A 115,343-nucleotide genomic window follows, 5' to 3' on the forward strand; every position below is an offset into this window, starting at 1 on the left:
CCATCAGCAACAGATACTGCAGCGTAAGCATAGACATATTCCTGTGTGATCATTGCCTGGCATAGCGGGCGCATAGGTTTGGGGCACCAGCATCGCCGTTACACACAAAAGCGGCCTGATAGCCGGTGCCAGAGCCTTGCCCGGCAATCCCTATGACGGCCACATTCTTCACAAGCAGCTCGAACAAACCCGCATGCTACTCGAAGACACCGGATCAACGGCCAAAGCAAGTCATTGCCGATCTCGGCTTTCGGGGCGTGGATGCTGATAATCCGGCAGTGGAAATCATCCATCGCGGCAAGTACAAGTCGCTGACGAAACCGCAGCGCCGCTGGCTCAAGCGTCGGCAAGCCGTAGAACCTGCAATCGGGCATCTGAAATCGGATCACCGAATGGATCGCTGCTGGTTACAGGGCCAGTTGGGCGATGCATGCACGCGGTGTTATGTGCGCCAGCGCTACAACCTGCGCTGGCTGATGAGAGCAATACGCCGTGGATCTCAAGAATGCTTTATTGCACTTTGCGTTGCTTCAGCTGATCAGCAGCTTTTACGCAAAAAGACTTTATATTGACATAGCCGCGTGAATTTTGCAGGGACGACTAGATAAGATAACCGATAAAGAACCTGAGGAATTCCAAAAATTGAGGAGAGAGCTTGAGAAGTTGATGCCTTCTCAAAAAGAACAACTGCTGACCCTATCACCGCGATTGTTTTTATCCGCCGCTTTGGGTTGGGAAACAATTACTTATTGTGACATAACCTTTAAAAAAATCAGATTCTGCGTCCAAACCACACAACCTTGCCAATTACATGCAATTTCTTTGCTGCCCGCGCATCTACTTCTTCAGGCTCATATTTAGGATTATCAGATTTAACTAATAGAGAGCCATTGATTTTGCGTTGAATTCTTTTAACCACCAGGTCATTATCAAGCTGCAACACATATAAGGAATTATCTTCAATACGGCTCTGTATCAACTCAATCAAAATAAGGTCACCACTTTTTAACGTAGGTTCCATGCTATCGCCCTTCACTGTGATAAGTGCCAGGCTATTGTTATGAATATTAAACGACATTTCTACCCAATCCTTTTTAAAAGCCAAATAATCTACAACCTGATCAGATCGAATCATCTGTCTATGGTTATCTGATTGGGTTTTAAGGGTATATTTCGGCATAGGAATGAAATCATTTACCCTCATATCAGCGATGGAATGATCTTGAACTGTTAGGCCGTTGTGTTGCTCTCTGCCCGTAATTAAGGGCTTTGCTCTACTGACTGGATAAGGTTTTGAAGAAGGTTCAGGCTTACTTTTTATAAAGAAATCAGGATTCTGAGTTAGAAATTCTTGAATATTACCGAGTATATCTTTTGGTGGACTAAACTCGGCTTTGTACCCATGTTTCCCACCTTTACATGGTACTTCTCTTTGTTTCCATCCTAGTCTTTTAGCTTTTGCGCGAGCACTTTTTTCATGTCTTGGAAAATCAATAACACGAGCGCCACCTAGTCGCGCTAACTCTACTGCAGAAAACCAGAAATTTTCACCCGAGCTTATTTCAATCATCTCAGACATTTATCTCGGGCACTCTGCCAGTACCATTGTTTATTAAATATTATTTTAATCAGATGCATATATCTAATTCCATAAAATTTTAAGGATATTTTATCTCGGGCTCTTGACGTTCTCGGTAGCTTGGGCGTATAGTTTCGTTATATCAATAAACAAGCTACGTTAAACATGTTAAAAAAACCAGCTTCAAAAAAAGACTGGCATCATGCCGACATCATCGCCGCTGCGTGCAGAAAAGAAATTAACCTGCAAAAATTGTCTCCCTTGTTTGATTGGTCACGTAGTGCACTAAGCTGTACTCTTTATTGTCCATCGCCTAAGTATGAAAGATTAATTGCAGAGTACTTGGGCGTAAGCCTCAAACAAACTGGCCAGCCGCTACCACGCAGCCGGTAGCCCGAAATCAGGGCATGGTGAACGTGGACTCGGACGCTGAAAAGCTAAGGAAACGCTGATTAATTCGACGAACGTGATGAAGCGCGAGGCGCAAGGAACACAGCAGCCGAGACATATCAATCAGATAGACGAGGAAGCGAGTACCGCGCAACGAAGCGATTCGCCCGTGCAGTCAATTAATCAGCCTTTCCCTAAGAGCAAGTTTAACCCTACTAGTAAAAATATCAATGTCAATCATGTTGACATACGCAATATTGCATGATGAAGCACAAAAGTGACAATTTAACTATAGACATATTTGACGATCTGCCGCCAAAGCCCATCGTGGTAACAGGTGGATTGCCTTGTCGCGCTAAGATCGCACATGTCATGTCAGATGCGCTGAAAATTCGTGATCGTTATAGGGTGGTTGCAAGCATCAACAGGCTTTTAGGTCGTAAGGTTAAATTAAGTCATTTCAATAATTTTACTTCTGAATCAAGAAGTGATTCTATACCACCACTCGATGTTGCCATTGCATTTGACCTAGCGGCTGGCTCAAGCGCATTAGGTAAATTTTATGCCAGAAAAATTGCAGCAAAAATGGTTTTCGGTAAAGAAGCGCTTGATGCAAAGCTTGGGCATCTTGAGCGTATCCGGGATGAGGCAACTAAGGAAATAAAATGGCTCAAGAGAGTAATAGGGGAACTACAGGCCATCACCAAAGCCTATGACATGTCCCAACAAGCTGCCAAAGCACAGCTTGAACAATCAGGACGGCCATTAGTCACTGATGAATTCGACTACGTGGTGGATAAAAACTTAGTCAAAGCAATCGGAAGCTTTTACGAAGAAAATCATGCTGTCATCCTCATCATTAGTGAAGAAAATTTTCCGCAAGAACTTGAGGTTTGGGCGCATTTCCACGGGCGCATTCTGAACTGGTACCCGGCAGAACCGGCAGTGCTTGCCGTATCTGTGGCGGATGATCTGCTGGAACGTCTGGTAGAAAAAACCAGAGGCAACGTGCGCCGCATTTGTACCAACCTGGAAACCATCCAGGGAGAATCTCTCGGCATGGGTTGGAAAATCGTCGACCTTGCTACTTGGAAAAACCGTCGATCAACTCTGGCAAAGCGCCAAGGAAGGGATGATGGATAAAGCGCACTCAATCAATAAAAGCTATTTTCGTCGGATCTTGGGCACCAAACATAGTAAATCTGATAACTCAATGCTGGAAGTAGAAGTCGGAGAATTTCGCGACATTGATATTGGATGCATATTACTCACTCTGCAGAAGTCAAATGGTCCAGCTTTAAGGCTGACATTATTGGGACAAGAAGCACAGGATCTTGGGTTGGCATTGCTTACGCTAGGTGCAAAACTCTCTGCTTTGCAAGAAGAGGATTCTCTCAGGAGTTTTCCGGATAGAGAGGTTGGCAAGCCAAGTACATCTGACGGAACCTTTATTTTCGATTGCCGGGAGATAAAAGATGCCTCATAACCCATGCAACAAGAGATTTCTTGCTGTAGCGCCGGCCATACTGCCGGGCGAGGATTGAAACTTTTGCGTCGCTATGATCATTGTCTATCAACCCGACAGCTTCCCATTCAGCAATTCCAGCAACGCTCCAGCTTCTGTATGACGAATACGAGTAATTCCGCCATTGCTGATTTTGATTCGATACAGGCCGGCCGGAGATGCATGGACTGTTCTTGCAATCAGCGCGCGGATAACCCCTGCATGCGCAACAATCAAAAAATGGTTGCTTTGATAACGCTGGATGGTTTCTTCATAGGCTGAGCTGATCCGCTGCATAAAATCACCGAGTGGCTCGGCACCATGCGGCCGTTGATTAACCGGATCGTTCAGGAAAGATTGATATTCGCTAGCACGATTAATTCTAACCTCGTCGTGGCTGAGTCCTTCCCATATCCCAAATCCCACTTCTTTAAAGCGTGGCTCAACGATGACATTTATGCCGTGGCGTTCTCCCAATGCATGCGCAAACATCTGGCAGCGTTGTAACGGAGAAGTAATGATATATTGCCAAGCCTTGTAATCACCAATGGCACCCCACATTTGCGACCACCCTTTTTCGGAAAGCGGATCATCGATGCCATGCCCACGATAACGGAGCCCGCCCACAGGTTCGCCATGGCGAATTAGATCAATCACAGTATCTGTCATAAAACTTCAGCAGGATAATTATTTGATACGGTAGTTTATCTGCTAGGGAAACGCTGATTAATTGACTGCACGGGCGAATCGCTTCGTTGCGCGGTACTCGCTTCCTCGTCTATCTGATTGATATGTCTCGGTTGCTGCGTTCCGTGCGCCTCGCGCTTCATCACGTTCTCCGAATTAATCAGCGTTTCCCTAGGAATCAAAAATAAGCAGTTTTCAGTTTTGAATATGCAAAGTTAGAAATTTCCTAATTTAATTCCTGATCCGCCAGTTTTTCTAACGATGTTCAGCGCAATATTGACATACTCAGCATATTCCAACGCATCTTCATCGGCAATCGGTGCTGTTAATACAAAATCCGCATGCTTGCGCGCTTCTTCTATCTTACCCACGTCATACAGCACTTCAGCATAAAAAACACGCGTAATAACGTCTCTGGGAAAGAGTTCATGCGCCCGCATCAGGTGCTTCAGCGCTTTTTGATTACTACCAAAACTGAGAGGAAATCCCGGCAGCTGGTGATACATGCGGCCCAGTGCCCTATGTCCACCGGCATTTTCGTATTTTTCATCCAGCGCAACCACTTGCAATAGCATCTTCTCCATCGGCCGAAGCATTTTGAGCGCATTGAGTATGCCGCTCTCTTCAGCCATTTTTCCCATTGCGGCCACTTTCCAGAAAAGACCAGCCACATTATCCGCATTCAGCGCAAGTGCCCGATCAGCGGTTGCCACACAATTTTCAAATAATTGAAGGCGGCGGTCTTTATCAGTCTCAAGTTGAGCTTGCATAAATTGCAAACGGGAAAGCTGCGCGATAGCGGCTGATTCCCGGGAATTCTGCGTAACATCCCGAAACCAATTAATTGTCTCCAGCAGCAGCGGTGCATCAACTGCATACTTCCATACCGCCAGTTCAATTCTCTGTTTATTTTCCGGCGTCAATAAAGTTGCAGAGGCACTTGACGCAAAAACCGGTATTGCCAGGTAAGTAACAGTAATCAACTGGTACGTAAACAGCATCAATCCTTTTCTCAACTGCCGTATGTTCAATCTCATGAAAATATTTGGTAAATCCATTGGACAACATTTTATATTGTACGACAAATGCAGCCTGCTTCAAGATGCTTGTGCTTAAGGTATGTTACTCAATACCCACTCAAATCATGAATCATGAACAAAGCTGAAATTCATGCTGTTATAGGCAGTCAACCATCGATAAACCGATGCAAAACAGAAGATGACTTAAAACTGGCATATAATATGTAGATTTTGATTTAAAGTCGGTCTTGCAGCAGATCATTCTTAGCGCTACAGACGGGCACGCTTAAAAATGCAACAACAGCTCACTCTACCCACTCCCGGCACTTTGTTACGCTACGCAGATTTCGACGGCTCCAGCGACTCGCTGTTTCTCGCACAACTTGCTCAGCAGACAAAACCGATCACCATCATTACCGCCAATGCACTGGATGCGCAGCGATTATTGGAAGAAATCGCTTACTTCGCGCCTGAATTAAAAGCATATTTATTACCAGACTGGGAAACGCTGCCTTACGATACTTTCTCGCCACACCAGGATCTCGTGTCAGAACGGCTCGCGACATTGTATCAAGTGATGAACGGTGCCTGTGATGTACTGATTACGCCCTTGACCACAGCGCTTTACCGCATGCTACCCCGCACATATCTCGCCGCGCATACTTTCTTCCTTAAGCAGGGCGAAGAGCTGGATCTGGCGGGACTGCGCAGCCAACTGACTTTTGCCGGTTACTCGCATGTTACGCAGGTTTTCTCGCCTGGCGAATACAGTGTACGCGGCGGTTTGATTGATCTGTTTCCGATGGGCAGTCCGCTGCCTTATCGTATCGACTTGATGGATAACGAAATCGATACCATCCGCACTTTCGATGTCGATACGCAGCGCAGCATTTATCCGGTCAAAGAAATTCGCCTGCTGCCCGCACGCGAATTTCCAATGGACGAAGCCGGGCGTACCTGCTTCCGGGGTAATTTCCGCGAAAAATTTGAAGGCGATCCTTCCAAAAAGCAGATCTACAAAGATATCAGCAAAGGCGTGCCACCTGCCGGCATCGAATATTACCTGCCACTTTTTTTTGAGCAGACGGCCACTTTGTTTGATTATCTGCCGGAAAACACATTGCTCTGTCTGCATCGGGATATCCGTCCCGTTATCGACGAATTCTGGCGCGATACCCAATCGCGCTATCAACTGCTACGTGCTGATATTGAGCGGCCTTTATTACCGCCGCACGAGTTATTTTTATCCAGCGATATTTTTTTCGGCAAGCTAAAACCGTATGCACGCATTGAAATCCTGTCGAATGGACAGGATCACAAGGTGGTTGCCAAGAAATCGACCCATCCGTTGCCATCCGTCCAGGTTAACCGGCACGCGGAAAATCCGCTGGAAAAACTTGCTACATTCACTACTCGTTTCACGCAATCGGGTGGGCGCGTTCTGCTGCTAGCCGAAAGTATCGGGCGGCGCGAATTGATTGCGGAATACCTGAATCAATATGACCTGCACCCTGATAACTGCCAGGATTACGCACAATTTCTGAACAGCGCTCAACCTTTTATGCTGAGTGTCGCACCGCTGCACAGCGGTTTTATTCTGCAACAGGAACAACTTGCTTTTGTCACCGAAAGCGAGCTGTATTCGACGCATGTACATGGGCGGCGTGAGCGGGAATCGCGCAAATCTACTTCGACCGATAACATTCTGCGTGACCTGTCGGAAATCAAACCAGGCGATCCGGTGGTGCATGAGCAGCACGGCATCGGCCGTTATCTGGGTCTGGTCAGCATGAATGTGGGCGAAGGCGAACCCGGCGAGCTGAGCGAATTCCTGTCACTGGAATACGAAGGCAGCGACAAGCTTTATGTACCCGTTTCACAGTTGCATCTGATCGGGCGCTACAGCGGCGCGGCACCCGAATCCGCGCCGTTGCATAAACTGGGCAGCAGCCAATGGGATAAAGCCAAGCGCAAAGCCATGCAGCAAGTACGCGACACGGCGGCGGAGTTGCTGAATCTGTATGCCCAGCGCGCCGCCCGGGAAGGTCACAAGTTCACGCTGCAGCAGCATGATTATGAGGCGTTTGCCGAAGGATTCGGTTTTGAGGAAACCGCCGATCAAGCAGCAGCGATCAAGGCAGTGATTGAAGATTTGACTTCCGGAAAGCCGATGGATCGTCTGATCTGCGGCGATGTCGGATTTGGCAAAACCGAAGTGGCCCTGCGCGCTGCATTCATTGCCGTGGCTGACGGTAAACAAGTAGCGGTTCTGGTTCCCACTACGCTGCTGGCTGAACAGCATTTCCAGAATTTTTCCGACCGTTTTGGCCTGATTGCCGACCAATGGCCGGTCAAAATCGCTGAATTGTCACGCTTTCGTTCCGCCAAGGAACAAACCCAGGCATTAGCTGGTCTCGCCAAAGGGGAAATCGACATCATCATCGGCACCCACAAACTGATTCAGAAAGATGTGCAATTCAAGAATCTGGGCTTGGTGATTATCGACGAAGAGCACCGCTTTGGCGTACGGCAAAAGGAACAGCTCAAAAAATTGCGCGCTGAAGTGGATGTTTTGACACTCACCGCCACACCGATTCCGCGCACCTTGGCGATGTCGCTGGAAGGTTTGCGCGATTTCTCGATCATCGCCACCGCACCGCAACGCCGCCTGGCCATCCGCACCTTTGTCAGCGGTTTTTCAATGGGTATCATCCGTGAAGCGTGTTTGCGCGAACTGAAGCGCGGCGGGCAAATCTATTTTCTGCATAATGAAGTCAGCACGATTCAACTAATGTACGAAAAACTCGCCGGTCTGCTACCGGAAGCGCGCATCAATATCGCCCACGGGCAAATGCCGGAACGCGAACTGGAACATGTCATGCGCGATTTTTACCAGCAGCGCTTCAATATCCTGCTATGCACCACCATCATTGAAACCGGCATCGATATTCCGAGTGCCAACACCATCATCATCAACAACGCGCATAAATTCGGTCTGGCACAGTTACACCAGTTGCGCGGCCGGGTAGGCCGTTCACATCACCAGGCTTACGCTTATCTGCTGATTCCTTCCCAAGAGGCACTCGGTGCACAAGCCAAAAAACGCCTGGAAGCGATTCAAGCGATGGAAGAACTCGGTTCCGGGTTTTACCTGGCCATGCACGACCTGGAAATCCGCGGCGCTGGCGCGGTGCTGAGCGAATCGCAGAGTGGAGAAATGCAGGAAATCGGCTTCAGCTTGTACAGCACTATGTTGGATACTGCCATCCAGTCACTCAAACAAGGCCGCGAACCAGATATGCAGCACCCATTAGGCGTTGCCACGGAAATCAACCTCCATGTTCCGGCACTACTACCAGATGATTACTGCCATGACATTCACGAACGGCTGGTGCTGTACAAGCGCATGGCTAATTGCAGTGATGACGAGCAGCTCGACGACATGCAGCGCGAACTGATAGACCGCTTCGGCCTGTTGCCCAACCCAGCCCGCGCATTACTCGATTGCCATCGCTTACGCATCGCCGCCAAGCCGCTCGGCATCATCCGTATTGACGCCAGCGCTGAAAGTATCCAGATCCAGTTCATCCCTAATCCACCGATCAATCCGGCAGAAATTATCAAACTGATACAAAGCAGTCGTGAATACTCGCTCTCCGGGCCGGACCGTCTAAAAGTTCAAGTCCAGATTGCGGATGTCAGCAAGCGTGTCATGCGGATTAAGGAGTTGATTCAGAAATTGAGTACTACCCATTAAAACATTGTTCCTTCTTTTCTGTCAGATAAACAGTGGAATAATTTTCATCTAAACAATTGCTTGCAGTAGTGACATGTTTTTAGCGTACAATATTTGCCATGAAAAATATTTCAATTGCCGACATTCTTAAACTACCGGTACAAGAACGAATTCGTCTCGTTGAGCTCATTTGGGATAGTGTCGCGGCAGTGCCAGAAGCCGTTGAAATATCACCCGAACTAAAAGCCGAACTTGAAGCCCGCTTGGCAGAATTTGAAGAAAACCCGGAAGCCGGGTTTTCGTGGGAACAAGTGAAATCACATTTGAATGATGATTCATGGCGTTCCGTCTGAAATTTTCTGCACGGGCATTGCGTGAAATAGGAGAAGCGCGAACGTGGTATGAAATGCAGAGTCCTGGTCTTGGCGAAGAGTTTGTTGCTGCCATCGCGTTACAACTTAAACGCCTGGAACAAGCACCGCTGCTTTTATGCAGAAGCAAATTCCCAAAGTGCATCGTGCGCTCCTTCCTCGCTTTCCCTATGGCTTATTTTATGTCGTGCGCCAGGACCTAGTTTATGTTTTAGCTGTATTACACGACGCTCGCAATCCCGGTCAATGGCCGAAGGTTCGTTGAATTGGCATTATAAACTTGGGTAGAAAATCTGAAATGAGTCAAATAATATCTGCAAGACTACCGGATGAATTGGTCGCAGCACTGGATGAAGCTGCCGCTAAACTGCATCGGACGCGTGCCGATGTGATCAGACAAGCTGTTGAATATTACCTCGACGATTTTGAAGACATTTCATTTCCTGTGCTGTGGAAGTCTTGCATGATCCAGCGGATCCAATTCTGGAGTGGGAAACTGTAAAGCATGACCTACTTCGCCAACATTAACAGTCCATAGAAGAATTTACTAAAGTAAAATCCAAATGAACGATCTTGATATCCGCTGGCAGCAGCGTTTTTCCAATTACAAAAAAGCTTTGCTGCAACTGCAAAATGCTGTTGATCTCAGCAAACAGCGCACACTCAGTCCATTGGAAAAGCAGGGAGTTATTCAGGCGTTTGAATTCACGCATGAATTAGCCTGGAATATGTTGAAAGATTTTTTGCAGGATCAGGGCAATCAAAATATCAAAGGTTCTAAAGATACGACTCGTGAAGCATTTAAGGTTGATCTCATCCATGATGGCGAACAGTGGATGGCTATGATTCAGAGCCGCAATATCTCATCGCAGCCCTACGATGAACGCACGGCCGAGCAACTGGTAGACGCGATTATCCACAATTATTATCCGTTGTTTATCGCGTTGAAAACAGAAATGGAAAAATACCTGCCATGATTGAGGGGCGCCCCTTTGGTTTGCCGTCCACCACATTGGAAAAGCTCAACAGTGTATTTGCGCAGCACGATGCCATCGATTCGGTGCTGATTTACGGTTCACGCGCTAAAGGGAATTACCGTGCAGGCTCCGATATTGATCTGACCATCAAAGGCGACGAAATTTCATTCGCCGAATTCATGCAAATCGAAGATCAGATTGATGATCTGATGTTGCCTTATACCGTCGATTTATCGCAATACCGCCAGCTTGAAAATACCGACCTGATCGCGCATATCAATCGGGTTGGCGTTGCTATTTATCACAAAGCTAGAAAGTAAGTGGTTCATTGTGAGCAGGTTATAAGTTATTACCACAATAAGGAAGTTTTATGAAAAAATCGCCTCATGATCATCGGATTACTTACCTTGTCGGTCAGGAGAATTCATTATGTTGTTAGACGAAATCAGGCAAAAGAAAGCGATCATCGAAGCATTAGGCGCGCAATTTGGTGCCCGGCGCATACGGGTATTCGGTTCCGTAGCCCGACGAAAGGAACGTCCAGATAGCGACGTGGATTTACTGGTCGATTTTCCGCGTGGTTACGATCTGTTCGCCCAGCGCCTGCCGTTGACCGAGAAACTGTCCGAGTTGCTGCTGCGCAAGGTCGAAGTAGTGCCAGAACACGAACTGAATCGCCATCTGCGCGAACACGTGATGCGGGAGGCCGTGGAATTATGAGTAAGCCATGGCAGCCTTATGCGCTGCATATTTTGGATGCCATCGCCAAGATTCGGCGCATTCAAGCGCGCGGCGATCTCACTCGGGATGAAGTGCTCTACGACGCTGCGTTGCGCAATCTGCAAACGCTTTCCGAAGCAACCCAATTACTTCCCGACGACAAGAAAGTGGCTTTTCCGGCGATTCCCTGGCGCGAAATCAGCGACTTTCGCAACATCCTTGTGCACAACTATTTGGGGGATATCGATGCTTTAACGGTCATGACGGTGATCGAAAAGTACCTACAGCCACTTGAAAGCTCTGTTCAGGCCATGCTGACCGGGGAAATAGGTAAATCGGGTCGCGGAAATGGTTAGAAAGAATGGATCTGATCCCTTTTTTATTTGTGGTTCTTAATAGCTTGTTATAGTGAAAGCTAAATTGACACATTCTCATAACTTATAAAGAGATAGTATGCAGATTTTCGTGTTGGATTTCATTTCTGACGTATTAAATTGTGTCATTTCGGACATCTAGTTTTAGGTAGGCCCCATTTTGGACAAGTCTCTGACAGTTTCTAAGTTGGACGCCGCAAAGCGACAGCTTGAGGTATTTATACGGCTGTACTTCAATAGCGGCGACCCCGTGGCGATGCATACGCTCGTGGCAGCCGCCTTCGGTGTGATCCGCGATCTCAACAAGAGGCGCGGTGGAGATCCAACGCTCCATGAGTCCATCTTTCAGAACGTCAAACCAGAGCACCACAAGCTGCTTCGCGATAAGCTGACCGAAGCCCAGAACTTCTTCAAGCACGCAGATCGCGATCACTCGGCAATGCTTGAATTCAACCCGGATTCGACGGAGTTCATGGCGCTGGACGCGTGTTCAAAGTACTGGGAATTGACAGGTGAGTTACCGCCGTTATTTCAGATCTTCCGGAGTTGGATGATGCTCACCAACCAAGAGATATTCATCTTGCCAAAGGAACAATTAGACTATCTTGAATCTGCCGCGAAGACGTTTGTTCCTAAAGGGAAAGTTGCATACTTCAACGACATGCTGTCAATGGTAATGAAAAGTGGCACCTAACCGCTATGCCTTATGGCAACAAAATCAAGCAGAAGAGAGTTGGGCTTACATTACAACACTCCCAATCGCTAGAATTTCCGGAACAATATTCATAGTCGAGCGATGAATGATTAATCTCCAATCATTCCGTTATGAGATCAAGCACATCATAAAACTGAAGGCTCAAACACCGCCATTGATTCCACATGCGCCGTGTGCGGAAATATGTTGACCACACCCGCAGCACGCAGATTGCCAACCGCCTTTATGCACCAGTACAGCGGCGTCACGCGTCAAAGTTGCAGGATTACACGAAACATAAACCAGGCGCCGGGGTGGCTCTTTAGCGAGCACCTGCGCTACAGCCAAAGCCCCTGCACGCGCCCACACGACTCGTCATTTCTGTGGGATTAAATGTATGGAACGTTGGAGTGATGCCAAACGCCCGGATAATTGTTCAGAAACTCACTCATTCCGAATCAATCCGTACATTAAATACCAGGTAACCCATCCCTTAGCATCAAAGAATTGATTCAGAAATTGAGCAAGTACAATTGAATTGATATACCCATTTTCCACCGTACAGTAAAAACTGCTTTATTCAACAATTGGAGCATCAAAACTATGAATACCCCGGCACTTAGCAACAACCATATCCTTTCAGCAAGTTTGAGCTTTCTGACTGCATTGGTACTATCCACTCACTCTCAGACAGCAAACACGGCGAGTAATGAACCCGGTTTTTCGCCTTATGTTGATAAGGCGGGCAACATCAGCCTGCCTGCTGACTTCAGAATTACCATGGCGCATTTGGGATCCTGGTTCGCACCCGAAGGTGATGGCAGGGGTTTTCATGATGTTTATACCGAGGCAACGAGTGTTCTTTACTATCGGAAACACGGAAAATTTCCGGACGGCGCCACGATTGTCAAAGAAGTGCGGGCTGAGAAAAGCGGCGATTATACGACCGGTAAGAATATTAGTTTTGCGACTGGTGAAATTAAACAGTGGTTTGTGATGATTAAAGATACGAAGGGCCGCTTCCCAGGAAATCTCAACTGGGGAGATGGCTGGGGTTGGGCTTTAATAAAAACTGATCATACCAATAAAAATGTTTCAACAAACTACCAGGCGGATTGCATCAATTGTCATATGCCCGCAAAGGAAAATGATTGGATCTATGTAAACGAGTATCCTACGCTAACAACGCGAAATCGATAATAACCGTCAATAAACGGCTCACATATCCCTCTCAGCAACATTGAGAGGGATATTCAGCCAGATCCGATCAGCGCCAGCTCAATACGATATACCGTGACGCCTCGTTTTCCCGAATCAACAACAGAACTTGTTTATTCTTGGAAAGCTTTTTAACCGCCTGTTTGAAATCATCGGAAGTGTTAACCGGTTTGCGATTTACTTCCAGAATCACCGCACCCCGGCTGATGCCAGCCATGGCAGCCACTGAACCGGCTGCTACATCGGTGACGAGCACGCCTTCACCTGCCTTCACATCAAATTGCTTGGCCAGATCAGCAGTAATGGTCTGCACGGTTAACCCAAGTTTCTCCGTGTGCTCCGTCGGTCCTTGCGCAGCAAGCTTGCCATCACTGAGTTTTTCAACCTTTACTGAGACGGTGCGCGCCTTGCCATCACGGATGATATCGAACTTGACCTCACTACCCGGTTGAGCAAGCGCCACCTGATTACGAAAATCACCGATTTCCCTCACTGGCCGCCCTTGATAGTTCACGATCACATCACCCACCTTGAGGCCAGCCTTGGCGGCAGGGGAGTTTTTGGTTACCTGTGCGATCAGAATGCCCTGCTCATTTTTCAGATCGAAAGATTTCGCAAGATCAGGCGTTAGTTGCTGGATGACGATGCCTAAATAACCGCGCACCACTTCGCCGCTTTCGATCAACTGAGTAGCAATACGCTCTACCAAATTGATCGGTATGGCAAAACCTATGCCCATATAACCGCCACTGCGGCTAAAAATGGCCGTATTCATTCCGATCACTTCACCGTCCAGATTGACCAGCGGCCCTCCAGAATTACCCGGGTTGATGGCTGCATCGGTCTGGATAAAATCCTCATAATCGTTAATTCCCAGTGAAGTTCTTCCCTTGGCGCTCACCACACCAACCGTCAACGTATGGCTCAAACCGAAAGGATTGCCAATTGCCACCACCCATTCACCGACTTCAAGCTGATCATAATCCCCCAATGGCACAGTAGGCACCTCCTTCGCATCGATTTCGATTACTGCAATATCCGACTTGGGGTCAGTACCTTTGATTTTTGCCTCAAACTCACGCCCATCGAGGAATTTGACACTGATTTTACCAGCCTCTTCCACTACATGATTATTAGTAAGAATATAGGTCTTGTTATCCATTAAGCCATCCTTATAGGAGAAAACAAAACCTGATCCCTGCCCAATCATGGGGTGCCGCTGTTCGCCTGGCGCATTAAATCCTGGAATATCGGGAAACTTTTCACCAAAAAAACGTTTAAACAGCTCATCCCCAAACGGCCATCGATCCCCTTCTCCGAAAGGAAAACCAAATGGCGCTGGTTTGGCGGCTTTACTTTCTCCTTCGACCTGAATCAGCACGACTGACGGCGAAACTTTACGCGCCACTTCCGCAAAGGCCTTACTGGTTTGCCGCAGGCTTTCGATCCCCTTTCCCTGCGCGAATAAATCCGCCGGTATCAACATCCATAACATCAACAGCATAAAGAAATTACGATATCTAAACATGATCCGCTCCTCTGATTGACAAAAAACGATCGCAGTCATTAACACGTTACAAGGGTTATTGTTGGGGATTTCTGGTGACAATTACAAGTAAAAATGCTAAAAAACCAGCATCACCCATGGTTCAATCATTAAATCTGATAGTATTTTCAATATTTCAGGATAAGAATGCATGATTATTGTTATTTCCCCGGCAAAAACTCTGGATTTTGAAACGCCAGCCATCACCCAAGTACATACCCAACCTGATTTCCTCGATGATTCGGCACAACTGATCGATGAACTCAGAAAACTGGAGCCAGATCAAATCGGCCAATTGATGTCGATCAGTCCTAAGCTGGCGCTTCTGAATTCAAACCGCTATTACGCTTGGAAGCGTCCGTTTAATATGGATAATGCCAAGCAGGCAGTGCTCGCTTTCAAAGGGGATGTCTACACCGGTCTGGACGCAGATACCATGAGCACTGCAGAATTAACTTTTGTCCAGAATCATCTGCGCATCTTGTCCGGCTTGTATGGTATCTTGCGCCCACTGGATCTGATACAGCCCTATCGCCTAGAAATGGGCACCCAGTTCAAGAACTCGCGCGGCAATAATCTGTATGAATTCTGGGGAGACAAAATCACGCAAGCGCTCAATCAGGATCTGAAAAAACAAAAAACGGATATTCTGATCAACTTGGCTTCCAATGAATATTTTCAATCCATCCAAGCCGACAAACTCAATGCTCGTATCATTACGCCGGTATTCAAAGACGAGAAAAATGGCGTATACAAGATCATCAGTTTCTTCGCCAAAAAGGCGCGTGGCTTAATGAGTCGCTACATCATTCAAAGCAGGCTTTCAAATCCAGAAGACATCAAGCGCTTTGATGTGGCAGGCTATCAATTCAGCGAAGAAGCGAGCGGCAAGGATGAATGGATTTTTACGCGTTCAGGATCTAAGCGAGCATAATCCCATGAATAAAAGGGAATTGATCGAACTAGCCAAGCATTACGTGACCTTGTCCAATGAACACAATCTTCAGCGTATCAAATTCCTGTTCGTTGATGACGCTACCTACCATTCTGCTTACTTTGGCGAATTTCAAGGCAGAGCAGCGATATTGGTCATGATGGCCGACTTTTTCACCCGCTTTCCTGATGCCCATTGGGAAGTCATGGAATATCATTGCATTGAAGGCGATGGCGTAGAGTTTGCGTTTGTAATGACCGGAATAGACGCATCTTCCGGTGAACGGGTGAAACGGCACGGACTGGAGCGCATCTATTTTAATTCGGACGGCAAGATAAAAGATATCACTGTTGATAAACCGATTACCTGATCAGAGCAAGACTTCCAAGGAAACGCTGACTAATTCTAATTCGGCGAACGTGATGAAGCGCGAGGCGCACGGAACGCAGCAACCGAGACATATCAAATCAGATAGACGAGGAAGCGAGGACCGCGCAACGAAGCGATTCGCCCGTGCAGTCAATTAATCAGCGTTTCCCTAATTATCTGTACGTTAACGCACATACGATGCACATCCTGGTCAATATAATTTGCGTGACTAATCCCGATTCGCTCGAACTGAACTGGTCTATTCATCCTCTTAGGCAGTTGAGTACAAAAATTAATTTTAAACATCGTCGTCTGACAGAGCGAAACATTAATTGTTGCAGTTTATTAATGAATCCGCCGCCTCTAACACCGCCCATTAAGCGAGTGAAAGCGTGCATGCTGTGGATATAGGCAAGTTCTAGAGTTTCGGCCTTGAGCTCCAGCGAGAAATATTTCTAATACACTGTTCACTTTATGCTGGCACCTCAGTGACTCCTCAAATAGTGCAGGAAAGGCCTTAAATCGGCAGATAACTGGTTAGTGTTTAACACCATGTGGTAAGTATTTGGCAAATACAGGCATGTGCCTGTGCTAGCCAGTTACCATGAGTTCGAATGAGGAGAATGTTATCAGCATCGAAGACTTCGAATTTTCAGCCCGGGCACTGAATACGCTCCATAATGACCGCGATACGGAATTATTGCGCGCCGAGTTGTTCAGCATGGAGCAATTAAAACGTCATGGAGCGATACTCGCGAGTCAGTACAAGATCGATTCTCAACCGGGACCGGATCAGTTATTGCCACGGCTAGCAGATAACGAACGCGTTCTGCTGGTGGTGTATGATCTCGTAGCTACCACAACCACGCCGGGACAGCGAATTGTCCCGGCAGAAGCCTGGCTGCTCGATAACTTTTATCTCATTGAACAGCAAATCAGTCAGGCAAAACGAAATTTGCCTCGTGGATTCAGCCGTCAGCTACCACGATTGATTGAAGGGCCATCCGTAGGTTTTCCCCGTGTCTATGATTTGGCATTGCAGCTGATCTCCCATATGGATGGCCGCATCGACAAGGAAAACATTCTGCAATTCATCGGCGCATTTCAAACTGTTGAACCGTTAAAGCTGGGTGAATTGTGGGCGTTTCCGATCATGTTGCAACTCGCCTTATTAGAAAATCTTCGCCGGGTCGCCTTGCGTATCGCGCGTCGGCGCCAGGAATTTAATGAGGCTATCAACTGGGCGGATCGTATGCTGACAGCTGCTGAAAGAGAACCGAAACAGCTTATTCAGTTATTGGCCGAGTTTGCCAGTGCCGATGTGCCCTTGACCGCACCATTTGTCGAGGAATTTTATGCTCGACTGCAAACGCAAGAGTCGGCGATGGCTTTCGTAATTACCTGGATCGAGCAGAAGCTTTCAGAGCAAGGGGCCACCGCAGCCCAGCTATCAGAAGCAGCCGGCCGGATCGCTGCAATGAATCAGATTTCCATCGCCAACAGTATCGGCAGTCTAAGACTTATCGGCACGCTGGACTGGCGGGATTGTGTCGAAACACTCAGTATCCTCGAAGCGACATTACGTGAAGACCCAGCAGGATTGCACAGCCGCCAGGATTTTGCTACCCGCGATCGCTATCGGCGTATTGTCGAAGAGATCGCGAGAGACAGCCACTCCCATGGTGAACCGGCAGTGGCTCGTGAAGCCATTACACTGGCACAGGCTGCCGCAGAACGATCGGGTATTGATGATCGCACCGCACATGTTGGATACTATCTGATCGATCTGGGTCGGCCAATATTGGAACGCGCAGTCGGCTTCCGATTATCGTGGAAAAGTCGAATCTGCCGCGCGAGCCAGCATTGTAGTTTATTCCTTTATCTTGGCCTCATTTTTCTGTTCACCGCATTGGCGACTTCAGTCATATTTTTTTCAATCGATGATCTCGGGCCGCAAGATTGGCGCTATTGGTTTTTTTTGATGACTGGCATGATCAGTGCTTCAGCACTTGCAGTTTCGCTGGTAAATCTGCTGGCCACACTGGTTTTACCACCGCGCACATTGCCTCGACTGGATTTCTCTCACGGCATCCCTGCAGTTCATCGCACCATTGTAGTCGTACCTACTTTAGTCAGCAAACCTCAGGAGATTGATCATCTTCTGGAGGCTCTGGAGATCCGCTATCTCGGCAATCGCGACCCCAATCTGTTCTTCGCCTTGCTGACGGATTTTCGTGATGCGCCGGAACGTACACAACCGGAAGATGACGCTCTGCTTACCTATGCCCGTGCTGCGATCGAGGAACTCAATGCTACTTACCGCGACGACCGGCCATGTATTTTTTATTGGCTTCATCGGCCACGGGTATGGAACGCGCACGAGCAGGTATGGATGGGGTATGAACGCAAGCGCGGCAAACTGGAGCAATTCAACGCTTTGCTGCGCGGTGGCCCGAAAACGGCATTCTCAGATATCATCGGAGACATATCCATTCTTGAATCGATCCAATATGTCATTACGCTGGATACCGATACACAACTTCCCCGCGATGCAGCGCATACCTTGATTGGTAACCTCGCTCATACGCTCAACCGACCAGTATACGATGCTAAGCGAGGTCGCGTGGTTGCAGGTTATGCGATCCTGCAACCGCGCGTTTCGATTAGCCTGACCAGCGCCACCCAGTCGCGGTTTACCAAATTATTCGCGGGTGAGTCAGGCATTGATCCCTATTCACGCGAGATATCCGATGTTTACCAGGATATTTTCGGTGAAGGATCGTTCATCGGTAAAGGTATTTACGATGTGAATGCCTTTCGGCAGGCCGTCGATGGACGTTTTCCAGAGAACCTGATTCTCAGTCATGACTTGCTGGAAGGCGGATATGCGCGTTCGGCATTGGTAACCGATGTCGATCTTATTGAAGAGCATCCTGCCAGCTATGCCATAGAGGCCAGCCGGCAGCACCGATGGATACGCGGCGACTGGCAATTGATCAGTTGGCTGCTTCCCTCCGTGCCCGGACCAGACTCGAATGGACTAAAAGCAAAGCGGCAACCCAACCCGCTCAGCGCCCTATCCATTTGGAAAATATTTGACAACCTGCGACGCAGTCTTGTGCCTGTATCACTACTAGCCTTGCTGGCAGGGGGCTGGTTATTCGGTCCAGAACCGGCATGGTTCTGGTTCCTGCTCGTCGCAGGCGTGCTGTTCCTGCCTATTCTGCTGAGAACCACGATCGAATTCATTCGTAAACCGGATGAACGAGATTGGCTGGTACACGCGAATTTAACCAGCAAATCTACCGGCCGCCCTCTTGCACTTGCTTTGTTAACGTTGATCATGTTGCCCTACGACACGCTGATCAGCCTGGGCGCGATTCTGAGCTCAGGATTACGTATGCAGTTCACGCGGAGAGGTTTAATGTTGTGGCATTTACCTTCCTATGCGCACCGCAATAAGTGTAGTACATTGGCTGATTTTACCAAGGAGATGTGGATCGGCCCCGCATCGGCAATAGTGATGGGCTTGGCATTGCAGAGCAGCCGGTCAGCGGAATTTCTTTTTTATGCCCCTGTTTTGCTGGCTTGGTTCTTGTTACCCTTAGTCGCCTGGTGGATCAGCAAGCCACTGGTGTCCCCAGCCCCCGCACTCACTATCGATCAGCGTGTGTTTCTGCATATGGCCGCCCGGCAAACATGGCGTTACTTTGCGCAATTTGTTGGTCCACAAGATCATTGGCTGCCACCCGATAATTTTCAGGAGTATCCGGCTAAAATCCTCGCCACACGCACTTCTCCCACCAATATCGGCATGTCGTTACTGGCTAATCTGGCTGCATACGATTTTGGTTATATCCCTGCCGGCGAATTACTACGGTTGAGCCAGAATACCTTAGAAACCATGGAAAAAATGGAACGCCACCTCGGCCATTTTTACAACTGGTATGACACCCGTACGCTGAAACCTCTGCATCCGCAATATGTCTCCTCAGTAGACAGCGGCAATCTTGTCGGTAGCTTGCTCACCTTGCAAGCGGGATTGGCCGAATTGAAGGATCAACCGATTCTATCAGTCAATACATTCCAAGGATTGCAAGATACCATACGAGTGCTTTCCGAACAGGTATCGGAATCATCTAGCGGGGATCTTTCAAAGAAAATCAAAGCTCTCGAGGATCATCTCCATGCACGTCTCTTCACCGGACCACCTCAGACATTGGCGGTGGCTGATAGCTGGCTCAATGAGATGCGCCGTATGAGCAAGGATATAGTTGCGCGGCTGCCTGCCAGTATCAATATCGAGAGTGAATTGTATTACTGGGCACAGGCGCTTGATCAGCAAATCAGTGCACTGCAGCAGGATCTTCGCGATCTGGTACCTGAGCCGCAATCCTGCAACACGATTCCAACATTAGCGCAGCTGGCCGCAGACAGCACTACGAATAGAGAAACACCACTGCCGGCAGATGTCGCCCAAGGTGCGCTAGAGCGAATCAGAGTCATCGATACCTTGTCAGATCGTTGCCGCAAACTTGCAGTCATGGATTTTGAGTTTCTCTACGATACCTCGCGCGATTTATTGGCCATTGGCTACGATGTCGGCGAACGTCGCCGTGATCAAGCCTGCTATGATCTGCTGGCATCCGAAGCGCGGCTGGCTAGTTTTCTACTTATCGCGCAAGGACAGATTCCGCAGAAACATTGGTTTGCGCTTGGCCGCTTACTAACCAGCCATGATAAAAATATCAGTCTGATTTCATGGAGCGGTTCAATGTTCGAATATCTGATGCCGCGCTTGATCATGCCGAGCTATGAAAATACCTTACTGGAGCAAACCTGCAAGGCGGCAGTATCGCGTCAGATTGAATATGGTCGGCAACGCGATGTACCGTGGGGAATTTCTGAATCCTGCTATAACACCACGGATGCGCACCAAATCTATCAATATCGCGCATTCGGCGTACCTGGGTTCGGCTTCAAACGAGGATTGGGAGATGATCTGGTCATCGCTCCCTATGCCAGCGCGTTGGCATTGACAGTCATGCCGCACGAAGCTTGCAGCAATTTGCAAATACTAGCTGCTACCGGTGTGCTTGGAGCCTATGGATTCTACGAAGCAGTCGATTACACACCTGCACGTGTGCCGCGCGGCAAGACTCGTGTCATTGTGCGCACTTTTATGGCACATCATCAGGGTATGAGCCTGCTGGCTTTTGCGCATGTATTACTTAACCGTCCGATGCAGCGCCGTTTTATGTCAGATCCGCTGGCTCAGGCAACCGAATTATTATTGCAGGAGCGTATACCGAAGAAGGGGCCTACATTACATCCTCATGCGGCGGAAGTAAGCGCTGCCGCGCGCCCGGCAGGCGCCGAAGCCGGCACGATCATGCGCGTATTCACCAACCCGAACACGCTGATACCGGAAGTACATCTGTTATCCAATGGACGGTACCACGTGATGGCAACCCATGCCGGCGGTGGTTATAGCCGTTGGCGTGATTTGGCCATTACCCGCTGGCGCGAGGATGCCACTTCCGATAGCTGGGGCACTTTCATTTACTTGCGTGACCGCGACTCTGGTCACTACTGGTCTACTGCACATCATCCCACGTTACGAAAAGCAGATCACTACGAAGCAATTTTTGTGCAGGCACGAGCAGAATACCGTCGCCGCGACCATGCGATTGAAACACACACGGAGATCAGCGTTTCACCGGAAGACGACGTCGAGATCCGCCGTGTTACGCTCACTAACCAGTCTTCCCGTATCCGCCATATCGAGATAACGAGTTATGCGGAAGTGGTGCTGGCGCCGTTGAATTTCGATCTGGCGCATCGCGCTTTCAGCAACCTGTTCGTACAAACGGAAATTATCCACGATCGGCAAGCGATCCTCTGCACGCGGCGGCCCCGCACTCCAGGAGAACAAATACCCTGGATGTTCCACTTGATAGCAGCACCAGGTGCAGTCATTGATGAGACGTCTTATGAGACGGATCGTGCACAATTTATCGGACGAGGACGAACACCAGCCAATCCTGTGGTGTTCGATACTGAGCATTCACCAGACTTGTCGAATACGGATGGCTCGGTACTTGATCCGATCATGGCAATCCGCCGTACTATTACCTTATCGCCGGATGAGTCGGCCATCGTGCAGATTATCTCCGGTGTGGCGAGTACGCGCGAGGCAGTCCTGGCGTTGCTGGAGAATTACTGTGATCGTCACTTCGTCGATCGTGCTTTTGAGATGGCATGGTTTCAAAGCCAGGAAGTACTGCACCACCTCAACGTTACCGAAGCCGATGCTCAGATCTATGGCCGCCTTGCCAGCTCCGTCATTTACAGCAATGCCTTACGGCGTACTGCTCCAGATGTCATCGCGCGCAATCAGCTGGGTCAATCCGGATTGTGGCGCTTTGCTATCTCGGGGGATCTGCCGATTGTATTGCTACGCATCGGCAAGCTGGATCGTATTGATCTGGTAAAACAAGTGCTGCAGGCGCACGCCTATTGGCGGCTGAAGGGACTGATTGTCGATTTGGTGATCATGAATGAAGATTTCTCAGGGTATCGCGCCGTTTTGCACGATCAGATCATCGGATTGATCAACGCGGGAACTGACGCTCAACTTATCGAGAAATCAGGCGGTGTTTTTGTGCGGCGTACGGAAGAATTGACTGAAGATGAGCGAGTCTTACTCCAGACGGTCGCTCGTATTGTGTTCAGCGATACGACGGAAACATTAATCGAGCCATTGGAACGCCGCGTATCGGCTGAGCGCGTCTCGGATCTTCTGGAACCTGTATTACTGCCGGCCTCTGAATCAGTCAGCCCCTTACTGACGCGGGAACGCATTTTCTACAACAGTATGGGAGGTTTCACACCCGATGGGCGCGAGTATGTGATCACTCTGGAACCAGGCAAAACCACACCTGCACCATGGGTCAATGTAATCGCCAGCCCATACATCGGCACGGTGATCAGTGAATGCGGTGGAGCGTATACCTGGGTGGAAAATGCCCATGAATTTCGCTTGACGCCTTGGCAGAATGATCCGCTTAGCGACAGCAGCGGCGAGACATTCTACATCCGCGATGAAGAAACGGGCGCATTCTGGTCACCCACACCCTTGCCGGCCAGAGGTCAATCCGGCTACGTATGCCGGCATGGATTTGGGTACAGCGTATTCGAGTATTACCAGACCGGTATCTCATCGGAATTGCGCACTTATGTTGCCATCGATGCATCAGTGAAGCTCGTGGTTATCAAGCTGCATAACCATTCGAAACGCTCACGGCAGTTGTCGCTGACTGGTTACTGGGAATGGGTGCTCGGGGAATGGCGGCATACTAATCTGATGCACATCGTCACTGAAATAGATCCGCATAGCCGAGCACTGTTTACTCGCAACGCTTACGGTCGCGAATTCGCCAAGCGAATCGTTTTTGTCAATGTCAGCGAACAGGAGCGCTCAGTAACCGGTAATCGGACTGAGTTCATTGGTCGTAACGGCTCGTTGGCCAGCCCTGCAGCCATGCGCCGCAAGCGCTTGTCAGGCAAGACGGGCGCGGGGCTTGATCCATGCGCCGCGATCCAGACCCAAATCGAGCTGGCCGCGGGACAAGAGCGTGAAATCGTATTTATACTCGGAGCAGCATATAGTGCTGATGAAGCACAGCAGCTCATCCAGCAATACGGCGGGCTCGCAGGTGCTCGGCAGGCATTAGAGGCTGTAGGAGAATACTGGAATCATGTTTTGGGTACAGTGCATGTTGAAACGCCTGATCCCGGTCTGAATATTTTGGCTAATGGCTGGCTAATCTACCAAACCTTATCCTGCCGGCTATGGGGCCGTAGCGGATACTATCAGTCAGGTGGCGCCTATGGCTTCCGGGATCAATTGCAAGACACCATGGCACTCATCCATACGGCGCCGTGGCTCGCCCGTGAACAGCTCATACGTTGCGCTGGACGGCAGTTTCTACAAGGGGACGTGCAGCATTGGTGGCATCCTCCCAGTGGCCAAGGTGTACGCACACATTTCTCTGATGACTATCTGTGGTTACCATATGCAACCTGTCATTATGTACGGGCAATTGGTGATATTGGTGTACTCGACGAGCTGATCCATTTCCTGGAAGGCCGCGAATTGTATCCAGAAGAAGAGGCCTACTATGACCAACCACAGCGTTCGATAGAGGCGGCCAGCCTGTATGAGCATTGCAAGCGCGCCATTGAACACGGTTTACGCTTTGGCGAACATCAATTGCCACTGATGGGTTGCGGTGATTGGAACGATGGCATGAATCTTGTTGGTCGTAACGGTAAGGGCGAAAGCGTTTGGGTAGCGTGGTTCTTATATGCGAACCTGTGCTTATTTGCCGACTTGGCGCAAAGCCGAGAAGACCAAGCTTTTGCAGAAGTCTGCATGAAGCAGGCAAAGCAATTGCGCGACAATATTGAAATCAATGCTTGGGATGGTCACTGGTATCGACGAGCCTATTTCGATGATGGCACTCCCTTGGGTTCATCCGTCAATGATGAATGTCAAATTGATTCGATCAGTCAAAGCTGGGCCGTGATTTCTGGTGGCGGCGATCCAATACGCTCACGCCAAGCGATGGCTGCTGTAGATCAACGCCTGGTTCGGCGTGATGCGCAATTGATCCAGCTATTCGACCCTCCCTTTGATCAATCAGAGCTTGAACCCGGGTATATCAAAGGCTATGTACCCGGCACCCGTGAAAATGGCGGTCAATATACGCATGCCGCGGTTTGGTCCACCATGGCATTTGCCATGTTAGGTAACCGTGAACATGCATGGGAATTATTCACCATGCTCAATCCCATTAATCATGGTCGTACACCTGCCGAAATTGAACGTTATAAAGTCGAACCGTACGTCATGTGTGCGGATATTTATGGGGCGTCACCCCATATCGGCCGAGGTGGCTGGACCTGGTACACGGGAGCAGCAGGTTGGATGTATCGCCTGATTGTAGAAACTCTACTCGGCTTGCAATTGGAGGTAGACCAGTTGCGCATCACGCCATGCATGCCGCCTCATTGGGAATCGTACAACATCCGTTATCGCTTTTACGAGACTTTTTATCACATCACCGTGAAAGGCAATGGAGAAAAACAGATCCGGGTAATAGTGGATGGCACTCCCATCACAAGAGTTGGTATTAATGAAACAGGACGACCACAAGGCATAATTCCTCTGGCAAACGACCATAGAGAGCATCATGTGGAGGTAAGTTTGAGCTAGCTCTTCTCTGTTCCAATAAGTTAACTAACGAACAGATTTTATCTAATTTCATAGATATCATTATTTAAAGTAGCGAAAATCTTCTGTAGTTTTAGGCGCGAAGTTTAATCCCAAGAAATTAAAAATTCTTTGCCAATTTTTTGACGGAGTTTGATATGAAAGATGAAAATAACGAGAAAAGTGTTTACAGTCATCACGAGTTTGATATACGCCTGACGGGAGCTGGTAAATTGATTGGAAATGGAATTTGTAATCAAAATGGCGAAGACTTGGGCAATATTAAAGAAATTATGCTGGATCCAGCCAATGGCAAAGTGCGTTACGCGATTCTCTCCTTTGGCGGTATTTTCGGAATAGGAAATAAACTATTTGGAGTGCCCTGGAGCGCATTGAAGCTCGATGCAGAAAAAAAACATTTTGTACTCAATATGGATAAAGACCGGCTTAACTATATGCAGGGATTTGACAAAAATAACTGGCCAGATATTACGACGTGTTTTTGAATATCCTTATTATGGTGCGACAGAACAAATAATCCCACTGGACGAAGATTGGTTGTATGAGAAAGCATAAACACGCTTGTTCTAGCCAAAATTCATCAAAGATTCCAAATTTATGGAATTCACTTACTCGCTCTCTCATTAATTAACTATAATAAAAAATGTAGCACTTTGTACTTATTTCTTCTTTTGTGTGATGTCGCGTTCAAAAATCAAAGTCGTCCGTATCGAGGAAAGCCAGCAGCAGGCATCTCTTTCACCTGCACAGAGAAAATTTAATGGCTTGATTCATAAGATCAATGCCCAGAAAAAACTATTGGTTACATGGCAGGAAACAATCCCACAATTTCAGCAGGAAATTGCCAGAAAACTGCTCCCATTGCGCGATATATTCTGCGAACATCAAGCTGAGATAGTGGTGATGCTGGATACTTTGTACACAACACAGAAGTTCACCCATGAGCAGCAGGATAAGATAGCCTATCTGATCAGCAGTATATGTGAAGAGTTGATCAGCCAGCACGGACGTGAGGATTTGAAATCGCTGCATGATTATTACAGCGGGCAAAATTACGATGATGTAGCTCTGGAAAGGAATGAGATAGCCAGTGAATTACTGAAGTCCATGTTCGAGCAGGAGTTCGGCGTTGAATTGGATGATGAGGAATTTGATTTTTCTGATCCTGAAGGAACGTCAGCACGTTTGGTGGAAAAAATGCAGGAGCAACAGGCTCAAGAATCCCGCCGCAAACGTAAGAAATCCGCCAAAAAATTGGCAGAGGAAGCTCGCAAGCAGGAAGAAGAAGCCAACATCAGCAAATCGATTCAAGCAGTTTACCGGCAATTGGTAGGCGCTTTACATCCTGACCGTGAGCCGGATCCAGTAGAACGCGAACGCAAAACCGGCTTGATACAGAGAGTAACGGTAGCTTATGGAAAGAAAGATCTGCTGCAACTGCTGGAATTGCAATTGAGCGTCAAACAAATTGACCAGAACAAAATTAACAACATTGCCGATGACTTACTGAAGCATTACAACAAAATCTTGCAAAGTCAATTGGAAGAGCTTCAACAAGAAGTGATGCAGACGGAACAGAGCATCAGGAAAATGATTGCGCTTGCACCATATGAGCGATTATCGCCTAAGCGGTTGTTTGCTTTGTTGCATGAAGATATCCACAGGTTACAGAATCAAATTAGTCGTATTCAGCATGATTTGATGCTGTTCAACGATGTTAAACAGTTCAAGTTGTGGCTCAAAGGCTACCGGATTCCTGAATCTGAGTTTAATCCGTTTTTCTGATCACTCCCAGCGCTGACCCAATCTTCACTTGCTAGCGAAATATTCGAGTCAGAAATAGGTTAGCATATACTTTCATACCGCTATGCAAAAATTGCTTTTCATTCAATATCACCCAGATTTAATCTTGCCAGACTATTACTATAATAATTCATATATTTTTTTCTCGAACCCTACAAATTTTATATCCGGTGATTGGAAGCATTGTTTAAATTAGCAGATAGCGCTATCCTGATAAGCAATATTAATTTTTATCAATAATATAATAAGACATATGACACAAGACGAACAAAAACGCGCAGTTGCAGCGGCTGCAATTCAGTATATTCCGGTTGGTTGTATTGTTGGAGTGGGTACAGGCTCTACTGCCAATTATTTCATTGATGAACTCGCCAAAATCAAACATAAAATCGAAGGCGCAGTTGCCAGTTCGGAAGCAACCGCGCAGCGCCTTGCAAGTCATGGCATTGAAGTGCTCGATCTCAATAATGTCGCCGATCTTCCGGTATATGTCGATGGCGCGGATGAGATTACCGAGCATCTGCACATGATCAAAGGCGGTGGTGGCGCTTTAACTCGGGAAAAAATCGTTGCCGCAGTTGCACGGAAATTTATCTGCATTACCGATCAAAGCAAGCTGGTAAATATTCTTGGCAATTTTCCATTGCCTGTTGAGGTGATCCCAATGGCGCGCAGCTACGTGGCACGAGAAATCGTATTACTAGGCGGGCATCCGGCTCTGCGCCAAGGTTTCACTACAGATAATGGGAATGTTATTCTTGATGTGCACGGCTTGCAAATTATGAATCCAGTTGAACTGGAAACAACGCTTAATCAAATCGCGGGTGTTGTTACGAATGGTCTTTTTGCCCGGCGCCCAGCAGATACTTTATTACTGGGTACTGATCATGGCGTAAGAACAGTTACTGTTTGATTATAATGCTCACCAGCCTTAGCACCTAGCATTAAGGAACTCCGACGCATAATCTACTTCCCTATCGATAATAAGCATGCCATGGTAAACAAAGAACATATTTCCAAGCAGTTCGACGCTGATCTTGAAGAAGTGCGTACACGTGTTTTGCAGATGGGTGGTTTTGTTGAAGAACAAATCGAGTATGCCATCGAGGCTCTAACGAGTGGCAATGAAGAGTTAATTGATCAAGTCATTACGCGTGATCATCGTGTCAATGCAATGGAAGTTTCTATCGACGAAATCTGTAGCCAGATCATTGCGCGCAGACAACCCACTGCCAGCGACTTACGCATGATCATGATGGTAATAAAAACCATTACAGACCTGGAACGCATCGGTGATGAAGCTGCAAAAATTGCACGAATGGCGAAGTTGATCTATGCATCAGATCGTATGCACATACCTCGCTTTAATGAAATCAAGCATGTGGCAAGCATCGCCATGGATATGCTGCATAAGGCACTGGATTCTTTTGCCCGGTTAGATTTAAATGCGTCGGCACAAATTGTGCGCCAGGATGAATTTGTGGATGAAGAATTTCGTGCCATCTTGCGTCAAGTGATTACATTCATGATGGAAGATCCCCGAAAAATTTCCACTTGTCTGGAAATAATATTTGTTGCCAAAGCCATTGAACGTATCGGAGATCATGCAAAAAACATGTCTGAGTATGTGGTTTACATGGTTAAAGGCAAAGATGTTCGCCATGTTACAGCCGACCAGATTGAGCAGGAAATTAGAGAATAGGCAGATATTATATATTTTGCCTAAGAAGAACATTCAGGCACAGGAACAGGACAACTCGTAATTTTAACCACACGTACTCTACCAGCGGAACTAAGTCTTATCTCACGCCCATTACCAGTCACTGCGGGTGGTGCAGGACACATCGTAATCGTACCGGACTGAAACCCACCAGTGATAAGCTTTGGCATGCCTTGTGCATCATAGGAAATATAGTTATTGATATTACAATTTCCAAAAAAACTAAAGCCGGCTGGCAAAGCAGATGCTGTCGTAATGACTTGCTCACCACTTCCGATACTTGCACTATTGTCCAGATCCACAAATATAACCCAGCCTTGGCTCCAATCACCTGAACTGGCACATGATGAACCATCCGCGCTTTTACAGATTGCAACACGCGCATTCCGTTTAATCGCTTCCGATCTGGCTAATGAAATATGTGAAAACAGGGTATTGGTATAGCTATTCAAGCGAGTATTCACAGTAAACTGGCCAAAAGACGGCACGCCTACAGCCAATAAAATAGAAAGTACCGACAATGCGACCAGCAACTCAATCAATGTTACCCCACCGTAAATTGAAAATTTTTTATTGCTAACCGCTAAACTCGAAATAATCATTTCACTTTATTGCTGAAGATACCAATAAGCCCGGCTTTTATATCTTGCGGGGGTCGCAAGCGGTTCAGGTGCTGATCCTTCTAAAGAAGATACTCCACTGCCTCCAATTAAAAAGGGTAATGTCATATCTTGACCAGTAACGGAGTCCTGCACAGTGACCATGCCAGCCACCGGTGATGGTGGCAGCCCTCCCCCGTTTACTGGCACATATCTCGTAGCACCTGCAGGACGGCCGTCCATAAATCCCAAGTTATAAACACGAGCTTCACCAAGATTGTAACAACTGTTTTTCTCAGGCAGTGTTGGCGTATGGGTACTAAACGTGACAACTCCCAATACGGCAACAGCCGAAGTCACCACCTGTTCCTTATCATGCCCACTGCCGTCTGTGCCAAAAGGCATATACCAGCCTTTTTTAGAGGCTAGCTGCGCCTCCGTTGGCAACAACGTACTATCTGGATCTATGGCAAGCAGGGAAGTGATACACGCCAAAGCCTGTGACTGGCAATTAGCCGTCTCTGATGACCACCAGGCAGCATCAGAAGGTTTGTCTTTAATCATGAAAAACGCATTGTTCACACTGGTGGTGGTCGTATGGCTCAAAAGAGGGTGTTCGCGATCGCCCGAGCCTATTAAAATCACATTGTAACTGGGCGCCACAACCACTTCAGGAGCAAACATGAATTTGCGATTGGCCACACCACCTGGGCAGGCGGTTGTATCGCATCCCAGTGCGGCAATTTTCATGATTGTCCAATTTGAAGGCACGGCAGAACCAATCGTTATATGGTAAACGTTTCCGCCTGTATCAGCAGCATAGGCATAGTCAGCCAGACCGGTAAGTGTGTTAGGCACCACAGTAATATCCCCTACTACACTGCGATCGGTTGATAATGTTGTGAGTATTGATCCATTATTTGCATCCAGCACAAAAATTCTGTTGCCTTTCGGTGCGGTACAGGTATTCAGATCGCTGCTGCCTTGCCCATCTTCGCAAGTGTCATATCCACCACCTAAAATAAGCATCGGCAACGGCGTAGATCCCGAAACATAGCCCGATGCTTTCAGAATCTTTGCTGCAGACCATGTCTGACCGATACTGACGAAATCTGAAGAAGTGCAATTGGTATCATCAGCCAGATTAGGGCAGCCTTGGCGCCATTTCAAACTTGGACTCGTGGGAGTGCTGGTATCAAAAGCATAAATCATCCGCCCACCACGCCGTTGTGTAGCGAAAACCCAGACTGTACCGCTGTCTTTAAAAGCTGTGATAGGACCGTCAAAAAAGTAAGGTTTGGCAGTTGCATCCCCCACACTAGGATATGTAATGGCAGGACTGTTGTGATAAATGCGCTTGAGTCTGCCATAATGCTCTGGTGCAACAAATGACCATAACTCACTACCGGGAGCATAAGCGTCAATACTGTTGGACTGATTGCCATTGATGGCATGTAACATCCCATCGCTAGCGCCATAAAACACGACCACTCCTGTACTTCCCCCATAATCGATTGCTACGGGTCGGGAATGCACAATATCACCATGCGCTGATGGTCTCATTTCGGTAGTATTGCCGTTGATATTTTCGTCCTTGATATCCTTACCGCGTATCCAGTTGATGAGATTGGTACGTTCAGTATTATTAGCTACACCCAGCTGGGTCTGCGTAATGGAGGCATTGGCATCATTAAAGTTGCTTAAATCTGTAGTGTTGAAGGGTCAATGGCCCTTAGCATAAAACCTGCCGCGCCTTTTTCCACAATGGCACCATCCGGAGTATTTGATTGATTGGAATTAGCAATTTTTAAGCATGCGCCTTGCGGTGAAAATGACCAGTAAGTATCCATATTTGCTGTACTGGGAGTCCAGAAACTACGAGCACACGGCGTGATGAAACCAGAATCCGCATTAATTGCCAGAACATCATCGGCATCTACAAGATTCAAGTTAATTTTATTATTCGTCACACTCGCTTCAAATTTATATTGCTTGAGATTCCCCATCCACTGAGGCTTTAAGTTAGCATCCGGACGGAACATTCCGATAAATACCTGATTACGATAAGTACCTTGAGTATTAACACTGACTGGAAGGCTCGCGGAAGCAAATACACTATTATTGGCTTGTATTTCAGAAAGAGCGCTTTTGAGCGCTTGTACAATTTCTGAACCATTATCAGTCGAAGAATCGACTGCGTAATACCCCCCTTGGCCTTGCTTCGCCATACTTTTTAATAATGCAGTAAATCCAGGCCCTTGTCCGGTTTTACTCGGATCTACATCAATCGTATAAGTTTTAATTTTAGGATAGCTGGAAGTCGCCATAAAACGCGCCCATTCATCGCCGGCACCTGATTGAGAACCACCGGGAGAAAGCATGATCTGCGCTGTGCTTCCTCCTGCCTCAGACAATTTTGAGTTGGCCGTTGAAGTATCAGAACTGTTATCCTGCACAGGGCCATTACTGATATAAATAATAAAATTTTTCTGACAACCTGAATTCACCGGACTCTCATAGTCAGTATTACTGGAAGACGCCAATGCATTGCCTTCTAGTGCATAAACAGCATTCGATGCTGAAGTCCCTGAGGTATTACCGGCATAATCTCGCTCAACCTTGTTATGACCTGCGTATGCACTCTTACCTGCAAAATAATAGTAGGCTTCTGCCATCGTCAAACCCAGCTTACCACCGTTTGATTTATCATTAAGCTTATGCAGGCTGTTTACCAGATTCTGATAAATCAGCTTGTTGGTAGTATCCATCAAACGCACTGCAGCACGCACATAACCACCCGCAGGATTACCATTTCCTGAGCCTGTCTCACTGAACATCATCAAGCCTACCCTAATTTCACCAGTGGGCAAATCACCCAATACCATAGACAGCGCATTGATCTCATTCACAAATGCATTATTCCAATTTGCCGTGTTATCCAATATGATCAGAACGTTAGGAACATCTTTGGAATCTGATGACGTAACGCTAGTAAAAAGATCAATATCTTCTGCCGCTGAAATCGTGCTGGCAATTGCTAGAATTATGGTAATTAGCAAACATTTCTTTAAGTGTATAAACATTGACCCTAATCCCTAGATTTAATCTTTAACAGGAAGACAATAAATATTCACCCAATGTTAGCTGCTTGTTAATACCCTGTTTAGCCACTACCGATACACCTGTAGCCTGATTCTGTGCGGTAGCCTCAATTTCCCATAACGTTAAATAATCCGATGAGTTGGTGACATTAGAGTTTACCCCACTCAAGGAATCAACATTGACAGGAGCTAATGTGGCTTTCAGACATACAGGCGCTTTAATGCTCACCGTATAATCAACCACATCATTCTGATCAATATCGATATCGATCATTGCAGGATAATTTGCTGGATCAATGGCCGCAAAATTAATATTAATGGTCTGCTCAATGGCCATATTAGCAGCTGCTATTGCTTCATTTCTAAATTGCATGTTCCCCACCGCTTTCAGATTTCCACCGCTTAATGAAAAAGCAGATATCACCAATAAGGTGATCGCAACTAATATAATAAGTCCAACCACTAAAGTAGCACCGCTTTGCCAGAAAAACATATTTTCATTTCTCATGGTTTTTCTCGTCTGCCTGACGAATTTATCAAACGCACATAACTGGTATAGGCATGGCGCCTATAGCCATCATTGAAAGGCTTCAAGGTAGTCGATCCAAGCTGATAAGTTTTATCATCGACATACCCAGAAGAGGTTTCCAGGTTGCGTGCAAGCACATGGACTTGCACTGCGACAATATTTGCCCAGTCCAAGGCTGTGCAGGAAGAACAATTGTCAAAAATATCCGCGCTGCCATCTTCATCAGTATCTCGTCCATATTCAAACTGGATGCTTTGAATACCTTCTATGACTGGCTGTGCTGATTGCATTTTGACGACCCCACCACTTAAATCAAAATCAGCGCGCATGAGTGTCGGAATACCGTCACTCGAAGCAACAGAATAACTACGCACATAAAAAATGGAAATGATGAGTTTCCGTTTGTCTGCAGCCGTGATGCAGTCTTTCTTATATACGCCGATACCAGGTGCGCCCAATACAGGTGTGGTAGCTGCATCAGAAACATAATTTCCATGCCCCGTGTCTGTGCATTGTTGGGTTTGCAAGTACAATTTGCCTGCATTGAAGTTTTCACAGCCTGCTACACCTGCGGCACAGGTTGCAGCATATCGAATCACTAACACATCAGAGTCCGGCTGTCGGTTTGTCACAATACTGGAACATTCATCCGGTAAAGAAGTCCCTGCTGCATACCCCTGCACTGGAATAGAAAACATGTTGCTGATATAGGTTGCGTCCCAGTCAGTGAATGGAATACATGGATTAGGTATTGCTGTAGGAGGCACGGCGGAGGGTAGAGCTGGCACATAAGTATCCCAATAACCTGCATGCCATAACTCTTGCTGCAGCAACTGTAAAGTGAATCGACCATTTTCAATTTGCCGGTTCATTTTCGCCAGCTCGGCATTATTCCTGGTCAGATCCAGGTAGAGTGCGAGTATGCCTGTCATGACTAACAATCCCAGCGTCACTGAGATCATCAACTCAATCAGAGAAAAGCCACCCTGCTGACTGCTTAGCCGGTGATCTGATTTACCAGTACTCCACTTTGATATTTGCTCGCTCATGGGGATGCCAGATTAGCCACACGTATGATCGTACTCATGGTGCGCCGGCACAAGTCATCAGTGCATTTTGTATTTGGCGCACCATCATAGAGCCCAGTTCCACAATTGGAAGACGGCGCTGAAATCGGAGTCATACCCTGCCAAGCTACCGTAATCATGAACTGATCACCTGTGCCAAGATCTTCGATACAACCGCGCGCACCGATCATGGCACCTACATTTACCGACAACGATGATTGCTCACTGGCACCTTTGAGTGCGTTACTCCATTGACAGGCATCAAAACTCTGGCCATTTCCTGCGCAAGAAACAGGCTGACTATCTCCGGTTCCCAGAGGATTTGCCGATGCGGTAACGTAGGTAGCTGCATTTGCACGGTTAGCAGACAGCCTGTTTGCCATGTCTTCCAATAGAATCAACGCATGCGTACGCTGATAGGATTCGAGCTCGGAAGATTGTAAACGTATCTGCAAGCCAGCCAATCCCAATAGCCCGATAGCCAGAATAACTACAGTGACAAGAACTTCGATCAGCGATACGCCACACAATGAACGCGCCGGGCTTAAACCGAATGAAACTTTCATTTCTGGGTTACCATTTGTCAGCAGGTGTTTTGACACCTTCACTATTGAGTACCAGGCTTCCATCGCTTGCCTGGGTGCCGATTGGTGTAAATGTGAGCGTATACGAAGGCACAGCACCCGCTCCAACCACAATCGCATAACTGTATTTGCTACTGACCTCTGGCGGCAATGCATAACCGTTCGCCTCTAAAGTCGCTTTGCTTGCATAGTTTCGGTTAGTTAGCAGAAACTGTTGCTGACGATTGGCAATATCCATCATTTCTGCCTGAGCTACCGTGCGATTTGCTCGTATCGTATATTGCATATAGGAAGGGAAAGCAACGGCTGCCAAAATGCCGATGATGGCCACCGTAATTAATAATTCAATCAATGTAAAACCATGCGAATTTAATCTTTTTATGCCTTGCATCTTTTTCATCTATAAAATTCCAGGAAATTTACTCTTGATTCTGATCCTAATTCACACATGGAGCACGGTTTATGAAATAACGGCTACTCGTCAACTAACTTTAATGTTGAGCACAATTTCATTATCCATGACCTCTTGATTTGAGGTAGAACTCTATCTAGCCGGCATAGGTTACAATTTGCTCTAATAGTCTAAAGAAGCCTTATTTTTATAGACATAGGCAGATAGTCATCCATCATGAAGTGGGACATGATCGTCATTGGCGCAGGAATCATTGGGCTTGCAACAGCAGAACGCCTTTTAATGCAGGGCGCAAAAGTGATGATACTTGAGCGGAATAAAGTTGGACAGGAATCATCCTGGGCCGGCGGTGGTATTTTGTCGCCGCTTTATCCATGGGATTATTCCGATGATGTCACACAACTTACCAGCTACAGCGCCAATCAATTTCCTGCCTGGGTTTCAGCTTTACAAGAAGCTACTGGAATGGATCCGGAGTATGAAACATCCGGAATGCTGATATTGCCGCCTTACGATGAAAAAACCGCGCAACAGTGGTGTTCAACCCGAGGAATTAAAATAGAATTACGTGTAGTATCTAAGATCGACTCCATCGAAAACATTTCTGAAACTTATAGAGGCAAAACTCACGATCACGCGTTATTTCTGCCAGATATTGCACAAGTACGAAACCCAAGGCTATTACAAGCATTACATAAACGAATTCTACAATTAGGCGGAAGCATCAAAGAAAACTGCCCAGTTCATCATTTTAAAACCGCACATCGGAAAATCCTATCGATCACTTCATTCTGCGGTGAATTTGATGCTGACAACTATATTATTTGTGCCGGGGCCTGGAGCGAGGAATTATTGGGAACACAAACCATAAAACTAAATATCAAGCCGATCAAGGGACAAATGCTATTGTTCAAGTTTGATACCCCACCGCTGCACACCATCCTCGTGCAAAATGGTTTATACATCATTCCTCGTCGGGATGGACATTTACTCATAGGCAGTACATTAGAGGATGTAGGGTTTAACAAGCAAACGACGGTATTCGCACGCGAATATCTGTTGACACGTGCGCAGGCTATTCTGCCATTACTTCACAAAAAGCCCATCATCCAGCACTGGGCAGGGTTACGTCCTGCTTCACTCAATAATCTACCGACGATTGGTAAACATCCGATGATTGATAATTTATTTTTCAATTGCGGTCATTTTCGTTATGGGTTAACAATGGCGCCAGCCAGTGCTGAGATTCTGGTCAATGAAATTACGTGCGCACCACAACCATTTGACATCACCCCATACCAGGCAGAAAGAAATGTTAATAACTCTCAATCAAGCTCTAGGTAATGGAAACACCACCGATTCCACAACACCGCTTAATTCTTCTATCATCACATCTTCACCAATTTGCTCGGCACCGATCTGCTTAAGCCGGGATATTACCTGCTGTACCAGTATTTCCGGAGCTGAAGCCCCCGCAGTAATGCCGATGGTCTTCTTTCCAACAAACCATTTTTCTTGCAATTGTTCGGCGCGATCTACCATATAGGCTTCAACATTGGCGTTTCTCGCCACTTCACATAATCTGTTTGAATTCGAACTATTGGGAGAACCTACGACAATGACCAGATCACACTGATTAACCATTTTTTTAACGGCATCTTGACGATTCTGCGTGGCGTAGCAAATATCGTCTTTCTTGGGACCCGTAATTAGAGGAAATCGTCGTTTCAATGCATCGACAATACGGGCAGCATCGTCAACTGACAATGTCGTTTGTGTTACATAGGCCAGATTAGTTTCGTCTTTTACTGTCAAGATCTCAACGTCTCCCTCGGTTTCGACCAGATACATTCCGTTATCCTCACCTTCAATCTGCCCCATTGTGCCTTCAACTTCCGGGTGACCTTGATGACCGATCATGATGATTTCTTTGCCATCCCTGCGCATTTTGGCCACTTCCACGTGAACTTTAGTCACTAAGGGACAAGTTGCATCAAACACTTTTAATTTACGATCTGCGGCCTCTCGCCGTACTGCATGCGATACACCATGTGCACTGAATATCAGGATACTGTCTTGCGGTACTTCATCCAGGTTCTCTACAAAAACGGCTCCCTTTTTCTCAAGATTTTCCACTACGAAACGGTTGTGCACCACTTCATGCCGGACATAAATGGGTGCTCCATGCATTGTCAGTGCCCGTTCAACAATTTCTATCGCTCGATCCACGCCGGCACAAAAGCCTCTTGGGTTTGAGAGTAGTACTTTGATCATTTATTTATTCTCCAGCTATGGGATATTTGGGTCTATACGCTTCAGTAATAAAAACGCACTCAACATTACGAATAACCAAGCATTGAAATCTTAGTTCATGCCTCTCGATAACGCTCGGCCAATGCGGTACGTTTCTCATAAGCCTCCCGTGCAATCTGAATATCTTCCAGAAAATGCGGCAGCTCTTTCATGAGTAGCGCCTGTGGGCCATCCACCAGTGCTTTACTGGGTGCCGGATGAAAGTCAACCAGCACCATATTGGCTCCTGCTGTTACACCTTGAGCTGTCACATGCATAATATCCAGAATGCCATCCGGCGAGCTCGCGCGACTACCTACGGAATGTGAAGGATCGATACAAACGGGCATACGGGTTAATCGCTTGACAACAGGCACATGCGAAAAATCGACAAAATTACGATGTGGATCCCCCATATTGGTTTTCATTCCCCGCAAACCAAAGACGACCTTGCGATTTCCTTCCGAAGCCAGGTACTCTGCAGCATTCAGAGATTCATCCAGAGTAATACCAAAACCGCGCTTGATCAGTACCGGAAGCTGCTGCTGACGACCGACAATTTTCAACAGTTCAAAGTTCTGTGTATTTCTTGTTCCGATTTGCAGCATGACACCGGTCGCGTTACCGGTTTGATATAATGCATCGCGTATTTCATCCAAATGGGATTCATGCGTAATTTCCATCGCGATAACTTTTATGCCATATTTTCCTGCCAGATCAAAAACGTATGGAAGGCAGGTCTTGCCATGCCCCTGAAATGAATAGGGACTGGTACGTGGTTTATAGGCGCCCATCCGCGTGCAGACCTGACCATGATCACGCAATGTTTTTATCATTATTTCAACATGTTCGAGGGTATCAACCGCACATAATCCTGCAAACACATTCAGTGTATCCTGTCCAAACCGAACACCGTTATAGTCAAAATAAGTTGGACGATCGTCATTTTTGTGCCGCCCCAATACACGATATTCCTCGGAAACACGCACAACCCGATCAACACAAGGAAGAGCGCTAACGTCTTCAATAGACAGCACTTTAGTATTACCAATCAGGTATATTTCTGTCAGTGTTTGCTCAGCACCAACCTCAGTATGTACTCGCGTTGTAATTCCTGGAAAATTGGCTAGATGGGCCAATAACTGTTTATATTCCGGACTATCAGGCCGGGTATCGGGAACAAGAATAAGAATCATAAAATATTTTTAAAAAGATAACGCTGATTCATTGGCATAAGGCAAGACGACGGCTCACGATTTTAACCGAAAAAACTGTCAGTTACTATGATTCCAGTAAATATCCTTAACAGATTCTTCTCCAGTCCTAACTTTTATTGCACTGCATTATTAATACGTTTGTTCTGTTATTTTAATGCTAATCATCACCCTGAGACAATTTGTCACATAGCCATACAATAAAATTTAAGCTAATGTTCTATTATTGAACAAGCTAAAATTTAAATTGTCCCTCAATCATGTTTAGTGATCTCAGCCAATCACCGCTCAGTAAAAATTTACAACGTTTATTTTTGCTCCGTAATATTTCCATCATTGCTCAGTGCCTGACACTTGGCATCGTGTACTGGACGATCGACATTATTATTCCATGGGCTCAAATGATCTCGGTTGTTACGCTCCTCGCCTTATTGAATCTGTTGACATGGATACGGCTACACCGTAAATGGCCGGTATCCCATATGGAATTTTTTTTGCAATTACTGATCGATGTGCTAGCGCTCAGCACCTTATTGTATTTCAGTGGCGGATCAACCAATCCGTTTATCTCATTGTATTTATTACCACTGACAATCGCTGCCGCCACGCTGCCGTGGCGCTATACATGGGTCATGGCTGTCATCACGATCGCTTGTTATACACTATTATTATTTAATTACATACCCTTACCGCACGAGCACAGCAATCATCTCATCGAATTTGCTTTGCATGTGTCAGGGATGTGGCTGGCATTTGTGTTAAGTACTGTTATCATCGCCTGGTTCGTCGTTAAAATGAGTGCCTCGATCCGGGAACGGGATCAGGATCTTGCCAAAGCACGGGAACAGGCATTACGTAATGAACAAATCATTGCCTTAGGAACCTTGGCGGCTGGCGCCGCACATGAACTAGGTACGCCACTTTCAACTATGGCTGTGGTAACCAGAGAATTACAGCAAGAATATACCCAGGATAGCGAATTCCAGAATAACATTTGTATCCTACGGGACCAAATCATTCATTGTAAACAGACGTTGACCCAATTACTGGCGAAAGCAGGTCAAACCAGAGCTGAACATGGCAGCGAGCTTCCGGTCGACGAATTTCTTCGTCAAATTCTTGACAAGTGGAAGCTGATACGCCCTTCTGTCCAATTTACTTATCAAAGTACAAATACACAGCCTGTGCCTAAAATCATGGACAACCAATTATTAAGCCAATCCATACTAAATTTGCTTAATAACGCCGCCGATGCATCCTCAAAACACATTGAGATCAAAAGTAATTGGAATAATTCTATGCTACATCTCGAAATTATTGATGATGGTGAGGGATTATCTGCAGAAGCCATGCAGCGTGCTGGCGAAGCTTTTTTTTCAAGTAAAACGCCAGAACAAGGTTTTGGAATTGGACTATTTCTGGCCAATGCCAATATCGAACGATTTGGTGGCAGTGTCCGTCTGTTTAATCTTGAAAATGGCGGAGCCTGTACACAAGTTGTTTTGCCGATGATAGGATAGATGCCGTGACTGAATCATTGACTGATAACACCGAATATCCGAGTTTACTTGTCGTTGACGACGATATCGTTTTTTGTGATGTGCTGGCAAAAGCCATGACGAAACGCGGCTTCAGTGTGACATGTGCGCACACGATTGAAGCCGCATTAAAGCTGGCTGAGGCTTCAACACCTGAATATGCAATTGTTGATTTAAAATTATTCAGTGAATCTGGATTGGTTTTAGTCGAGAAATTAAAAGTGCTGGATCCCGGTACACGTATTGTCATGTTGACAGGCTATGCCAGTATCGCTACGGCAGTCGAGGCTATTAAGCTCGGTGCCACGCATTATTTGGCCAAACCAGTCGATGCTGACGAAATCATGGCTGCTTTTGAACGTACCACGGGCGAATCAGGCATACCCATCAGTGTAAACCCACTATCGGTAGGTCGACTGGAATGGGAATATATTCAGCGCATTCTAACTGAAAATGACAACAATATATCGGTCACTGCAAAAATATTAAATATGCATCGCCGTACATTGCAGCGCAAGCTGGCCAAAAGGCCTCATCGCGAATAAAAAGAATCTTCCTTCAATCGTGCAATTATCCGGATATCTTGCCCAACCATACGTAGGTCCTGAATTTTAAGCGTTTTCTTTTGCTCAAGACACACCAATTCGGTCAGCTTGAGCATGCCTTGTGCATCGTTACCAAGTAAATGGGGCGCAAGAAAAATAATCATCTCATCCACTAACCCTGCATCAACTAAAGCACCATTTAATCCGCTTCCCGCTTCAACCAATACTTCATTCATTTCAAAATCAGTAGCCAGCATTGTCATCATTTGCTTCAGATCGACTCTTTTCTCAGCATCTGGCAAAACGATAACCCGTACACCACTCTTAGCAAGGGCCACTTTTTTCTCCTGATTATCAGTATTGGCAGTAAAAATAATAACCTCTCCACCTTGCAGCAATTGCGTATCCAATGGCAAAGCCAAATGACTGTCCACAACGATTCTCTTGGGTTGGCGGGATGTTTGGATATGACGTACTGTCAGTTGAGGATTATCTGACTTTACGGTACCGATCCCTGTCACAACAGCACAGGAGCGCGCTCGCCACCGATGACCATCCTGTCGTGCAGCTTCACCCGTGATCCATTGGCTGGCACCATTCTTCAATGCAATTCTGCCATCCACGCTTGCAGCAGTTTTTAACCTGACCCATGGCTTTTTATGAGTCACTCGAGTAATAAAGCCTACATTAAGTGCATGCGCTTCTGCTTGCAACAAACCTGCTTGTACGGTAACGCCAGCTTGCTTCAATAGCGCGCAGCCGCGCCCATGCACCAGCGGATTCGGATCTTCCATGGCAATGACAACCCTTGCAATGCCTGCCTTAATCAAGGCATTAGCGCAAGGCGGTGTACGTCCATAATGACTGCAAGGTTCGAGTGTCACATAAGCAGTTGCTCCGCGTGCTGCCTCTCCCGCTGTGTTTAATGCATTAATTTCGGCATGGGCCTGCCCAGTCCGTTCATGCCAGCCACTTCCAACGATCTGGCCATTGCGTGCAATGACACACCCAACCCGCGGGTTGGGTGTCGTGCTGTAAAGCCCCTTCTCAGCCAACCGCAGCGCGGTGGCCATGAAAGCATAGTCAGTAGGAGAAAACATCCAAGGAATTGTTAAGATGTAAGAATCTCATCGATATGAATCATCAACATAGCGATCAATAAAATAAGCATCAAGCTAAATTAGATGCGCTTTTCTCGATTGCAATTACTGATCCGGTTTTTGCACTTCCTTGATCGCGTCATGAAAATCATCGACATCCTGAAAGCTTTTATAGACGGATGCAAATCGGATATAAGCCACTTTATCGAGCTTGTAGAGCTCCTGCATCACACTTTCACCTATACTGCGCGATGAAACTTCGCGTTCCCCCATACTTAGAAATTTCTGCACAATACGGTCAATTGCAGCATCCACATAACTGGTGGGAACTGGCCGCTTATGCAGCGCACGTTTAAACCCTGTCACCAGTTTGTTACGGTCAAATTCAGCCCGGCTGCCATCGTGTTTTACAACTTGAGGCAAACGTAATTCCACTGTTTCATAAGTTGTAAAACGTTTATCGCAAGCCTGGCAACGCCGCCGCCGGCGTATTTTCTGACCATCCTCACTGACACGGGAATCAATCACACTGGTGTCGTCTGCACAACAAAAAGGGCATTTCATACTGCATTAACATACTGCATTAAATCAGCAATAATCAGCTGAACAGATTTTCTTATCATTGCCCAGCTTGATGAGGCTATCCATAAACCGGAAATTTCGCACACAGCTGTTTCGCCTCAGTGGCTACGCGTGCCAAAACTGCTGAATCTTCAGGTGCAGCCAGCACATCGGCTATCAGATTGGCCAATTGTTCTGCCTCCAATTCTTTAAAACCACGGGTGGTGATTGCGGGTGAGCCGACGCGAATGCCACTGGTCACGAACGGTTTTTGTGGATCGTTGGGAATGGCGTTTTTGTTAACCGTAATATGCGCCAATTCCAGCGATTCCTCTGCCTGCTTACCGGTCAAATTCATCGCACGCAAATCAACCAGAAACATATGACAATCCGTCTGACCTGACACAATGCGCAAACCACGACTGGTGAGTACTTTTGCCATTACCCGCGCATTCTCAATTACTTGTTCCTGATAATTCTTGAACTCCTTAGTGGCTGCTTCCTTAAATGCAACGGCTTTGGCGGCAATCACATGCATCAAAGGACCGCCCTGGGTTTGTGGAAAAATGGCGGAATTGAGCGCCTTTTCATGTTCGGGCTTGGCCATAATAACACCGCCACGCGGACCACGTAATGTCTTATGCGTAGTACTGGTAACGAAATCCGCAATGCCGACCGGATTGGGATAAAAACCAGCCGCCACCAGTCCAGCGTAATGAGCCATATCCACAAACAGGTAAGCGCCTACAGCATCGGCAATCTTACGAAAATGTTTCCAATCAATGATTCGCGCATACGACGAAGCGCCTGCAACAATCATTCTGGGTTTATGTTCATGTGCCAATCGTTCAACTTCATCATAATCAAGTACTTCAGTATCTGGATGCAGGCCATAAGAAATCGAATTAAAAATTTTTCCACTCATGTTAACGCTAGAACCATGCGTCAAGTGCCCTCCGTGCGCCAATGACATCCCAAGTAAGGTATCGCCAGGCTTTAACGCTGAGAGGTAAACGGCCGCATTGGCTTGCGAACCAGAATGCGGCTGCACATTAACGTACTCTGCACCAAAGAGCGCTTTGAGTCGGTCAATAGCCAGTTGTTCCACCTGATCAGCGTACATACATCCGCCATAATAGCGCTTGGTTGGGTAACCTTCAGCGTATTTATTGGTCAGAACGGAGCCCTGAGCCTGCATAACCGCAGGACTTGCATAATTCTCCGAGGCGATTAATTCGATATATTCTTCTTGACGTCGCACCTCGCCTTTTATTGCCTGCCATAATTCTGGGTCGACACTTTCTATCGTTTGTTTCTGCGAAAACATAATGATACTAATCCTTTGAAATTTTTGGATACTGAGAAAATATGTATATTACCATTACCTGCTTGCGCACAGATAGCCGATCACAAAGGCAGCAAAGTAAGAGCAAAAATCTTCGATTATACGAATTTATCTTAATCTCAGATAATCTTCATCAGTGATCTTAGACCAATCCTTAGCTTTACTGAGAAATTCTCTTTGACTTTCAATAACTTTTTTGGCAAAAGTCGATTTCTCAGCAGCTTCAATCAGTAGCTCATTGTTGGCTTGTCTAAAAGCTTCCAGAACATCTTTCGGAAAAGTGCGAATTTTAATATCACCTTTTTTCTTCATCTCTTCCCATACTATGGTATTACGAAAAAAAGATTCGGCCAGCATATCAAAAGATACCTCTTTGGCAGCTATTGCAATAATTGTTCTTAAATCCTCCGGCAATACATCAAATTTATCCTTATTAATGAATACATGCAGCTCTGCCCCGGGTTCATGCCATCCGGTATAATAAAAAGGCGCAATTTTATGAAAACCCAACTTTTCATCATTAGCCGGACCGGCCCATTCTACTGCGTCAATAGTGCCGCGCTCTAATGATGTATATAATTCACCCGGTGGAACGCTCACCGGCTTCATTCCGGTTCTGCCAACAACTTCACCTGCATGCCCCGGGATTCGCATTTTCAATCCTTTTAAATCCTCAATCGAGTTGATTTCCTTTCTAAACCACCCGCCCATCTGCAAGTGAGTATTTCCTGCCGGGAACGCTACAATATTGTGACGCGCATACACTTCATTCAGCAATTCCAGACCGCCACCATAGTAATACCAGGCATTCATCTCGGTTGGATTCATGCCAAAAGGTGTTGTGGTAAAAAAAGTAGTGGCGGGATCTTTACCTTTGTAATAATAAGATGCGGTATGGCCCATTTCGTAAATACCAGAGCGGACCATATCGAAAATTCCGAGGGGTGCCTTATGTCTGCCGGGCGCATCTACAATGATGCGCATACGGCCAGCCGACATTTTTTCTATATTACTGGCGAAACGTTTTACACCATTATGTAGCATTGGTGTGCCTTCCGGCCAAGACATCGCCAGCCGCCACTGGTAAGTCTGGGCGGCAGCAGATTGTGTTAGGGATAAGAAAAACAGGGCGATAGCGATAAAAATAAAAGCTCTCGACGTGTATCCCATTCTTTCCTCAGGTGATATAGCAATGGAATAGCTTTTTCTTTCTTGTATCTGACTAGAATCAGCTATTGATCAAATGGTTGCGGTTTCTTCCTCAAACAAAAGTGTTACTTTGTCGTTACTATCGATATCAACAGTCACTTTCCCACCATGCACTAAGCGACCAAACAATAATTCATCAGCCAACGCACTGCGTATCGTATCTTGAATCAGCCGTTCCATAGGACGGGCACCCATCAGTGGGTCAAAACCTTTTTTGGCGAGATACTTACGCAATTTTTCTGTAAACGTTGCTTCCACTTTCTTTTCGTGCAGTTGCGTTTCCAGTTGGATCAGGAACTTATCAGTTACTTGCAAAATAATCTCCTGATTTAATGGCGCAAATGAAATAATTGCATCGAGTCGATTACGAAATTCAGGTGTAAATAATCGCTTAATATCAGCCATCTCATCACCCGCTGATTTTGATTCTCTAAATCCAATGGAAGATTTAGTCAGAGATTCGGCGCCTGCATTCGTAGTCATGATAATAATCACATTGCGGAAATCAGCTTTGCGTCCATTATTATCTGTCAACGTTCCATAATCCATTACTTGCAACAGAATATTAAAAATATCGGTATGCGCTTTTTCAATTTCATCCAATAATAAAACCGAATAGGGATGCTTAATCACTGTTTCCGTTAAAAGCCCGCCTTGATCATAGCCTATATACCCCGGCGGTGCACCAATCAGACGAGATACAGCATGACGTTCCATATATTCGGACATATCAAAACGATGCAAATGAACACCCAGTGCGTAAGCAAGTTGCCTAGCTACTTCTGTTTTCCCTACCCCTGTTGGGCCTGAAAAAAGAAACGAACCCACGGGTTTCTGCGGGTTTCCTAACCCACTCCTTGCCATTTTGATGGCAGCGGTCAACGATTCAATCGCATTATCCTGTCCAAAAACAATAGCCTTCATATCACGACCTAATGTTTTCAATTTATTACGATCATTAGAGGAAACATTCTGGGAAGGAATCCGTGCAATTTTAGCAACCACACTTTCAATCTCACCTTTACCGATAACTTTACGTTTCTTTGTTTTTGGCAATATACGCTGCGCAGCGCCCGCCTCATCAAGCACGTCAATCGCTTTGTCTGGCAAATGTCTATCATTAATATACCGTGCTGATAATTCTGCGGCAGAGATCAGCGCACCGGTAGTATATTTAACCTTGTGATGCTGTTCATAGCGTGTTTTCAAGCCGCGCAAAATAGCTATCGTTTCCTCTACACTGGGCTCGTTTACTTCTATTTGTTGAAAACGCCTGGATAGTGCATGGTCTTTCTCAAAGATTCCGCGATATTCACTGAAAGTAGTAGCGCCAATACATCTTAATTGCCCAGAACTTAAAACTGGCTTTAAAAGATTTGATGCATCCAGGACACCACCTGAGGCAGCGCCAGCACCAATTAATGTGTGAATCTCATCAATAAATAAGATAGCTGACGGATTATCGGTCAGTTGTTTCAATAACGTTTTTAAGCGCTGCTCAAAGTCTCCCCGATATTTGGTGCCTGCAAGTAAAGCGCCCATATCAAGCGCATAAACCTGATGCTTCAAAAGTAAATCGGGTACATTTTCTTCAACAATACGCTTTGCCAAACCTTCTGCAATTGCAGTTTTCCCAACACCCGCCTCACCAACTAACAGGGGATTGTTTTTACGACGCCGACATAATGTCTGTATAACACGCTCGATCTCTTTGTCACGCCCCACCAATGGGTCGATTTTATTAATTAATGCCAAATGATTCAGATTGACTGTGTAATTTTCTAGCAGCCCTCCTGAATTAGATTCATGCTCGCTGTCCCCTTCACTTCCAGTTTTAGCATCATTCTCGTGTGATACTTTTCGAATATTATGTGAAATATAATTCACCACATCCAGGCGTGTAACACCCCTCTGGTGCAAAAAATAAACCGCATGTGAATCTTTCTCACCAAATATCGACACCAGAACATTAGCACCGGTAACTTCTTTCTTTCCCGATGACTGAACATGCAATATGGCTCTCTGGATAACGCGCTGAAAACCTAAGGTAGGTTGTGTATCAACTTCTTCACTTCCAGTGATCACAGGCGTATGTCGCGCGATATGATCCAATAATACTGATCGCAAATCTTCAATATCCACCAGGCAAGCATTTAATACTTCGGCAGCACTTGCATTATCAAGCATTGCCAGTAATAAGTGTTCTACAGTAATGAATTCATAGCGTTTCTGCCTGGACTCTACAAATGCCATATGTAAACTGACTTCTAAATCTGGCGCAATCATTTCAATTCTCCTCCATCACACACTTCAGTGGGTGCTGATTCTTTCTTGCAAATTCAACTACCTGTTTGACCTTAGTGCTTGCAATATCACTTGTGTATACACCACACACACCAACCCCCTCCGTATGCACTTTTAACATTATTCGTGTTGCTTGCTCCTGATCCATATAGAAGAATATTTTTAACACCTCAACAACAAACTCCATAGGTGTAAAATCATCGTTTAATAATAAGATCTTATACAGTGGAGGAGATTTCTCTTTAATCTTCTCTTGCTTCTTTTTAAGTATAACGGGATCTGAGCCACTCTCCGCCATAATTGCCTTCCCTTTACCAATCTCTATAACGAAAATATGGGTATTAGTATAAAGATAAAGTACCTTATCACCAACATACTTGACGATTACGACAAAATTTTCAAGTATTTTAAAATAATTACTTCATTCAAATCATAAATATTATGTAACCGCTTGACTTTAACCCCAGATTTGCGTAAAACAGTACGTGGCGTTTGGCTTCAAGTTCTCTGCGGTATAGGTTTTATCCGTCAATGGTCTTGAAATTCAAATAGTATTAGGGTTTCCGGCCCAGTTTTTATATAGGAAGTAGAAATGGCAACAGGTACAGTAAAATGGTTCAACGATTCTAAAGGTTTTGGTTTTATTACTCCTGATGATGGAAGTGAAGATTTATTCGCACACTTCTCGGCAATCAACATGAGCGGGTTTAAAACACTCAAAGAAGGCCAAAAAGTGAGTTTTGATGTCACCCAAGGCCCGAAAGGGAAACAAGCCTCGAATATCCAGTCCGCTTAACTGTTTGTTCAGAAAATTGAAAACTGGCACGTAGACTTTTGACGTAAGATCTTAAAGATACATAGCAAGTTTAACCCCTTGCCATAAGGCAAGGGTTCTTTTACTAAATAGCGCTTAAGTTTTTAGCTTTTTTAATTCAAACGTTCAATCATTGAATCGCCAAATACTGAACAAGAAACCTGCTTAGCATTTGTCATTTGGCGCGCAAAATCATAAGTGACTATCTTATCCTGAATCGTAGCTTCCACTGCTTTGATAAGCATATCAGCTGCCTCTATCCAGCCTAAATACCGCAACATCATTTCTGCTGATAAAATAATGGAACCAGGATTTACCTGATCCTTTCCTGCGTACTTGGGTGCCGTGCCATGCGTTGCCTCAAAAATTGCAATAGAATCACTCAAATTAGCACCCGGTGAGATTCCTATTCCACCCACCTGAGCTGCCAGGGCATCCGAGATATAATCGCCATTCAGGTTCAAAGTCGCCACCACATCATACTCTTCCGGGCGTAATAAAATTTGCTGTAAGAAAGCATCAGCAATCACATCCTTGATAATAATTCCGCCATTTTGCTGTGGCAGTTTCATCCATGGACCTCCATCTAGTAACTCAGCTCCAAATTCCTGAGCAGCCAAAGCGTAGCCCCATTTTTTGAATGCACCTTCAGTAAATTTCATAATATTACCTTTATGCACCAAAGTAACTGACTCACGCTTATTATCTATCGCATACTGAATCGCTTTCCGAACAAAACGTTCTGTACCTTCTTTCGAAACTGGTTTGATTCCAATACCAGAAGTTTTTGGAAAGCGTATACTGGTCACTTCCATTTCCTTAATCAAGAAATCAATTACTTTCTTAACTGACTCTGATTCTGCTTCCCATTCTATACCCGCATAAATATCCTCTGAATTTTCTCGAAAAATCACCATGTCTGTTTTTTCAGGATTCTTTACTGGGCTTGGTACACCGCTAAAATAACGCACGGGTCTTAAACAAATATATAAATCCAGCTGCTGGCGTAGCGCCACGTTAATCGAACGAATACCTCCACCGATTGGCGTTGTTAAGGGGCCTTTAATTGAAACCACAAATTCTTTTGCTGCTGTTAGTGTCTCTTCCGGTAGCCACACATCAGCGCCATAAATTCGGGTTGATTTCTCACCTGCATAAATTTCCATCCATGAGATTTTACGGTGACCATCGTAAGCCTTTCTAACCGCCGCATCGACAACCTTCCGCATTACTGGGGTAATATCAATACCAATTCCATCGCCTTCAATAAAAGGAATAATGGGATTATCTGGTACATTCAATGAATCATCCTCGTTCACCTGAATTTTCTTACCCTCCACAGGTACTTTTATATGCTGGTACATAGCATCTCCAAATATAGGAATATCATTTCATACTCTTCGATAATTACGCTTACTCAAGTGAAAGAATCACAATAACAATACCGGCTTTTTTCTAACTAAGATTAATTTCGTAAATTCTGAATAAGATTTTCTTATCATCAGACTTCTTTTTAGAAAAAGCCGTAACTTCTCCGCTCGCTGCACGCTACTCTAGCTCTCTATCTCATATATTCTTTGTAATTTATAATTATACGTGCAAACCTCATACCTTTCTATGTGCGCAACAAGCCGTTATGCGAATTTGCTCAATCAAATATTTCAACTAAACAATAATTTTTTAGCCCAGAATCACATACTATAAAACAAGCTTCGTCAGAGATTTCAGCAAATCTCTATCTTTCCATAAAAACCAATACATTAAATAACAATAACTTGTACCCCAGCAATGAACCTAAATCTTCTCATACCTCACCTATTCTGGCCCGATACCTCACAGCCAGAAATTTATGATGACCTATCTATACCATCTTTAGAAACACTGCTGTCAAAAAGCACTTTTACACAGCATCCATCACAGGAAATGGAAATATGGTTATGCAAGGCATTTAATATCGCACAACAACAAAATAACTGGCCTATTGCGCCCATCATGCTAAACACTGATGGTCCCGATTTAGTAAAAGCGAGTAAAGATTTCTGGATGCGAGCCGATCCTGTACATTTGCGTATCGAACAAAACCACATTATGTTAGCTGATAGTCAAGCCTTTCAAATTTCTAAGGAGGAAGCTGAGCAAATAGTGCAGGATTTAAATCGCAACCTAAGTCATCAGTATGGCTTCTCACTTTTGCCATTACGCCCAGACCGCTGGTATATCCGAACATCCAGAACACCGGCAATGCAGACCTATACGCTCGGCCAAGTTACATGCATGAATATCAATAACTTTCTGCCAACAGGCAGTGAAAGTATTACCTGGCATAAAATTTTCAATGAAATTCAAATGTTGCTTCATGATCATCCAGTCAATCAAGCACGTGAATCTCGCGGAGAACTAACGATCAACAGTGTTTGGTTTTGGGGGGGGGGAGATATGCCTCAATCAATACAATCTCCTTATACACATATCTGGAGCGACCATGATTTACCTCGCGCATTAGCATTGGCCAGTAACATCAATTTTTCAAAATTACCGAGCAATGCTGACGAGTGGTTACACGCTGAAATAGCAGGAAATCATCTTATTGTATTGGATACCTTACTTGTGAAAGCCAAATACAGGAATGCCTATAGTTGGCATGAAACTCTGAAGAACCTAGAAAAAGAGTGGTTTTTTCCTTTACTTAAAGCCCTTAAAAAGGGAAAAATTGATCAATTGATCATAACAGCCCTTAATGAAAATTCATCTCAGGATTTTATAATAAGACGCTCAAGCTTATGGAAATTCTGGCTTTTGCCCCAGCCACTCCCTTCTTTTATCTCAAGGCATTAAATAAATACGATCATTAATTTTTTATGGCAGTAACTTACATTAAAACTCCGAGATATTGAGGATAAGGAATAGTCATGCACAAAACCTCCCTATTTAATGTTATCAAACCTTATCTAACTATTTGCACTGCCTTAATCCTTGCTATCACTCTTCTAATGGATACTTTTTTCTTCAATGTGCTCGCATTCCACTGGTTAGCGACATTATGGTTTTTCTTGATCTTTACACTCATAACAATGACTATTCAGGTGGCACGCACAGAAAAAGATATCAGAAGCTATTCAAATCAACTATTAATCGGTAAAGAAAGACTTACAAATGAAATAAAACATCGGTTATGGGCTGAAAAAACAGCGTCAGAGAGCAAAACAAAGTCATTGTTTATCGATGAAAATATTCCTGTCATGCTGGCCTATTTTAATGCTGATCTACGTTGTCGTTACCATAACCGAATCTTTCGTCGATGGTTTGGATTAAACCCAAGTCAGATAGACGGACGGCTCTTGACGGAATTTTCAGGTGAAGAATTCTTTGCTGATATTAAAAATTGCATTGAAGAAATTTTAGCTGGAAAAACAATCCATAATGAACGTATTCTTAGGTCAATCAAGGGGTTTCCTTACATTTTTACGGAACAATATGTTCCACATCTTGACAATAAAGGAAAAACAATTGGCTTCTATACAGTCCACACGCCCCGCATGCAAGAGAAAAATCATATTCCTTTAAAAAACAAAGCTGAAAACTCAATTAAAACTGAATTACACAAAATCAATGAAGCACTCATGAAAGGCAATGCCAATCCTCAAAATAAAACTTCCAAACCGGAAATCACTACAACGGCTTCACGTATCGTTCAAGCCATTGAAAGAGGAGAATTCAATCTTTATTATCAGCAAATAAATTCTATTAAGCCTACCATCGCCTCACCATTGCATTATGAAATTTTAATTCGCATGAATGAGGAAGAAAATAACCTGATGCCTCCCGACTCATTCTTACCCTTTGTCGATCAATTCAAAATGATGCCACAGCTGGATCGATGGATAGTAAGTCATATCATAGATTGGCTATCTGTCCAGCCAAGAATCCAATCAATATTTTGCCTGAATGTCGCCAAAGATACTTTAAATGATCATACTTTTCCTAGTTTTACTCAGAATCAATTACAAAAAATGAATGTAGCTGCCTCAAATCTTTGCTTTGAAATTGAAGCGTTAGATGCAGAAACCAACACTTCAAATGCAATTGTTTTTTCCAGAAAGATCAGTGAATTAGGCTGCCTACTCTCACTCTGCAGCTTTGACCATAACCCCAGCTCAATCGAATTACTTGATAAAATGAAAGTAGATTACCTGAAAATCGATGGTAGCCTGATATGCAATATTCTTCGTGACGAAGAGGACTTAAAGAAAGTAATTTCTATTAATCAATTAGCTCACAAAGCAGGAATTAAAACAATCGCTGAATTAGTAGAAACTGACGATATTCTTGCAAAATTACAAGAAATTGGTGTGGATTATGCTCAAGGGTTCGGTATTGCCAAGACTCACCCATTTAGAGATCTTTAATTATTTATATCATAAAAAAGAAGCAATTTTTAATAATTGCTTCTTTTAATATATAGAAATCTAATTGCTTACTACTAAGTGAAGAAGCTCAGCGCTCTATCAGAGCGCTTTGACCATATGCTCAACTACTTTTTTAGCATCTCCAAATATCATCATGGTCTTATCCATATAAAATAGATCGTTATCAAGACCAGCATAACCAACTGCCATACTACGCTTAACAACCATGACTGTGCGCGCCTTATGTACATCGAGGATAGGCATTCCATAAATTGGGCTGCCTGGAACATTTGCCGCCGGATTCACTACATCATTTGCGCCCAGCACCAACACAACGTCAGTGTTTGAAAAATCACTATTGATCTCTTCCATTTCTAGGACTTGTTCATAAGGAATTTCAGCTTCTGCCAGCAACACATTCATGTGTCCAGGCATGCGTCCTGCTACCGGATGAATAGCAAAACGTACATTAACTCCCTTCTCATGCAATAATTCAGCCAATTCTTTAACAGCATGTTGAGCTCTTGCAACTGCCAAGCCATAACCAGGAACAATAATCACACTATCCGCATTACTCATTAAAAAAGCAGCATCTTCAGCACTGCCGCTGCGATAGGTTTTTTGTACCCCACTATCTGCGGCTAAGGCACCACCATCACTGCCAAAACCACCGAGGATGACGGATAGAAATGGCCGATTCATGGCCTTACACATAATATAAGAAAGAATCGCGCCCGAGCTACCTACCAATGACCCAGCAATAATCAGCATTGGATTACCTAGAGAGAAACCGATACCTGCTGCAGCCCAGCCAGAATATGAGTTAAGCATCGATATCACGACCGGCATATCGGCACCGCCAATAGGCACAATGATCAAAAAACCTAATAGGAAAGCAATTGCAGTCATCCCAATAAAGGCAGTCCAGTTAGTTGTTTCACTGAAGAAGAACCACAAGCCGAATCCGATCATGATGATTGCCAGCAATAAGTTAATCATGTGCTGGCCAGTAAAAACAATCGGTGTCCCACTCATCCGCCCAGACAATTTTAGAAACGCAATGACAGAGCCTGACCATGTCATGGCACCAATGAAAGTGCCCAGGAACAGTTCCAGCTTACTACCTGCTGGCAAAATTTGCGGCAAACCGAATGAAACCGGATTATTAACAGCCGCAATTGCAATAAATACAGCCGCCAAACCGACCAGTGAATGCATAAATGCGACCAGTTCTGGCATTGCTGTCATCTGCACACGCTGCGCAACAATTGCACCAATAATGCCTCCCAGTGCAATACTGCCCAGAATCAAAGACCAGTTCTGAGTAAGCGTCAAGGTCGTGGCAACAGCAATCACCATCCCCACCATACCGAATAAATTTCCACGGCGAGCAGATTCAGGAGAGCTTAAGCCTTTTAGTGCCAGTATAAAAAACACTGAAGCCACTAAATACGCAAGTGCTACCATATTTGCTGACATTTATGCATTTCCTTTTTTTTCTTTTTTCTTGAACATTTCCAGCATGCGTTGACTCACCAGAAATCCGCCAAAAACATTGATTGCAGCCAATGTTACTGCAGCAGCACCCAACCAGACTCCCCAATCCGTTTCAGCCGGTCCAGCCGCTAACATCGCACCTACAAGAATAATGCCAGAAATAGCGTTAGTCACTGACATCAAAGGGGTATGCAGAGCCGGAGTGACGTTCCATACCACATGATAACCCACAAAGATTGCCAGCACGAAAACTGTTAAGTTGATAATAACGGGATCAATTTCACCGATCATAATTGCTCCTTAAAATTCGTTAACTGTACGCTCTAAAACGTAACAAATGAATAAAATGACACTTGATTGCTTGAATCTTTATAATGGCTGAGTGATCATTTGCCCGTCTGCACAAACCAACGTTCCTGCAATAATTTCATCGCTACGATCCACCTTAAGTTCGCCGTTGTTTGAATCAAGCATCAAGTTAAGAAAATTCATTAAATTACGTGCATATAGCGTACTGGAGTCTGCTGCCAGCAATCCCGGAATATTAGCGATACCAACGAGGTGCACACCATGTTTCACCACCGTTTTATCCAATTCTGACAAAGGACAATTACCGCCTGCTTCAACGGCCATGTCTACAATTACCGAGCCTGGTTTCATTGCTTGCACAGTCTCTTCTTTGATCAAAACAGGTGCTGGACGGCCCGGAATGAGGGCGGTAGTGATAATAATATCTGCAGCGATTGCACGTGCATGCACTAACTCACCTTGCCGACGTTTATAGTCATCCGACATTTCCGTTGCATAGCCGCCTGCTGTTTCAGCTTTTACTTTCTCTTCCTCATTTAGCGGCACTTCAACAAATTTAGCACCTAAGCTTTCTACTTGTTCTTTGGCTGCTGGCCGCACATCAAATGCCTCAACCACAGCACCGAGCCTTTTTGCTGTCGCAATAGCTTGCAAACCAGCAACACCTGCCCCCAAGATCAAAACGCGTGCCGCTTTCACAGTACCGGCTGCTGTCATCAGCATTGGAAAGAATTTTTGATAAACATTCGCTGCCATGATGACAGCTTTATAACCGGCAATATTCGCCTGGGATGACAGAACATCCATGCTTTGCGCTCGAGAGATACGCGGTAGTTTCTCCATCGCAAATGCAGTCAAACCATGCTGCGCTAGTGCCTCAATACCATCCTTGTGCTGTGGTGACAAAAGACCCACTAACACAGCATCCTTTCTCATCATTTCTATTTCACTGGACTCCGGACCTCGCACTTTGAGTACAATCTCTGATTGTGCATACAATTCAGCCGCACTGGTCACTATGGCTGCGCCTGCTTCTTGATATGCTGAGTCCGGTATACTGGCGCCTGCGCCAGCTCCTGATTGCACGGATACTTTATGAACACCTTTAGCAGTAAATTTTTTCACGGTTTCGGGTGTAGCTGCTACACGCGTTTCTCCCCCGCGAATCTCTGCGGGTATGCCTATATGCATTGATGATCTCCCTTTTTTGCCAATCCAGTTGCAAATAAAAACCAGAATTGCGCTCAATTCTTTTAATGAACTGCGAATTATAAATCAATTTGCAGGCAATGCATGCATTACTTGGACCGGAAAAACTTGACCTGACCTGATCTTCTCGCTACTTAATCATACTGATGATGCTGATTTGGTCGGCTATGCTGTTAGTGGCAAGCATACATACGCGCGATCAACTCTTGTGTATCTGATCTCCAGAGAAATTATTCAAGAGTGAACTGAATGGATTGGGTACTTAGCCCATGCTGTTCAAACAACGCCCGATCCATTGATTAGTCAGTTTTTCCTGTACAGTATTCTGGCGTAAACGCGTGGCCAGACCAGGAAAATCAACTTGATCCAATGGTTGATCTTGATTAAAGCAGGAAAATACGTAAGTGATTTTTCCGGTTTCTGGATCCTGATGAGGTTGCAAGCACTGCGCACAAATTTCCTTCATCATGCACTGCATCGGAGAGTTAATCGAGCCAATGGCAAAATGATCTGCCTTCAAGTAAGGCTTCAGTTGATTATGGCGAGCTACACCGACTGCGGCCATCATGCGGTCTGAACCAATCGCAATAATATGATCAGCATCAGCCAATTCCACAGGTTGCGTGCCTAATTCACCGCTGGCATACGCAACCATGGCCTGCACGATATTACCCACAAAGCTTTTATCCTGTGGGCGGGTTGCTTTAAAACCTGGAGATTCATCACAGCACCATACCACAATGTCCGCTGCTGCTTCGATTTCGGCTACCTTATAACGATCGACCAGTTTTTTGTAGCCAGCAAAATATAACACCTTTGATCCTGCCGCACGCGCGGCTGCGCCAATAGAAAACAACACCGCATTACCTAAGCCGCCACCTACCAGCACCACGGTTTTATCGGCTGGAATCTCTGTCGGCGTTCCGGTAGGGCCCATCAATATCACAGGCTCGCCTGGTTTCAGCATCGCACACAAGTTAGAAGATCCACCCATTTCCAAAACGATGAGTGAGACCAACCCGCGTTCAATATCCACCGACGCACCGGTCAATGCAAGACCTTCCATCGCCAATCGCGTGTCCCCGACAATTGTTGACAAGGTTGCATAATTCTGGAAGCGGTAAAACTGTCCCGGTTGAAAATGTTCAGCCGCTGTCGGAGCATGCACAACCACTTCAATAATATTGGGAGCCAGTCTTTCCACTTTATGAACAGTTGGGCGCAGTTGATCATTCAATGCTGCAAAGAATTGCTGCGTTGACTGATCCAACGCTGGCTTGACTCGTTCCAGTACCCGACTCACTACTGGATAGCCCTGCTTGGCGCTAGACATCGCTTTTACCACATTACCTGAATAAGATGGATGTAAATCGCCGAAGAAGCTGATGAAGCGACCATCCTGGCCATCCCTGTAGCGGCTGAGCAATACCATGGGCGTCTCAGGTTTAGGATTAGCGTATGCGGGTTGCACTTCATTGCCTTCTTCATCACAAGCCGCAAAATAACGACCGCTGAGTTTAAATTGCTTCTCGTCCTCTCTTGCCAGCACGGTGTTTGGTTGAGTTCCTGCAGCAACCAGCAAAGCGCGCGCCGGTAATTCAACTGTCCCTGCATCATGCCACTGTCCGGCTTCATCGCGTTTTTGCACCGCAAATCTCACCGATTGCGTATGTCCCCAGGCATCCACATCAACACGCACGGGCGTCATCCCTTCAGCAAACCAGATCCCTTCTTCCAGAGCTTTTTCTACTTCCTCATGATTCAACGTATAGGAAGGACTATCTATCAGCCGCTTTCGATAGGCAATGGTTGAGCCGCCCCAGGATTGCAGCAGGTTAATGATGCGTGGGGAGCGTCCTTCACGCTCAGCAGTCTGGCGTTCTGCGCGAATTGCTCGCGCATGGCGAAGAAACTCATCAGCAATCTCTTTTTCTTCAGCATCCCATATCCCATGGACCGCATCTTCTCCCTGCACAGCGGTCAGAATTTCATAGCGCTGCAAGAACTTTTCCACCTGCACCGGGTAATAAGCCAGTGCTTCGGTTGCCGTATCAATGGCCGTCAACCCACCGCCAATCACCACTACCGGCAAACGCAACTGCATGTTTGCGATGGAATCACTCTGCGCGGCGCCGGTTAATTGCAATCCCATCAGAAAATCCGATGCTGCCCGCACGCCGCGCGCCAATCCATTCGGTAAATCCAGAATGGTTGGACGTCCAGCGCCCGCTGCCAAAGCCACATGATCAAATCCCATGGCAAATGCGTCATCTGTCGTCAAGGTGCCACCAAAACGCACCCCCCCAAACAACGCGAATTCTTCCCTGCGCTCCAATAACAGACGGATCATTTTCAGAAAGTTCTTATTCCAGCGCACGGTAATCCCGTATTCTGCCACCCCGCCAAAACCAACCGGCATGCGCTGATCCAGATTCTCTTCCAGCGTGCTGGCATGCCGAATCGCTTTGAACGGTACCCGCTCACCCCGTTGATTGACACCTGAAATCTCTTCCGGCAGCGGTTCGATCTTAAGCCCATCGATTCCCACCACGGTGTGACCTTCATTCATCAAATGATGCGCCAGCGTATAGCCGGCTGGCCCCATTCCAACAACCAGAACCTTGCGGCCAGTGGTCAGTTTCGGTATCGGCCGACGCAGATTCAACGGATTCCAGCGTGTCAACAAGCTATAAATCTCAAATCCCCACGGCAGCGCCAGTACATCTTTTAGCGTTCGTGTCTCGGCTTGAGGAATATCAACAGGATCCTGCTTTTGATAAATACAGGATTTCATACAATCGTTACAAATGCGATGACCGGTGCCAGCGCACATTGGATTATCCAGCACGATCATCGCCAGACTGCCTATCGCGACGCCTTGCGTCTTGAGTTTGTGAAATTCGGAAATGCGCTCTTCCAGAGGACAACCTGCCAGCAAAGCGCCCAATTCACTTCTTTTGAAGGTGGGCGGCTCATCCGGTGATTTGGGCTTTTGTCTGAAACCCTTGGAGCAGGAATCTTTACCTTGCTCATGGCACCAGATGCAGTAGTTGGCTTCATCCAAGGCACCCACCAGATCAGTGCCAGGATCGGTCAGCGCAAAACCGTTACGCTCTCGCAAATGCCCAAGCCGATGCACTGTGTAGCCAGCCGATTCATCCGTCTCCAACGCCAACAAACGCTGGAAATCCAGTTTGGCGGGTGACTTGAATAAAATGCCCTGCTGCGTATGCTGTTGTCCAGCTGGTGTTCTTAATGCCCATGCAGCATAATGCAGCGCCTTATTCAGACGTGATTCATTTTCTGCTTCTGCTTCCATCCATTGTGCCACTTTCGTAGCAAAAACCAATTCTGAGAAGGATTTGCCAAATTCTGCCGCCAGTTCTTTTTCGAGCATCAAGCCATCGATACCAGCCAGTTCTTCATCACTAACTTTTCCTTTGGCCCGACGCTGCACGAATTGACGCTTGCAGAAATACAGCGGAGCCAATTCGTGATGCTTTGCAGCTAATTGCTGCACCTCAGCCTCAATGTTAAACAACCGGGCAATAAAATCTTCCACCCAAGGCGCAATTTCAATCAATAGCGCAGAATCATCTTTGGGGAGTAGGTCATCGGGATGTGCACGCGCGTGTTCCAGCTTTTTATATAGCGTTTCATCACCGGTGCGGAGAAAATCCAAAAATAGTTGATCTAACTTGACCAAACCACTGCGATGATAAAAATCGGAAATTGTGAAACCGAAATTAAAATTCGGTGAAGCTGTCATTGTCTCTTGCTGAGCGTGTAACGCTGCATCTAAATTTGTCATAATTAATTATTTAATATTTATTTTTCTATGTAACCTTCTGATACATTAAAACTATTCTCAATAAGCCGATAGCCTATTTTTCTCATAATCAGAGAGCCACCGGGTAAATTCATTGGCCAGCATAGGTTTGGCAATAAAATATCCTTGTATTTCATCACACCCAAGTTCTGCGACAAGCTCGCAGTCAGCTTGAGTTTCAATGCCCTCAACAACAACATTCAAGCCAAAAGCTTTGCCTAATTTTATACTCGACTCAAGAATTACACGAGTAGCGAGATCCTCAGTGGCATTATGCGCAAAGATCCGGTCTATTTTGAGTTCTGTACAAGGCATATATTTAAGGGTTTCCATTGACGCATAGCCAGTACCAAAATCATCAATTGACAACCCAAACCCTTTAAGTCTTATGCGTGTTAAAATATCCAGACTTTGTGCAAAATCTTTTCCCAAATTACCTTCTGTAATTTCCAAGATCACCCGATCAATTGGCACATTCGAGTTCTGTACCGCTTCTTGATAAATTTCTGGTAAATTCAATCGATCCAGATTTTCCATCGAAACATTCACAGAAATTTTTAAATCCAATCCCTGCTGTAGCCACAAATCCAGTTGTTGAACCGATTTCTTCAAAATATTACGAGTAAAATCATTAATCAAACCATTCTGCTCAATGATCGAAATAAAATTATCAGGGGAAACATAACCATATCTTGTATGATGCCACCGGGCCAAACATTCGACACTTGTGACGCGACGGCTGGCAGCAGAAATTTTTGGCTGAAAAAATATTGTGATTTGATCTGCAATCAGAGCTTGCTGAATTTCTTCCACATCGAATATTTGCCTTATCGCGGAAGAATCAACAGTTTTATGAATGGGTAAAGAAAGCTTTTCCAGTATCGCTGCTAAAGATCCAATCATTACTGGCTTTGCCAATGTTCCGATGACATTCAGCCCTCGCACAACTGCTAAACGTTCTATCGCTTTGAGTAAGTCAGCGTCAACGCCTGAGAATAATACAATTTTTCCATTATATTTCTGGTCTGCAATATTACGCAGAAATTCAATGCCATCCATACCTGGCATCTCAATATCACAAATCAACAAATCGACATCATCGATTTGAGCTGACAGTACAAATAAACCTGCCTTGCCATCTTCTGCAACGAGTACTTCACTGACTCCCAATTCTCTAAATAAGTGAGTGACAAACTCAAGCATGAATTTATCATCATCGAGTACCAGCACACGTATATTTTTCTTTTTGTCCATCGAAGAATCTAGTTGAGCGCTTATTTAACAACGCCCATTATGCTGAATATTCAGCTTACCTTTACTATAGGTTATTACAGGCTTCTGATGCTGATCTGCATTACTACCGGAAATTCTGACGCGTGCGCATCGGTTCGGGTCAATTGTGTAGTCTTAAGCCATCCATCATAAGCGTTTGAATATTGTTTAATATATAATTTAATAGAACTCCTTCCTCAGAATATCCAGTACTTGTTTTTTCGCTCTGTAGCAGTTACAGCAGCACTTGAATATTTTATTTTTTGACAACGGGGTGATTGAGGTTGTTCATCCAAGTTCATTGTCAATTAAGAAGTCCTGCTGCACCTAGATTCATTCCTTGTTAGCAGAAATCATACCGGCTGCCACTGTGTTATTGCTGCTTTCATCAATAATGATGAAGCAGCCGGTTGCGCGATTACGTTCATATTCGTCACAGACAATCGGTAATTGTACTTTCAGCCCAACATGCGCAATATCATTCATTTTTAAAGTATTCACTGTTTCGTGATTCAGGGTATTGACATCGACACGGTAATCAATCCGACTGATCACTGCCTTAACAATCCTAGTCGACTGTTTGATCAGATACTTCCGATTGGGATCAAGGGGTTGTTCAGAGAGCCAGCATAACATAGCGCCAAAGAATTTAATGACCTGTGGCGAATCTCCTGCTTTCACCAGCATATCACCGCGTGAAATATCCAGATGATCTTCAATGGTCAGTGTCACAGACTGAGGTGCGAAAGCCTCGTCAATGGGGCCCTCGTACACGAGAATTTCTTTGATACGTGAGTTCAGGCCGGATGGCAGCAGTGTAACGCTATCGCCCACGTGTACGGAGCCTGATTCGATACGCCCCATGTAACCGCGAAAATCATGCAATTCCTTAGTCTGTGGCCGGCACACCCATTGCACAGGAAAACGAAAATCTTCACGATTGATATCATCTTCGATCGATATATTCTCCAAAAAATCCATCAACGTGGAGCCCTGATACCAATCGAGATGATCACCCGGTTCAACCACCATATCCCCATTCAGCGCTGACATTGGAATATAAGTCACATTGCGCAGGCTGAGATTCTCAGCAAATGCAGCAAAGTCTTTACAAATTTTCTCAAAAACCGGTTGAGAGTAATCCACCAGATCCATCTTATTAACCGCCACCACCAGATGCGGAATTCCCACCAGGCTTGCCAGATAGGCATGACGGCGAGACTGCGTGAGCACCCCTTTACGCGCATCGATCAGAATGATCGCAAGATTGGCAGTCGATGCACCGGTAACCATATTGCGCGTATATTGTTCATGGCCGGGTGTATCAGCAATGATGAATTTACGTTTAGGCGTGGCAAAATAACGGTAAGCCACATCAATCGTTATGCCTTGTTCGCGCTCGGCCTGTAGTCCATCAGTAAGCAGGGATAAATCCACACCTTCCGCACCGCGCTTGCGCGTGGTATGGGTAATTGATGTTAATTGGTCTTCAAAAATAGACTTTGAGTCGTGCAGCAAACGGCCGATCAGTGTACTTTTACCGTCATCTACACTACCGGCAGTAATAAAACGTAATAACCCGATTTGATCAAGCGAAATTTTTTCAATGGCCGACATTTGGAAACCTTTTGGAAATTCGTGTCACCGCAAAATATATAAGCAACTGTTCGGAATATGAAAGCAAATCGATTCGATAGACTGAATCGGTGCTTCTCAGTCGATAATCACTCGCTCATGCGTCAATTTTCTAGAAATACCCTTCTTTCTTGCGCAATTCCATCGATGCCTCCGATGTCTGATCATCCATGCGCGTGGCGCCTCGTTCAGTAATACGCGTCATCGCTGTTTCGGCAATAATCTCATCGATACTGACCGCATTGGATTCCACGGGACAAGTGCAGCTCATATCCCCTACAGTGCGAAAGCGGACGGTCACATGCTCAGCTTTTTCTCCTGCCTGCGGTTGTACCAGATGAGAGACAGGCAGCAAGCCTGCTGCCCGGCGAATCACCTCGCGCGTATGTGCAAAATAAATCTTGGGCACTTCCAGCTTTTCCCGGGCAATGTATTCCCAGACATCCAGCTCAGTCCAGTTACTGATTGGAAATACCCGGATGTTCTCACCCGGGTGGGCACGGGTATTGTAAATATCCCATAACTCCGGGCGCTGATTTTTTGGATCCCACTGGCCAAATTCGTCACGGAAGGAAAAGATTCGCTCTTTGGCGCGCGCTTTTTCTTCATCCCGGCGCGCACCGCCGATACAGGCGTCAAATTTGAATTCTGCAATCGCATCCAGCAGCGTCACCGATTGAAAAGCGTTACGGCTCTGATTTTCTGAGCGCAGCACCACTCTGCCTTTTTTGATCGAATCCTCCATACTGCGCACAATCAATCGCTCGCCTAATTCTTTGACGCGCTGATCCCGAAACTCGATCACTTCAGGAAAATTATGCTCCGTATCAATATGCATTAATGGAAACGGAAAGCGCCCGGGTCGAAATGCTTTTTCCGCCAGACGCAACAAGACAATGGAATCCTTCCCACCGGAAAACAAAAGAACCGGATTCGCGCATTCTGCTGCTACTTCCCGCATAATGTGTATCGATTCACTTTCCAGCGCATCCAGATGGGTAAAGGAATGATTATTCATGTTCTCTCTCAACATATAAGCTAAGCAAATCTGCACAGACTGCTTTCAAAAAATTACTCATGACACTGTTATTTATCAATTAATTGCATCTATTTTAAGGGAATCACTTTGCCGGTATGCAATCCACACTCCTTGCTTTCCGATGCCTCCCACCACCAGCGTCCAGAACGGATATCTTCTCCGGGGGTAATCGCGCGCGTGCAGGGTGCACAGCCGATACTGGGATAAAACTTATCATGCAACTTGTTATAAGGCACTTCATAGTATTTAAGATATTGCCAAACTTCGGCATTAGACCATTCCAGCAATGGATTGACTTTCTGCATATGGTTGCCCACATCAAAAGAAGACACTCTTAAACCCACTCGGGTAGATCCCTGATCCTGTCTTATTCCAGTCACCCAAGCATGCTTACCCTGTAGCGCGCGACGTAATGGTTCCACTTTACGGATATGGCAACAGGCTTTACGCAAATCGATGCTTTCATAAAAACCATTGACGCCATTTTCAGCGACATAGGTTTCAACTTGCTTGACGTTGGGAAAATAGATACGCAGCGGCGTTTTATATCGTTTCCGCACTGTCTGCATTAAATCATATGTTTCTTGCGGCAAGCGTCCGGTATCCAGACTAAATATGTCAACATTGAGCTGATACCGATCGATGATATCAGTCAGCACCATATCTTCTGCACCAAGACTGTTTGCAAATGTAACTGGCGCATAATCGCGCACTGTTTCAGTCAAAATTGCAACAACCCGCTCAATTTTTTGTTGCAAATCACTCATTGATTGAGCCTGCTGCTGAGCTTTCCTTACGCTGTAAGCGGCGAAATAATGGTAGTTTCCGATCGATAGAAGTTTGATAAGCTTCAGAAAAATCAGCTAATCCTTTTAATGCATCTTCAATTTTACGGTCCGGACGCGGTGCAAACGCATCAAAACCAACGCGTTGCATATAAAATAATTGATCACGCAATACATCTCCGATCGCCCGCAATTCTCCCTGATAGCCCAAACGTGCGCGCAGGTTATAAGCAATGGAATAGCCACGACCATCGGAAAACTTCGGAAAATCAACCGCTATCACAGAAAATTTATCGATAACATCTTTCAGATCTTCCGGTCGCTCATCACTGGCTAACCATACACCTATTTCAGCACGTTGCTGCAATACGTCGCGCTGCTTTAGCCAAACCTGCAGCGGAACAATGACTTTGCCTGGCGCAACAGTTACATTTTCCGCTGACTCCTGTTCACTCAGGCGCAGAACAACCCAGTCATCGGCAACAATTGTTTTATTTTTGATAATCATTTACTAGAATCTTGGTGAATAATAAGGAGCTGCATATTGCGCAGGCACTACAACATGTTTGTCGGCAATTTCTTCTTCCTCTGCCGCAAAATCTGTCGCATAGACATGCTCCTTAAAAGGTGTATGACCAATACGACGCACCGTATCAATAAAGCGTTCAGCTTCTATGCGTTCACGCAGATAAACCTGAAGGATACGATCAATCACCTCTGGCACTTGGTTAAAGGTAAACGATGGGCCGATAATCTTGCCAATCGAGCTGTTGTTACCTTCAGCACCACCCAGTGACACCTGATACCATTCCCCGTGATCTTTCTTCTCCACACCCGTGATGCCGATATTGCCGATATGATGCTGTCCGCAAGCATTGACACACCCTGACATGTTCAGCGTTATTTCACCAATATCGTGCTGAAAATCCAAATCCTCAAAACGCTCGGCAATCAGCTTTGCTAGCGGTATGGAACGTGCATTAGCCAACGTGCAGAAGTCCGCACCGGGGCAACTGATAATATCGGTCAATAAACCGATATTGGGTGCGGTCAGTTCGTGTACAGTCGCTTCTTGCCACAAACGAATCAAGTCCGTTTGCCTGACGTCAGCCAATACCAGATTCTGCTGATGCGTAATACGCAATTCTCCGAAACTATAGCGATCTGCCAGATCAGCAACTGCTTCCATCTGCTCAGCCGTGGCATCACCTGGCGCATTACCTGGTTTCTTCAATGATAAAACGACGATCGCATAACCCGGAACACGATGCGGTTTGACATTGCGCAGCATCCAGTTGGAGAACGAGCGACTATCCGCCTTGAATTCATTCAATCTGGAATCGTGGTCAGTCAATGTTTCATAAGGCGGAGCCGTAAAGAACGAGGCAACGCGATTGACCTCCTCAATAGTCAGTGTACCAGGACCATCCTTAAGATCCGCCCAGTCAGCTTCAACCTGACGCTTGAATTCATCAATTCCCAAGGCTTTGACCAGTATCTTGATACGTGCTTTGTATTTATTATCACGGCGGCCATACAGGTTATAAATGCGCAAGATAGCTTCCACATATGTCAGAATATGTTGCCAAGGCACAAATTCACAAATCTCAGTGCCAATCATGGGCGTACGTCCTAATCCGCCACCTACTAGCACCCGAAAACCAACTTCACCGTGCGCATTTTTAGTTACCCCCAAACCAATATCATGCGCATAAATAGCGGCGCGATCTTCTTTTCCACCACTAATGGCAATCTTGAACTTCCGCGGTAAATAGGCGAATTCCGGATGAAAAGTACTCCATTGGCGCAGAATCTCAGCATAAGCCCGCGGATCCACTATTTCATCGCGTGCAACGCCCGCATATTCATCCGATGTAATATTGCGCACGCAATTACCAGAGGTTTGAATAGCATGCATCTGCACCGTGGCCAGATCAGCCAGGATATCCGGCGTATCTTCCAATTTAAGCCAGTTGAACTGAATATTCTGGCGCGTTGTGAAATGACCATAATCCCGATCGTATTTGCGGGCAATATGCGCAAACATACGCATTTGTTTGGAAGAAATCAGGCCGTAAGGCACTGCAATACGTAACATATACGCATGTATTTGCATATACAAACCATTTTGCAGCCGCAACGGCATAAATTCTTCCTCTGTCAACTCACCCGAAAGACGCCGACGTACTTGGTCACGATACTGCCTGACGCGCTCCTCCACTATTTTCTGATCATATTCGTCATAGCGATACATTTTCAATCTCCCGCATATTTTGTTCAAAGATGCTCAGTAAGATATGTCACAAAACTATATTGGATTATCTTTATTAGTTAGAATTCAACAATTTTTTTAAGATTCCGTCTGGGAATAATATTTGGATACAGGCAACAATAATGCTGCATCCAATGGAAACTTAGCACCATATTTCATAATATGGTTCACATTATCATCTTCATCATGCCGCAATGCCACACCGATATAAGCATATTCACCACTTTCACCAACTACAATACCAATCCGTCCACCACAACCATTAAACCATGTGACTTGTTTGGGCTTATTCTCAATATTTGTACTCATCAATCAATCCTTGTTTCATTCATGGAAATTACTTAAGCCTGTCAATGAATCAGCAACTTACCATCCCAGTAGCCACTTATCATCCTGACACACAGAATAATTTCTTTTACTTTTGCCCAAATTTTAGGCACATTGATCTTCTGATCAACATTAAAAACCAACTTGATACATGCTGCTACGCTATAGTGCAAACAGAATAACAATCTTGTTATTTTACCAAAACCTAACTGTATCGTCTTAACCATATCAATGCAGATCGACCACTACCTATCCAAAAAGTCTTTATGAATTGACGCCATAAGAAATTACCAAAATAACTGCCTAACTGCCAGGATCTCACAAGGCGTAAGTGCTAATAATCCTCGCCTGTGGCTATAGGTGTGCAATGAAGTTGATCAGAAAACTTGCCATGATAGATCGTGCAATTACAATTATTATTTATTTTATTTGCCCTTTTTGACTCGCAGCATGATAGCAACACATTTCTATAATTCAAAATAATATTATGTTAGATTTATATAACCATTTATTATGAGCAGGTGTGATTGATGAAACTACAGCAACTCCGCTATTTATGTGAAACTGCCAATCAGAATATGAACTTATCAAAGGCTGCCCAAAAACTGCATACTTCTCAGCCTGCCATCAGTAAACAAATTCAGATGCTGGAAGACGAACTCGGTATCGATATTTTTTTGCGCCATGGAAAACGTATTGTACAGGTTACTCCACCCGGGCAACTCATTATAAAAACCGCCATCAGGATGCTTCGTGATGCCGATAATCTAAAAAAAATTGCGCAGGAATTTACCAATGAAGCCAACGGCACGCTAACCATCGCCACGACGCATACGCAGGCACGCTATGTTTTACCTCCAGTGATTAAACGGTTTACCGCGCGTTACCCAAAAGTCAAGCTCATCCTGCGGCAAGGCAGCCCGATGCAAGTTTCTACTTTGGTCACATCAGGCGAAGCAGATATTGCAATTGCAACCGAAGCGATTGAGCAATTTCATGAGCTCGTCATGTTGCCGTGCTATCAGTGGAACCGATGTGTCGTTGTGCCACCCAGACACCCCCTTCTGAAACTAAAAAAACTCACACTGGAAGCGATTAATCAGTACCCGATCATTACTTATGATTTTGCTTTCACCGGTCGCTCAAAAATTAATCAGGCCTTTGCAAACCAAGGATTAGAGCCTAATGTAGTACTGACTGCGATCGACTCTGATGTGATCAAAACTTATGTAGAATTAGGATTAGGCATTGGCATACTGGCAAACATGGCTTTCGATCCCAAGCGCGATAAGGGCCTTCGAGCCATCGATGCCAGCCATTTATTTGAGCCCAGCACGACACGCATCGGCATAAGCCGAAACAGTTATATACGAGGATATGTTTTTGATTTTATAGAAATGTTCTCACCCCATCTTGATCATGCCACCATTCAAGCCAAGTTGGAAAGCAATCAAAATGATGAGCCAGAGAATGCAAATTGATTCCTGCTAAAATTAAAAGTACTATAGCGCGATAGAAGCCGCTTGATATTGAATAACATCCAATTACTTGATGAGGTGAGAAAATGAAAAAGATCCTTAGCCTATTATTAGTATCACTCATCCTGGTAATCATCGTTATTGGATCAGGCGCTTACAATATCGCGGCTACAGAAAAACACTGGGGTATCACTGAAAAGCTGATAGCATGGGTGCGCGACAGCTCCATTGAAGCACGCTCCAGAGACTTGAAGGTACCCCCGCTAGATGATGAAAATCTGCTCTCGCAAGGCGCTGAACATTATCAAGCGATGTGCACAATTTGTCATTTAGCGCCCGGCATGAAACCTACCGAACTCTCGATCGGCTTATATCCACAAGCACCCGTATTCCATCAGCGCGAACCGATAAATGATCAAGAGAAAAAACTGGATCGTGCCAAAGCATACTTCTGGGTAATAAAAAATGGCTTGAAAATGACCGCCATGCCAGCCTGGGGTCTTAGTCATGATGATGAAGACATTTGGGGAATGGTGGCTTTTACCCTCAAAATGAGCAATATGACGCCTGAGCAATATCAGCATCTCGTTAGTTCAGCCAAAGATCAAGCACATGAGCATGGCCATGAAGATAGCGACCATGGACATAGTCATTAACTTAAGCCCCTTCATTTTTTGACTCACCGTTACAAGTATAAATAACTTGATCCAATCGGTTCTTGCTAAACATCTTATTGCGGATTACCGCTGCGCAAATTATCAGGTTGGAACAGCCGCCGACTCAATTATTTTACAAATTGATCAGTATTCCGAGCCCCTGGCAAAACTAATGACCACATCCAAGCAGACTTGTGGAGCGATTATCAGCGCATATAATCCCTATAGCCAGCAGTTAAGTAATGAGGAAAATCTGGCTGCACATGAATTGCTCAGGAACTCTTTGCTTGATTATTCATATCCGATGATTGAGAGCCTGAATAACGACCCAGCCAACAGATGGCCCACAGAAAAAAGTTTTTTTGTGCTTGGACTCAATCTGAATATCGTTAAATTGTTGGGACAACAATTTGACCAGAATGCGATTGTATGGATCGGCAATGATGCTATTCCTCGCTTGATCCTGCTGCGCTAAAAAACAATCAAGCTGAATTGCAACTGAGAAATTATTTAACAATCTAATCTAATATCGAAAATTTCAGTGTAGCAACTAACGCAAACCCGGTGCTATACTGAATGTTTTAACAACAGCTTGGGAGACAATGATGAAGAAAACCCTCATTTTTCTGACTTTGGCTATCTTCAGTTTCGGATTGCTTGCTTTTGATGCAGAAGCAAAACGCGTTGGTGGCGGCAAAAATATAGGTACGCAACGCCAATCAGTTAACCAGCCGCACCAGCAGCAGGCAACACCCAATCCTCAGCAATCACCCACTACAGCACCTGCAGCAGCACCTTCCAGTGGAAGTAAATGGGGCGGCGCATTAGCAGGTCTGGCGGCTGGTGGCTTATTGGCTGCACTCTTCATGGGCGGTGCATTTGAAAATATTAATATGATGGATATCGTCATTCTGGCGTTACTCATCGGTATCGTTTTCTTTGTGATCCGCATGCTGCGCAAACCCAAAACTGAAGAACACGCGCCTTCGATGCAATATTCGGGTATGAATACCCATACACAGGATCGCTTTCACACACCACCATTGACTGGCCCTGCAGGAACTGAAACCACGGACAACAGCGGAAACTATCGTCAGCCGAACATTCCGACAGACTTTAAAGTGGAACCATTCCTCCGCAACGCAAAAGCTTCGTTCATCCGCTTACAAGCTGCGCATGATCATGGCGACATCAACGAGATTCGTGATTACACGACCCCCGAAATGCTCACAGAGATTCAGGCGCAAATGAACGAACGGGGCAGCGCCCAACAAAAAACAGAAGTCATGTTTATTGATGCCAATCTGTTAGAAGTTGAAACGACTCCTGATATGGCTATCGCAAGCGTGCGCTTCACCGGCCAATTACGCGATCTACCAGATGGTGAACCGGAAGCGTTTGATGAAATCTGGCACGTGCAAAAAGATCTCAAGGACCCCAACGCCACTTGGTTATTGGCTGGTATCCAACAAGTCGCTTAGTTCTCACACGCGTTAACGTTACCATTAGCCCGGCCTGACTGTTGTGGCCGGGCATTGAATTTCTTCATGCTTCTCCATATGCACAAATTCTGTGATTAATCTTCCTAGACCCAACCTATTAGCACCATGTATACAAGATTGTCAAAAGTTGTGCTGGTCTGGTCTATCGCACTCTTTGCTGCATTAGTAGCCTTCAACAATCTCACCGATTACGACTCAAACTTTGCCATCGTCAAGCATGTCCTGACCATGGACACTACTTTTCCTGATAACAAAGGGCTCTGGCGCGCCATTGAACCCCCAGTTATTCATCATATCGTTTACGGAGTTATCATTTTGACCGAGCTTGTCATTGCAGGTCTTTGCGGGCTCGGTGGCTTGCGTTTATATCAAAACATCACGCAACCCACAGCATTCAATCAGGCTAAAGGACTGGCCATTCTTGGACTGATACTGGGCTTTATTCTCTGGTTCACAGGATTTATGACGATCGGTGGCGAATGGTTCCTGATGTGGCAATCAGAAGTCGCCAATGGACAGCAAGCAGCGTTCCGGCTAATAGTGATTATTGGCATCGTTCTCATCTATCTGACTCAGACAGACGAGGAGAATCATCCATAAAAAACCATAATCCGATGGCAAAACAAAGTCTTAAGAAGTCAATGCATCGATACCGGCCTGAGCAATCTGTGCATCCTGAAACGAGCGCACACCACTCACTCCAATGGCGCCAACAAACTGGTTATTGACAATAATCGGCAATCCTCCTTCTATAGGTAAGGTACCGGGTAAATTCAGATAACGCAGTTGTCCCTCAACAACATTTTCTTCCCATATTTTGGTCGGACGGCGAAAGGCAATGGCTGCATGCGCTTTCTCGATCGCCACATGAATACTCCCAAACTGAGTATCATCAAGACGTTGTAGGTAAAGAAGATGACCGCCGTCATCCACAATAGCGATGACAACCGGCCATTCATTGCGTTTGGCTTCTGCTTCCGCGCCGGCAGCAATCTTCTTCGCGTCATCAAGCGTCAGGATTAATTTGTTAACAGTCATATTTTGCTCCTGAAAGAAATAGATCAACAACCCATTAAATGCCGGCGCCACCCTCGAACACTTCATGACGCATCTGTGCCTGTGTAATATTACTGCCTGGCGGCACACTACGCGTCAACCATACATTGCCGCCAATCGTCGAGCCTCGTCCGATGGTGATGCGTCCTAATATCGTTGCGCCGGCATAAATCACCACATCATCTTCAACAATCGGATGGCGCAAGTTGCCTTTTACCAGCGCGCCATTCTCGTCGACCGGAAAACGTTTGGCGCCCAACGTGACTGCCTGATACAGACGCACATTCTGACCGATAATTGCAGTTTCTCCAATCACCACGCCAGTACCATGATCGATGAAGAAACTACCACCAATCTGCGCACCTGGATGTATTTCTATGCCCGTCACCGAATGCGCGATCTCTGAAATCATGCGCGCAATCAGTGGCACACCTAACTCATGTAAAACATGTGCAAGCCGGTAATGCATAATCGCCATGATGCCCGGATAACAAACCAGCACCTCATCCACATTGCGTGCAGCCGGATCCCCTTCATAAGCCGCTTTAATATCGGTTTCCAGCAGTCTTCGGACCTCCGGCAAGCGCTTGGCAAATGCCTGCGTAATGACAGCCGATCGCTCACGGTCTTCATGGCTGAGAATTTCTAAGCCGGAGTTATAATGCAATTCATGTTGAATTTGCACCATTAACTCCCGCAGCGTCATATTCAGCGTATGTCCAACATAGTGATCGATGCCTTCGTCAGCCAGTTCCGATGAACCCAGCCGATTCGGAAACAATGCTGCACACAAACCTTCCGTAACGCTGGCCAGAATTCGGCGCGATGGCAGCCGGGGTGGCCTTTCATGACGGTTGCGACGTTCCAGCGAAGCCCTGCGCAAAGTGCGCAATTCAGCCACAATGCTATCCACATCCAGGTGCGTAGTGCGCAGAAGAATATCGCGTGTCCTCTTGGTATTATTCACGACGCAGTCAAACCCTGTTCATCAAACAATCCTTCAAACAGAATGCTGCTCAGGTAACGTTCGGCAGAATCCGGCAAAATAACCACGATAGTTTTTCCCACATTTTCCGCACGTTTCGCCTGGCGCACCGCCACCGCCACTGCTGCACCGCAGGAAATGCCAGCAAGAATGCCCTCTTCGCGCGCCAAACGCCGCGCATAAAGTATCGCCTCTTCGTTATTAACTTGCTCTATTTCATCCACTAAGGAAAGATCCAGGTTATCGGGAATAAAGCCTGCGCCAATGCCCTGTATTTTATGCGGGCCAGGCGCCAGAGGCACACCTGCGCGCTTTTGAGACAGCACTGCACTGGCCGATGGCTCAACAGCAACTGAGGTAATGACTTTTCCCTTGATTTTCTTGATATAACGAGAAACACCCGTAATTGTGCCACCCGTTCCTACGCCTGCGACCAGAATATCGATAGCGCCATCCGTATCATTCCATATTTCCGGACCGGTGGTTTTTTCATGAATTGCCGGATTGGCTGGATTCTTGAACTGCTGCAGCAACACATAGCGGCCTGGATTAGAAGCAACAATCTCATCCGCTTTGGCCAAGGCACCGTTCATCCCGCGCGCGCCTTCGGTTAACTCTAGCTTTGCGCCCAATGCCACCAGCAACTTGCGCCGTTCCACACTCATCGTTTCCGGCATTGTCAAAGTCAGCGGGATGCCCCGTGCCGCCGCTACAAAAGCCAGTGCAATGCCGGTATTGCCGCTGGTCGGCTCGACGATTTCTTTTCCAGGGCCCAGTAACCCCTTACACTCAGCATCATCGATCATCGCTACACCAATGCGGCATTTAACTGAGTAAGCCGGATTACGCCCTTCAATTTTTCCCAATACGACCGCAGATGCTCCATCTGTGACCCGGTTAAGACGCACTAACGGAGTGCGCCCAACAGATAATGAATTATCTTCAAACCAATTTGACATGAATCTCCTTTTCTCTGCGATGCGAATTCAGACACATCGTCAATCTTTTTCTAATCGATGGCAAAAATTGCCGACTTTGGCGCTATTTAACAAGGCCATGCCAGAACATAAAATTCACTATAGCGCATTCCTTTGCTTTGAATTTATTAAATATGAGTAAGGTGAACGCGGAGTTTCTTTAACTCTGCACCCAAGGCAGCCCAGCCGCTTTCCACCCGGACAATTTACCGCGATGGCCGCGTTCATCTTTATCCCCTTCAAAACCTTCCAGGATATTGTAACAATCGGTGAAATCAGCTGCGCCGGCCATTGCAGCGGCTTGACTCGAACGTGCGCCGCTACGGCAAATGAATAGAACCGGTAATTTTTTATCCACTTGTCCACTTAGCTGGTCGAGAAACCCAGGATTGGGCTGCATGCCAGGGTATGAGCGCAATTCGATTTCTGTCGCACCGGGAATGCGTCCAACCCAGTCGAGTTCTGCATGTGAGCGAACATCCACCAACTGTGCCTGAGCAGATTCTTGCAAGATTCGATAAGCTTCGATGGGAAGCAGCGCTCCTTTGTACGGAAGACCCATCTCTTGTGCACGTTGCTGCGCTTTTTCCAGTATTGCTGCGATAGTTTCCATAAATTAATCCTGCTGATGTTAATAAAGCGATTGATTGATTACTTTATAATATCGGTAATCCCAACTTCACATTCATTCCTTGTATTTCCAATATTATAGCGCTTCATGGAAAAAATTCGCTTATCCAAGTTAATGTCTGAACAAGGAATATGTTCCCGCCGGGAAGCGGATCGCTATATTGAACTGGGCTGGGTGTTTGTCGATGGTGTGCAGATTTCCGAGCTGGGCACCAAAATTTATCCGACGCAGAAAATCCAGTTGAACAAAGCGGCGCAGGTGCAGCAGACAAGTTTGGTTACGATATTACTCAACAAGCCCATCGGCTATGTGTCCGGGCAGCCAGAGCCGGGTTATCAACCGGCAGTTATGTTGATCAAGCCGGAAAATCAGTTTGTCCCAAAACAACCTGCCAAGCGCTTTCAGCCAACGCATTTAAAAAATCTCGCTCCCGCCGGGCGATTGGATATCGACTCGCAGGGCTTGCTGGTGCTGACGCAGGATGGTCGCATCGCGAAACAACTGATCGGCAAAAACTCCGACATTGAAAAAGAATACTTAGTGCGAGTCGAAGGCCCTTTGCCGGCGGCAAAACTTGCATTGCTGAATCACGGCTTGAGTCTGGATGGCCAAGCTTTAAAACCAGCCCAAGTAAGCTGGCAAAATCAGGATCAACTGCGATTTATCCTGTTTGAGGGTAAGAAGCGCCAGATCCGCCGCATGTGCGAACTGGTCAATTTGAAAGTGACTGGCTTGAAGCGGGTGCGTATCGGTAAAGTGAAGCTGGGTAATTTACCGGAAGGACAATGGCGTTATCTGGATGATAGCGAGAAGTTTTGATGGTGTTTCTTAATATTGCGCACATCGACAGCTGATCAAACCCATACTGTCTGGCTTTCATTGCCGGGAAACGTGCGTTAAACTCTTCGCCTTTAAGATTTTCTAATTTTTTCTTCTTATTTAACAAAACAGACTCATGGCTCAATATGTTATGTCGATGCTCCGCGTGAGCAAAATGGTTCCTCCTAAGCGCCAAATTATCAAAGATATATCGCTCAGTTTTTTCCCCGGCGCCAAGATCGGTTTGCTGGGATTGAATGGTTCCGGTAAATCCACCGTACTGCGCATCATGGCTGGTGCGGACAGGGAGTTTGACGGTGAAGTGCAGCGCCTGCCCAATATCCGCATCGGCTATCTGCCGCAGGAACCGCAACTGAATCCGGAACACTCCGTGCGTCAGGAAGTGGAAGAAGGCATGGGCGAAGTCATGCAAGCACAGAAAAGGCTGGATGAAGTGTATGCAGCTTATGCCGAGGAAGGCGCTGATTTCGATGCATTAGCTGAAGAACAGGCACGTCTGGAAGCCATTATCGCTACCGCCGGCAGCGATACTGCGAATCAGATGGAAATTGCCGCCGATGCGCTGCGTTTGCCGCAGTGGGATGCGACGATCAAGCATCTTTCCGGCGGCGAGAAACGCCGTGTCGCATTATGCAAACTATTGCTGGAAAAGCCGGACATGCTGCTGCTGGATGAGCCGACCAACCATCTTGATGCCGAATCGGTGGAATGGCTGGAGCAATTCCTGGTGCGCTTCCCCGGCACGGTCGTGGCCGTAACGCATGATCGCTATTTTCTGGATAATGCCGCCGAATGGATACTAGAGCTCGACCGTGGCCATGGCATTCCGTGGAAAGGCAATTATTCCAACTGGCTGGAGCAAAAAGAAGCGCGGCTGGAGCAGGAACAGAAGCAGATCGATGCGCATATGAAATCGATGAAACAGGAGCTGGAATGGGTACGGCAAAATCCGAAAGGACGCCAGGCGAAATCCAAGGCGCGTATCGCGCGCTTCGAAGAACTCAATTCGCAGGAATACCAGAAGCGCAACGAAACCCAGGAAATCTTTATCCCTGTCGGGGAACGGCTGGGCAATGAAGTCATTGAGTTTAACGGTGTATCGAAATCGTATGGCGACCGGCTGCTGATCGATAATCTGAGCTTCAAAGTACCACCGGGCGCAATTGTCGGTATTATCGGCCCGAACGGTGCGGGTAAATCTACCTTGTTCAAACTGATCACCGGCAAGGAATCAGTCGATTCCGGTGAAGTGAAAATCGGCCCCACGGTAAAAATTGCGCATGTCGATCAGGCACGTGATACGCTGCAAAATGATAAAACCGTGTTCGATGCCATTTCCGGCGGCAACGATTTGCTGACCGTCGGCAAATACACTACCCCTGCACGCGCTTACCTTGGCCGTTTTAACTTCAAAGGCGGCGATCAACAAAAAATCGTCGGCCAGCTCTCCGGCGGTGAGCGCGGCCGCTTGCATCTGGCACAAACCCTGATTTCCGGTGGCAATGTGCTGCTGCTCGACGAACCTTCCAACGATCTCGACGTGGAAACGCTGCGCGCGCTCGAAGATGCGCTGTTGGAATTCGCCGGTTGCGTACTGGTCATCTCGCACGACCGCTGGTTCCTCGACCGCATCGCCACGCACATCCTCGCTGCCGAAGGCGACTCTCAATGGGCTTTCTTCAATGGGAACTACCAGGAATACGAAGCCGACAAGAAAAAACGTCTGGGTGAAGAAGGCGCAAAACCGAAACGGATACGGTTTAGGCCGATTAGCCGGTAATCGTCAAATTTTCTTCTCTTACCAATAAGAAAGAGATCAAAAAGATATGCCAACTATCAGCCAATTTTTCGGGATTGTGATTCAAATGTTCTGGCGAGAACATGCTCCGCCACATTTTCATGCACTGTATGCTGAGCATGAAGCATTGATCGACATCCGGACATTGGAAATCATCAAAGGCAGTTTGCCGAAACGGGCATTGGCATTGGTGCTGGAATGGGCAGTACAGCATCGAGCTGAATTAATGGAGGACTGGAAACTATGCCAACAGAAACAATTACCCAAGAGCATCGCGCCCTTGGAATAACAGCGGCAGCACCGTGGCGAGTGCGTACAGTCGCTGTACTACCAAATTATTGTCTTTCAGTCACTTGTAATGACGATACGAGCGGCATTGTCGATATGTCGCGATTGATCTCAAGTGAACAAGCAGGCATCTTTGCAGCACTTAAAGATGAAAAATTATTTAACCAGGTTCGCATAGAACTGGGAGCGCTTACATGGCCTAATGGTGCAGATCTAGATCCAGCGTGGGTACATGAAGAGATTAGAAAAAATAAAACCTGGCTCGTTCCTGAATAGGAACATGATTTGCGACTTGTGTCTTCATCTCTATTCGTAGATCAACTCGATGAGCTTTTGCTCAAATATTCTGATCAAGTAAACATTGAGCTTCTGCTAGCAAAAACACCGGTTATCAAGCAATCGTCACTTCTTCAGACAAATACACATCCTGAATCGCATTCAGTAGCTTGACGCCTTCGGCAAAGGGTTTCTGGAATGCCTTGCGGCCGGAAATGAGACCCATGCCGCCTGCGCGCTTGTTAATAACTGCTGTTCGAACAGCCTGGTGCAGATCATCAGTACCTGACTCACCGCCGGAATTAATCATGCCGATCCGTCCCATGTAACAGTTTGCAACCTGGTAACGCACCAGATCAATAGGATGGTCGGTTGTCAGCTCGCTGTACACTTTAGGGTGGGTTTTGCCGAATTTTAGTGCATTATAGCCACCATTATTAATAGCCATTTTTTGTTTGACGATATCGGCGCCGATGGTTACGGCTAAATGATTAGCCTGACCAGTCAGGTCAGCGCTGACATGATAATCCTTATCCGCGGTTTTAAATGCGCTGTTGCGCGTATAGGCCCATAATATAGTGACCATACCCAGATCATGCGCATGCTCGAAGGCTTCCGAAACTTCCTGGATTTGGCGGCGTGATTCTTCAGAACCGAAGAAAACAGTCGCACCGACTGCGCAGGCGCCCATATCAAATGCCTGATCTACGCTGGCGAAAAGAGTCTGGTCGAATTTATTGGGATAAGTAAGTAATTCATTATGATTAATTTTAAGAATCATAGGGATTTTGTGCGCATAATGCCGCGCCACGATGCTCAATACACCCAGCGTGGAAGCTACGCCATTGCACCCCCCTTCAATGGCCAGTTCAACGATATGCTTGGGATCGAAAAACATCGGATTGGGTGCAAAGGATGCACCTGCAGAATGCTCTACACCCTGATCTACCGGTAATAATGACAGATAACCGCTACCTGCCAGACGTCCATGATTATAGAGTGACTGAAGATTGCGCAATACGCTCGGTTTACGATCGCTCAAAGCCATCACTCGATCGACAAAATTAGCACCCGGTAGTTGTAAATTGCGCTTCGGTATTGTTTCGCAAACATGTTTCAGAAGAAAATCACTTTCATTTCCCAAAATAGTAGTCATGTCGGTCATTTTTTACTCCTTTATGTGCTGATGTGCCTGGATTGGATATCATGATAGCAAACGATCATGAATCATAACATTGTAATGTGATAACCCAATGAATGACATCACAGAAATTACCAAAACATTACTCAAATTTCGCGACGAGCGGGATTGGGCGCAATTTCATAATGCGAAAGACCTTGCACTGGCGCTGAATATCGAAGCAAGTGAGCTGCTGGAAGCTTTTTTGTGGAAATCTTCTGAGCAAGCAGACAGGAATCAAGTAAAAGAGGAGCTTGCCGATGTTCTGGCGTTTGCTTTTCTGCTGGCTGAAAAATACGGCTTTGATGTAAAACAAATCGTGCTGGAGAAAATGGAGAAAAACGCGTTAAAGTATCCCGTGGCAAAATCTAAAGGGATATCGAACAAATACGACGAGTTATAGTTACAGTCACTTTATTGTTAACCGCCACAATGAAGTGAGTTCCGCGGCGCGCGTAGCATGCAATGGATCGATAGTATCTGAAACACGGGGATGGGATGGTTTTACATCTGTTTTGCTCAACACCTTCAAGCCTGCCGCCTCAATAACAGCAAGCAATTCCGCACGGGTGCGCAATCCCAGGTGTTCGGCAAAATCAGACAGAATCAGCCAGCCTTCACCGCCCGGTGCCAGATGCGCGCTGAGGCCATGCAAAAATCCGTGCAGCATGCGGCTGTTCGGATCAAATACCGCATGTTCAAGTGGCGAGCTGGGTCGTGCCGGAATCCATGGCGGATTGCACACGATCAGTGCGGCTTGTCCTTCTGGAAAAAGATCCGCTTGCACCACATCAATCTGATTTGCAAGACCTAAACGGGTCATATTGTCACGCGCGCAGTTCAATGCGCGCAAATCCTGGTCAGTCGCGACAATGTGCCGAATGCCCCGACGCGCTAGTACGGCAGCCAATACACCAGTGCCGGTGCCAATATCGAATGCGACCGATTGCGTTGCAGCCAGCTTGGGCAGCGGAGCCTGTGCAACCAGTTCCACGTATTCGCTGCGAATCGGTGCGAAAACCCCGTAATGCGGATGAATACGTGCGTTCAATGTGGGTACTTCGACGCCTTTTTTGCGCCATTCGTAAGCGCCAATCAGCCCCTGTAATTCACGCAGCGATGCGATGTAGGCTTCTGTGGCTGGGCCATATGCTTCAACACAAGCCAAACGGACATCAGGTGCACGGCGTAACGGAATGCTGTGATCCGCTCCAAAGGGAATCAATAACTTATCTAAAATACGCGCGCGCTGCGATTGCGCCAGGCGATACCGATGAAAAGCCTCCGCAGGCGATAGCGTTAATTTCTGGCTTTTATGCACCAGTCGTTTTTTGTCTGCACGCCGCGCCAAAGCTTGCAGCAATTGGCGCGCATTTTGAAAATCACCCCGCCACAACAGGGCAGTGCCTTCACAGGCCAATCGGTAAGCGATATCCGCGGGCATACGATCATCACCGACCTGCACGCATTTGGGCGCTGGCAAGCTCTTTTCCGAACGCCAGCACGCTGATTTCTCTGCGCCTGCTTCATGCCAGCGAATAATGGGATGATCACTCATGTTGACAAACGCGGCAGAATCCATATAGCGGCGGCGTTGAAGCATAACTGCATGGAATAGTAAGAAAATTTATCGGTCATTGTTGAGATTTTAAGTTCAACCTATATTATACTCGTTACAAAATCTGGATTTATGATCGCATCCTTCATCCGCTTCCTGACTGTCATACCATAACCGGGCTGACAGACACCGTTAACTTCCTGGAGTTTTATGTCTTTCTCTACTTTCGGCTTGTCCGATGAAATTATTCGTGCCGTCACTGAACGTGGCTATACGGTTCCAACCCACATTCAATCACAAGCCATTCCAGCCGTATTGGCTGGTGGCGACTTGCTGGCCGGCGCACAAACCGGCACAGGCAAAACTGCAGGTTTTACGCTGCCTATCTTGCATCGTCTTTCCGATAAAAATATCAAGGGACCCGCCAGCGGACGCCCACCCATACGCGCTTTAATTCTTGTCCCCACGCGCGAACTCGCGGCACAGGTGGAAGAAAGCGTGCGGGATTATGGCAAATACCTGAAATTAAATTCCATGATCATGATCGGTGGCGTGAATATCAATCCGCAAATCACCCGCCTGAGAAGCCGCGTCGATATTCTGGTCGCTACGCCAGGGCGACTGTTGGATCATGTGCAACAAAAAACGCTAAGTCTATCGCAGATCGAAATTCTCGTGCTGGATGAAGCCGATCGCATGCTGGACATGGGGTTTATTCGAGATATCAAAAAGATTCTCGCATTACTGCCCAAGCAACGACAAAATTTATTATTCTCGGCCACATTCTCGAATGAAATTCAGGCGCTGGCGGATAATTTACTCAACAAACCCGTACTGATCGAGGTCGCGCGGCGTAATTCGGTTGCCGACAAGGTAACGCATGTCATACATCCAGTAGATCGCGAACGTAAACGGGATCTTCTTGCCCATTTGATTAAACAACATCGCTGGTCACAGGTATTGGTATTTACCCGTACCAAGCACGGCGCCAACAAGTTGGCTGAGTTTTTGATGACAAATGGCATTCCCTCACTCGCCATCCATGGCAACAAAAGTCAGTCGGCGCGCACTCAGGCATTGGCAAAATTCAAGACAGGCAACCTGCAAGTATTGGTAGCTACCGATATCGCTGCACGTGGTATTGATATCAGTGAGTTACCCCATGTCGTCAACTTTGAGCTACCGAATGTAGCTGAAGATTATGTTCACCGTATTGGCCGCACGGGCCGTGCAGGCGCAGCAGGAGATGCGGTGTCGCTGGTGTGTACCGATGAATATAAGCTACTCACAGGGATCGAAAAACTGATCAAGCGCAAATTACCCAATCAGATGATTGCCGGCTTTGAACCTGATCCAGGCATTAAAGCCGAGTCGATAAAAAACAGTCGCGGTGGTGAGTCACGTAGCACAACATCTTCACGCAATCCGCCAAAAAACCAAACCACTAAAAGGCCAGCAACTAAGACCCCCGCTGGCTTTGCGCGTCCAATAACGAATCGTGCGCTTGCGCCACGTCGTGCTGGGGGGCGGGGACTTTAACACATTATCTGAAAGCTGCCAAAACCAAGTCTAAAACCATTGAATGATATGTTTTTCTGCATTATGTCAGTGAGAATGGATTCCACGCAATCTGAAGCGCGGGCTTCAAGCCGCGCTTGGCAAGCCAGTCCTAATTCATCGAAAGATAACAGCCACCGCAGTATCAAACTTCCTTAAGCTGCCCACTTCCTGCCATGGCTCGCGTAGTCGAGCATCAAATGAAATATATTGTCGCATTTCTCGCGAAACAGTACACGGTCATAGCTTTGGGGCAAATCTCGATCCAGCACCTGCTCGACCGTGGAACGCACTACCCGCTGGGTTTGCGTATCCTTGTACCAATCCTGAACCAACACCTTGGGATGTTCTTGCAGCAAACGATGCAGTAATGATTTTGCTGCCAGTTTCACTTTCTGCGTTTCGTCCTGCGTCATTTTGTCTTTTTTCAATAAATCAAATAATTCCAGTTCATCTTCAGTTAATCCTTCCCGGATATGGCGTTCATCTTCCGCGCGCAAATCCTCGGTGAATTTCATCAGATCTTCATAGTAGTTTTCAGCCGATGAGCCACCGGCATTGTAAGTGTCGATAATCTGCTGCAATCGTTGTACAAAATCAGTGCGCGTTGCATTTTGCTGCAGCATCAATTCCAGTTTATGCTGCAGAAAAGCGCGCAGATCGGCGATCTCAATATGTTTGTAGGCTGCCTGTTTGAATTCCTCACGTAGCTTATCGAAATTGATTTTGCTCAAATCCCAGGTCTTGCCTTTCTTAATAAGCTGATATTCCGGAGTCTCTTGTTGCGAGCTCAATGTTTCTGCACCGTCCACCACCACACTTTGATCGAGCAATTCGGCAATTTTCCGAGTGACTGCATCAATATCCTGCTGCTCGATGAGGCTGTCGATGACGCCGCGTAAATATTGGAACACCGCCACCGCGCACACTTTTCCGCGGTTATCACGCTTCATGATTTCCGGCTTGCATGCCTCATACAGTGATGAAACAGTGTTTTCATATACATTAAACGCCTTGCGCCAGTCATCGTTGGCTAGCAACGTATCGGCAAACTGGTTGAACTTCGCGATATTCTTGAACACATCGCTGCCATTCAGCACGTCATTCAGCGACACGCCCTTTTCGTGGCAAAACGCAAGACCCTGCTCAATTGCGTCATCCAGCAGGCAGAACAATTCGGCTTTTTCCTTTACCGGCGGCTCGTCTTCCTCGTTTTGGCCTTGCGCATAATCTCGCAACGCCAGCTTCATGTTGCGGAATACATTGTAGTAATCCACAATCTCGCCGTTGCACTTCTCGATGCCATTGAATTTCCATGACGTCACACGATTGGCGCGGGCGATGGTTTGCATCAGCGTATGACCTTGCATCGGCTTGTCGAGATACAGCGTCGAAACCGTCGGCGCATCGAATCCAGTTAGCCACATCGCGCAGACAAACACCAGTTGCAAGGGATGTTCCGCATCCTTGAAATTGTATTCGATATCGTGACCATGCTCATCGACCCTATTCATACGTTCGCGATGCGGTTGGATGTTTAGCCCTTCATCCGCATCTTCACTGACGACCACCGCCATTTCCACCGCGCGCATATACTCCACCATCTGTTTCAGTCGACGCTTTTCGGCATCATGAGTAGATTTGTGGATCGTGCCGAGCAGGCTCGTGATCTCTTCTTTCCACAATCGCTGCACCTTATCGTACATTTTCACGGCGGTGAATTTATCCACCGACACCACCATTCCTTTACCCAAGTAGCCGCGCCGGGGGAAGTGATAAACGATGTCCCGCGCAATCGTCTCAAGACGGCTGTCGCGCTTGATGACTTCCACCTCTTTAGCAAAGCGCTGCTCCAGCTTGGCCTGTTGTGCTTCATCCAGATTCTCATCCTCCAGAATCTGGTAAAACTCCTCGCTCAATCCCTCGTTCTGGATCAACACCTCCGGTACGCGCTTCTGGTAAAACAATGGCACCGTCGCGCCGTCATCCATCGACTGTTGAAAATTGTATTCCGACACGTAACCGCCGAACCATGCATTGGTCTTGCGCTCGCGCCCGAGCAGCGGCGTGCCGGTAAAAGCCAGGTATTGCGCCTTTGGCAGCCCCTTGCGCATGTTTTCCGCCAGCGACTTGTATTGCGTGCGGTGCGCCTCGTCGACGATCACGATAATGTCGTCGCGCGCCGACAGCTCCGGGTATTCCTGTCCCTGCGGCCAGCGGAATTTCTGGATCAATGTGAACACCACGCGCTTGTTCTGCCCGAGAAACTTGCGCATTTCTTCGCCATTTTTCGGTTGCGCGGCCTCGGCCTTGCCCACCGTACCGGTATGCAGAAAATTGCGGTAAATCTGCCCGTCCAGATCGTCGCGGTCGGTCACCACCACGAAGGTGAAATTGCCGGTCTGCTTGCGGAAAATTTTACGCGCGTAAAAAATCATCGAGAAACTCTTGCCCGATCCCTGCGTATGCCAGAACACCCCGAGTTTGCCGTCCAACTTGCCGCGTTTGAGAAAAACACCATACGCCCGGTTTACGCCGATAAACTGATGGTTCTGCGCGATAATCTTCGAGCTATCCTTGTAATACAGAACAAAATTCTCCACGTAATCGAGCAATCTTTGCCGCGGCAGCAACCCCGCGAGCACGCCTTCCAGGCTGGTGCCCTGTTCCTGGATCGCCGTGCGGTCGATTTTTTCCTTTTCGTCGTCGGCGCGCAACCAGTTAAAAAAATGCTCCCACTGCGCCGTAATGCTACCCACCTTGGTTTCGATGGCGTTGGACAGCACGCAAAACACATTGGTCAGAAAAAGTTGCGGAATTTCTGCCTTGTAAGCGGTCAGATTGTCATCAAACGCATTGCGCAGCTTTACGTTGGAATTTTTCAGCTCGATGAATACCAGCGGAATGCCGTTCACGTACAGCAACACATCCGGGCGACGGAAACCGCGCTCGCCCTTGACCCAGAGTTGAGTCACGGCCAGATAGCGATTGTTTTCCGGCGCATTGAAATCCAACAAATAAATACGCTGCTGCTGGCGCTGACCGGTATCATCGTCAAATTCGACCGGAATGCCATCGCGCAGCAAACCGTAGATTTCCCGGTTCGCCGCGATCAGCGTCATCGCCTGTCGCCGGTCAGACAGCTTTTCCAATGCGCTCTCAATGGCCGTATGAGGAATTTTCGGATTCAAACGCCTCGCCGCTGCACGCACCCGGTCTGCCAAAATCACATCGCGCTTGCTGGAACGATTCGAACCGTCGTTCAAGTCCTCTGCGTTTTCCGTATAACAGTCAAGCACGTCGAAGCCGTGCAGATGCTGGAGCTTCTGCACCAAGGCTCGTTCGATCTGATCCTCGGAAATGAAGTTAGGCATCAGCGTTCAAAAGTTTCCGGTTTATAAATAAAAAAACAAGCTTTCATTTAACTAAGCCATCACTTAAGTTAAGGGAAATGGATTTCCCTTAACTAGTGAACAAGGTTAAGTAACGATAAAACACGTAAGCGCGTCCACGTTGCTGTCCGGTGATTTCCTGCAATAGCCCTAATTGTTCGAAATCCCGGATCAAGGCATTCGCTGTTGGCGAACTCACGGATAGATTTCGCTCAATGTCAGCCGCCGACACAATGGGCTTACGATACAATAAATTCAACAACTGCCGCGCATTGGCAGCGCGTTTGCCCAATGTCAGCACAGCGAGCTCCACCTCGGTGCGCAGCGCCAATACCTGCCCGAAAACGTCGCGTCCCTTGGTCGCGGTTTCCGCCACACCTTGCAAAAAGAAGCGCACCCAGTGAATCAGGTCGTTCGATACCCGCACGCCCATCAGTGCATCATAATAACTCGCCCGGTTGCGTTCGAAAAAATCCGACAAATACAACGATGGTTTCTCCAACAAGCGGTGGCTAACCAGATACAAAGGAATGAGCAAGCGGCCAATACGCCCATTGCCGTCAAGAAACGGGTGGATGGTTTCGAACTGATAATGACTGATCGCCACGCGAATCAAGTGCGGCACCACAATTTCCTCATTGTGCCAGAATGCTTCCAGATCGCTCATCAAATCAGGCACGCTATCCGCATGGCAGGGAATAAACGCGGCATCCGCCAGGCTGGAACCGCCAATCCAGTTTTGGCTGGTGCGAAACTCGCCCGGCAGCTTATGCTCTCCGCGCACGCCGCGCATCAGGATTTCATGCGTTTGTTTCAGCAGCCGGTTCGACAGCGGCAGACGTTTTAATTCAGCAACCGCGCTATTCACAGCATCAATGTAATTACGCACCTCGCGCCAGTCATTGCGTTTTTCCGGTGAATCTGATCTTCCGACATCAGCGCCTCATCGATACCGGTCTGCGTGCCTTCAATGCGGCTGGAAGTCTGCGCCTCCTTCACCACGTGCATTTCAATAAACAAATCAATATCCGGCACGATCAAAGAAAAAGCATTCAATTCCCCGAGCGCCCGGTTAGCCGCTTCCAGCAGGGCGTTGATGGTCGCATCTTCCCATACCCATTCATGATTCACCGGTACCGGTTCGAAACTCTTGTACTGATAGCGCTGCTGCCAAGCACCGGCTTTAAATGTTTCAAATTTCATGAATGCTCTTCCATGCCGGGCGGTAATTTGATATCGAGATGTTCGACCGACAGTTTGCCGGAGATGAGGCGGGGGAGAAGCATATCTCGCATTTTAACCAGTTGCGTGTTTGCTTTTCCTAACAGATCAGCTTCCGCATAGAGCGGTTCAGCAATTGGCGCAAATTTGTTTTGTAATTGTATTGGCGGAATAATGATTTTCTGCTGCGTTATTAAATCCGGCTTCAAATGTAAAACGTTCGCACCATTGGCAAATTCTTTTATGAAATTGGCAAAACCTGAATGCCTCATGTAAGCGTATAAAAAAGTCTTGTGAATGTTTTTTGGTACCAGCTTTACTGTATCAAGAGAGATGACAGCACCTTTCTCCCCTAGATCAGGCATACGAGCAACTCGGCCAATAACTGCCCGGTCTTGTGTCATGTCCGTTACGGCCATCACAACATCATTCTGATAAACCACCTGCTCTGATCTGTACCGCCCTGAATAATACTTCAATCCATCTTCACGATAGCCACCGCCACGATTAAAGGACTTGAGGCTGATAAAAGGCATGTGTCCTCTATCGTCTGTTAGCTCCTCGGCAGCATAGGATTTGCCTTTCACTAAACTAAAAAACATGGATGCTTTGTCAAAGCTCCATCCTTCCGGCACACCTTTGACCTTCTTCACCTTCTCATGACCCGGAAAGCGCATGCGCACAAACCATTCGCGGTAGATTTCCTCGGCCATCTTCTCCAGCAGCGCGATGCGCCGCTGGTTGTTTTCGATCAGTTCGTCGTAGGCGGTGAGAGTAGCCGTAATTTTTTTCTGAGCTACGATGGGCAGAGCTGGAAAGCTTATTCGACGAACGATATCCTGATTTAGTGAACTCATGGTTGCACCAAATGAACAGAGTGCTTGCATCCAGTCCTGATGTGCTTTTGTCTTGAAGTAATGGGACAGATATCGCCCACAAATATCCTGACTTTTGATCCGTAGGCGTAGACAATCCGACCCTTGAATCCATCCATTGACGGTTTCGTCGATGAGTGCATGCCGTTCCACTGCACCTTTGCGCCCAAATACAATATCGCCCTTGCGCAGGCGATGTTGATGGAGTTTCTCTGCCTTGGCATCGTTGAGATATTCGAGGTCTTCCTTCTTTACGTCTCCGAAGCCAATGTTGCGGACATTAATAACAGGAATACCCTTATCAACGTATTCGCTGGCTTTGAGTTGTGTACCGAAGGGACCTGTTTGCAAACTGACCTCACCAAGGTTTTCTAATTCTGCGATTGTACGAAAGGAGTGGGAACTCATAAATCTCCTACAATCTGTGCGACATTATGACCGATCACTGCTTCTAGCTCTCTCGCTATATCATTCAGGCCGGACAATTCATCATTCATCGCCAGCAGTTCTGCAATAAACTCTTCCTCGCTCTTGCCATCTTCCTCAATCACCACGCCGACATAGCGCCCCGGGTTCAGCGAGTAATCCTGTTCCTTCACTTCCTCAGGCGTGGCCAGTTTGCACAGGCCGGTGACATCCTCGTATTGTGCGTTGGGAAAGCGTTCCTGCAGCCAGTGGATATGCTGAAAGTAAAGTTCGGCATTTTTCACTTCCTGGTGCAGTTCTTCCAGTGCGGTCCTGAGCGTGCGGGTACGCCGGTCGGTTGAGGTGCGCTTGCCTTCCTGTTGCGCCTGTTCGGTTTGCTGCTTTTCATGCTGGCGCACGGTCTTGTCCAGGCGCTTCAAGCCATCGTGCAGTGCGGTAAAGAACGGATCGAATATGGCGCGCAGTTGTTGTTGTGCTTGGTTAATGGTGTTGATGGAAGATTCCTCACATGCGTTCGGAATGACATTGTCATTTCCGCCACCTTGACTGTCATTTCGACCAGCGGGAGAAATCTTGTAGTGGGCTAAAGATCCCTCGCATCCCCCCGGAATGACACTCAAGTTTTGTTGCAGGTATTGCTGATAGTGACTCTGGAGTTTGTCCAATTCCGCCCAGTGCTGCACTAACTCACCCACCGCCCGTTTGCCCGCTGCATCGTCCAGCACGGCCAGCAATTGCGTGCAAACCGGTTCGACTTTGGTTTGGTTTTCAACCAATTGTTTCATGCCCGCGGCAAAGTAACGGCCGATCAGTTGCACAAATTTTCCGCGCTGGCCTTTGTGCAAGTGGCTGATGATGGCGATGTTCTGGATCTGTTCTTCGCTGAATTCGCGGTGCGCCCGGTCGATCTGGGTGAAGATGTTGCGCGCATCGATGAACAAAATCCTGTTGTCGTTCTTGGCTTTATCGAAAAACCACAGCGTCGCCGGGAGCGTGACGGTGTAGAACATGTTCGACGGCAGCGTCAGCACGGCGTAGATGAGATTCTGCTCGATCAGCGTTTTACGGATGTCGGCTTCGGAGTGGCGCGCATCGGAGGCCGAGTTCGCCATCACCAATGCGGCGCGGCCTTGCGGCTTGAGTGAAGTAGCGAACAGGCTGATCCACAGGTAGTTGCCGTTCGGCACTGTTTCCTTGCCTTCATCGGCTTTCTTCACTTTCGACTTGTTGCGCGGGATGCCATAGGTATTGAAGCGTTTGTCCTTTTCCACGCTGGAGAGGCTCACGTCGTCGACGTTGAACGGCGGATTGGCGAGCACGTAATCGAAGCGCCCGAAACTGTCATACGGGTCTTCATAATAAGTGTTGGCCTGCTTGATCTCGCCGCGCAGGCCGTTGACCGCCAGATTCATGCGCGCCAGCTTGACGGTATCCTGCGTTTTTTCCTGGCCGCAGACATACACGCCACTGTCCGCACCTTTCAGTTCATTACGATGCGCTTCGATGAACTGGGCGGATTGCACGAACATACCGCCGGAACCGCAGGCGGGATCGAACACTTTGCCGCCGTGCGGTTCGATGATCTCGACCATCAGGCGCACCACGGAACGCGGCGTGAAGAATTCACCGCCCTTCTGGCCTTCGCTGCGCGCGAATTCGCCCAGGAAGTATTCGTAGATCTGGCCGAACAGGTCGCCGCTGGCATTCTTGGGAATGTCGGCAAACGTTTTCAGCAGTTGTTTGGGAAGTAGCTTGTCGGTGCGCGTCAGTGCCGCATATTCTTCTTTCGGCAGCACGCCTTCGAGTTCCGGTTTGTATTGCTCGATCGACTTCATCGCTTCCTTGAGTGCCATGGCGATGTCTTTTTCTTCCGGCAGATTCAACAAGTATTCGTAACGCGCATGATCGGGCAGATAAAAGCCGCATTTTTCGATCGCGATTTCCGACATCGGTTTCTCGCGGCGCGTACCTTGCAGCTGCTGATATTCGGCTTCGATTTGCTTTACATGCTGACTGTATTTATTGTCGGCAAATTTAAGAAAAATCAGTCCCAGCACCGGTGTGGAATATTCGCTCGACTTCAGGTCGGAATTCGCGCGCAGTTTGTCGGCGGCACTCCACAGATCAGCTTCCAGTTTCTTCAGTTGATATTTGTTCATGAATCTTATTGATTATTTTGTTATTCCAGAAGCGCAGCTATGTTAAAACAAAATCATTGCGATGGATGACATTTAAGAGTAAAACTTTAGTTGACCGGATCAATAACTTCAAGATAGGAGGAATGATAATGGTAACTCCATTTGCAACTGAGATTTTGCAACAAGCGCTTCCCCGCAGCATTCGCTCAGATGTGTCACTGCCGCGGCGGCAGCAATATTATCCCTCACCTGCTGACTGGCGCGATGAGGTGCTCTATTTCTTGCTGATTGATCGCTTTAGTGATGGCCAGGAAGACAGACGGCCGTTGCTTGACCGGAAAAATCGCAAAGCGGCGCGGCCGCCAGGGCATGACGGGCAGGATTGGCGCTGGGATCGCTGGGCGGAATCCGGAGCTTTCCGCTGGCAAGGCGGCACGTTCAAAGGGGTTGAATCCAAGCTTGATTATCTCAAGGCGCTCGGTATCTCAACCATCTGGTTGAGCCCCGTTTTCCGGCAGCGCGGACATCTCGATACGTTCCACGGCTATGGCATTCAGCACTTTCTGGATGTGGATCCCCACTTTGGCACGCGTTCAGATCTGGTTGATCTGGTCGCGGCGGCTCACCAGCAGGGTATCCGCATTATCCTTGACATCATCTTTAATCATTCCGGGTTTAATTGGGTTTACCCCAACGGTAGCGCAACACCCGCATTCAAACCCTTTCCGCAGCGTTATGATTTTGGCTCATGGCTGGGTCAGACAGGACAGTCCATTGGCGCAACCGTCCGCAATGGGGATGAAGGCGTGTGGCCGCAAGAATTTCAGGATCCTAATTGTTACAGCCGTGCCGGATTAGGTGATCTGGGTAGCGGCAGCCTGGAAGATCGGCATGCAGAACATAAACGCACGGATTTCTTCACGCTGCGTGACTTTGATCTGGATCATGCAGATGTACTGAGTAACCTGGCCGAGTGCTATAAATACTGGATTGCACTGACTGATTGTGACGGCTTTCGTATCGATACGCTCAAGCATGTCTCGTTTGAGCACGGCCGTAATTTCTGCGGCACCATCAAGGAGTTTTCAGCCAACATTGGCAAAGCAAATTTCCTGCTCGTTGGCGAGGTGGCCGGTGGTGATTTTGCGCAGGATCGCTATCTCGATGTGCTGGGACGCAATCTTGACGCGGCGCTCGATATCGGCGGCATGCGGCCAACCCTGCACTTTGTTGCTAAAGGGCTCATGCGCGCAGATGCTTATTTTTCCGGCTTTGATCCAGGAAATGCCGAAATGGGCTCACACCGGAATATTGGTCAGCGGCATGTTTCCATTCTCGACGATCATGACCATGTGATCGGTGAAAAAACCCGCTTCTGCAGCGAAGCCACTTCCGATCAGCAAATTGCCGCTGCCGTGGCGATTCAGTTATTCACCCTCGGTATTCCCTGCATTTATTATGGTACCGAGCAATCATTCGCCGGCCCGGAAGAATCGGAGCGAAAATTTCTGCCAGGATACAAAGGCGGCGATCATGCTGACCGTTATTTGCGTGAAGCGATGTTCGGGCCATTGCACCCCAGACGTGCTGGCCTGGCGGGACTCGAAGCCAGTACAGATGACGAAGACTCCACTTTACCCGGCTTTGGGCCTTTTGGTACGGCGGGAGCACACTGTTTCCAGACTGATTTCCCGACTTACCGACGCATCGCGGCGCTCACAGCCCTGCGCAAACAATTTCCAGTCTTGCGTCAGGGCCGGCAATATTTGCGCCCTATCGCTAATTTTGGTGCGCCTTTTGGGCTTGGCGCCGCAGGCGAAATCGTCGCATGGTCGCGCATTCTCAATGACGAGGAAGCGCTTTGTATCGTCAATTCGCATGGGCATGAAGCTCGCGGCGGCGATGTGATCGTCGATGCCGATCTCAATCCAACCGGCAGTGCAATGGTGGTGAAGGTGAATACACAAGAAACGGCAAATGGCTCTTCTGCCGGAATTTCTCACCCCATCGGTTCTCATCTGCCAGTGAAACGAATGAATAATGGTACAGCGTATGTGGAGATCAGGAATGTGCAGCCATCTGAGGTACTGGTGCTCGTCAATCACCCTTAGCTATCGATTAGTCACCGATTTGACATCATGGTCAGTAGCACTTCACAGATCGGCTTCCAGCTTTCTCAGTCGATCTTTGTTCCTGATCCCGAACTAACGGCATTGTTGCTCGGTCGTATTATTTTGGAGTAGTTCTCATTCTGTACTTAGAGCGAGAAATCAATGGTTGATTCACTAAAGATTCCTCGCCGTGCTCGGAATGACAAGTGCGGGTTATTCAATGCTTTTCAAGCAATGCAGTGATAATCAATCTTCAGTCTTCGGGAAAGAGAAACCATACTCATGAAAACCATGCAATCCAGAATCACTTTGCTGTCATTTTCATCGTTCGTAAAACCGGCTTTCATCCTCGCGCTGATCTTGCTGATTCCCATACCCTCTCAAGCATCCGAAGCTTTGCGCATCAAGCCGCATGAAGCGCCAGATGTCTGCAACACGGATATCGCTCAGGTCAGGGTCACTGTCAACGGCGTAGGGTCTGGCGGTATTTTAAATGTTGGGCTGTACGATGATCCGGACAATTTTCTGTTCAAAAAAGGGCGCAAACGCACCGTGCGTATTCCGGCCGCAGAAGGACAACAAAAGGTGTGTATGAATCTTGAACAAGCCGGCACGTACGCCGTAGCCGCCTATCACGACAGGGATGGAAACCGTAAATTGAAGCTGCGATGGAATATGTTGCCAGCCGAGCCTTTCGGTTTATCGAATAATCCTGAGCAGCAGACCGGTTTTCCAAAATTCAGTGACTCCGCATTCACTACCGGTAGCCTTGGGGCAGATATTGTGATTGATCTCAAGCAACCCAAACAACGCCGAATTCATTAAATCATGCGCATGCTATTGAGTTTCCTCATCATTATTCTGGTGATGCCTTACGTGTCCATGGCTTTACTGGTCTATATTGACCAATCCCGTCTGGTTTATTTTCCACAGCAGCGGATCAGTACTACCCCAAGTACCATCGGGCTGGAGTATACGCCGCTCAATATCACCACAGCCGATGGCGAAACACTGCACGGCTGGTGGGTGGCCGCGCCCGATGCCAAAGGCACGGTGCTGTTTTTTCACGGCAACGCCGGAAATATTTCCCATCGCATCAATTATCTCAAGATGTTCAATCAGCTTGGCTATAACACCCTACTGTTTGATTATCGTGGCTATGGCCAAAGCAGCGGCACTCCCTCCGAGTCCGGCACATATCAGGATGCGCAGGCTGTCTGGCGCTATTTGACTGAGACTCGAAATATTTCACCCGCGCAGATTGCATTATTTGGTGAATCATTGGGAGGGGCAGTTGCCGCCAAGCTGGCTACCCATGAAAAACCCGGCTTGCTGGTGCTGGCTTCCGCATTCACTTCCGTTCCCGATCTGGCCACAGAGATTTACCCGTTTTTGCCGGTACGCTGGCTCGCCCGTTTTCAATACAATACGCTGGAATCACTGCAATCGATTACCTGTCCGGTTTTTATTGCCCATAGCGTGGAAGATGAAATCGTACCGTTTGCGCATGGTGAGCGTTTGTTTCAGACAGCCTCAGAACCCAAGCAGTTTCTGACCCTGGAGGGTGGACACAATACCGGCTTTGTTTTTAAGCAGCCAGCCTGGATAAAATCGTTGGGAACATTTATGGATGCTCATATGGTGGATAGGAGAGCTACAGAAAGATTGTGATTATTATCGATTATCATTCAGTTTCAATTGGCAATCGAGAGGAATATCGGCTTCTAACTTATTGGTTTACCCGCACGATACAAAGCGATGGTACCGGCTACTGTGCGATAACACGTAGTTTCTTTCACTTGACCGAATCCGGCATCTGCCATAAAAACTGGTAATAAACCTAGAATATTATCGTGCACTTCTTCAAACCAGCGCACTATCCATGAGATCAGCCACATGAATGAATCGTGCGGTTTTCCGAAATCCGCGATATGCAGTTCGCCACCAGGTTTTAGTACGCGGTATGCTTCTCTGAGCGCCTGCTGTTTATCCTGCTGTGTCAGGTGATGCAGCATCAGACTGGCGAATATTCGGTCAAAGCTCTCATTCGCATAGGGTAGCGCAGTTGCTACACCCTGTTGCAAGGTGATGTTTTCTCCTGTTTCTTCAGCTTTTTTTCGCGCAATATTCAGCACCTCAGGATCCACATCCAGTCCGTAGACTGCGGCATGCGGTTCGGTTTGTTTGATCATCAGCGTAAGCGTGCCTGTGCCGCAGCCCACATCCAGCACGGCTTGACCTGACCGAATGCGAGCTTGCGCGATTAACGAAGTCTTTAACGTTGTTTCAGAAAACAAGTGCCGCATCACTGGATCATACCAGCGCGTGAGCCAGTGGAAATGAAATGCCGGGGTATAACGCGCGTGTTTTTTCATGATTTAATTCCATTGCTATTTCATTACCAGAGTCCTGCTAAAGCAGGTTTGGCGCATCACATGATTCAGCAGGGCGGTTTTACCGCTACCAAGAAACCTTGCCAGTAAGTGTAACTGGCATAGCGATTATTTGTCGCAGAACATCAGGTAATGTAATTTTGATGCTTATCCCGAAGTCTGACAACGCGCGCATACGCCACGCAATTCTAGTTGTTTGTGCGCAAGCATGAAGCCAGTAGTCTGAATACTACGCTCGAGTTCTTCGATAATGCGTTTTTTGATGCCGACTTCCTTGACGCTGCCGCAGCGATCACAGATCAGGAACTGCGGTGTTTCATGTTGATGATCGCAGGCAATATGTGCGCATGACATATACTGCCCGGCAGTTTCCAACTTATGTACCAGTTTTTCCTGAATCAGAAAATCCAGTATGCGATAGATCGACATCACCGGTAGCGATTCCTGGAATTGCGCTTTATACCGATCGAAGATTTCATAGGCGGAAAGCGGCGTGGTAGATGCCAGCAATACCATCAGTACATTTTTACGTTTCTGAGTCAGCTTAGTACCCCCTGACGCGCAAACTTCTTGAGATTTATTGATGAGTTTCTCAATATCAGCCGGCATTTTATTATATCTTCAGAGTCTTAAAGGTCAGATCATTTCTGATGTTAAAAATAAAAGCATACCACGCGAATATGCTTTCAGATGCAAATCCATTTCACCGCACATTTCTTTTAGCCAGCTCGGTGCTTGTTGCGCATGCTCAAACAGAATTTTCCTGTATCCAATATTAGACACATCCACTCGCCGTTCTCAACAGCAATGATTTCCGCTTCTGTATTCGTATTCAGGCAACGCAGAATGCGCTGTGTAATTGTCCAATTCTTCCAGATTCACCAAATCATTTCCTTGAGCCATACATAGCATGCTGCGCTCATATCCTAGTACTCCAAAAAGCCGGAACGTACAGTTACCGGTAGATCAGTTTGCATTTCATTTCATGTATTAAAGTATCCATTGATATTTGTTATGATATAACATATCATTTATAATATGCAATATTGATTCTTATCCTCTATTCAAGGGTCAGTGAATTTTCAGCACCTCGAGAAGCCAGTTTTTAGCAAATTATCTTCAAGCAATTGTTTAATCCGGCTTTATTGTGACGAGGTCTCGAGGTGTTCTTTTTTCTTTTTAACTAATTGTTGTGTTTTCAATAGCAGAATACCTACAAACGATGAATTTACGAAGTAATAGCGCGTACGTACAAAACTTGAAAGGTTCGGCATGAAGGCAAAATGGGCACTCGAACATACCTTTCAATGGTCATTTATCGTCTCAGTATGCCCCAACTGGCTCGAAGAATAGCAGTTGGCATTATTTTGGTATGGTTTATGGGATCAGCTGAACAAACATTAGCAGAACATAATTCCAAGAGTCCTGGGTCTATCAATGCGCCGCTCGAATCCCCCAAGACCAATTCCGCAATCCAGCTGACACCGATAAATATTATCGGCGTTACACCCGATCAATTACCTAAGCCGAGTGCCAGCACATTGAAAGGTCGCGCACTGCGCTTGCAGCAAGGAGATACCCTTGGCCAGACCTTGCACGAAGAACTGGGAGTCAGCAATGCATCTTTTGGTTCGGGTGTCGGTATACCGGTAATACGCGGCTTAACCGGCTCACGGGTACGCATACTACAAAGCGGCATTGGTACCCATGACGCAACTACCCTCAGTCCGGATCACGCAGTGGCGATTGATCCCTTATTTGCAGATACCATTCAAATCATGCGCGGCCCGGAAGTAGTTCGCTATGGCGGCAATGCCATTGGCGGCATCGTTGACGTAAACGATGGCCGCATCCCTGATAAAAGGGTTAAGCAACCGATCAGCGGTTCTTTTGAGAGCCGTTATGACACGAATGGCAATGGCACGCATTCTGCATTCAAACTGAATATGGGAAAAGATCGGTTCGCATTTAATGTCGGTGGTTTTTTTCGCCACCGCAACGATATCCGCATCCCTGGCAAAGCGATTGATGAAGCATTCGTGGAACAGCAATTTGGCCTGACTGAAATTCACAATGTCACGGGGAAAATCCCCAATACCGATAGTAAAGGCTTTGGCGGATATACTGGTGTTTCGTGGCTCGGCAATAACATCATGGCGGGCATGTCCGTCAGCCATACCGATAATCGCTATGGTATCCCGAAAGGCAGTCATCATCTCGATCCCAATCATCTGGATGGCCTCGAAACAATTCTGCCAAACATTAAAGACCTGACGGGGTTTGAAGATATCTTTGGCCCGCAAGCGTTATTCCCTAATATCCGCTTCCATATGCATCAGACCCGTTATGATTTCAAATCCGAGTGGTATGAACCGATGCGCGGAGTAGAAAGCGTCAGTTTCCGCTATGGTTTGGTTGATTATGGGCATACTGAACTTGAGGGTGGCTCTCCATTCACCAAGTTTAAAAATGACGTCGGTGAAGGCCGCGTCGAAGCACGACACAATGCATTGCCAAACCTGACCGGCACCTTTGGCGCACAGTGGATCAATCGGAATTTTTCCGCGCTTGGTGTCGAAACGTTTGTTCCACCAACCAAGCAACAGTCTTTGGGTATCTATACCACACAAGATTACACGTGGAACAACTGGATATTACGCGGCGGTATCCGCTTCGAACATGCCCGCATCGATCCCAGCGCAAACGAACTGAAATTGCGCGGTAGCGCGCTGCCGCCAGTTCCATTACCTAACTCGCTAGATTACCAGGCAGTTTCCGCCTCCGCTGCGTTGCAGTGGAATCCACGGCAAGATACCGCATTAACGCTAACCTTAAATCGCGGCAAGCGTCCGCCCGATATTCAGGAATTACTGGCACTCGGACCCCATTTATCCACGCGCAGTTTTGAGATTGGTAATGTGCAATTAAAAAATGAAACCGTGAACATGGTTGATCTGGGCCTCGACTGGAAATCGGCACGAGTCAGCTCGCGTATCAATGGTTATTACAACCGTACCGACGATTTTATCTATTTGCGTAACACCGGACTGGTATATGAAATCGACAATGAAGTGATCCGTCAGCGTTGCGTCAGCGACGCAGAATGTGTGTCAATTTTTGCTTACGACCAGCGTAATGCCGAGTTCGCCGGTTTCGAAGCCAGGGTTGATACAACCCTTTATCAATTGCCGCGTGGCAATAATGTATTGTTGACACTGTTTTCCGATTATGTGCGTGGGCGTTTCGTTAACGGTGATCGTGACGACGTTCCTCGCATGCCGCCACTTCGTTATGGCGCTGAGTTGGGATTTGGCAATCAAACCTGGAATAGCGCGCTGCGCTATACCCGTGCAGAAGCGCAACATCATCCCGGCAAAAATGAAACACCCACGGATGGCTATCATTTATTGACCGCATCAGCGGACTATCAACTCAAAGCGGGCAAATGGGGTGATCTATGGCTATTCGCCAAAGGGTATAACCTGCTCAACGAAGAAATTCGCAACTCAGTCTCCTTTTTAAGAAATTTCGCCCCGGAACCAGGCCGCAGTTTCATTTTCGGGGTACGAGCAACCTTTTAGGAAGTGTCATGTATGAAATTGCAACTTAACAACCTTCGATTGAAAGGATCAATTTGCAACATGGCCTTGCACGGTTATTTGCTGCTGGCTGCGCTAGTATCGGCTCAGCACGCAAGTGCCAGTACCCTACATCTGGATGTTGAAGTCTGGGGACAAGGCAATGCCTTGTTTACCGGATATTGCCGCACACCCGGTATCGTTGGTTGTGATCTGGATGGATTGGCGGATGCGCTTCATTTACCGGTTAATACCTTACCAACAGAAACTGCGACTGGCAAGCTGATATTCCCGGCTGACTTTCAAGATCTATCAGGTGGTCAGTTCAAAACCAAAAATCCAGGGTTCCAATCAATACAAAATGCACTGCTACCCAATGAACTGCTCGGTTATCGCGCGCTCGGCAAGCTGAAATATTGGGATCCGGCTGTGGCTGCCTGGAACGATGCACCGCCGGAGGTGCAGATCCGATTATTTGGCGGGTTGGAAGCCAGCGCCGCAGTACTCAATGATTTCTCAAAATGCGCCGGTCAATTGATTTGCTTTAGCGAGGGAAGTTTCGGTATTGATGGCAGCACGGTTTTTTCCGGCATTGGTATCCACGGCAATCCGGAGCTGGTCGTCGATATCACCGATACCAATGGGATTTTGCATACCCATCTGAGCTTTTTCCTGGAAGATCAGAATGGTCAAGCAGGAGGACCGGTCGGTGCTTATTTAATTGAAATGCAATTACTTTCCAATGCGCGTTTTTTTCCGACTGAACCATTCCTCATTTTATTCAATGCAGGACTGGATACCAGTCAATTTGCGGCTGCTTTGATGGCATTGACCGGCGAACCGACAGGCATCGATCCTCCTCAACCGCCTATCCTGCCGGTATCGATACCCGGGGATGTCGATCTGGATAGCGATGTCGATCGCATCGACGTGGCGCTGATTCTGCTCGCTGCACAAAACAACGAAACGCTAGAACCAACAAATGCCGCCTTTGACGTCGATAAAGATGGCGTTATCACTCGTGAAGATGCCTTGCTGGCTAAAACGTTATGCACGCTGAGACTATGCAATATTCCGACAGAAGCGCCTGCGACTGCGACTGCGCTGAATGTAGCAGCAATTTATGATCACCATTCCGGTATTTTAAATCTGAACGATGTACAAATCGGCGACCAACATTATCGCGCACAGCTGCAGACTCAGACTGGCAATACCCTGACGTTGATTTCGCTACAACCTGACAAGCCCCGCTATGCAACACCAGCTCAGTATGATGAGGCCACAGGCATCCTGGAAATTCCTTCAGTATTCATTAATGGCAAATATTTCCGGGCGGCCTTACGAAACCTCGGTGCTCATGGATTTCAAGTGGAGCACTTGGAAGAAATCGCCGGAATTCTAGACTAATCAGTTCGTTATAACCACTCATTCACAACATAGGAGATAAAAATGTTTAATAAGCTGAAAATATTGTTGATCACGCTGATGTTCAGCCTACATTTCGTACCTGCCAGCTCAGCACAAGAACTGCACGCCGGAGATATACAACCATGGCGAATCGGCGCGGAAATTTTTGTGAATAATACGGTGTTTGAAACCGATTTCGGTGATCCCAGCGGCGGTTCATTCGCTACCGACGAACCAGGGATTGATGTCAATATCGAAAAAGGCGCGTTCACACCCGGTAATTGGCTGCGCTTTCAACCCGTTGGCCAACTTTTATACTGGAATGGGACGCAATGGAGCACTGCTATTCCGAATGGAGAGAGAATCGAAATCACTGACGCGCTTAACAATGCCATTTCGTTTAGTGCCACCGGCACCGCCGGGACTGCTGGCGTCATTGGTGAAGTCGGTAGTGACGGCAGTGTACATGAACATCTGAGTTTCAAAATTTTTGATGTATCCAATACGCCAAACGGCACCCCAGGTGCATACCGTATCCAACTGAGACTATTTGAATCCAACGCAAATAGCGACACTTCTGTTTCCATCGCCACGTCTCCAATTACCATTGTTTTCAATCGGGGGCTTGAACACGAAAGCTTTGAGCTAGCCGTAGCCGCAGCAAACGATCTTACTGAAAATTCTGTCTTCGTTGCTGATACGGGGATATTGACAATCCAGCGTGTCAAAGCCTTGGAAACTTACTACCAGGCAAAATTACAGCATATCGGCGATGGCAAGTTCCAATTGATAGAAGCTAACGAGATTACCGTAACGGAATAACGATTAAAATTTGCCGGAAACAAGCATAACTACCATTCGTGTCTGAAATTGCAAGTATTGTGATCCGAATGTATTTCCGGCTTTTATGAATATCCGTCATCGTTAGCATCAGCAATCAAAATCAATTATGGATACTTTTACAATATTTGCCACATTGGCTGCTTCTTTAGTGGTTGTCCTGGTTGCAGCTTGCTCGTTTTTTGTGCTTTACGTCAGCGACACTACATTAAAAGTGTGGATGCCAAGACTGATTGCAGTTGCCGTTGGTGTATTGCTGGGTGATGCCTTTCTTCACCTTCTTCCTGATTCAATGAAGCTAGCAGAAAATACCAATGCAGTGCTACTTTGGACACTAGCCGGTATCCTTTTCTTCTACGTAATTGAGCAATTCCTGCACTGGCGGCACGATCACAGCATTGAAATACCGGCTGCCGCTGCTGGCAAATCGGCTTCTCTCGCAAGAATGAATTTGTTGGGTGATGGTATCCATAACTTTGTTGATGGGGTGTTGATTGCGGGTAGTTTTCTCGCTGATCCCATGTTGGGTATCGCCACCACATTTGCCATCGTGATGCATGAAATACCACAGGAAATATCAGATATCGCAGTCTTGATACACGGTGGATTCGAAAAGAAGCAGGCTGTCATCGCTAATGTGGTTTGCGCTACCGCATGTATCGCTGGTGCTGTGTCAACTTTACTTGTCGCCCACACAATCACCTTAAGCTTAAGTGCGCTATTGGCAATAACCGCTGGCGGTTTTATCTACATTGCAACTACCGACCTTATCCCACTGCTGCGGCAACCAAAAATGAAACTCACATTACCCATTCAGTTTGCGGCCACCGCAGTGGGTGTCATATCCATGCAAACCATTCTATGGCTTGAAACTATCTTATCTTAAACAAGGAGTAGAATCGTGATATCAAAAATTCCTGTAACTGTCCTTACTGGATTCCTAGGATCTGGAAAAACAACATTGCTTAATCGGATTCTGTCTGAAAACCATGGAAAGCGAATCGCCGTCATCGAAAACGAATATGGTGAAATCGGTATTGATAATGATCTGGTTATCGGTGCTGAAGAAGAAATATTTGAAATGAACAATGGTTGCATTTGCTGTACCGTACGTGGAGACCTGATTCGTATTTTGGGCAATTTGATGAAACGACGCGATCGTTTCGACTACATTATGATTGAAACAACCGGTATGGCTGATCCAGGCCCTGTTGCACAAACATTCTTCATGGACGATGACATCAAAAATGCGTTGAGTCTTGATGGCATCGTGACCCTCGTCGATGCAAAACACGTAATCGAGCATATCGATGATAGTGATGAAGTAAAAGAACAGATTGCGTTTGCAGATGTTATTCTGCTGAATAAGATTGACCTGGTAACGCCAAACGCCCTTGAGGAGCTGGAGGCACGAATTCGCAGCATGAACTCGGTTGCAAAGATTTTCCGTACCCAGGATGCAGCAATTGCCATGGACCATATCCTTAATTTAGGAGGATTTGATCTCGACCGTGCGCTTGAAGTAAATCCCAAATTTCTTGAACCCGAATATCCTTTTGAATGGAGTGGTGTGTACCAACTTGATGAGGGAATCTATACATTGATATTTAACGCCGGGCCCGATCCGACAATAAACGTGAGTCTCCTTCGCATCGCAAATACTTTGAATGAATCAATGCAGACGACTTTTAATTCTGCTGCGGAGTCTGCTGTGCTTGCTTTCTCGTCAGACGAAACAGCGCTCAAGCCTGGCGAAGCGATACAGGCATTCGGTAAATGGTATCAACTACAACTTAACACTAACAAATCGCGATTTTCTTTGCTCATTGATCAACCAGGCATCTATGCATTGTTTACCGAACATCATCCAGATGAGTTTCACGCGCACCTCGAAAATGCTGATGGCAACCGACTGCAAGCGGTAATTACCCGTGCATATAAACCGGATCATGAACACGACGAAGAGATTACATCTGTCGGTATCACTACGTCAGGTGCGCTCAATCTTGACAGATTTGAAGAATGGCTGCGTTGGTTACTGGCAACGAAAGGGGCTGATATCTTCCGTATGAAAGGGATACTTAACTTTAGCGGAATGACAGAACGCTATGTATTCCAGGGAGTACACATGTTGTTTGATGGACGTCCTGATCGCCCCTGGGCAGATGAACCTCGTAAAAATGCTTTGATCTTTATCGGGAGAAACCTTGATCGGGAAGAATTAAATGCGGGGTTTAATGCATGCTTGGACTAGACCTATCACTGTTCAAAAGAGATGTACTGAATGAGCGCTGGAACATCTCACTAGAGGAACATATCATTGACATGGCATGGTCTCCCGACATGAGCCATTTGGTTGCAGCCACTGCGGAAGGACGAATCATTCTGATTGATAATTATGGTGATTCCGCAGCCTATAAACAGATTGGTGAACATGCGCTCGGCGCAAACTCAGTTTCATGGCGCCCCGATGGATTGCAATTTGCTTCATCAGGGCAAGATGGTAAAGTGCAAGTGTGGGATGGAGTTACTGGTAAGCTACTGCAATTAATCGATGCTGACAATGATTGGGTTGCAAAAGCTACTTACCATCCTCAACGTCCGATCCTGGCAATTGCCGCAGGCCGATCATTCAAATGTTGGACCGAAACAGAAGGTATAATTTACGAATCGGCAGATCATGCCAGCACCATAGCTGATATTGGCTGGAGCCCGGATGGCTCTGCTGTGGCAGTCGCTGCCTACAACGGCGTTACCTTGCATTATCCTGTACAACAATCTGAACCACGAAAGTATCAATGGAAGGGCTCCAGCTTATTGCTGACTTGGAGTCCTGACGCAAAGTACATCGCTACGGGAGAACAGGACTCGACAGTACATTTCTGGGATGTCAATTCTGGCACTGATGCCCAAATGTCGGGTTTTTCAACTAAAGTGCTCGAGCTTTCATGGCATTCGTCAGGACAATGGTTAGCAACAGGCGGTGGAAATACTATCTGTATCTGGGATTGTAGGGGCAATGGACCTACCGGTCGTGAACCACAGTATTTGAGATATCATTTCGACAAAGTCACGCAAATTGCCTATCAACCTTCCGGCCATTACTTGGCTTCTGCCGATATCGACGAGTTTCTACTACTATGGGAACCGGAAAAACACGACAAAATTATTTCAGCCACTTCGCTGTCAGCACCAGCAACCTGCATACGCTGGACAACCAAAGGCGATATATTGGCAGTAGGTCAGCAAGATGGGGTCATAGAGACTTTTTTAATAAAAAATGCACATGTATAAATCGATGGATAATACCCACAATAATTTATTTTTACGCAATGGCAGCAAACTCCATTGAAAAGAGTACGCAATAATAATCAGCCCCTTCGACTTGCCGCATCAGCCCTTATTATTCAATCAAAACATACAAGAATTCCAGGCTAATTATACGAAATTTGCTCGAGCGTTATAAAAGGCTGCTGCAGAATAAGAATGACGGTATAGCGATAAGTGCTACTGCTGAAAAATTTTATTTTTAGTAACTCTGATTTTCATCAGAAAGCAAAGAGTGCCAGATATTCAAGCAGATAGACTCCAACAATACTACTGAGTGGTATCAGCACGGATAATACAATAGGGTGATGCGATAGCGGTTGAAATACCCCTTCCTTAAAATCTCTTATTTCACCGATTAACAATTTTAGCTTGGCAGAGCTACCACCTTTTTCGTACCAAGCTCTATTTTCCAGCAACTGAGAAGAGTAGCTGTCTAATTTTTGAAGAATATCCTTTCTGGCATCTTGTGCGGCTATTCTTAGTCTAATCGCACTACTAAGCGCGATCAATGCAGTAAATCCAAAAACAAATAGTAATAAAGGCGTGATTTGCCAATTATCGAAGTAATAAGCGCGGGACAATATTACAAGGAACAGAATGAAAAATGGATAATAAATGAACTTATTAATAATGATGGTATGTCGATGGATAAAATCCAGTAGGATTTTATGTTCGACTGCTTCTTGGGGTAAGCTGTATTTGCTTTTATTGATATTCACTAAATTAGCCGGCCATTTAACATTATGTTCTTTAAGTAATCTGATGAGATGGCTGCATAAATGTGCGACATCTACAATGATAAAAATCAACATTAAATAGGAAAAAATTGACAGGATGAGAATTGCAGTATGGATATTTGAACTGACTTCGCCTCGGAATGGAATTTTCGGTATGTCAAAAAAACCGCTTTGAATAAGCAATACAACGAATCCAACGTAAAGAATAACCATAAGTATTGCTCTTACTGAACAACAACTAATTGTTCTTGATTCCAAATAATCAGACCAGAAATCTTTAAAGGGTATGGGTTCTTTAGAATTCATTTTCCATCGGTCAATATTTAATTTTGCCCAAAGGCTTTTTGTCTTTTTAGTATCTTCTCCGACTGAAGCAGGTGATATATATTCTTTTTCAATTGCTTCCTTATTTTCTTTCAGTTGTTGGTAAATGCTGTAAAGGAGGTAGCCTGCAAGTATGGCGGCGACAAACCTTATGCCAATAGCTGGCCAGATACTGGTGCCACTAGCGAATGGTTCTGATCCAGAATCATCTAAAGATGGTACAGTGTGATAGAAAATCAATAGCAGGGTAATGCTGATAAACACGCCAACAATAATGGGCTTAAAGCGCTCTTGAATTAGAGAGTAGTACAGGAGAATCGCTAGGAAGGCTATTGCTAAGAGCGGTCCGCTGATTTTCAAAATCTTTTCCCAATCAGAAAGTTTGATTACTGAAGCAAGTTCCGGTTCGGGATGTATTCCATTTCCCGCTGTATGACTCAGATCAACAGCATTATTATTCCCAATTTCAAATAACCTGGGTTGTTCCTGCAATTTTTTGAGGAATTCTTTCAGAGTGCTTACTGAGCATTGCCCCTCTGTATGAGGACAATGCAAGGCTAATAGCGTAGTGAAATATAAAGCAGTTTGATAATTATCACGGAAAGGCGGCGTGTTTTTTTGCCACTCATCATTAAGCTGCAAGCCAAATGGCGAAGCAACGATCAAGTTTCGGGTCCATTTTATTTCGCTGGAATGAAAGAACCGTGCATCAAGATCAGTGGTAAAAAACAGAGCTTCCGGGAATTTAGGACGCAAGGCTTGTAGAATGAGCAACTTGTCATAGGGATCGCTTCCGGTGATACCGATTGCTTGAATACCGCCCTCGCTGGCCTTTATCTTGTCTAAATGCTTAATTTGTTCAGCTAAACGCACCAGATAATCAAGCTGACTAGTTTCAGTTGGGCGCTCTAACTGTTTTTTGAATTCCTTGTCATTGAGCTTATTTGCTTGAGATTCTTTGCCCTTGCTATCTTGACTGGTTGCAGTGTGTTCACTCGTTATCCCATCAAGCCCTCGCAGGTAGTTGAAAGTATGAATATGTCCTTCGCTAATTCCGTTATTATTTTGATGGTTTTGATTTTCGCCGAATTCAGCAATTTTTTTCAGGATGGTCGCAGTCAGTGTTTGAGAATAAAATGTATCCAGTTCACCAATCAATACCATATGATGCGGCTGATTAGATTGTCTAGCAGGAATGGCTCCTGCAAGGTCTGGACAATTTCTTGAGATAGATTTATTAGGGTCAGCTCGATATGGAGTGACTCCACGTAATGCCAGTTCACAAAGTAATGCATGGGCTAATTTATCCTGTGGGCTGATGGTTCTGATTATTTTATCGTTCAGCCAATTGCCCCGATCCTGATATAGTGTTTTACCGATTAGTCGTTCGTCATTTGCAGTTACAGAAGTTGCGAAAATATGGCTGTGATTAAGATAGTTATCTGGTAGCGACTCCTTTTTTATCCTATTCATATCAGCATACATTTTTCTTAATGTGCCGGAATCGTGTGGGCCAATTATATTGAAGCTTATTTCTGACTCAATTTTGCTATTGGAAATAATTTCCTTTTTTAATTGACCTAGCACTTCTAGGCTATTGATCGAGGAATGGGCAAAAGTATCATTGTTTAGCCAAAGTATGAGAACCTTTTCTTTTTTATTTTTTAACAACAATTCAAGTTCTTTATCGCTAAGCTCTTCTATGCTAATTGGTTTTAGCTGATCGTTTAACTCAAACCATTCATAGGGCATATAATCTGGAAAATCACAATAAGAATTTTTTTTATCTTTTTGACATGCATTTCTAAAATCTACAAAACCGATATGTTCTGGATCTATAGGCATATAGCCAGCAGCATGCAAGCCGGATATCAGCGCATAGCGGCTGCGTAACCGCCATTCGTGGTATTCAGCATAAGGCCCGCCGGGCACCATAACAGCTAGTATGTGAACGGAATTTTGTTTTTCCGTTTCTTTATAAATTTGACATTTTAATTCTGTAATTGAATGAGCTGCCGTTTCAGGGGGCTCTTCGTTATGACAAGTCAGCCGATTGAGTTTGTTTTCAATATTAAAAGTTGTATCAGAAATTAAACCTTCAAAGATTCCAGGTTGTGATTGGGTATGATTTTCTTTAGTGCTTCTGATATGAAAGGTTTTACCGGAAACTGAATCTTGTTTCTTGTATAACTCTACCGCTTGAAAAGGATCTTGCCACAATCGTGAGCGAACATCTTCAGTCGACATTCTTTCCGTATGGATCATGGCAGGCCGCGTTGGTTTGAAAATGATTTCCTGAGCAGCAAAAAGGCTTATTAGCAGTGCAACGACCGCAATTGCAGGGGTTGTTTGGGAAGATTTATCAGCCGGTTTGTTTTGTTCACTCATGGCGCACAGTGCGGATTCACGAACTAACCGCAGCAATTAATGTTTAGTAGCGATTTCGGTAAGTGCCAAATTTTACTGGTTTGCTGACTTGCTCAGAGATCCTTCCGGATACCTTACCTTGTCCTCATGATAAGACTGTCTATTTGATAAATAAATAAGCATTCGCTTATTTTGATCTAAGCTACTTGCTTATAATGGTATGGACGGGTAATACGGGAAAACTCAGAAGAAGGTTAAATTGCTTTTTTATTTAGCAGTGAATGAATTCCTCGAACAATTCCGAAGCGCATTAAGCAAATGAAGGTTGGATTTAAGAACCACCGAAATGTCAGGGTCACATAAGCATCAGGGTCTTTTGATCTGTGCGGGTGCCGGCGTAAAGCATGCGCCTAAGCCGCTCTGCGGCTCGGCTTAATTTAGGCGTTCGGCATCAGCCCCGCAAAAATACTACGTGCTTTTGTTCTTTTGCATAATTGTTAAATAAATGTTTTTTCATTCAACCGTCGCTGTTGAGTTAGTGTTCCATACTTATCACGGGTTTGAATTCCCCATCGAATTAATTTATTCCAGGAGGAAGAAATGGTTAAGAGGCACATATTTTCTTGCAGCAGATTTTTCTGGACGTTTGCTTTGAGCATGCTGATTTTTGCTTCTGCCGCGAACGCGGCGATGCAATCGGCAACTTTTACAACGTCAGCTTATCCTCTTCTCGGCAACAATCACATCGCCGCAGACTTGAACGACGACGGCAAGCTGGATTTAGCGGGAACGGGCACAAACTAGCGGCTATTATGCTGGGCAATGGCGACGGATCGCCTCCAAGGCAGAGCTGCGCGTGGAAGCCACAAGCACCAACAGCAGTGCCGTACTCAAGTGTTACGTGACCTCGACGGGCGCACTGATCAGGACACTGACGAACAACAGCGGTGGCAAGCACAGCGAACAATTTTCGTGGCCGACGAATCCGCAAAGCATTACCGTTCGTAGCAGCAATGGGGGGAGGCAACGTGCACTGTAACACTGAAGTAATCGGCTGCGCCGGAATGACAAATAGTGCGAGAAGATCAATCCAACAGATTAAGGATAAGTTATCTCGCACCCAGACAGGCTTTATTAATCTGTAGAAATTATTTTTCTATCTGTTTCTCACATAACTTAAAATCGTGATCTGTCCCCTGTTTCGGTCTATTGAGTGCAGTTAATTTCCATAAGCAGCAAAATATTGCCGTGTATAGTCGCTGCAGCTAAATATCTCATCTAGGCTGAGACACCAGTAAATTATTCTTTTTAGATTAATAGCGTGGTGTGTTATCGTAGATATGCAATTTTTATGCATTATTTAATATGAAATAGTCGTTGATTAAAAACAGCTATACGTTCTCGACTGGGTTGAGTATTGTCCTGAATGAAGGAAGTGATTCTTAACTACAGCTTTCCGGGTGAAATATTGTATAAAGGAGGATAAAAATGGCGCAAGGCAGCATAATGTTACAAATTGATGTCCTACAGGAAATTGATGAACCTGTCACATTTATTCCTCCTGTTACTGTGATGGCATTTCATTTTCTCAGTTTTGATAAAACCACCGTTCGCGAAATCACTTCTCAAAAAACCGGTGGAATTCTTGCTGGGGCAATCGGCTCCACGATTGGTTTTTCTGGTATTCCTCATGCTGAACTGAGATTATTCTTAAGAGGAGGAGAAGAAGCCTTCTTTATCGCTCCTACACACGTATCTTCTCCCCAGTTCGAAGCAGGCTTTGCTATTTTAGAATTGAAAGATATAGGAATTACCGGATTTGATGATACTAAAGTACGCGTTAGCCGCCGGATAGGCGGTCATGCCTATCTCGACGAAGTACCTTAACTAAGGAGAAGAAAATGGCGCAAGGCAGCATAATGCTACAAGTCAGTGTCATACAGGATATCGCTGGACCTGTCACATCCATTCCACCGGTAACGGTGATGGCATTTCATTTTCTCAGTTTTGATAAAACTACCGTTCGAGAAATCACTGCGGAAAAAACAGGAGGAATTCTTGCTGGAGGATCGAACATGCCGATAGGTTATTCTGGTAGTCCTTTTGCCGTATTGAGATTATTTTTAAGAGGCGGAGAAGAAGTATTTTTTCTTGCCCCTTCTCATGTATCTTCACCTCAGTTCGAAGCAGGCTTTGCGATATTAGAAATCGAAGAACTTGGCGTGACATCGATCGGCTCTAATGAAATGAATCTCTCTCGCCTTATAGGCGGCCATGCCTATCTCGACGAAGTAGAATAACTAGAGAGGAGGACAACCAATGAATATAACGATTAAAGGTCCTGGGGAAATAGTAGTACGGTTCATAGATCAGAATGGCAAGGCTTTGCTACAAGAAACGATACGTGTCTCTGGCTCAGGTATGGTTGAAGCGAAGAGAGATATCAATCTCTCTTTAGAAACATTATCTGGTCAGGTATTAGTATCACCCGTTCTTATCCAGCAAGGCGAGAAACAACAGGTCACATTCGACGGAGAGCATCATTCTTCCTTCACAAGAAAACGCTGCCAGGAAATCGGCTGCACCCAGAATATAACTGAAGACGCAGCACATGGACATGCGCAGCCCTTGCAAGAAGGAGCTATTCATTTACCGAGTGCGCAGAAATAAGAAAGCATTATCTATACTAGCTCAACTTAATTTGCAAAAGTGGCGGCTGATTTGGCTAAGCTCTCATGCAGTAAGTGACAATTGCGAAACAGGACCCACACAGATCTGGAGCATGAAGCGCAAATCCTTGATGAAGTGTTCGCTATGCAGTATAGAGCGTCAGGTCTGACCCTGACGCGTCAAAGTGCCACACTCGCATTACCATCCAATCTGCATCTGCTGTTTTTGCCACCCTGTTCGCCAGAGCTCAACCCGCAAGAACACATATGGGATGAGTTGCGCGAAAAGTTCTTTCACAATCAAATATTCGATAACCTCAAGACACTTGAAGACATCTTTTTAAAGCGCTGCAAATACTCGAAACCAATTTGCCACGAGTAAAAAGTATCACAGCATGGGATTGGATAATTAATGCAATTTTAATGCGAATTAGAATAAAACCACCAACTCATTTAATGGAGATTGATATGCAGTTAATTTTTGAAAAGAAATGGGCTACCCATTACGAAATCAAAGAACCGTCTTCCGGTTTAACTGTATGCCATCTGCACTACAGCCCTTATAATAATCAATGGTTTTCCAGTGGACATACCGCAAATATTACTTTCTTTGAGGAAATTCACGCCAGATCGCCGATAAACTTGAGGAATTGAATAAGCAATGATCTACGAAGAAAACGGACAAATCATAGCCAATGAACTAATGGTCTCCTGTGTGCTCAACTGGAGCTCATATCATGCAAGCCGGCCAGTTGCAGCAAAACTAGCGAATGCAGTGGTTGAACAGCGATAGTATCCTGACTTAATGTATGAGATGCACGCAGCATGTCCTGTTCACCCTTGCCAGCGGCCGCTCGGGCACGAGTTATCTTGCTGATTTCTTTGTCAAGAATATCACGCAGTGTTACAGCACCCACGAGCCTTATTTCACTCCGGGTAATCCCACGCTGTTTGGCAAACCCATTGAATGGAATACATGGCACAATGACAGTGCATTACTGCCGGTGTTAGAGCGCAAATGCCGCTTTATCGCCAGCTGCAAGCAGCCGTTTTATTTTGAGTCCAATCATGCTTTCCTGAAAGCTTTTAACCGCCATGCCGGAACACTGCTGCACAATCCCGGCTTTGTCCATCTGGTGCGCAACCCGTTGCAGGTGGCAAAAAGCGAATGTGTCCGAGAACAGGCGATACGTAAGATGCATCTTCCATTTGTGGACTATAAAAGCGATACCAGCGAGCGCTTGTTCCGCTGGGCGTTGACCGGCTACGAAGCGTTGTTTCAGCACTATCCAGCAACGCTCAGTCGCTTTCAATTCTATATGCTGCAATGGCTGGAGATTGAGCACCGGGCTATGCAATTGATTCGCGATAATCACTGGCAAGATCGGGTGTTTTTTATCGATGTTGACGTGAATCTAAAACAAGAAGCCGTGTTAAAAAACATGGTCAACTTTTTTGACTTACCGCATCAGCCGGTATTCAATCTGAACTTGCGCCACAATAAAACCCCGTTTATCGGTCCGATAATCATCACTGCACAAGATAAACAGGAATTTCAGGCGATTGTGCGTGATTTGCCCGATAGTTACAGACAGTTGTTGCAGGGTAAGCCGTATCGCAATTGTAGCTGGTTCATTGAGGTAAACCGGCTAATAAGCAATTGCCATCGAATATGAGTGTGCTTGGGTTTGTTCGTTTTTATCAACGCCGCAGCGGAATCTCCTTCAGCCTAGCCCAAGGGCTGAGCCGTAGAAGCGGCGATGTAGGTCACGCACCTGCTCCGCGAAGCCGGGAACCGGCCCCACTACTAAAAGATTAGGGACAATCTCCCGGATTGCCAGGCTTCGCACCGGAGATGCGGGAACCCCGAGCTCGGCAAGCCAGGCTGCCAGTTGATCTGAAGAACTCACATATACAATGCGGCCCAGTCCGACCCAGCCGTGCGCGGCGGCACACATCGGGCAATGCTCGCCCGAGGTGAAGACGGTGGCTGCAGCTCGTTCATCAGGAGTCATGTTCGCCGCAGCCCACCGCGCCAGTTCAAACTCCGGATGACGAGTCCGGTCGCCGGAAGAAATCACGCGATTGCGGTCTTCAGCTAGGGCAATGCCATTCCCAGCAACAAGCACAGAGCCAAACGGTTCGTCACCCGCCTCCAAAGCCTCAGTTGCCAGTTCTATGCAGCGGCGTAAGTGCCGCCACTCGGCTGTCGTTAGATCTAAAGATACAGTCATAAAACGCTCATTAATGGATTCGCAACCCCCAGCATGCCGGAGGATAGGAGCCCCAGGCTCACATATCCTATTCCCTTAATAAATACTCTGCGGTTTAAATCCTTGAGTTGGTCCAAGGAATTCATGGTTATTTCTTCTTCCTATGGTTCAATCAGAAAATAATCACACTCTGACCCTTCAGGCCGGAAACAGCGAAGGCCGGCGCGCTGAGCTGATCACCGTATGGCCACCACAACCGGTTTCTTCCTGGCATAAGGGTTAGGCCTTGCATTGATATTCTCTCTCTTTTTTTGCCAGTTTCTTCACGACCCACCTTCTTTTCATCACCCGCCGTCGCACGATAGCTGTTCCAACGCCACTCTTGAGCACTGCGCACTTTGTGCACGCATCGCAAAACACAATATAACGCACCAATTCCAGCAAGTGGGTATCCTTCTGCACCAGTATTGGGGTTGGCAGCCGAGCCGAAGCGTTGGATGAATGTGAGTGCAGCAGGTATGATTCACTCTTTTTCATTCGAAAAAGCTACACTTGGATTCGGAAAGTTGATCAAATTTCAAATGGGCTTGCTACTGACAACCCATTCCGGATCCCACCCTGCAAGCTTGGCAAATGCTTGGTAATTTGATTCGAAAAACATGAGCAAATCTCCTTCAGGATCTTTGGATTTACGCAAGTCGTCATAATCAAGAATAAATTCGTTGATTACAGAAACCCATTTAGCTGCGCTTGGTTTAATGATTGCTTGTTCTAATCCGTCGGGTTTGGGGTATGCAAATGCAAAAAAAGATGGGATGGGATATTTTTCATTGCTAACAGAAAAACCTACCTCGAATTGCGCATCATCCATTGCATTACGGGAAATAAAATCCAATGGCGTATTTGCTGTAGGCAAATGAACACCCTTGTAGCGCGCGTCGCGTAAATCCAGGGTTCCCCAAAATAAGCCAATTCGTGGTGTGATACCGTAAAACTTAGCGTGAAATTTGAGAAGAACGCGATAAGTACTCAACATAATTCTCCACCAAGCATTGATGACTTTTTCATCATAAATATGCAATGCTGTATCTTGATCAAATGGAATGGGATGAGACACTTCCTGGGGTTTCTGATTAATTTTGCTGGTGATGCCCATATTTTCCAAGTGTTGGAATATTTGGTGGGTTAGATGTGCTACCGACATGGAGCCAAGTTTCAGCGTACTAGTTTCTCCCCAGCTCGATGTAAAAACAATCATATGGTCAATACAATCGACTTCCACAGAGAATGTACCTGAATTATATGGAATTATTCCGCTAGTTACGCCGCGGCTGGTCAACGGCATTGCTAAATTAGCCCAGTGCGGCTCAAAAGGTTGAGTTAGCATTAATTTCCCAATCACTTGCACGCACATGTGGAATAAATGTGATGTTGGTATAAATTCTTCCGCGGAGAATGCTGGCCATGGATCATAATTCAAGACAGTGAGGTTTGACATAGATGCCTCCTTTCACAGATGATGCCTAAGAAGTTCAACATAAAGCATCCATCGAAGTTATTAATTCTTAAGTATAGGAAATATAAGTACTCTTCTTATCAAAATATACGTAAAGCCGAACGTTTAGTCAAACCCGCTGCTAATAACCTGCACTAACAGAATTATTCAACTGACACCCTACTTCGTTTCAAGTAAACGCCGAATCGGAATTTCCTTCACCAGCGCATAAACCGCCGGAAAAATGATCAGTGTCAGAATCGTCGCGGACACCATGCCGCCGACCATCGGTGCGGCGATACGACGCATCACTTCGGAACCGGTGCCGGTGCTCAGCATGACTGGCAGCAATCCGATCACACTGCCTGCGATAGTCATCATTACCGGGCGGATGCGGTAGACCGCGCCCTGCACCACGGCTTCATAGAGATCTGCAATAGCCACTTCCTCCCCGGCAGCCTTGCGTTTCGCGGTGATAGCAGTAAGCGCCTGATCCAGGAAAGCCAGCATCACCATGCCGGATTCAGCCGCGATACCGACCAGACCGATGAAGCCGACCACCGCCGCCACGCTCAGGTTGTAATCGAGCCAATACATCAGCCAGATACCACCCACCAGGGAAAAAGGAACCGACAGCATCACGATCAGTGTTTCTGTGAAACGGTTAAAATTCAAATACACCAGCACAAACACCATGAAGATCGTGAGCGGCACTACTATTTTCAATTTCTCGGTGGCGCGTTGCATATATTCAAATTGTCCGCTCCAGGTTGCATAGTATCCTTGCGGGAACTGAATCTGCTCGCGCACAGCTTGCTGCGCTTCTGCGATATAGCTGCCGATATCACGATCGCGAATGTCGACAAAAATGTAAGCAGACAGCAGGGTGTTTTCTGTACGGATACTGGGTGGCCCTTGCACCAGTTTGATTTTCGCAAGCTGGCCCAGCGGAATCATTACCGCTCCCATCGTCTCTCCCATCGTCGGCACCAGTACCTGCGTGGCAATCGCCTGCGGATCACTGCGCAACTCACGCGGATAGCGGATGCTGACACTGAAGCGCTCACGACCTTCCACCGTCGTTGTCACCATCTCCCCACCCAGCGCCGCCGAAACCACATCCAGCAGATCACCGACAGCCAATCCATAGCGGGTGAGTTCAATACGATCGGGTTCGATATCGAGGTAGTAGCCGCCGGTAGCGCGTTCTGCATACGCGCTGCTGGTCCCCGGCACGGTTTTTACAACAGCCTCGATTCGCTTGGCGAGGTTTTCTATCTCACCCAGATCCTTGCCGAATACCTTGATGCCGACGGGTGTTCGAATGCCGGTGGCCAGCATATCGATCCTGTTCTTGATCGGCATGGTCCAGGAATTGCTGACTCCCGGCATCTGAAGTGCCTGGTCCATTTCGGCAATCAACTTGTCGACCGTCATGCCGGGGCGCCATTCGTTTTCCGGTTTCAGGTTGATGATGGTTTCGGCCATCTCCAGCGGCGCCGGATCGGTTGCGGTACTGGCGCGCCCGGCCTTGCCGAGCACCGAGGCCACTTCAGGGAAGCTCTTGATGATCTTGTCCTGGGTTTGCAGGATTTCCGCAGCCTTGGTGACGGAAACCGCCGGCAGCGTGATCGGCATATAAAGCAGCGTGCCCTCGTTCAACGTTGGCATGAATTCCGTTCCCAGCTTCATCGCTGGATAAACGGTAACACCCAGCACACTCAATGCGATGATAATAATCGATTTTTTCCACCGCATCACCCAAGCCACGATGGGTTGATAGCCTCGAATCATGAGCCGGCCCAACGGATTATCCTCCTCGCGCGGAATGCGGCCGCGGATCAGCAGCAGTATCAAAGCTGGAACCAATGTGATGGAAAGTAGAGCAGCGCCCGCCATGGCAAATGTCTTGGTGTAGGCGAGCGGTTGGAACATGCGTCCCTCCTGGGCTTCCAACGTAAATACCGGCAAAAACGATACAGTAATAATCAATAAACTGAAAAATAGCGCCGGACCGACTTCCTGGCACGCCGCGATGACAGCTTCTATGCGCGATTGCCCCGGCTCCAGGCGTGTCAGATGTTTATGTGCATTCTCCACCGTGACAATGGCAGCATCGGTCATCTCCGCAATTGCCAGCGCAATACCAGCCAGGCTCATGATATTGGAATTGATACCGAGCTGCGCCATGGCGATGAAAGCAATCAGCACACCGACCGGCAGCATAATGATCGCTACCAGGGCGCTTCGCACATGCATCAGGAAAATTGAGCAAACCAGCGCCACGATGATGATCTGCTCGATAAACACTT

The 115,343-nt window shown here is 46.5% G+C and carries 103 protein-coding genes and 3 pseudogenes (1 of these 106 running past the window's edge); 55 read left to right on the forward strand and 51 right to left on the reverse strand.

Annotation, left to right across the window (positions count from 1 at the left end):
• Positions 1-88: 88 nt before the first annotated feature.
• A pseudogene (locus BM021_RS00010) lies at positions 89-494 on the forward strand (IS5/IS1182 family transposase); the annotation flags it as partial.
• A gap of 278 nt (positions 495-772) precedes the next feature.
• On the opposite strand, the gene BM021_RS00015 reads toward BM021_RS00010, so the two are convergent.
• Positions 773-1,579, reverse strand: coding sequence for a S24 family peptidase (locus BM021_RS00015; protein ID WP_090717202.1), 807 nt, complete (start codon positions 1,577-1,579; stop codon positions 773-775).
• A 165-nt stretch (positions 1,580-1,744) separates the two neighbouring features.
• On the opposite strand from BM021_RS00015, the gene BM021_RS00020 reads away from it, so the two are divergent.
• The 4 genes from BM021_RS00020 to BM021_RS00035 all read left to right on the forward strand — a co-directional run bounded on the left by BM021_RS00020 (position 1,745) and on the right by BM021_RS00035 (position 3,455).
• Entirely contained in the window at positions 1,745-1,972 is a 228-nt protein-coding gene (locus BM021_RS00020; protein ID WP_090717205.1) for a helix-turn-helix domain-containing protein, read from the forward strand.
• A gap of 76 nt (positions 1,973-2,048) precedes the next feature.
• Complete coding sequence (locus tag BM021_RS00025) at positions 2,049-2,234, forward strand: hypothetical protein (RefSeq protein ID WP_090717207.1); 186 nt, start codon at positions 2,049-2,051, stop codon at positions 2,232-2,234.
• Positions 2,231-3,112, forward strand: coding sequence for a TniB family NTP-binding protein (locus BM021_RS00030; protein ID WP_090717210.1), 882 nt, complete (start codon positions 2,231-2,233; stop codon positions 3,110-3,112). Before BM021_RS00025 ends, BM021_RS00030 begins: the two co-directional genes overlap by 4 nt.
• The gene (locus BM021_RS00035; protein ID WP_177186258.1) at positions 3,102-3,455 is read left to right on the forward strand and encodes a hypothetical protein; all 354 of its coding nucleotides are present in this window, start codon (positions 3,102-3,104) and stop codon (positions 3,453-3,455) included. The genes BM021_RS00030 and BM021_RS00035 overlap by 11 nt, the downstream gene beginning before the upstream one ends.
• A gap of 87 nt (positions 3,456-3,542) precedes the next feature.
• On the opposite strand, the gene BM021_RS00040 is transcribed toward BM021_RS00035, so the two are convergent.
• The 3 genes from BM021_RS00040 to BM021_RS00045 form a co-directional block, all read right to left on the reverse strand.
• Positions 3,543-4,142, reverse strand: a complete 600-nt coding sequence (locus tag BM021_RS00040) for a histidine phosphatase family protein (protein ID WP_090717215.1) — start codon at positions 4,140-4,142, stop codon at positions 3,543-3,545.
• A 35-nt stretch (positions 4,143-4,177) separates the two neighbouring features.
• The gene (locus BM021_RS15870) at positions 4,178-4,303 is read right to left on the reverse strand and encodes a hypothetical protein (protein WP_256207687.1); all 126 of its coding nucleotides are present in this window, start codon (positions 4,301-4,303) and stop codon (positions 4,178-4,180) included.
• A gap of 72 nt (positions 4,304-4,375) precedes the next feature.
• Positions 4,376-5,197 carry a TRAP transporter TatT component family protein gene (locus tag BM021_RS00045; protein WP_256207688.1) on the reverse strand — a complete coding sequence of 274 codons (822 nt, stop codon included), beginning with the start codon at positions 5,195-5,197 and terminating at the stop codon, positions 4,376-4,378.
• Positions 5,198-5,471: 274 nt separating this feature from the next.
• Between BM021_RS00045 and mfd the strand changes: the two genes are divergently transcribed.
• The 8 genes from mfd (at position 5,472) to BM021_RS00090 (ending at position 12,051) form a co-directional block, all read left to right on the forward strand.
• Positions 5,472-8,936: a transcription-repair coupling factor gene (gene mfd, locus BM021_RS00050; protein ID WP_090717220.1), complete on the forward strand. Its 3,465-nt coding sequence runs from the start codon at positions 5,472-5,474 to the stop codon at positions 8,934-8,936.
• A gap of 98 nt (positions 8,937-9,034) precedes the next feature.
• Entirely contained in the window at positions 9,035-9,268 is a 234-nt protein-coding gene (locus BM021_RS00055) for an addiction module protein (protein WP_090717222.1), read from the forward strand.
• Between the two features lie 316 nt (positions 9,269-9,584).
• Positions 9,585-9,788, forward strand: a complete 204-nt coding sequence (locus BM021_RS00065) for a YlcI/YnfO family protein (RefSeq protein ID WP_218147778.1) — start codon at positions 9,585-9,587, stop codon at positions 9,786-9,788.
• A 61-nt stretch (positions 9,789-9,849) separates the two neighbouring features.
• Positions 9,850-10,263, forward strand: coding sequence for a nucleotidyltransferase substrate binding protein (locus BM021_RS00070; RefSeq protein WP_090717227.1), 414 nt, complete (start codon positions 9,850-9,852; stop codon positions 10,261-10,263).
• The gene (locus tag BM021_RS00075) at positions 10,260-10,583 is read left to right on the forward strand and encodes a nucleotidyltransferase domain-containing protein (protein ID WP_090717230.1); all 324 of its coding nucleotides are present in this window, start codon (positions 10,260-10,262) and stop codon (positions 10,581-10,583) included. The genes BM021_RS00070 and BM021_RS00075 overlap by 4 nt, the downstream gene beginning before the upstream one ends.
• Before the next feature lie 109 nt (positions 10,584-10,692).
• A complete protein-coding gene (locus BM021_RS00080; RefSeq protein ID WP_090717233.1) occupies positions 10,693-10,983 on the forward strand; it encodes a nucleotidyltransferase family protein in 291 nt (96 codons plus the stop codon).
• Positions 10,980-11,339 carry a HepT-like ribonuclease domain-containing protein gene (locus BM021_RS00085; RefSeq protein WP_090717235.1) on the forward strand — a complete coding sequence of 120 codons (360 nt, stop codon included), beginning with the start codon at positions 10,980-10,982 and terminating at the stop codon, positions 11,337-11,339. The genes BM021_RS00080 and BM021_RS00085 overlap by 4 nt, the downstream gene beginning before the upstream one ends.
• Positions 11,340-11,517: 178 nt before the next feature.
• Entirely contained in the window at positions 11,518-12,051 is a 534-nt protein-coding gene (locus tag BM021_RS00090; protein WP_090717238.1) for a hypothetical protein, read from the forward strand.
• A 146-nt stretch (positions 12,052-12,197) separates the two neighbouring features.
• Here BM021_RS00090 and BM021_RS15085 read toward each other — a convergent pair.
• Positions 12,198-12,405: pseudogene (locus tag BM021_RS15085) on the reverse strand (23S rRNA (uracil(1939)-C(5))-methyltransferase); the annotation flags it as partial.
• Positions 12,406-12,654: 249 nt separating this feature from the next.
• Here BM021_RS15085 and BM021_RS00095 point away from each other — a divergent pair.
• A complete protein-coding gene (locus tag BM021_RS00095) occupies positions 12,655-13,251 on the forward strand; it encodes a cytochrome P460 family protein (RefSeq protein WP_090717241.1) in 597 nt (198 codons plus the stop codon).
• A 67-nt stretch (positions 13,252-13,318) separates the two neighbouring features.
• On the opposite strand, the gene BM021_RS00100 is transcribed toward BM021_RS00095, so the two are convergent.
• Positions 13,319-14,797, reverse strand: a complete 1,479-nt coding sequence (locus BM021_RS00100) for a DegQ family serine endoprotease (protein ID WP_090717243.1) — start codon at positions 14,795-14,797, stop codon at positions 13,319-13,321.
• 169 nt (positions 14,798-14,966) lie between these two features.
• Here BM021_RS00100 and yaaA point away from each other — a divergent pair, with 169 nt between their 5' ends.
• From yaaA to phoU, 7 genes are all read left to right on the forward strand, one after another.
• On the forward strand, positions 14,967-15,749 hold the full coding sequence (yaaA, locus tag BM021_RS00105; RefSeq protein WP_090717246.1) for a peroxide stress protein YaaA: 783 nt from the start codon (positions 14,967-14,969) through the stop codon (positions 15,747-15,749).
• 4 nt (positions 15,750-15,753) lie between these two features.
• Positions 15,754-16,119: a nuclear transport factor 2 family protein gene (locus BM021_RS00110; protein WP_090717250.1), complete on the forward strand. Its 366-nt coding sequence runs from the start codon at positions 15,754-15,756 to the stop codon at positions 16,117-16,119.
• A 603-nt stretch (positions 16,120-16,722) separates the two neighbouring features.
• On the forward strand, positions 16,723-25,398 hold the full coding sequence (locus tag BM021_RS00115; RefSeq protein ID WP_090717253.1) for a glycoside hydrolase family 94 protein: 8,676 nt from the start codon (positions 16,723-16,725) through the stop codon (positions 25,396-25,398).
• A 155-nt stretch (positions 25,399-25,553) separates the two neighbouring features.
• Entirely contained in the window at positions 25,554-25,901 is a 348-nt protein-coding gene (locus tag BM021_RS00120) for a PRC-barrel domain-containing protein (RefSeq protein WP_090717256.1), read from the forward strand.
• 193 nt (positions 25,902-26,094) lie between these two features.
• Positions 26,095-27,201: a molecular chaperone DnaJ gene (locus tag BM021_RS00125; protein WP_090717258.1), complete on the forward strand. Its 1,107-nt coding sequence runs from the start codon at positions 26,095-26,097 to the stop codon at positions 27,199-27,201.
• 271 nt (positions 27,202-27,472) lie between these two features.
• Positions 27,473-28,132, forward strand: a complete 660-nt coding sequence (rpiA, locus tag BM021_RS00130; protein WP_090717260.1) for a ribose-5-phosphate isomerase RpiA — start codon at positions 27,473-27,475, stop codon at positions 28,130-28,132.
• An 81-nt stretch (positions 28,133-28,213) separates the two neighbouring features.
• Complete coding sequence (gene phoU, locus BM021_RS00135; RefSeq protein WP_090717263.1) at positions 28,214-28,921, forward strand: phosphate signaling complex protein PhoU; 708 nt, start codon at positions 28,214-28,216, stop codon at positions 28,919-28,921.
• 20 nt (positions 28,922-28,941) lie between these two features.
• On the opposite strand, the gene BM021_RS00140 is transcribed toward phoU, so the two are convergent.
• The 7 genes from BM021_RS00140 to BM021_RS00165 all read right to left on the reverse strand — a co-directional run bounded on the left by BM021_RS00140 (position 28,942) and on the right by BM021_RS00165 (position 35,219).
• The gene (locus BM021_RS00140; protein WP_090717266.1) at positions 28,942-29,541 is read right to left on the reverse strand and encodes a GspH/FimT family pseudopilin; all 600 of its coding nucleotides are present in this window, start codon (positions 29,539-29,541) and stop codon (positions 28,942-28,944) included.
• A 6-nt stretch (positions 29,542-29,547) separates the two neighbouring features.
• Complete coding sequence (locus BM021_RS15655; protein WP_218147779.1) at positions 29,548-31,101, reverse strand: pilus assembly protein; 1,554 nt, start codon at positions 31,099-31,101, stop codon at positions 29,548-29,550.
• A 137-nt stretch (positions 31,102-31,238) separates the two neighbouring features.
• Positions 31,239-32,621 (reverse strand): pilus assembly protein, encoded by a 1,383-nt coding sequence (locus tag BM021_RS15660; protein WP_218147780.1) that lies wholly within the window; start codon positions 32,619-32,621, stop codon positions 31,239-31,241.
• Positions 32,622-32,646: 25 nt separating this feature from the next.
• Positions 32,647-33,147 carry a pilus assembly PilX family protein gene (locus tag BM021_RS00150; RefSeq protein WP_143074261.1) on the reverse strand — a complete coding sequence of 167 codons (501 nt, stop codon included), beginning with the start codon at positions 33,145-33,147 and terminating at the stop codon, positions 32,647-32,649.
• The gene (locus BM021_RS00155; RefSeq protein ID WP_090717271.1) at positions 33,144-34,217 is read right to left on the reverse strand and encodes a PilW family protein; all 1,074 of its coding nucleotides are present in this window, start codon (positions 34,215-34,217) and stop codon (positions 33,144-33,146) included. Before BM021_RS00155 ends, BM021_RS00150 begins: the two co-directional genes overlap by 4 nt.
• Positions 34,214-34,801, reverse strand: a complete 588-nt coding sequence (pilV, locus tag BM021_RS00160; protein WP_090717274.1) for a type IV pilus modification protein PilV — start codon at positions 34,799-34,801, stop codon at positions 34,214-34,216. Before pilV ends, BM021_RS00155 begins: the two co-directional genes overlap by 4 nt.
• Positions 34,802-34,808: 7 nt before the next feature.
• A complete protein-coding gene (locus BM021_RS00165) occupies positions 34,809-35,219 on the reverse strand; it encodes a type IV pilin protein (protein WP_305728870.1) in 411 nt (136 codons plus the stop codon).
• A 228-nt stretch (positions 35,220-35,447) separates the two neighbouring features.
• Between BM021_RS00165 and thiO the strand changes: the two genes are divergently transcribed.
• On the forward strand, positions 35,448-36,575 hold the full coding sequence (gene thiO / locus BM021_RS00170) for a glycine oxidase ThiO (protein WP_090717276.1): 1,128 nt from the start codon (positions 35,448-35,450) through the stop codon (positions 36,573-36,575).
• On the opposite strand, the gene ispH is transcribed toward thiO, so the two are convergent.
• On the reverse strand, positions 36,561-37,505 hold the full coding sequence (gene ispH / locus BM021_RS00175; protein WP_090717279.1) for a 4-hydroxy-3-methylbut-2-enyl diphosphate reductase: 945 nt from the start codon (positions 37,503-37,505) through the stop codon (positions 36,561-36,563). The genes thiO and ispH overlap by 15 nt on opposite strands.
• A 95-nt stretch (positions 37,506-37,600) precedes the next feature.
• Complete coding sequence (locus BM021_RS00180) at positions 37,601-38,719, reverse strand: 3-deoxy-7-phosphoheptulonate synthase (protein ID WP_090717281.1); 1,119 nt, start codon at positions 38,717-38,719, stop codon at positions 37,601-37,603.
• A 278-nt stretch (positions 38,720-38,997) separates the two neighbouring features.
• On the opposite strand from BM021_RS00180, the gene BM021_RS00185 reads away from it, so the two are divergent.
• Together BM021_RS00185 and BM021_RS00190 are read left to right on the forward strand one after the other, a co-directional pair.
• A complete protein-coding gene (locus tag BM021_RS00185; protein WP_090717284.1) occupies positions 38,998-40,257 on the forward strand; it encodes an ATP-binding protein in 1,260 nt (419 codons plus the stop codon).
• Positions 40,258-40,262: 5 nt separating this feature from the next.
• Positions 40,263-40,820, forward strand: a complete 558-nt coding sequence (locus tag BM021_RS00190) for a response regulator transcription factor (protein ID WP_090717287.1) — start codon at positions 40,263-40,265, stop codon at positions 40,818-40,820.
• On the opposite strand, the gene ribD is transcribed toward BM021_RS00190, so the two are convergent.
• From ribD to clpS, 6 genes are all read right to left on the reverse strand, one after another.
• Positions 40,808-41,920 (reverse strand): bifunctional diaminohydroxyphosphoribosylaminopyrimidine deaminase/5-amino-6-(5-phosphoribosylamino)uracil reductase RibD, encoded by a 1,113-nt coding sequence (gene ribD, locus BM021_RS00195; protein ID WP_090717289.1) that lies wholly within the window; start codon positions 41,918-41,920, stop codon positions 40,808-40,810. The genes BM021_RS00190 and ribD overlap by 13 nt on opposite strands.
• A gap of 105 nt (positions 41,921-42,025) precedes the next feature.
• Positions 42,026-42,484 carry a transcriptional regulator NrdR gene (nrdR, locus tag BM021_RS00200; RefSeq protein WP_090717292.1) on the reverse strand — a complete coding sequence of 153 codons (459 nt, stop codon included), beginning with the start codon at positions 42,482-42,484 and terminating at the stop codon, positions 42,026-42,028.
• 76 nt (positions 42,485-42,560) lie between these two features.
• Positions 42,561-43,808 (reverse strand): serine hydroxymethyltransferase, encoded by a 1,248-nt coding sequence (gene glyA / locus BM021_RS00205; RefSeq protein ID WP_090717294.1) that lies wholly within the window; start codon positions 43,806-43,808, stop codon positions 42,561-42,563.
• 126 nt (positions 43,809-43,934) lie between these two features.
• Entirely contained in the window at positions 43,935-44,996 is a 1,062-nt protein-coding gene (locus BM021_RS00210) for a TRAP transporter substrate-binding protein (protein ID WP_090717297.1), read from the reverse strand.
• A 69-nt stretch (positions 44,997-45,065) separates the two neighbouring features.
• Positions 45,066-47,321 carry an ATP-dependent Clp protease ATP-binding subunit ClpA gene (gene clpA, locus BM021_RS00215; RefSeq protein WP_090717300.1) on the reverse strand — a complete coding sequence of 752 codons (2,256 nt, stop codon included), beginning with the start codon at positions 47,319-47,321 and terminating at the stop codon, positions 45,066-45,068.
• 1 nt (position 47,322) lies between these two features.
• Positions 47,323-47,637 carry an ATP-dependent Clp protease adapter ClpS gene (gene clpS, locus BM021_RS00220; RefSeq protein ID WP_090717302.1) on the reverse strand — a complete coding sequence of 105 codons (315 nt, stop codon included), beginning with the start codon at positions 47,635-47,637 and terminating at the stop codon, positions 47,323-47,325.
• A gap of 294 nt (positions 47,638-47,931) precedes the next feature.
• Here clpS and BM021_RS00225 point away from each other — a divergent pair, with 294 nt between their 5' ends.
• A complete protein-coding gene (locus tag BM021_RS00225; RefSeq protein ID WP_013964362.1) occupies positions 47,932-48,135 on the forward strand; it encodes a cold-shock protein in 204 nt (67 codons plus the stop codon).
• Positions 48,136-48,266: 131 nt separating this feature from the next.
• Here the strand turns inward: BM021_RS00225 and icd are convergent, their stop codons facing one another.
• Positions 48,267-49,517 carry an NADP-dependent isocitrate dehydrogenase gene (gene icd / locus BM021_RS00230; RefSeq protein ID WP_090717305.1) on the reverse strand — a complete coding sequence of 417 codons (1,251 nt, stop codon included), beginning with the start codon at positions 49,515-49,517 and terminating at the stop codon, positions 48,267-48,269.
• Between the two features lie 559 nt (positions 49,518-50,076).
• Between icd and BM021_RS00235 the strand changes: the two genes are divergently transcribed.
• Entirely contained in the window at positions 50,077-50,988 is a 912-nt protein-coding gene (locus BM021_RS00235; RefSeq protein WP_256207689.1) for a phosphoglycerate mutase, read from the forward strand.
• Positions 50,989-51,062: 74 nt separating this feature from the next.
• Positions 51,063-52,559, forward strand: coding sequence for a sensor domain-containing phosphodiesterase (locus tag BM021_RS00240; protein ID WP_090717309.1), 1,497 nt, complete (start codon positions 51,063-51,065; stop codon positions 52,557-52,559).
• Between the two features lie 99 nt (positions 52,560-52,658).
• On the opposite strand, the gene BM021_RS00245 is transcribed toward BM021_RS00240, so the two are convergent.
• The 11 genes from BM021_RS00245 to BM021_RS00295 all read right to left on the reverse strand — a co-directional run bounded on the left by BM021_RS00245 (position 52,659) and on the right by BM021_RS00295 (position 66,715).
• A complete protein-coding gene (locus tag BM021_RS00245) occupies positions 52,659-54,038 on the reverse strand; it encodes an NAD(P)(+) transhydrogenase (Re/Si-specific) subunit beta (RefSeq protein ID WP_090717312.1) in 1,380 nt (459 codons plus the stop codon).
• Positions 54,039-54,347, reverse strand: a complete 309-nt coding sequence (locus BM021_RS00250) for an NAD(P) transhydrogenase subunit alpha part 2 (protein WP_090717315.1) — start codon at positions 54,345-54,347, stop codon at positions 54,039-54,041.
• A gap of 78 nt (positions 54,348-54,425) precedes the next feature.
• Positions 54,426-55,556, reverse strand: a complete 1,131-nt coding sequence (locus BM021_RS00255; RefSeq protein WP_090717318.1) for a Re/Si-specific NAD(P)(+) transhydrogenase subunit alpha — start codon at positions 55,554-55,556, stop codon at positions 54,426-54,428.
• A 280-nt stretch (positions 55,557-55,836) separates the two neighbouring features.
• A complete protein-coding gene (locus BM021_RS00260) occupies positions 55,837-59,343 on the reverse strand; it encodes an FAD-dependent oxidoreductase (RefSeq protein ID WP_256207690.1) in 3,507 nt (1,168 codons plus the stop codon).
• A 99-nt stretch (positions 59,344-59,442) separates the two neighbouring features.
• Positions 59,443-60,657 carry an EAL domain-containing response regulator gene (locus BM021_RS00265; protein WP_090717325.1) on the reverse strand — a complete coding sequence of 405 codons (1,215 nt, stop codon included), beginning with the start codon at positions 60,655-60,657 and terminating at the stop codon, positions 59,443-59,445.
• Between the two features lie 351 nt (positions 60,658-61,008).
• Positions 61,009-62,292: a sulfate adenylyltransferase subunit CysN gene (gene cysN / locus BM021_RS00270; RefSeq protein ID WP_090717328.1), complete on the reverse strand. Its 1,284-nt coding sequence runs from the start codon at positions 62,290-62,292 to the stop codon at positions 61,009-61,011.
• Positions 62,293-62,422: 130 nt separating this feature from the next.
• Positions 62,423-63,328, reverse strand: coding sequence for a sulfate adenylyltransferase subunit CysD (gene cysD / locus BM021_RS00275; protein ID WP_177186259.1), 906 nt, complete (start codon positions 63,326-63,328; stop codon positions 62,423-62,425).
• A gap of 89 nt (positions 63,329-63,417) precedes the next feature.
• Entirely contained in the window at positions 63,418-64,116 is a 699-nt protein-coding gene (locus tag BM021_RS00280) for a phosphoadenylyl-sulfate reductase (protein ID WP_090717333.1), read from the reverse strand.
• Positions 64,109-64,642 carry a DUF934 domain-containing protein gene (locus BM021_RS00285; RefSeq protein WP_090717336.1) on the reverse strand — a complete coding sequence of 178 codons (534 nt, stop codon included), beginning with the start codon at positions 64,640-64,642 and terminating at the stop codon, positions 64,109-64,111. Before BM021_RS00285 ends, BM021_RS00280 begins: the two co-directional genes overlap by 8 nt.
• A 3-nt stretch (positions 64,643-64,645) precedes the next feature.
• The gene (locus tag BM021_RS00290; protein ID WP_090717338.1) at positions 64,646-66,388 is read right to left on the reverse strand and encodes a nitrite/sulfite reductase; all 1,743 of its coding nucleotides are present in this window, start codon (positions 66,386-66,388) and stop codon (positions 64,646-64,648) included.
• Between the two features lie 96 nt (positions 66,389-66,484).
• Positions 66,485-66,715 carry a hypothetical protein gene (locus BM021_RS00295; protein ID WP_090717341.1) on the reverse strand — a complete coding sequence of 77 codons (231 nt, stop codon included), beginning with the start codon at positions 66,713-66,715 and terminating at the stop codon, positions 66,485-66,487.
• Positions 66,716-67,263: 548 nt separating this feature from the next.
• On the opposite strand from BM021_RS00295, the gene cysB reads away from it, so the two are divergent.
• The 5 genes from cysB to BM021_RS00325 all read left to right on the forward strand — a co-directional run bounded on the left by cysB (position 67,264) and on the right by BM021_RS00325 (position 70,969).
• Positions 67,264-68,214, forward strand: a complete 951-nt coding sequence (gene cysB, locus BM021_RS00305; protein ID WP_090717346.1) for an HTH-type transcriptional regulator CysB — start codon at positions 67,264-67,266, stop codon at positions 68,212-68,214.
• An 83-nt stretch (positions 68,215-68,297) separates the two neighbouring features.
• Positions 68,298-68,867 (forward strand): c-type cytochrome, encoded by a 570-nt coding sequence (locus BM021_RS00310; RefSeq protein ID WP_090717348.1) that lies wholly within the window; start codon positions 68,298-68,300, stop codon positions 68,865-68,867.
• A 172-nt stretch (positions 68,868-69,039) separates the two neighbouring features.
• On the forward strand, positions 69,040-69,342 hold the full coding sequence (locus tag BM021_RS00315; protein WP_256207691.1) for a DUF3293 domain-containing protein: 303 nt from the start codon (positions 69,040-69,042) through the stop codon (positions 69,340-69,342).
• Positions 69,343-69,472: 130 nt separating this feature from the next.
• Complete coding sequence (locus BM021_RS00320) at positions 69,473-70,348, forward strand: Tim44 domain-containing protein (RefSeq protein WP_090717354.1); 876 nt, start codon at positions 69,473-69,475, stop codon at positions 70,346-70,348.
• Positions 70,349-70,474: 126 nt separating this feature from the next.
• The gene (locus BM021_RS00325; RefSeq protein WP_090717358.1) at positions 70,475-70,969 is read left to right on the forward strand and encodes a DUF2165 family protein; all 495 of its coding nucleotides are present in this window, start codon (positions 70,475-70,477) and stop codon (positions 70,967-70,969) included.
• Between the two features lie 30 nt (positions 70,970-70,999).
• On the opposite strand, the gene BM021_RS00330 is transcribed toward BM021_RS00325, so the two are convergent.
• From BM021_RS00330 to BM021_RS00345, 4 genes are all read right to left on the reverse strand, one after another.
• Positions 71,000-71,407 carry a GlcG/HbpS family heme-binding protein gene (locus BM021_RS00330; protein WP_090717360.1) on the reverse strand — a complete coding sequence of 136 codons (408 nt, stop codon included), beginning with the start codon at positions 71,405-71,407 and terminating at the stop codon, positions 71,000-71,002.
• A gap of 34 nt (positions 71,408-71,441) precedes the next feature.
• Positions 71,442-72,392, reverse strand: a complete 951-nt coding sequence (epsC, locus tag BM021_RS00335) for a serine O-acetyltransferase EpsC (RefSeq protein WP_090717363.1) — start codon at positions 72,390-72,392, stop codon at positions 71,442-71,444.
• Positions 72,389-73,369, reverse strand: a complete 981-nt coding sequence (gene cysK, locus BM021_RS00340; RefSeq protein ID WP_090717365.1) for a cysteine synthase A — start codon at positions 73,367-73,369, stop codon at positions 72,389-72,391. The genes epsC and cysK overlap by 4 nt, the downstream gene beginning before the upstream one ends.
• 178 nt (positions 73,370-73,547) lie before the next feature.
• Positions 73,548-74,000, reverse strand: coding sequence for a rhodanese-like domain-containing protein (locus tag BM021_RS00345; RefSeq protein WP_090717366.1), 453 nt, complete (start codon positions 73,998-74,000; stop codon positions 73,548-73,550).
• A gap of 105 nt (positions 74,001-74,105) precedes the next feature.
• On the opposite strand from BM021_RS00345, the gene BM021_RS00350 reads away from it, so the two are divergent.
• The 4 genes from BM021_RS00350 to BM021_RS00365 all read left to right on the forward strand — a co-directional run bounded on the left by BM021_RS00350 (position 74,106) and on the right by BM021_RS00365 (position 77,220).
• Positions 74,106-74,837, forward strand: coding sequence for a pseudouridine synthase (locus tag BM021_RS00350; RefSeq protein ID WP_090717369.1), 732 nt, complete (start codon positions 74,106-74,108; stop codon positions 74,835-74,837).
• A 136-nt stretch (positions 74,838-74,973) separates the two neighbouring features.
• Positions 74,974-76,638 carry an energy-dependent translational throttle protein EttA gene (gene ettA, locus BM021_RS00355; protein WP_090717371.1) on the forward strand — a complete coding sequence of 555 codons (1,665 nt, stop codon included), beginning with the start codon at positions 74,974-74,976 and terminating at the stop codon, positions 76,636-76,638.
• Positions 76,639-76,684: 46 nt separating this feature from the next.
• Positions 76,685-76,945, forward strand: coding sequence for a DUF4160 domain-containing protein (locus tag BM021_RS00360; protein WP_090717373.1), 261 nt, complete (start codon positions 76,685-76,687; stop codon positions 76,943-76,945).
• Positions 76,900-77,220 carry a DUF2442 domain-containing protein gene (locus tag BM021_RS00365; protein ID WP_256207692.1) on the forward strand — a complete coding sequence of 107 codons (321 nt, stop codon included), beginning with the start codon at positions 76,900-76,902 and terminating at the stop codon, positions 77,218-77,220. The genes BM021_RS00360 and BM021_RS00365 overlap by 46 nt, the downstream gene beginning before the upstream one ends.
• 115 nt (positions 77,221-77,335) lie before the next feature.
• Here the strand turns inward: BM021_RS00365 and BM021_RS00370 are convergent, their stop codons facing one another.
• Entirely contained in the window at positions 77,336-78,385 is a 1,050-nt protein-coding gene (locus tag BM021_RS00370) for a class I fructose-bisphosphate aldolase (RefSeq protein ID WP_090717375.1), read from the reverse strand.
• An 88-nt stretch (positions 78,386-78,473) separates the two neighbouring features.
• On the opposite strand from BM021_RS00370, the gene BM021_RS00375 reads away from it, so the two are divergent.
• Positions 78,474-78,803: a nucleotide pyrophosphohydrolase gene (locus tag BM021_RS00375; RefSeq protein WP_090717377.1), complete on the forward strand. Its 330-nt coding sequence runs from the start codon at positions 78,474-78,476 to the stop codon at positions 78,801-78,803.
• 6 nt (positions 78,804-78,809) lie between these two features.
• Here the strand turns inward: BM021_RS00375 and BM021_RS00380 are convergent, their stop codons facing one another.
• Positions 78,810-79,958, reverse strand: a complete 1,149-nt coding sequence (locus BM021_RS00380) for a methyltransferase (RefSeq protein WP_090717553.1) — start codon at positions 79,956-79,958, stop codon at positions 78,810-78,812.
• A 210-nt stretch (positions 79,959-80,168) separates the two neighbouring features.
• Here BM021_RS00380 and BM021_RS00385 point away from each other — a divergent pair, with 210 nt between their 5' ends.
• The gene (locus tag BM021_RS00385; protein ID WP_090717380.1) at positions 80,169-81,497 is read left to right on the forward strand and encodes a DEAD/DEAH box helicase; all 1,329 of its coding nucleotides are present in this window, start codon (positions 80,169-80,171) and stop codon (positions 81,495-81,497) included.
• A gap of 173 nt (positions 81,498-81,670) precedes the next feature.
• Here BM021_RS00385 and BM021_RS00390 read toward each other — a convergent pair whose 3' ends face one another.
• From BM021_RS00390 to BM021_RS00405, 5 genes are all read right to left on the reverse strand, one after another.
• Positions 81,671-84,889: a type I restriction endonuclease subunit R gene (locus BM021_RS00390; RefSeq protein ID WP_090717383.1), complete on the reverse strand. Its 3,219-nt coding sequence runs from the start codon at positions 84,887-84,889 to the stop codon at positions 81,671-81,673.
• An 88-nt stretch (positions 84,890-84,977) separates the two neighbouring features.
• Positions 84,978-85,796, reverse strand: a complete 819-nt coding sequence (locus BM021_RS00395) for a Fic family protein (protein ID WP_256207693.1) — start codon at positions 85,794-85,796, stop codon at positions 84,978-84,980.
• Positions 85,772-86,110 (reverse strand): Fic/DOC family N-terminal domain-containing protein, encoded by a 339-nt coding sequence (locus tag BM021_RS15880; RefSeq protein WP_256207694.1) that lies wholly within the window; start codon positions 86,108-86,110, stop codon positions 85,772-85,774. Before BM021_RS15880 ends, BM021_RS00395 begins: the two co-directional genes overlap by 25 nt.
• A complete protein-coding gene (locus BM021_RS00400) occupies positions 86,107-87,411 on the reverse strand; it encodes a restriction endonuclease subunit S (RefSeq protein ID WP_090717385.1) in 1,305 nt (434 codons plus the stop codon). Before BM021_RS00400 ends, BM021_RS15880 begins: the two co-directional genes overlap by 4 nt.
• A complete protein-coding gene (locus tag BM021_RS00405; protein ID WP_090717388.1) occupies positions 87,408-89,588 on the reverse strand; it encodes a type I restriction-modification system subunit M in 2,181 nt (726 codons plus the stop codon). Before BM021_RS00405 ends, BM021_RS00400 begins: the two co-directional genes overlap by 4 nt.
• 128 nt (positions 89,589-89,716) lie before the next feature.
• On the opposite strand from BM021_RS00405, the gene BM021_RS00410 reads away from it, so the two are divergent.
• The 3 genes from BM021_RS00410 to BM021_RS00420 all read left to right on the forward strand — a co-directional run bounded on the left by BM021_RS00410 (position 89,717) and on the right by BM021_RS00420 (position 93,349).
• A complete protein-coding gene (locus tag BM021_RS00410) occupies positions 89,717-91,678 on the forward strand; it encodes an alpha-amylase family glycosyl hydrolase (RefSeq protein ID WP_090717390.1) in 1,962 nt (653 codons plus the stop codon).
• A gap of 282 nt (positions 91,679-91,960) precedes the next feature.
• The gene (locus tag BM021_RS00415) at positions 91,961-92,503 is read left to right on the forward strand and encodes a DUF2141 domain-containing protein (RefSeq protein ID WP_256207695.1); all 543 of its coding nucleotides are present in this window, start codon (positions 91,961-91,963) and stop codon (positions 92,501-92,503) included.
• A gap of 3 nt (positions 92,504-92,506) precedes the next feature.
• On the forward strand, positions 92,507-93,349 hold the full coding sequence (locus tag BM021_RS00420; RefSeq protein WP_177186260.1) for an alpha/beta hydrolase: 843 nt from the start codon (positions 92,507-92,509) through the stop codon (positions 93,347-93,349).
• Positions 93,350-93,402: 53 nt separating this feature from the next.
• On the opposite strand, the gene BM021_RS00425 is transcribed toward BM021_RS00420, so the two are convergent.
• From BM021_RS00425 to BM021_RS00430, 3 genes and pseudogenes are all read right to left on the reverse strand, one after another.
• Complete coding sequence (locus tag BM021_RS00425) at positions 93,403-94,053, reverse strand: class I SAM-dependent methyltransferase (protein WP_090717393.1); 651 nt, start codon at positions 94,051-94,053, stop codon at positions 93,403-93,405.
• A gap of 15 nt (positions 94,054-94,068) precedes the next feature.
• A pseudogene (locus tag BM021_RS16480) lies at positions 94,069-94,161 on the reverse strand (GTP-binding protein); the annotation flags it as partial.
• 57 nt (positions 94,162-94,218) lie between these two features.
• Entirely contained in the window at positions 94,219-94,680 is a 462-nt protein-coding gene (locus BM021_RS00430) for a Fur family transcriptional regulator (RefSeq protein ID WP_090717396.1), read from the reverse strand.
• A gap of 674 nt (positions 94,681-95,354) precedes the next feature.
• Here BM021_RS00430 and BM021_RS00435 point away from each other — a divergent pair.
• The 6 genes from BM021_RS00435 (at position 95,355) to BM021_RS00460 (ending at position 103,190) form a co-directional block, all read left to right on the forward strand.
• A complete protein-coding gene (locus BM021_RS00435; protein ID WP_090717398.1) occupies positions 95,355-97,652 on the forward strand; it encodes a TonB-dependent receptor in 2,298 nt (765 codons plus the stop codon).
• A 12-nt stretch (positions 97,653-97,664) separates the two neighbouring features.
• A complete protein-coding gene (locus BM021_RS00440) occupies positions 97,665-99,056 on the forward strand; it encodes a dockerin type I domain-containing protein (RefSeq protein ID WP_090717401.1) in 1,392 nt (463 codons plus the stop codon).
• Positions 99,057-99,098: 42 nt separating this feature from the next.
• Entirely contained in the window at positions 99,099-99,878 is a 780-nt protein-coding gene (locus BM021_RS00445) for a hypothetical protein (RefSeq protein WP_090717404.1), read from the forward strand.
• Positions 99,879-100,005: 127 nt separating this feature from the next.
• A complete protein-coding gene (locus tag BM021_RS00450) occupies positions 100,006-100,782 on the forward strand; it encodes a ZIP family metal transporter (protein ID WP_090717406.1) in 777 nt (258 codons plus the stop codon).
• Between the two features lie 15 nt (positions 100,783-100,797).
• Positions 100,798-102,150, forward strand: coding sequence for a CobW family GTP-binding protein (locus tag BM021_RS00455; protein WP_218147781.1), 1,353 nt, complete (start codon positions 100,798-100,800; stop codon positions 102,148-102,150).
• Positions 102,138-103,190 carry a WD40 repeat domain-containing protein gene (locus BM021_RS00460; RefSeq protein ID WP_090717411.1) on the forward strand — a complete coding sequence of 351 codons (1,053 nt, stop codon included), beginning with the start codon at positions 102,138-102,140 and terminating at the stop codon, positions 103,188-103,190. Before BM021_RS00455 ends, BM021_RS00460 begins: the two co-directional genes overlap by 13 nt.
• Positions 103,191-103,444: 254 nt before the next feature.
• Here BM021_RS00460 and BM021_RS00465 read toward each other — a convergent pair whose 3' ends face one another.
• Positions 103,445-106,675, reverse strand: a complete 3,231-nt coding sequence (locus BM021_RS00465; RefSeq protein ID WP_090717414.1) for a hypothetical protein — start codon at positions 106,673-106,675, stop codon at positions 103,445-103,447.
• 579 nt (positions 106,676-107,254) lie between these two features.
• Between BM021_RS00465 and BM021_RS15095 the strand changes: the two genes are divergently transcribed.
• From BM021_RS15095 to BM021_RS00500, 8 genes are all read left to right on the forward strand, one after another.
• The gene (locus tag BM021_RS15095; protein ID WP_143074262.1) at positions 107,255-107,458 is read left to right on the forward strand and encodes a hypothetical protein; all 204 of its coding nucleotides are present in this window, start codon (positions 107,255-107,257) and stop codon (positions 107,456-107,458) included.
• A gap of 52 nt (positions 107,459-107,510) precedes the next feature.
• Complete coding sequence (locus BM021_RS00470; protein WP_143074263.1) at positions 107,511-107,693, forward strand: hypothetical protein; 183 nt, start codon at positions 107,511-107,513, stop codon at positions 107,691-107,693.
• 449 nt (positions 107,694-108,142) lie between these two features.
• Positions 108,143-108,541, forward strand: coding sequence for a hypothetical protein (locus BM021_RS00475; protein ID WP_090717420.1), 399 nt, complete (start codon positions 108,143-108,145; stop codon positions 108,539-108,541).
• A 14-nt stretch (positions 108,542-108,555) separates the two neighbouring features.
• On the forward strand, positions 108,556-108,954 hold the full coding sequence (locus BM021_RS00480; RefSeq protein WP_090717422.1) for a hypothetical protein: 399 nt from the start codon (positions 108,556-108,558) through the stop codon (positions 108,952-108,954).
• Positions 108,955-108,973: 19 nt separating this feature from the next.
• On the forward strand, positions 108,974-109,324 hold the full coding sequence (locus BM021_RS00485; RefSeq protein WP_090717425.1) for a hypothetical protein: 351 nt from the start codon (positions 108,974-108,976) through the stop codon (positions 109,322-109,324).
• Between the two features lie 144 nt (positions 109,325-109,468).
• The gene (locus tag BM021_RS16485) at positions 109,469-109,705 is read left to right on the forward strand and encodes a transposase (RefSeq protein ID WP_090717427.1); all 237 of its coding nucleotides are present in this window, start codon (positions 109,469-109,471) and stop codon (positions 109,703-109,705) included.
• An 86-nt stretch (positions 109,706-109,791) separates the two neighbouring features.
• On the forward strand, positions 109,792-109,977 hold the full coding sequence (locus BM021_RS00495; RefSeq protein WP_090717430.1) for a hypothetical protein: 186 nt from the start codon (positions 109,792-109,794) through the stop codon (positions 109,975-109,977).
• A 155-nt stretch (positions 109,978-110,132) separates the two neighbouring features.
• Positions 110,133-110,999, forward strand: a complete 867-nt coding sequence (locus BM021_RS00500; protein WP_090717432.1) for a hypothetical protein — start codon at positions 110,133-110,135, stop codon at positions 110,997-110,999.
• Between the two features lie 48 nt (positions 111,000-111,047).
• On the opposite strand, the gene BM021_RS00505 is transcribed toward BM021_RS00500, so the two are convergent.
• The 3 genes from BM021_RS00505 to BM021_RS00520 form a co-directional block, all read right to left on the reverse strand.
• Entirely contained in the window at positions 111,048-111,557 is a 510-nt protein-coding gene (locus BM021_RS00505; RefSeq protein ID WP_090717435.1) for a nucleoside deaminase, read from the reverse strand.
• Between the two features lie 556 nt (positions 111,558-112,113).
• Positions 112,114-113,034 carry a DUF5996 family protein gene (locus BM021_RS00515; RefSeq protein WP_090717440.1) on the reverse strand — a complete coding sequence of 307 codons (921 nt, stop codon included), beginning with the start codon at positions 113,032-113,034 and terminating at the stop codon, positions 112,114-112,116.
• 177 nt (positions 113,035-113,211) lie between these two features.
• On the reverse strand, positions 113,212-115,343 hold the 3' portion of the coding sequence (locus BM021_RS00520) for an efflux RND transporter permease subunit (protein ID WP_090717443.1). The gene runs 1,009 nt beyond the window's last position; the window shows 2,132 of its 3,141 coding nt (coding positions 1,010-3,141); the start codon falls outside the window, past its right edge; the stop codon is at positions 113,212-113,214.

Source organism: Nitrosomonas sp. Nm166 (genome assembly GCF_900112825.1).
Taxonomy (GTDB): Bacteria; Pseudomonadota; Gammaproteobacteria; order Burkholderiales; family Nitrosomonadaceae; genus Nitrosomonas.

Excerpts from the sequence above, each read along its gene's own strand:
- BM021_RS15660 (WP_218147780.1), bottom strand. The coding sequence starts at position 32,621 with ATGTTTATACACTTAAAGAAATGTTTGCTAATTACCATAATTCTAGCA.
- BM021_RS15870 (WP_256207687.1), bottom strand. The coding sequence starts at position 4,303 with ATGAAGCGCGAGGCGCACGGAACGCAGCAACCGAGACATATCAATCAG.
- BM021_RS00100 (WP_090717243.1), bottom strand. The coding sequence starts at position 14,797 with ATGTTTAGATATCGTAATTTCTTTATGCTGTTGATGTTATGGATGTTG.
- BM021_RS00405 (WP_090717388.1), bottom strand. The coding sequence starts at position 89,588 with ATGAACAAATATCAACTGAAGAAACTGGAAGCTGATCTGTGGAGTGCC.
- BM021_RS00495 (WP_090717430.1), top strand. The coding sequence starts at position 109,792 with ATGCAGTTAATTTTTGAAAAGAAATGGGCTACCCATTACGAAATCAAA.
- BM021_RS00015 (WP_090717202.1), bottom strand. The coding sequence starts at position 1,579 with ATGTCTGAGATGATTGAAATAAGCTCGGGTGAAAATTTCTGGTTTTCT.
- BM021_RS00125 (WP_090717258.1), top strand. The coding sequence starts at position 26,095 with ATGTCGCGTTCAAAAATCAAAGTCGTCCGTATCGAGGAAAGCCAGCAG.
- BM021_RS00240 (WP_090717309.1), top strand. The coding sequence starts at position 51,063 with ATGCACAAAACCTCCCTATTTAATGTTATCAAACCTTATCTAACTATT.
- BM021_RS00440 (WP_090717401.1), top strand. The coding sequence starts at position 97,665 with ATGAAATTGCAACTTAACAACCTTCGATTGAAAGGATCAATTTGCAAC.
- BM021_RS00025 (WP_090717207.1), top strand. The coding sequence starts at position 2,049 with ATGAAGCGCGAGGCGCAAGGAACACAGCAGCCGAGACATATCAATCAG.
- BM021_RS00070 (WP_090717227.1), top strand. The coding sequence starts at position 9,850 with ATGAACGATCTTGATATCCGCTGGCAGCAGCGTTTTTCCAATTACAAA.
- BM021_RS00420 (WP_177186260.1), top strand. The coding sequence starts at position 92,507 with ATGCGCATGCTATTGAGTTTCCTCATCATTATTCTGGTGATGCCTTAC.
- cysB (WP_090717346.1), top strand. The coding sequence starts at position 67,264 with ATGAAACTACAGCAACTCCGCTATTTATGTGAAACTGCCAATCAGAAT.
- clpS (WP_090717302.1), bottom strand. The coding sequence starts at position 47,637 with ATGGCGGAGAGTGGCTCAGATCCCGTTATACTTAAAAAGAAGCAAGAG.
- BM021_RS00450 (WP_090717406.1), top strand. The coding sequence starts at position 100,006 with ATGGATACTTTTACAATATTTGCCACATTGGCTGCTTCTTTAGTGGTT.
- mfd (WP_090717220.1), top strand. The coding sequence starts at position 5,472 with ATGCAACAACAGCTCACTCTACCCACTCCCGGCACTTTGTTACGCTAC.
- BM021_RS00445 (WP_090717404.1), top strand. The coding sequence starts at position 99,099 with ATGTTTAATAAGCTGAAAATATTGTTGATCACGCTGATGTTCAGCCTA.
- BM021_RS00435 (WP_090717398.1), top strand. The coding sequence starts at position 95,355 with ATGGGCACTCGAACATACCTTTCAATGGTCATTTATCGTCTCAGTATG.
- BM021_RS00035 (WP_177186258.1), top strand. The coding sequence starts at position 3,102 with ATGATGGATAAAGCGCACTCAATCAATAAAAGCTATTTTCGTCGGATC.
- icd (WP_090717305.1), bottom strand. The coding sequence starts at position 49,517 with ATGTACCAGCATATAAAAGTACCTGTGGAGGGTAAGAAAATTCAGGTG.
- BM021_RS00045 (WP_256207688.1), bottom strand. The coding sequence starts at position 5,197 with ATGAGATTGAACATACGGCAGTTGAGAAAAGGATTGATGCTGTTTACG.
- cysN (WP_090717328.1), bottom strand. The coding sequence starts at position 62,292 with ATGTCGGCCATTGAAAAAATTTCGCTTGATCAAATCGGGTTATTACGT.
- cysK (WP_090717365.1), bottom strand. The coding sequence starts at position 73,369 with ATGTCAAATTGGTTTGAAGATAATTCATTATCTGTTGGGCGCACTCCG.
- BM021_RS00485 (WP_090717425.1), top strand. The coding sequence starts at position 108,974 with ATGAATATAACGATTAAAGGTCCTGGGGAAATAGTAGTACGGTTCATA.
- BM021_RS00375 (WP_090717377.1), top strand. The coding sequence starts at position 78,474 with ATGAATGACATCACAGAAATTACCAAAACATTACTCAAATTTCGCGAC.
- BM021_RS00155 (WP_090717271.1), bottom strand. The coding sequence starts at position 34,217 with ATGAGCGAGCAAATATCAAAGTGGAGTACTGGTAAATCAGATCACCGG.
- nrdR (WP_090717292.1), bottom strand. The coding sequence starts at position 42,484 with ATGAAATGCCCTTTTTGTTGTGCAGACGACACCAGTGTGATTGATTCC.
- BM021_RS00085 (WP_090717235.1), top strand. The coding sequence starts at position 10,980 with ATGAGTAAGCCATGGCAGCCTTATGCGCTGCATATTTTGGATGCCATC.
- rpiA (WP_090717260.1), top strand. The coding sequence starts at position 27,473 with ATGACACAAGACGAACAAAAACGCGCAGTTGCAGCGGCTGCAATTCAG.
- BM021_RS00460 (WP_090717411.1), top strand. The coding sequence starts at position 102,138 with ATGCTTGGACTAGACCTATCACTGTTCAAAAGAGATGTACTGAATGAG.
- BM021_RS00290 (WP_090717338.1), bottom strand. The coding sequence starts at position 66,388 with ATGTATCGCTATGACGAATATGATCAGAAAATAGTGGAGGAGCGCGTC.
- BM021_RS00410 (WP_090717390.1), top strand. The coding sequence starts at position 89,717 with ATGGTAACTCCATTTGCAACTGAGATTTTGCAACAAGCGCTTCCCCGC.
- BM021_RS00360 (WP_090717373.1), top strand. The coding sequence starts at position 76,685 with ATGCCAACTATCAGCCAATTTTTCGGGATTGTGATTCAAATGTTCTGG.
- BM021_RS00515 (WP_090717440.1), bottom strand. The coding sequence starts at position 113,034 with ATGTCAAACCTCACTGTCTTGAATTATGATCCATGGCCAGCATTCTCC.
- BM021_RS15655 (WP_218147779.1), bottom strand. The coding sequence starts at position 31,101 with ATGAGACCATCAGCGCATGGTGATATTGTGCATTCCCGACCCGTAGCA.
- BM021_RS00365 (WP_256207692.1), top strand. The coding sequence starts at position 76,900 with ATGCCAACAGAAACAATTACCCAAGAGCATCGCGCCCTTGGAATAACA.
- BM021_RS00065 (WP_218147778.1), top strand. The coding sequence starts at position 9,585 with ATGAGTCAAATAATATCTGCAAGACTACCGGATGAATTGGTCGCAGCA.
- yaaA (WP_090717246.1), top strand. The coding sequence starts at position 14,967 with ATGATTATTGTTATTTCCCCGGCAAAAACTCTGGATTTTGAAACGCCA.
- BM021_RS00430 (WP_090717396.1), bottom strand. The coding sequence starts at position 94,680 with ATGCCGGCTGATATTGAGAAACTCATCAATAAATCTCAAGAAGTTTGC.
- BM021_RS00280 (WP_090717333.1), bottom strand. The coding sequence starts at position 64,116 with ATGAGTGATTTGCAACAAAAAATTGAGCGGGTTGTTGCAATTTTGACT.
- phoU (WP_090717263.1), top strand. The coding sequence starts at position 28,214 with ATGGTAAACAAAGAACATATTTCCAAGCAGTTCGACGCTGATCTTGAA.
- BM021_RS00425 (WP_090717393.1), bottom strand. The coding sequence starts at position 94,053 with ATGAAAAAACACGCGCGTTATACCCCGGCATTTCATTTCCACTGGCTC.
- ribD (WP_090717289.1), bottom strand. The coding sequence starts at position 41,920 with ATGTTTTCTCCTACTGACTATGCTTTCATGGCCACCGCGCTGCGGTTG.
- BM021_RS16485 (WP_090717427.1), top strand. The coding sequence starts at position 109,469 with ATGCAGTATAGAGCGTCAGGTCTGACCCTGACGCGTCAAAGTGCCACA.
- cysD (WP_177186259.1), bottom strand. The coding sequence starts at position 63,328 with ATGAATAATCATTCCTTTACCCATCTGGATGCGCTGGAAAGTGAATCG.
- BM021_RS00350 (WP_090717369.1), top strand. The coding sequence starts at position 74,106 with ATGGAAAAAATTCGCTTATCCAAGTTAATGTCTGAACAAGGAATATGT.
- clpA (WP_090717300.1), bottom strand. The coding sequence starts at position 47,321 with ATGATTGCGCCAGATTTAGAAGTCAGTTTACATATGGCATTTGTAGAG.
- BM021_RS00150 (WP_143074261.1), bottom strand. The coding sequence starts at position 33,147 with ATGAGAAATGAAAATATGTTTTTCTGGCAAAGCGGTGCTACTTTAGTG.
- BM021_RS00140 (WP_090717266.1), bottom strand. The coding sequence starts at position 29,541 with ATGATTATTTCGAGTTTAGCGGTTAGCAATAAAAAATTTTCAATTTAC.
- BM021_RS00260 (WP_256207690.1), bottom strand. The coding sequence starts at position 59,343 with ATGACAGCTTCACCGAATTTTAATTTCGGTTTCACAATTTCCGATTTT.
- BM021_RS00235 (WP_256207689.1), top strand. The coding sequence starts at position 50,077 with ATGGAAATATGGTTATGCAAGGCATTTAATATCGCACAACAACAAAAT.
- pilV (WP_090717274.1), bottom strand. The coding sequence starts at position 34,801 with ATGAAAGTTTCATTCGGTTTAAGCCCGGCGCGTTCATTGTGTGGCGTA.
- BM021_RS00055 (WP_090717222.1), top strand. The coding sequence starts at position 9,035 with ATGAAAAATATTTCAATTGCCGACATTCTTAAACTACCGGTACAAGAA.
- BM021_RS00465 (WP_090717414.1), bottom strand. The coding sequence starts at position 106,675 with ATGAGTGAACAAAACAAACCGGCTGATAAATCTTCCCAAACAACCCCT.
- BM021_RS00110 (WP_090717250.1), top strand. The coding sequence starts at position 15,754 with ATGAATAAAAGGGAATTGATCGAACTAGCCAAGCATTACGTGACCTTG.
- BM021_RS00500 (WP_090717432.1), top strand. The coding sequence starts at position 110,133 with ATGAGATGCACGCAGCATGTCCTGTTCACCCTTGCCAGCGGCCGCTCG.
- BM021_RS00265 (WP_090717325.1), bottom strand. The coding sequence starts at position 60,657 with ATGGACAAAAAGAAAAATATACGTGTGCTGGTACTCGATGATGATAAA.
- BM021_RS00225 (WP_013964362.1), top strand. The coding sequence starts at position 47,932 with ATGGCAACAGGTACAGTAAAATGGTTCAACGATTCTAAAGGTTTTGGT.
- BM021_RS00505 (WP_090717435.1), bottom strand. The coding sequence starts at position 111,557 with ATGACTGTATCTTTAGATCTAACGACAGCCGAGTGGCGGCACTTACGC.
- ispH (WP_090717279.1), bottom strand. The coding sequence starts at position 37,505 with ATGATCAAAGTACTACTCTCAAACCCAAGAGGCTTTTGTGCCGGCGTG.
- BM021_RS00390 (WP_090717383.1), bottom strand. The coding sequence starts at position 84,889 with ATGCCTAACTTCATTTCCGAGGATCAGATCGAACGAGCCTTGGTGCAG.
- BM021_RS15095 (WP_143074262.1), top strand. The coding sequence starts at position 107,255 with ATGGTTAAGAGGCACATATTTTCTTGCAGCAGATTTTTCTGGACGTTT.
- BM021_RS00380 (WP_090717553.1), bottom strand. The coding sequence starts at position 79,958 with ATGAGTGATCATCCCATTATTCGCTGGCATGAAGCAGGCGCAGAGAAA.
- BM021_RS00285 (WP_090717336.1), bottom strand. The coding sequence starts at position 64,642 with ATGATTATCAAAAATAAAACAATTGTTGCCGATGACTGGGTTGTTCTG.
- BM021_RS00385 (WP_090717380.1), top strand. The coding sequence starts at position 80,169 with ATGTCTTTCTCTACTTTCGGCTTGTCCGATGAAATTATTCGTGCCGTC.
- BM021_RS00415 (WP_256207695.1), top strand. The coding sequence starts at position 91,961 with ATGAAAACCATGCAATCCAGAATCACTTTGCTGTCATTTTCATCGTTC.
- BM021_RS00345 (WP_090717366.1), bottom strand. The coding sequence starts at position 74,000 with ATGGAAACTATCGCAGCAATACTGGAAAAAGCGCAGCAACGTGCACAA.
- BM021_RS00185 (WP_090717284.1), top strand. The coding sequence starts at position 38,998 with ATGTTTAGTGATCTCAGCCAATCACCGCTCAGTAAAAATTTACAACGT.
- BM021_RS00320 (WP_090717354.1), top strand. The coding sequence starts at position 69,473 with ATGAAGAAAACCCTCATTTTTCTGACTTTGGCTATCTTCAGTTTCGGA.
- BM021_RS00315 (WP_256207691.1), top strand. The coding sequence starts at position 69,040 with ATGACCACATCCAAGCAGACTTGTGGAGCGATTATCAGCGCATATAAT.
- glyA (WP_090717294.1), bottom strand. The coding sequence starts at position 43,808 with ATGTTTTCGCAGAAACAAACGATAGAAAGTGTCGACCCAGAATTATGG.
- BM021_RS00165 (WP_305728870.1), bottom strand. The coding sequence starts at position 35,219 with ATGAAAAAGATGCAAGGCATAAAAAGATTAAATTCGCATGGTTTTACA.
- BM021_RS00480 (WP_090717422.1), top strand. The coding sequence starts at position 108,556 with ATGGCGCAAGGCAGCATAATGCTACAAGTCAGTGTCATACAGGATATC.
- BM021_RS00255 (WP_090717318.1), bottom strand. The coding sequence starts at position 55,556 with ATGCATATAGGCATACCCGCAGAGATTCGCGGGGGAGAAACGCGTGTA.
- BM021_RS00080 (WP_090717233.1), top strand. The coding sequence starts at position 10,693 with ATGTTGTTAGACGAAATCAGGCAAAAGAAAGCGATCATCGAAGCATTA.
- thiO (WP_090717276.1), top strand. The coding sequence starts at position 35,448 with ATGAAGTGGGACATGATCGTCATTGGCGCAGGAATCATTGGGCTTGCA.
- BM021_RS00325 (WP_090717358.1), top strand. The coding sequence starts at position 70,475 with ATGTATACAAGATTGTCAAAAGTTGTGCTGGTCTGGTCTATCGCACTC.
- ettA (WP_090717371.1), top strand. The coding sequence starts at position 74,974 with ATGGCTCAATATGTTATGTCGATGCTCCGCGTGAGCAAAATGGTTCCT.
- BM021_RS15880 (WP_256207694.1), bottom strand. The coding sequence starts at position 86,110 with ATGAAATTTGAAACATTTAAAGCCGGTGCTTGGCAGCAGCGCTATCAG.
- BM021_RS00245 (WP_090717312.1), bottom strand. The coding sequence starts at position 54,038 with ATGTCAGCAAATATGGTAGCACTTGCGTATTTAGTGGCTTCAGTGTTT.
- BM021_RS00295 (WP_090717341.1), bottom strand. The coding sequence starts at position 66,715 with ATGAGTACAAATATTGAGAATAAGCCCAAACAAGTCACATGGTTTAAT.
- BM021_RS00330 (WP_090717360.1), bottom strand. The coding sequence starts at position 71,407 with ATGACTGTTAACAAATTAATCCTGACGCTTGATGACGCGAAGAAGATT.
- BM021_RS00310 (WP_090717348.1), top strand. The coding sequence starts at position 68,298 with ATGAAAAAGATCCTTAGCCTATTATTAGTATCACTCATCCTGGTAATC.
- BM021_RS00115 (WP_090717253.1), top strand. The coding sequence starts at position 16,723 with ATGAGTTCGAATGAGGAGAATGTTATCAGCATCGAAGACTTCGAATTT.
- BM021_RS00095 (WP_090717241.1), top strand. The coding sequence starts at position 12,655 with ATGAATACCCCGGCACTTAGCAACAACCATATCCTTTCAGCAAGTTTG.
- BM021_RS00030 (WP_090717210.1), top strand. The coding sequence starts at position 2,231 with ATGATGAAGCACAAAAGTGACAATTTAACTATAGACATATTTGACGAT.
- BM021_RS00020 (WP_090717205.1), top strand. The coding sequence starts at position 1,745 with ATGTTAAAAAAACCAGCTTCAAAAAAAGACTGGCATCATGCCGACATC.
- BM021_RS00370 (WP_090717375.1), bottom strand. The coding sequence starts at position 78,385 with ATGACCGACATGACTACTATTTTGGGAAATGAAAGTGATTTTCTTCTG.
- BM021_RS00075 (WP_090717230.1), top strand. The coding sequence starts at position 10,260 with ATGATTGAGGGGCGCCCCTTTGGTTTGCCGTCCACCACATTGGAAAAG.
- BM021_RS00210 (WP_090717297.1), bottom strand. The coding sequence starts at position 44,996 with ATGGGATACACGTCGAGAGCTTTTATTTTTATCGCTATCGCCCTGTTT.
- BM021_RS00250 (WP_090717315.1), bottom strand. The coding sequence starts at position 54,347 with ATGATCGGTGAAATTGATCCCGTTATTATCAACTTAACAGTTTTCGTG.
- BM021_RS00040 (WP_090717215.1), bottom strand. The coding sequence starts at position 4,142 with ATGACAGATACTGTGATTGATCTAATTCGCCATGGCGAACCTGTGGGC.
- BM021_RS00475 (WP_090717420.1), top strand. The coding sequence starts at position 108,143 with ATGGCGCAAGGCAGCATAATGTTACAAATTGATGTCCTACAGGAAATT.
- BM021_RS00400 (WP_090717385.1), bottom strand. The coding sequence starts at position 87,411 with ATGAGTTCCCACTCCTTTCGTACAATCGCAGAATTAGAAAACCTTGGT.
- BM021_RS00120 (WP_090717256.1), top strand. The coding sequence starts at position 25,554 with ATGAAAGATGAAAATAACGAGAAAAGTGTTTACAGTCATCACGAGTTT.
- BM021_RS00180 (WP_090717281.1), bottom strand. The coding sequence starts at position 38,719 with ATGATTCTTATTCTTGTTCCCGATACCCGGCCTGATAGTCCGGAATAT.